Here is a 114432-nt window from a genome sequence, read left to right as displayed (position 1 = left end):
GAAGAACAGCAAGGGCAAGCTGGGCGTAGACTGCGTGTTCTCGACCGAAGCGCTGGTCTACCCGCAGGCCGATGGTTCCGTGTGTGCGATGAAAAGCACGGCGGAAGGGCCAAAGAGAATGGATTGCGCCTCAGGCTTTGGCGCGGCCACCATGGTGACCGCTTCCTTCGGCTTTGTGGCGGTGTCTCACGCCCTGAAGAAGATGATGGCGAAGGCGGAACGTCAGGCCTGAGCCTGACGTGCGGCGTCCAGTACCGCCTCGTTGAGCGCGATCAACCCCTGACCGCGCGAGGCGCTGAGCTGCGCGCGCAGCCCCAGCTCATCAAATAACGCCAGCGGCGAATGCGCCAGCAGTTCCGCCGCGCTTTTCCCTTCCACTGCCGTCAACAATACGGCCAACAGGCCCCGGACGATGCGGCCTTCGCTGTCGCCGAAGAAGTGCAGCTTCTCACCGGAAACGCTTACGCCCAGCCAGACGCGGTTTTCACAGCCAGCGATCTCTTTCGCCTGCGCCTTGAGATCGTCAGAGAGGGTCGGTAACTGCTTACCGAGAAGAATCAGCTGGCGATATTTATCTTCCCACTGTGAAAGCGGGGCAAAGGTCTGTTTTAACGTCTCTTCAGTGATGACGGTGCCAAACGGATGTCCGGCTAAAGCAGCGTGAGTCATTAATCCACCAGTATTTCAAGCGCGCGGTCGACGGCGGCAACCAGCGCGTCAACATCGCTTTGTGTGTTATAGGGCGCGAACGAGGCGCGCAGCGTGCCGCTCACGCCGAGCGCCGCCAGCAGCGGCTGCGCGCAGTGCTGCCCGGCGCGCAGGGCGATGCCATACCCGGCCAGCAGCGTCACCATGTCGCTGTGATGCACGCCCACAAAATCAAAGGCGAGCAGGCTTGAATCCTGAACGCGGAACGAGCGAAAACCCGGGCGCTTTTTCAGTTCTTCCTCTGCCAGCGTCGCCAGCCCCCGGCTCCAGCTTTCAGCCTGAACACTGTCTGTTTCTGCCAGCCACTCCAGCGCCGCGCTTAGGCCAATCACGCCGGCTACGTTCGGCGTACCGGCTTCAAGGCGATAGGGGACATCCTGCGTTTTGAAGCCCTCGAACGACACTTCAGCGATCATCTTGCCGCCCCCGAGCCACGGGGTCATTTTTGCCAGAAGTTCCGGCTTGCCGTACAACACCCCAATACCGGTTGGCCCGTAGAGCTTATGTCCTGAGAAGGCATAGAAGTCGATATCCAGCGCCTGCACGTCGGCGGGGAAATGCACCACGCCCTGGGCGCCGTCAACCATCACCACCATACCGTTGGCATGCGCGATGCGAATCGCCTGAGCCAGGTCCGGGCAACCACCGGTGACGTTAGACATCTGTCCAAGCGCCAGAATGCGGCTGCGGGGGGTAATCAACTCGGGGAGACGGGCCACATCGGGCAGAAGGTCTGCGCCCAGCGGAAGCTTCACCACGCGTGCACCCGTTTGTTCGGCCACCATCAGCCACGGCACCAGGTTGGCGTGATGTTCCGCCTCGCTGACGACGATCTCATCGCCCGGCTGAAGCAGCGGGCGCGCGTAGCACTGGGCCACCATATTGATGGCCTCGGTGGTGCCGCGCGTCCAGACGATATTTTTCCCGCTTTCGGCATTGATCAGGTGCGCCACGCGATCGCGTGCGGCTTCGTAGCGCGCGGTTAATCGCTGCGCCTCGGCAAACTGGCTGCGATGCACGTTCCCGGCGCTCAGGCTGTAAAACTGCTGCGTGGCGTCAATGACCGCCTGTGGCTTAAGGGCGGTGGCGGCACTGTCCAGATAAATACCGGCATCGGCCAGCGCCGGAAACTGTGCGCGGAACTGCGCAGGACTGAAAGCGTTCATGGGATTCCTCATTTCAATATCACGATCGTCGCGCAATTTCCGCGGCAGGGCAAGGAGGTTGATATCTATCAGAATTGTCTGCTTATCCTCATGACCCCAAAAAAGCAGGTTATGCTAAATAGTGTTAGGCGGATGTTTTAGCCTGTTATAAATCGAGGTTTGAATAGCATTAATTGCTAAAGGAGAATAATCATGAATAAGACAGCTGCAATCATCTCTGCCTGTGCGTTTACTTTTGCCCTGAGCGCCTGTTCCGGTAACAACTACGTGATGCACACCAACGATGGTCGTTCCATCGTTTCGGAAGGGAAACCGACAACCGATAACGATACCGGGATGATTTCGTACAAAGATGCTAACGGGAACAAGCAGCAGATCAACCGCACGGACGTGAAAGAGATGAAAGAGATCGAGCATTAACCGATCGCAGGCGAAAAAAAAGCACCGCAAGTTGGCGGTGCTACATTAATCACTATGGACAGACAGGGTAAATGTACAGGAAGTGAAAAATTGGTAGCGTTGCTACCGTGGTCTGAATCGCAGACCAATTGCAAACACAACAACACAACATCACAACCGTAAGCCAAAAGCCCTTCAGAACACGCATTCCGAAAAAAGCTCTTCGTTCCGGCTCAGGAAGTGCCGCCACTATAGGTATTTGCTGGTAGTTCCTCAACGGACAAATTATAATGGCTCAGATAAAAAAAACTAATAGGTTAAACGTTGTTTCCTATTTGTTAAATTCCTTTAACATCTAAGCCATATAACCATGTCAAAGCGATTGCCCCCCCTCAACGCATTACGTGTTTTTGATGCAGCAGCACGTCACCTGAGCTTCACCCGCGCAGCCGATGAGCTTTTTGTGACACAGGCCGCAGTAAGTCACCAAATCAAGTCTCTGGAGGATTTTCTGGGCCTTAAGCTGTTTCGTCGACGCAACCGCTCGTTGCTGTTGACCGAAGAGGGGCAGAGCTATTTTCAGGATATTAAAGAGATTTTTTCGCAGCTTACTGAAGCCACGCGTAAGCTACAGGCCCGCAGTGCAAAAGGTGCTCTGACTGTTAGTTTATTGCCCAGTTTTGCCATTCAGTGGCTGGTGCCAAGACTCTCAAGCTTTAACTCAGCTTATCCGGGGATAGACGTTCGAATCCAGGCCGTGGATCGTCAGGAAGACAAGCTGGCCGATGACGTGGACGTCGCGATTTTTTATGGGCGCGGTAACTGGCCGGGCTTGCGTGTTGAGAAATTATACGCAGAATATCTCCTGCCGGTCTGTTCCCCTCTGCTGTTAACGGGCGACAAAGCGCTGAAGTCTCCCGCTGACCTGGCGCAGCATACGCTTTTGCATGATGCCTCTCGACGCGACTGGCAAACTTATACCCGTCAATTAGGTCTTACACATATAAACGTGCAGCAGGGACCCATCTTTAGCCACAGTGCGATGGTGTTACAGGCTGCCATTCACGGGCAAGGCGTGGCGTTGGCGAACAACGTCATGGCGCAGTCCGAAATAGAGGCAGGTCGCCTGGTCTGCCCTTTTAATGATGTACTGGTCAGCAAGAATGCGTTTTATCTGGTTTGTCATGACAGTCAGGCAGAACTGGGTAAAATAGCCGCCTTCCGGCAGTGGATACTGGCGAAAGCGGCAAGCGAGCAAGAAAAATTCCGCTTCAGGTATGAACAATAACGTTTGTGTGCCGGGCACGCATCAATTCAGGACTTAAACATGACCAGCCGATTCATGCTGATTTTTGCCGCGGTGAGTGGCTTTATTTTTGTTGCACTGGGCGCCTTTGGCGCACATGTCTTAAGCAAGTCGTTGGGCGCTGTAGAGATGGGCTGGATCCAGACCGGCCTTGAATATCAGGCGTTCCATACGCTGGCAATCTTTGGGCTGGCGGTGGCGATGCAGCGCCGTATCAGCATCTGGTTTTACTGGAGCAGCGTCTTTCTGGCGCTGGGTACGGTGCTTTTCAGCGGCAGCCTTTACTGTCTGGCACTTTCGCATTTACGCCTGTGGGCGTTTGTTACACCTGTCGGTGGCGTCAGCTTCCTGGCGGGTTGGGTATTAATGTTTATCGGAGCTATCCGTCTGAAACGCAAGGGCGTTGTTCATGAATAAGGTTGTTTTATATTGTCGCCCGGGGTTTGAGAAAGAGTGCGCCGCGGAAATTACCGATAAAGCGGCGAAGCGCGAAATCTTCGGCTTCGCCCGCGTAAAAGAAAACGCGGGCTATGTGGTATTCGAATGCTATCAGCCTGAAGATGCGGATAAGCTGGCGCGCGAGCTGCCGTTCAGCTCGCTGATTTTTGCGCGCCAGATGTTTGTCGCGGGTGAGCTGCTCAAAGACCTTCCCCCGGAAGACCGCATCACGCCAATCGTGGGCATGCTGCAGGGCGTGGTGGAGAAGGGCGGCGATCTGCGCGTTGAAGTGGCGGATACCAACGAAAGTAAAGAGCTGATGAAGTTCTGCCGTAAGTTCACCGTTCCGCTGCGCGCGGCGCTGCGTGAGGCGGGCGTGCTGACGAACTACGAAACGCCGAAGCGTCCGGTGGTGCATATCTTCTTTATTGCACCGGGCTGCTGCTATACGGGCTACTCGTATACCACCAACAACTCTCCTTTCTTTATGGGCATCCCGCGTTTGCGCTTCCCGGCCGATGCGCCAAGCCGTTCTACGCTGAAGCTTGAAGAGGCGTTCCACGTCTTTATCCCGGCGGATGAGTGGGATGAGCGTCTGGCAAACGGCATGTACGCTGTCGATCTCGGCGCGTGCCCGGGCGGCTGGACCTATCAGCTGGTGAAACGCAACATGTGGGTATCGTCCGTTGATAACGGCCCAATGGCGCAAAGCCTTATGGACACCGGACAGGTCACCTGGCTGCGTGAAGACGGTTTCCGCTATCGCCCGAACCGCAACAACATCTCATGGATGGTGTGCGACATGGTTGAGAAACCGGCGAAAGTGGCCGCGCTGATGGCCTCCTGGCTGGTTAATGGCTGGTGTCGCGAGACCATTTTCAACCTCAAGCTGCCGATGAAAAAGCGCTATGAGGAAGTGTCGCAGAACCTGACCTACATTCAGGAGCAGATGGACGAACATGGGATTAACGTGGAGATCCAGGCGCGTCAGCTGTATCACGACCGCGAAGAGGTGACGGTGCATATTCGTCGCTGGTGGGCGGCCGTAGGCGGGCGTCGCGACGAGCGTTAGCACGTACTTTGTTTTGCCCGGTGGCGCTGCGCTTACCGGGCCTACAAAAACCCTGTAGTCGTTTTAACGTTCTAAGCGCAACTGCTGTAAATTCCCGTCCAGCTGTAAATCCGTCTGTAGCGTTGCGATTTCCCGGCAGATAAACGCCATCTCTTTATGCGCCTCCAGCTTCTTGCGCCATTTTTCTGGCACCTCGTCCAGACGGGCGTAAATGCCCTCCAGACGCTGAAAATCGGTCAGCAACTGCGCGGCGCTCTTCGGCCCAATACCGGCCACGCCCGGAACTTTAGAGCTGCTGATGCCTGCCAGACCCCAGTAATCCGGCAATTGCTCAGGCGATACGCCAAACTCGCTGGCAATGAACGGCGCGTCCAGCCAGCGTTTTTGAAAATAGTCGCGAATACGGATAGTGGGGGAGAGCAGCTGGCAGTAGCCTTTGTCCGTTGAAACGATCGTGGCCTGATGCCCGGCACTCGCCACCTTTACGGCCAGGGTGGCCGCGAGATCGTCGGCTTCATTTCCCTGTGCGCCCCAGCAGGGGACGCCCCGCTGTTCAAATGCGGCGCGCAGCATGGGTAATTCGGCGTGAAGATCGTCCGGCATCGGTGCGCGTCCGGCTTTGTAGTCGGGCAGACGCTGGTGCCGCCAGCCCGTGTTGCGGGCTTCGTCATCAAAAACCGCGACCGCATGGGTGGGTTCACTGTGGCGGATAAGCTGTTCCAGCGCGTGCAGGCAGGTGTCTTTACAAGGCGTCCCCTGTACCGCATGGATACGGCGAATCAGGTTAAGTGCATCGACGATAAGTAAATGAACGGCCACAGATAATCTCCCTTCTATCTAATGCGTGAAGGGTAACACTGTCAGCAGCGTGAAACTATGAATGGTGGGGAAAACAGGAAGAAGCCTCGCAAAACGAGGCTTCCTGAGAGGCTTAATCGCAGGTTACGATCTTCATCGCCAGGCCGCCGCGAGAGGTTTCGCGGTATTTGGCGTTCATATCTTTACCGGTTTCGTACATGGTCTCGATAACCTTATCGAGGCAGACGCGCGGTTCGCTGGTGCGGCGCAGCGCCATACGTGCCGCGTTCACCGCCTTCACGGAGGCAATCGCGTTACGCTCGATGCACGGAACCTGTACCTGGCCGGCAACCGGATCGCAGGTCAGTCCCAGGTTGTGTTCCATGCCGATTTCCGCAGCGATGCACACCTGCGCCGGGCTTGCGCCCAACAGCTCCGCCAGACCTGCCGCCGCCATGGAGCACGCCACGCCGACTTCACCCTGACAGCCCACTTCCGCACCGGAAATGGAGGCGTTCATCTTATACAGCGAACCAATCGCACTGGCCACCAGCAGGTAGCGTGCCAGCGAGTTCGCGTTCACTTCACGGATAAACTTGTCGTAGTACGCCAGTACGGCCGGAACGATGCCGCAGGCACCGTTGGTTGGCGCGGTGACCACACGGCCCCCTGCGGCGTTTTCTTCGTTTACCGCCAGGGCGAACATGTTGATCCAGTCCACCACGGCCATCGGGTCCGTAGTCGTTTTGTCAGTGCTCACCAGCATACGGCGCAGCGCTGCCGCACGACGCGGTACGCGAAGCTTGCCCGGCAGAACGCCTTCGGTGGTGATCCCGCGCTCAATACCGCCGCGCATCACGTCCCAGACGTTAGCGAAGTGCTGTTCCAGCTCCTCTTTGCTGTGCAGCGCCAGCTCGTTTTTCATCATCAGACCGGAGAGGGAAAGGCCCGTCTCCTGGCAGTGGCGCTGGAGATCTGCCGCCGTTTTGTACGGATACGGCACCTCGACAGAAGAGGTACTGGTTTGACCAAAGTGGTCTTCGTCGACGATAAAACCGCCGCCGATAGAGTAGTAAGTCTGGCTGTATACCGCTTTGTCGCCGGCCAGCGCGGTAATGCGCATGCCGTTTTCGTGTAGCGACAGGTTGTCCGCATGGAAATTCATGCAGTGGTCAACCGGGAATTCAACCTCATGCTCGCCGTTCGCCAGCAGCAGGCGCCCGTGGGTGTTCACGTCCTGGATAAAGCCAGGGATCGCATCAATATCAACGGTGTCCGGCAGGTTTCCCGCCAGGCCCATGATAATGGCGATATCGGTGTGGTGGCCTTTCCCGGTCAGGGAAAGTGAGCCGTATACATCGACAACCACGCGGGTGATGTCGTGCAGGATGCCGCGTGCAATCAAGTCATCCGTGAACTGCTTACCGGCTTTCATCGGTCCGACGGTGTGAGAGCTGGAAGGACCAATACCGATTTTGAAGATATCGAATACGCTAATCATGATGCGTCCATTGCTTTCAGTCAGAGAGGAGGGAGTGCGCCGTCCGGGGACGGCGCGGGTGAGAATCAGAACATGGTGTACAGGGAGTAGAAGATCGCAGAGATAGCGATAAGCCCCATGATAACCACAAAGACGTTGCTGACATGACCGCTGTACTTACGCATAGCAGGGACTTTCTGAATCGCGTACATCGGCATCAGGAACAGAATCATCGCGATGACCGGGCCGCCCAGGGTTTCAATCATGCCCAGGATGCTTGGGTTCAGCGTCGCTACCGCCCAGGTGGTGAGCAGCATGAACAGTGCAGTGATTTTGTTCAGCTTGTTGATTTCAATGCTCTTGCCTTTACCGCGCAGAGATTTGATCACCATACCGTTGAAGCCTTCACGTGCGCCGAGGTAGTGGCCCAGGAAGGATTTGGTGATGGCGATCATCGCGATGATCGGTGCCATCCACGCAATCAGCGGTGCGTTAAAGTGGTTCGCCAGGTAAGACAGAATTGAGATGTTCTGCTCTTTCGCTGCCGCCAGGTCCGCCGGGGAGAGGCTCAGTACGCAGCTGAAGACGAAGAACATAACGGTCAGCACCATCATGATGTGAGCGCGTGCCAGGATGCTGGAGCACTTCTTCTCTGCGCCATTACCGTACTCTTCACGTTTCGCCACGGCGAAAGAGGAGATGATTGGGGAGTGGTTGAAGGAGAAGACCATTACCGGGATCGCCAGCCACAGGGTCATCAGCAGGCCGTTACCGGTTGCAGACGCGCTGCTCAGGGACAGGGTTTCCAGCGCTGCGCCGTTCCACTGTGGGATCAGGTAGCAGGCCAGCAGCATCAGTGCGGCTACAAACGGGAACACCAGTACGCTCATCGCTTTCACAATCATCTGCTCACCGAAGCGCACGATGGTCATCATGCCGACAATCAGGATCAGAGACAGGATGGCACGCGGTGGCGGCGTCATGTGCAGCTGGTGCAGCATGAAGCTTTCAACGGTGTTGGTGATCGCCACGCTGTAGACCAGCAGGATAGGGTAAATCGCGAAGAAGTAGAGCAGGGTAATCAGTTTACCTGCGCCCACGCCGAAATGCTCTTCAACCACTTCAGTGATGTCTTCGCCCGGGTTTTTACCGGACAGCACGAAGCGGGTCAGACCGCGGTGTGCAAAGAAGGTCATCGGGAAAGCAATGATAGCCATAATGATCAGCGGAATCAGACCGCCGACGCCTGCGTTGATAGGAAGGAACAGTACACCAGCGCCGATTGCCGTGCCGTAAAGGCCAAGCATCCACATGGTATCCGTTTTGCGCCAACCACTTCGGGATTCAATCGAAGCAACGGTGCTGGTTTGAGTGGTTTCCATCTGTATCTCCTGGAGGAAGCAAATTGTCAGGTTTTTAGTCAAATCCGATGAAAAAGTGCCTGACGGTAATATGAAATTCGTTCAGTGACGGTTTTTTAATAATTTTCGCCCGTAACTATTGGCGGGCGGAAAGATACATTCTCGTTATGAATCTATCAGTGATCGCGATCCCAAATGCAATAATCCACTTATGATGTGGGCATCTTTAGACCATTTATCTGTTAAAAAAACATCAAAGAGAATTTACTCGCGCGAAGGCTACCACCAACGACATGTGCGCTGAAAGACTGGCCCTTGATATAGGTGTCTTTCGCTGTAAAGAAATGGGTTTTTAGTATTTTCTGGCAGGTAATTTGGATTAAGGCTGATAATTTACGGTTGAAAAATACAGGTAATCGTTTGCGTTTGTGGCGATTTTGTAAAAGATATAAGTGATGCCTATGAATTACATCAGGAATAAAAAAAGCCGGAACGCGCGACAGGGCGACCCGGCTTTGATGAGATGCCGCTAAGCGTTATGTGCAGATTTCGTAGCAAGGAATATAGGCGGAGCCCGGCAGCTTCATGCGGTGCTGGGCGACAAAGCCCTGCAGCATGTCATCCATGCGGCGCATCATCTCCGGGTCGCCGTGGATCTTGTACGGACCGTACTGCTCAATGGCGCGGATACCGACCTCTTTGACGTTGCCCGCCACAATCCCGGAGAAGGCGCGACGCAGATCGGCGGCCAGGACTTCCACCGGCTGGTCCGGGTAGAGTTTCAGGTTCGCCATGTTCTCGTGTGAAGGCTCGAACGGGATCTGCAGGTCCGGCGCAATGCGGATTGACCAGTTAAAGCTGTAGGCATCCCCGGTATCGCGACGGTTCTCCTTCACCAGCGGCATCGCTTTTTTCATCTGGCGCGCCACTTCCGCAGCATCGTCGATGATGATGCGATAGTGACGACGCGCGGCTTCACCCAGCGTGTGTACGATAAACTCGTCCAGCACGCGGAAGTAGTCGGCGCTCTCTTTCGGCCCGGTCAGGATCAGCGGCAGGACCTGATCTTTGTTGGCCGGGTTCATCAGAATACCCAGCAGATAGAGCAGCTCTTCCGCTGTCCCCACGCCGCCCGGGAAGATGATGATGCCGTGGGCGATACGAACAAACGCTTCAAGACGTTTTTCGATATCCGGCATGATAATCAGCTCGTTAACCAGCGGGTTAGGTGGCTCAGCGGCGATGATGGACGGCTCGGTCATGCCGATAAACCGTCCCTCTTTGTAGCGTTGCTGCGCGTGACCCACTGCGGCACCTTTCATTGGCGCTTCCATCGCACCCGGACCACATCCGGTACAGATATTCAGCTCGCGCAGGCCAAGCTGGGTGCCCACCCGACGCGCATAAAGGTATTCGGTTTCGTTAATGGAGTGACCGCCCCAGCAGACGACCATGTTCGGCGCTTCACCCACGTGCAGGGCACGGGCGTTGCGCAAAATAGAGAACACCAGGTTGGTGATATGGACCGAGCTTTCCAGGTCGAGATGCTGGAAACGGCCTGCGTTGTGGATCTGCCCGTTAACAAACAGGATGTCACGCAGCACGGCAAACAGGTTAGCCTGAAGTGAACGGATGATGCGTCCGTCGACAAACGCCTCTTCCGGCGGGTTGATGACTTCAAGCTTCACGCCGCGCTCGCGGCGTAGCACGTTGATATCAAAGCTTTCGAAGCGGGACAGCAGTTCTTTACTGTTGTCTGTCAGGCTTCCGGAGTTCAGAACGGCAAGTGAACAGTTACGAAACAGTTGATAAAGATCGCTGCTGGCCGTGCGTTTAAGCATGTCCACTTCCAGCTGCGACAACATATCCATTGAGCCAAGCGGGCTAATATGTGTAATCAAGTGAGCTCCTTACGGGACGATTATCGTCTTTCCCTGTTGATTACAATAGCCCTGCCGCGTGACGTTTCACAACCTAAAGCGCGGAAGATACCGCGCATATTGTGAAAATATTTATATTACTGACGCACCAGCCGGCCCGTCGCAGGCACAAAATCGGTGTTGGTGCGCCACGGGTTGATGTCCAGGCCGCCGCGGCGGGTGTAGCGCGCGTAAACGCTCAATTTTTCTGGCTGGCAGAAGCGTTGGATATCGCTAAAGATGCGCTCCACGCACTGCTCGTGGAATTCATTGTGATGGCGGAACGACACCAGGTAGCGCAGCAGCTTTTCCCGGTCGATTTTTGGCCCGCAATACTGGATCTGCACCGAGCCCCAGTCCGGCTGGTGGGTAATCAGGCAGTTGGATTTCAGCAGATGGCTCACCAGCGTCTCTTCAACCACCTTGCCGCTCGCCGCGTTTTCGAGGTAATCGGCGCTGAATTCATAATTCTCCACCTCGATATCCTGATCGTCGATGCAGGTCCCGTTGAAGTGGGCGACCGGCTGGCCTTCCAGCTCGTGCAGGCGATACAGTGAAACGCTCACCTTACCCTGCGCGCAGGCGCTTAAATCACGTTCCAGGGTGCGCTGAACGTCGTCCCAGCTGTTGAATTTGGTCTGGTTAAAACTGTTGAGATAGAGCTTAAAGCTTTTGGACTCGATGAGATTCACGCTGGCATAGTCCAGCTCAACGTGTCCCACCGCCACCTGCGGCAGGCCGCGCGCGTTAAGCCACGAGAGTTCGTACAGCGTCCAGATATCGCCACCCACGAACGGCAGCGCGTCCGCGTGCAGTCCCAGAGGGTCGCGGTTCAGGCTACGCGGCACGCCCTGCAGCAGGCTTGCATCGTAGGTATCGCGGTAATCGGTCGATTTACCCAGCGTTAAGCCGGTTAACGCCTGATGATTTTCGTAAGACATGTTTCATAGCCACTTTACAGGTACACTTATGGCCTGAGTTTATCCTGTCTGACAAGAAGAGAGAAATCGGTGGACATCGAAACTGCAAATGCCCTCACTACCTTCACGACCCGCTACTGCGACGCATGGCATGAAAAGCAGGGCACGTGGCCGCAAAGTGCTGATTTATATGGCGTCCCTTCGCCGTGCATTATCTCTTCGCTTGAGGATTACGTGATCTGGCAGCCGAAGCCGAATAACGGTGAGCAGAATGTAAATGCGGTTGAACGGGCAATGGACATTGTGGTACAACCAGCGGTTCATGCGTTTTATGCCACGCAGTTTGCTGGGGATATGCCCGCGCGCTTTGCGGACATGACGCTGACGCTGTTGCAGACCTGGAGCGAAGACGATCTGCAGCGTGTTCAGGAAAACCTGATTGGTCATCTGGTCACGCAAAAGCGCCTTAAGCTTTCTCCGACGCTCTTTATTGCCACGCTGGACAGCGAACTGGACGTTATCTCCGTCTGTAACCTGTCAGGCGAAGTGATTAAAGAGACTATCGGTACCCGCAATCGCGAGACTCTCGCCCCTTCTCTTGCGGATTTCCTCACCCGACTTGAGCCTCTTCTGTAATCCATGCTGCTACAGCGCGTGTGAGAGATCTCTTACAAGGTTTGTGAGAGATCGCTGGAACATTCAGTATTACCTCATTAAATTCAGATTAATATCACTCTATTTTTCAACGAATTAGTTGTTCCTCCTATTATTTTTAGGGAGTCCCCGCGTCTTACAACGCTGGCTGAGTGGGTTGTAAGACGAAGCGGAATAGCGGATTCTATCTCCGTCGACAGGAAGCCGACACGAGAAACGAACATCAGGATGATGGCGTTTCTCACACAGGACTCGTCAGGATGGCGCAGCAGGAAGGCTTCTGGATGAAGCGAAGTGGATAACGCAGGATGCGTAAGGGACACCTCCAGGAAGGAGAACGAGAGCCGGTCAGGATGGTCGGTGGGTCAGGAAGGCCAGGACGTTTCAGGATGAAACAAACACGTCAGGAAGATGTGTGCAGGATGCGAAAGGTAGACGGATGACCAGGCCTTCGGGCTTCAGGAAAAGTTGTCACGGATGAGCAGGGAGCACGAATTGTAGCTGGAATGCTGCGGAACGAACCGGGAGCACTGTTTTTACAGTGCTCCCTTTTTTTATTTCTGCCTTTCGCAATGCTATGCTGCGCGCCGTTCACATTTTCAGTTGAGGTTACTATGACGCAACACGATAGCGTTCGTGCTCAGTTGCACGCCATCGAAGCCCTTTTGCGCCAACATCAGCTGTGGCAGGAGACCGCGCCGCAGCCAGAAGCGTTCACCAGCACCCAGCCTTTCTGCCTGGATACGCTGGCGCCTTTCGAGTGGCTGCAGTGGGTGTTAATTCCGCGCATGCACGCCCTGCTTGAGGGGGGGCACCCCTTGCCGCAGGCGTTTGCTGTCTCTCCCTATTATGAAATGGCGCTCGAAGCGACGCACCCTGCGCGCGACGTCATGCTGGTCGAACTGGAAAAGCTGGATGCCCTGTTTGCCGGTGAAGATGCATGACGCTTGAGATCCTCTATCAGGACGAGTGGCTGGTGGCGGTGAATAAACCGTCAGGCTGGCTGGTGCACCGCAGCTGGCTGGATCGCGACGAGAAAGTGGTGGTGATGCAGACCGTTCGTGACCAGATTGGTCAGCATGTGTTTACCGCCCATCGCCTCGACAGGCCGACCTCCGGCGTGCTGCTGATGGGGCTTTCCAGCGAAGCTGGCCGTCTGCTGGCCCAGCAGTTCGAACAGCACCAGATCCAGAAGCGCTACCACGCGATCGTGCGTGGCTGGCTGACCGAGTCCGCCACCCTGGATTATCCGCTGGTGGAGGAGCTGGACAAAATCGGCGATAAATTTGCCCGGGATGACAAAGGCCCGCAGCCGGCCGTGACGGATTATCGCGGCATGGCAACCACGGAAATGCCGGTGGCCACCAGCAAGTTTCCGACCACACGCTACAGCCTGGTCGAGCTTCTGCCGAAAACCGGGCGCAAGCACCAGCTGCGACGCCATCTGGCGCATCTGCGCCACCCGATTATTGGCGACAGCAAACACGGTGATTTGCGCCAGAACCGCAGCGCGGCCGAACACTTTGGCTGCCATCGTCTGATGTTACACGCAAGCGAGCTGAGCCTGACGCACCCGTTTACCGGCGAGCCGCTGACTCTCCGCGCGGGGCTGGACGACGTCTGGATGCAGGCGCTGTCACAGTTTGGCTGGCTGGGACAACTCCCCGAAAATGAAAGGGTTGAGTTTGCCTCGGGCAACGTTCAGGATGAAGAGTAAGCGCATTCACTATGGGAAAATAGCATGGCTGAAGTAGGCATTTTTGTCGGCACAATGTACGGCAACTCGCTGCTGGTTGCGGAAGAGGCGGAGGCGATTCTGGCAAGCCAGGGTCATAAAGCCACGGTCTATGAAGACCCGGAGCTGGCGGACTGGGAAAAGTATAAAGATAAATACATTCTGGTGGTGACCTCCACCACCGGGCAGGGCGATCTGCCGGACAGCATCGTGCCGCTGTTCCAGGGCATTAAAGACCAGCTTGGCTATCAGCCAGACGTTCGCTACGGCATCATCGCCCTCGGCGACAGCGCTTACGCCAACTTCTGCGGCGGCGGCAAGCAGTTCGATGCGCTGTTGCAGGAGCAGAGCGCCCAGCGCGTCGGCGAGATGCTGCTGATTGATGCGGGTGAGCACCCGGAGCCAGAAAGCGAATCAAACCCGTGGGTGGAGAACTGGGCCTCACTTCTCAAATAACACTCTGCCCGGCGGCGCTTCGCTTGCGCGGGCCTGCGGGTTTTCCAGGCCGGGTCAGGCGTAGCCGCCACCCGGCATTACACCCCGCACCAAACGCCATTTCCGTGAACCACCTTCCACTCCTCTGGGCTTATGCCCTAAACAACCTCCCTCACGCCCTTTAATACTGTGTTTTTGCACGGTGAGGTGAAGAGGCACTCCTTCATATACTTTTCCGGTCACGATAAAACGGCTTCAGGCCGTACCAAAACGACAAAAACCAATCTCATTCTGCTTACCCTACCGGTGCTGTACAGAATGAACCAGGCGAAAGCTATGTTTCAGGAGTGCAACAATGAGTTCATTAAGCCACGCAGCGAGCAGCGCTGAAAAGCGCACCAATGCCCGCTACTGGATAGTGGTGATGCTGTTTATCGTCACGTCCTTTAACTATGGTGACCGCGCCACGCTGTCGATTGCCGGCTCGGAAATGGCAAAAGATATCGGCCTTGATCCCGTGGGCATGGGTTACGTTTTCTCCGCCTTCTCGTGGGCCTACGTCATCGGGCAAATTCCTGGCGGCTGGCTGCTCGACCGCTTTGGCTCGAAACGGGTCTACTTCTGGTCCATCTTCATCTGGTCTGCCTTTACCCTGCTGCAGGGCTTCGTCGATATCTTCAGCGGCTTCGGCATTATCGTCGCGCTCTTCACGCTGCGCTTCCTGGTGGGCTTAGCGGAAGCGCCTTCCTTCCCGGGCAACAGCCGCATTGTGGCGGCCTGGTTCCCGGCTCAGGAGAGGGGAACGGCGGTGGCGATTTTCAACTCCGCACAGTACTTCGCGACGGTGATCTTTGCGCCCATTATGGGCTGGCTAACCCATGAGGTGGGCTGGTCGCACGTGTTCTTCTTTATGGGCGGACTCGGGATCGTCATCAGCTTTATCTGGCTGAAAGTGATCCACGAACCCAACCTGCACCCTGGCGTAAACAAAAAAGAGCTGGAGTACATCGCTGAAGGTGGCGCGCTGATCAACATGGATCAGAAATCCTCGACGGCGAAAGTGCCGTTCAGCCAGAAATGGGCGCAGATCAGGCAGCTTGTCGGATCGCGCATGATGATCGGGATCTATCTGGGCCAGTACTGTATCAACGCCTTGACCTACTTTTTCATCACCTGGTTCCCGGTGTACCTGGTGCAGGCACGCGGCATGTCGATTCTGAAAGCGGGGTTTGTTGCCTCGGTCCCGGCCATCTGTGGCTTCGTGGGGGGCGTGCTCGGCGGGGTCATTTCCGACTGGCTGATGCGCCGCACCGGTTCCCTGAACATCGCGCGTAAAACGCCCATCGTGCTCGGCATGCTGCTCTCCATGACCATGGTGTTCTGTAACTACGTCAATGCCGAGTGGATGATTATCGGCTTTATGGCGATGGCCTTCTTCGGCAAAGGCATTGGCGCGCTGGGCTGGGCGGTGATGGCGGATACGGCCCCGAAAGAGATCAGCGGCCTGAGCGGCGGTCTGTTCAACATGTTCGGCAACATCTCCGGGATTGTGACGCCCATCGCTATCGGCTACATCGTCGGTACCACCGGCTCTTTCAACGGTGCGCTAATCTACGTGGGTGTGCATGCGCTGGTGGCGGTCCTGAGTTACCTGGTGCTGGTGGGGGATATCAAACGCGTCGAACTTAAACCTGTTGCGGAGCGTGGCTGATGACAACGCAATCGAGCCCTATCGTCACCGAGATGAAGGTCATCCCGGTGGCCGGACAGGACAGCATGCTGCTCAATATTGGCGGCGCCCATAACGCCTGGTTTACCCGTAATATCGTCGTGCTAAAAGACAGCGCAGGGAATACCGGCGTGGGCGAGGCCCCTGGCGGAGAGGTGATTTACCAGACGCTGGTCGATGCCATTCCGCTGGTGGTGGGGCAGGAGATTGCCCGTCTGAACAAGGTGGTTCAGCGGGTGCATAAAGGCAACCAGTCGGCAGACTTTGAGACGTTCGGTAAAGGTGCCTGGACGTTTGAACTGCGCGTCAATGCGGTCGCCGCCCTGGAAGCGGCTCTGCTTGATTTACTGGGTAAGGCGCTCAATGTCCCGGTCTGCGAACTGCTGGGGCCCGGCAAACAGCGCGATGCGGTCACCGTGCTGGGCTATCTGTTCTACATTGGCGATCGCAATAAAACCGATCTCCCCTATCTGGCTCGATCCACGGGCGATCACGACTGGTATCGCCTGCGCCACCAGGAAGCGCTCTCCAGCGACGCGGTGGTGCGGCTGGCCGAGGCGGCGCAGGATCGCTACGGCTTTAAGGATTTCAAGCTGAAGGGCGGCGTGCTGCCCGGCGAGCAGGAGATTGAAACGGCTCGGGCGCTGAAAAAGCGCTTCCCGGATGCGCGGATCACCGTCGATCCCAACGGCGCATGGCTGCTGGATGAAGCCATTAGCCTGTGCAAAGGGCTGGGGGATGTCCTGACCTATGCGGAAGACCCCTGCGGCGCGGAACAGGGCTTCTCGGGCCGCGAAGTGATGGCCGAGTTCCGTCGGGCCACCGGGCTGCCGGTGGCGACCAATATGATCGCCACGAACTGGCGCGAAATGGGCCATGCGGTGATGCTCAACGCCGTCGACATTCCGCTGGCGGACCCGCACTTCTGGACGCTCTCAGGCGCGGTCCGCGTGGCGCAGCTGTGCGATGACTGGGGACTCACCTGGGGCTGTCATTCGAACAATCACTTTGATATTTCGCTGGCGATGTTTACCCACGTTGGCGCCGCTGCGCCGGGTAACCCGACCGCCATCGACACGCACTGGATTTGGCAGGAAGGCGAAGCCCGCCTGACGAAAAATCCGCTGGAAATCATCAATGGCAAGATTGCCGTACCGGATGCGCCGGGCCTGGGCGTGGAGCTGGACTGGGATCGGATCCAGAAAGCCCATGAGGCGTATAAAAAATTGCCGGGCGGCGCGCGAAACGATGCGGGCCCGATGCAGTACCTTATTCCCGGCTGGACATTTGACCGTAAGCGCCCTGTTTTCGGACGTCACTGATAAAAGGATTACACGATGAGTACTTTTACGACCCCTGTCGTCACCGCCATGCAGATCGTTCCGGTTGCGGGCCATGACAGCATGCTGATGAATCTGAGCGGCGCGCACGCGCCGTTCTTCACGCGCAACATTGTCATTATCAAAGACAATGCCGGTCATACCGGCGTGGGTGAAATTCCGGGCGGGGAGAAGATCCGCAAAACGCTGGAGGACGCCATTCCGCTGGTGGTGGGCAAAACGCTGGGTGAGTACAAAAATGTCCTCAACACCGTGCGTAACACCTTTGCCGATCGCGATGCCGGGGGCCGGGGTCTGCAGACCTTCGATCTGCGCACCACTATCCACGTGGTGACAGGCATTGAAGCCGCGATGCTGGATCTGCTGGGCCAGCATCTGGGCGTTAACGTTGCGTCGCTGCTGGGCGAGGGGCAGCAGCGTAGTGAAGTGGAAATGCTGGGCTATCTGTTCTTTGTCGGCGACCGCAAGCTGACGCCACTGCCGTATCAGAGCCAGCCGGATGAACAATGCGACTGGTACCGGCTTCGCCACGACGAGGCAATGACCCCGGATGCGGTGGTGCGCCTGGCGGAAGCGGCATACGAAAAATATGGCTTCAACGATTTCAAACTGAAGGGCGGCGTGCTGGCCGGGGAAGAAGAGGCGGAAGCCGTCACCGCGCTGGCAAAACGTTTCCCGCAGGCGCGCGTGACGCTCGATCCGAACGGGGCCTGGTCTCTCAATGAAGCGATTGCGATCGGCAAGCAGCTGAAAGGCGTGCTGGCCTACGCGGAGGACCCGTGCGGGGCTGAGCAAGGCTTCTCTGGCCGTGAAGTGATGGCGGAATTCCGTCGCGCTACGGGGCTGCCGACCGCGACCAATATGATTGCGACCGACTGGCGTCAGATGGGGCACACCTTATCCCTCCAGTCAGTCGATATTCCGCTGGCTGACCCGCACTTCTGGACGATGCAGGGTTCGGTTCGCGTGGCGCAGATGTGCCATGAGTTTGGCCTGACCTGGGGTTCGCACTCCAACAACCACTTCGATATCTCGCTGGCGATGTTCACGCACGTCGCCGCCGCTGCGCCGGGCACGATCACTGCTATCGACACCCACTGGATCTGGCAGGAAGGTAATCAGCGTCTCACTAAGCAGCCGTTTGAGATCAAAGGTGGCATGGTGCAGGTGCCTTCCACGCCGGGGCTGGGGGTTGAGCTGGATATGGATCAGGTCATGAAGGCCCATGAGCTGTATCAGAAACACGGTCTGGGCGCGCGCGACGATGCGATGGCGATGCAGTATCTCATCCCTGACTGGACATTCGACAATAAACGCCCGTGCATGGTACGATAAACGCATTGGGACCGCTCCCATGAGCGGTCTTTTACGTGGTGTATGCTTAACGTAACAACTATGCGTAAGGATGGCTTATGAAAATTGTTATCGCACCGGACTCGTATAAGGAAAGTTTGAGTGCGCTTGAGGTTGCGACAGCGATAGAGCGTGGTTTTCGCGAGATCTTTCCCGAGGCGGTTTACGTGAAGCTGCCGGTCGCGGACGGTGGCGAAGGGACGGTTGAGGCGATGATCGCGGCAACGCAGGGAAGCATTGTGCATGTTCCGGTGACCGGCCCGCTGGGCGAGCGCGTGGAGGGGTTTTATGGCTTGTCCGGTGATAAGCAGAGCGCCTTTATTGAAATGGCGGCGGCAAGCGGCCTGGAGCGGGTTGCGCCTTCGCAGCGTAATCCGCTGAAAACCACCTCCTGGGGCACGGGCGAACTGATTCGTCACGCGCTGGATGCGGGCGTTAAGCATATTATTATTGGCATTGGCGGCAGCGCTACCAATGACGGCGGCGCAGGGATGGTGCAGGCGCTGGGGGCGAAGCTGCTGGACGACAATGAACAGCCTCTTGGGCAGGGCGGGGGCGAGCTGGGAAAACTCGCGCGTATCGACCTGAGCGGGCTGGACAAGCGTCTGGTGGAATGCCGGATTGAGGTGGCCTGCGATGTAACCAATCCGCTTACCGGGAAGGATGGCGCGTCAGCCGTATTCGGCCCGCAAAAGGGGGCCACTCCCGAGATGATCGTCACCCTGGACAACGCGCTTGCGCACTATGCGAGCGTCATTGCCCGGGACCTGGATATCGACGTGCTGAACCTTGCTGGCGGCGGCGCGGCGGGGGGCATGGGCGCGGCGCTCTACGCCTTTTGCGGCGCGCAGCTGCGCCAGGGCATTGAGATCGTGACCGATGCGCTACACCTGGCCGACCAGGTGGCCGATGCGGATCTGGTGATCACGGGTGAAGGCCGTATTGACAGCCAGACGATCCACGGCAAAGTCCCTGTGGGCGTGGCGAAAGTGGCGAAACGCTTTAACAAACCCGTTATCGGCATTGCAGGAAGCCTGACGGCGGACGTTGGCGTGGTACACGATCACGGCATTGATGCGGTGTTCAGCGTGATCTACACCATCTGCTCGCTGGAAGACGCGCTGGAAAATGCCGGCGAGAACGTCAGGATGGCCGCAAGAAATATCGCGGCGGTGCTGAAAGTGGGGCAGGCATTTTAGCTGTGATTGCCGGGTGGCGGCTTCGCCTTACCCGGCCTACGTTAGTGCACCTGTAGGCCCGGCAAGCGTAGCGCCACCGGGCTTTTACCTCAGCTCCCCAGCACCTTCATTGCTTCCCGCGTCACGTTATCCATTTCATCCAGCAGCTCCAGGAACTCCGGTTCAAGCTCCGATTCCGGCGTGCCCGCACGCAGCTGCTGCTCCAGAAGCTGGCAGAGGTTTTTCAGCCGCGGTACGCCGCTGTACCCGCAGCTGCCGTGCAGCTTGTGGATTGCGTCCAGCAGATCTTCCGGGTTTTCACCCACCAGCTGCTCTTCCACCTTGTTGCGAATTTCTGGCAGAAACGCGACCAGCATTTGCAGCATGTCGCGGGCCAAATCGGGTTTACCTGCCGCCTGGCGCAGCGCGAGCTGCCAGTCAAAGGTGGCGTTCTGATTAACGCTTATCTCAGCCTGCTCGCTGGAAACTGTGTACGTTCCGCCAATATGACCCGGCTTGTAGCGCAACAGCAGGCTATGAAGTTTCTCTTCATCGATGGGCTTTGCCAGATAGTCATTCATCCCGGCGCTCAGCAGCTTCTCCTTCTGGCCCGCCATCGCGTGCGCGGTGACAGCAATAACCGGCGTTTGCTGCTGATGCGGCAACTGGTGGATCAGCTCGCAGGCCCGGATGCCGTCCATGCCCGGCATCTGAATATCCATCAGGATTAAATCGAACTGCATCTGCTTAGCTTGTTCAACCGCCTGCGCGCCGCTGGTGCACAGCTCCACATGCTGAACCTGGTCCTCAAGCAATGCGCCAATGAGCTTCAGGTTGGCCGGATTATCATCCACCGCCATCACGCTCATCGGCAATTTTTGCTCATCGTTAATCAGCGGAAGGGCATGCTGGCTAAGACGGCAATATTCCGTGAGGGCTGGCAGCAAACGGGTTGCGGTCAGTGGTTTCAAAAGACACGCGGCCGCGCCGTCGTTTTTCAGTTCTTCCGCGTTGAGCTGCCCATGGCACGGCAGCGCCAGCAGCAGGTAGTCGGTCATCAACGCGGCTTTCGCCAGGCGCTCCTGCTGCATGGTCAACTCGCCGGTGAAGGTGACCGGAATGCCCATCAGCAGAATATCGTAATGCTCTACGGCAAGCGCCGAGAAGGTGGGGCTGTAGACCACCTCCAGCGGCGTGGTGCTTAAGATGTCGAGCGTACACTGCGCCGCCGCAGCGTTAGGTTCAACGTAGGCCAGACGCTTGCCTTTCAGGCAGTCCGTCACCGGGCCATCGGTCAGCACGTTCGGATTAAGGTCCAGATTAATGTGGAACCAGAAGGTTGAACCGCGGTTTGGCTGGCTGTGGAATGAGATATCGCCGCCCATCTCGTTCACCAGGCGCTGGGTGATCACCAGCCCCAGACCGGTACCGCCATGACGGCGGGAGATGCTAGCGTCCGCCTGACGGAACGCCTGGAACAGACGCGACTGGTCGCGCTCCGGAATACCGATGCCGGTATCGCGGATCTGGACTTCAATCTGGACCTTATTGCTGCTGATCGAGCGTTTCTCTACCAGGATGTCGATATTACCGCTTTCGGTGAACTTAATGGCATTCCCGACAAGGTTGGTTATGACCTGCTGCAGGCGCAGCGGATCGCCAATAACGTTATCCGGCACGTCGTTTTTAATGTTAAGCGTCAGCTCCAGGCCTTTGTCGTGCGACGAGTGCGCGAGCAGCGTCACCACTTCATCCAGCGTGCTGCGCAGCGGGAAGGGGATACTCTCGAGGATCAGCTTGCCCGCTTCCAGCTTGGAGAAGTCCAGCACGTCGTTAATGATCGCCAGCAGGTTGTTGGCCGAGCGTTCAATGGTATGCAGGTGATCCCGCTGAGTGGGGTTGAGCTCGCTTTTCAGGGTCAGACGGGTAAAGCCGATCACGCCATTGAGCGGCGTGCGCAGCTCGTGCGACATATTGGCAAGGAATTCCGATTTAATACGCGCCGCTTCCTGAGCGCGCTTTTTCGCCAGATCCAGCTCAACGTTCTGGATCTCCATCTGCTCCAGCGTTTCGCGCAGGTCGGACGTCGCCTGGTCAACGTTGTGCTGCATCTCTTCGTGATACGCCGCCAGCGACATCGCCATCGAGTTGATGCCGTTTTTCAGCATGTCCAGCTCGCCCAGCATAAACCCTTCCACACGGCTGTCGAGCTGTCCCCGGCGGATGCGGTCAACCGTGTTAACCATGTTGCGGATGGGACCCGTCACGTCGCGCATCAGGCGCCAGCCGAAGATCAGCGCAATGCCGATGCAGAACAGCATCATCACGCCGGAAATGAAAATCTCTTTGTACTGCTGTAGCCGGACCGACTTGAGATCCAGCTCCAGCGCCACATATCCCAGCATATTATTGCTGGATTTGGCGTCGGACTGTGCAGACTCATCGGGGGAATAGCTTTCCGACACGATCGGCGTGCGCAGGATCATGATATCGCCGCGCCGCAATACGGTGAGGTGGCGCGGGAACGGCGTACCGTCCGGGATTTTCAGGGCCGCAGGATCGAGATGAAAGTTTGAGGTCACAAACAGGCGGTTATGTTCGTCGTAAACGGAAATGGCGCGTACGATGTCCGAGTGGCGGCGGTGGAGTACGCTGATTAACTGCCCAATGGATTCGCGGTTTTGCAGGTTCATGCCGTACTCGCTGGAGACGGCAAGCGGTTCGATAATACTGGCGCCTGCATCTTCCAGCTGTCGCTGCAAATCGTTATAGCGGTGCACCACAAAGAAGATACTCAGCAGCAAACCGATGAGAACGGTGGGGGCGAGGATCAAAATCATCATGCGCGCGCGCAGGCTGTAGTTGGTCATGGCGTTCCGTTATGGGACAATTAAGATAATTATGGTTATGTGAGAAAAATCTCGGCGATGGCGCAATTCTACTCTGCAAAGCGACGCGTGACGACGCGTCAAATCATCACTGTTGAGGCCACGGACCTCGATCCGTTTGGCCAGGGAGTGGCACGCCACAATGGTAAGGCTCTGTTTATAACAGGTTTACTGCCAGCAGAACGAGCAGAAATTACGCTGACGGAAGATAAACGCCAGTTTGCGCGCGGGCAGGTTAAGCGTCGCCTCAGCGATAGCCCGGAGCGTGTGGCACCCCGCTGCCCCCATTTTGGCGTGTGCGGCGGCTGCCAGCAACAGCATGCGAGCACAGAATTACAGCAAAAAAGCAAAAGCCGCGCGCTGGCGCGTCTGCTCAAACATGACGTTAACGAAATTGTTGCCGATGAGCCCTGGGGCTATCGTCGTCGCGCGCGCCTGAGCCTCAGCTATCAGCCAAAAACGGAGCGGCTGGAGATGGGGTTTCGCAAGGCCGGCTCCAGCGACATCGTTGACGTGAAGCGGTGCCCCATTTTGGTGCCCCATCTTGAGGCATTGCTCCCGGAAGTGCGCATCTGCCTCTCCGGGCTGGACGGCGTACGCCATCTTGGGCACGTCGAACTGGTCATGGCAAACAATGGCCCGCTGATGGTGCTGCGCCATACCGCGCCGTTGTCGAAGAAAGATCGCGAAAAACTGGAACGCTTTTCGCATTCCCACGACCTGGCGCTTTTCCTTGCACCACAAAGCGAGATACTTGAACAGGTTACCGGTGAGTCGCCCTGGTATGCGTCAAACGGGCTACGCTTAACGTTCAGCCCGCGGGATTTCATTCAGGTGAATGATGGCGTTAACCAGCAGATGGTGGCGAAAGCGCTGGCGTGGCTGGACGTTCAGAAAAGCGACCGGGTGCTCGATCTGTTCTGCGGAATGGGCAACTTCACGCTGCCGCTGGCGCAAGAAGCGGCCAGCGTCGTCGGTGTGGAAGGCGTTGAGGCGCTGGTGGCGAAAGGGCAGGAGAACGCGCGGCAGAACGGCTTGCAAAATGTGACATTCTTTCATCAAAATCTTGAGGACGATGTCACCCAACAGCCGTGGGCAAAGCAGGGCTTTGATAAAATTTTGCTCGACCCGGCACGTGCCGGTGCCCCGGGCGTGATGGCACATATTATTAAACTCGCGCCAAAGCGTGTGGTCTATGTTTCCTGTAACCCGGCAACGCTTGCCCGGGACAGCGAGGCACTGCTCAGCGCGGGTTACCAGATTCAGCGTCTGGCAATGCTGGACATGTTCCCGCACACTGGGCATCTGGAATCGATGGTGTTGTTCAAGCACATCTAATTTGTTTGGCTTGTCGACTTCGACAGGCCCTGGTCCCTAAAGGAGAGGACAATGGTTGCGGTAAGAAGTGCACATCTCAATAAAGCTGGGGAGTTTGACCCACAAAAATGGATCGCAAGTCTGGGAATTTCCAGCCAGCAGTCGTGTGAACGCTTAACCGAAACCTGGGCCTATTGTCTGCGCACCACGCAGGGGCATCCCGACGCCGATCTTCTCCTGTGGCGCGGCGTGGAGATGGTTGAAATCCTGTCCATGCTGAACATGGACATCGAAACGCTGCAGGCCGCGCTGCTCTTCCCCCTCGCGGATGCGGACGTGGTCAGCGAAGACGTGCTGCGCGACAGCGTCGGAAAATCCGTCGTCGCGCTGATCCACGGCGTGCGCGATATGGCAGCCATTCGTCAGCTCAAAGCCGCGCATACGGATTCTGTCTCCTCAGAGCAGGTCGATAACGTTCGCCGGATGCTGCTGGCCATGGTGGATGATTTCCGCTGCGTGGTCATCAAGCTGGCCGAGCGTATTGCCCATCTGCGAGAGGTGAAGGATGCGCCGGAAGACGAGCGCGTGCTGGCTGCCAAAGAGTGTACAAACATCTATGCGCCGCTGGCGAACCGGCTGGGGATTGGTCAGCTGAAGTGGGAGCTGGAAGATTACTGCTTCCGCTATCTGCACCCGGCGGAATACAAACGGATTGCCAAACTCCTGCACGAGCGCCGTATCGATCGCGAGCACTATATCGAGGAATTTGTCGGCGGACTGCGCCAGGCGATGAAAGAAGAGAACGTGCGCGCCGAAGTCTACGGTCGACCAAAGCACATCTACAGCATCTGGCGCAAAATGCAGAAGAAACACCTCGCCTTCGACGAGCTGTTTGACGTGCGCGCCGTGCGTATCGTGGCGGAGCGTCTGCAGGACTGCTACGCCGCGCTGGGGATAGTGCACACGCACTTCCGTCATCTGCCCGATGAGTTCGACGACTATGTCGCCAACCCCAAACCGAACGGCTATCAGTCAATCCATACCGTGGTGCTTGGCCCTGGCGGTAAAACGGTCGAGATTCAGATCCGCACCAAACAGATGCACGAGGACGCCGAGCTGGGCGTTGCCGCGCACTGGAAATACAAAGAAGGCACGTCCGGCGGGGCGCGTTCAGGCCACGAAGACCGCATTGCCTGGCTGCGTAAGCTGATTGCGTGGCAGGAAGAGATGGCCGATTCCGGCGAGATGCTCGACGAAGTGCGCAGCCAGGTCTTTGACGATCGCGTCTACGTCTTTACCCCGAAAGGGGACGTTGTCGACCTGCCGGCCGGCTCTACGCCGCTCGATTTTGCCTACCACATCCATAGCGATGTCGGGCACCGCTGCATCGGGGCGAAAATTGGCGGGCGTATCGTACCGTTCACCTATCAGCTGCAGATGGGCGACCAGATTGAAATCATTACCCAGAAGCAGCCGAACCCGAGCCGGGACTGGCTTAACCCGAACCTGGGGTATGTCACCACCAGCCGCGGGCGCTCGAAGATTCACGCCTGGTTCCGCAAACAGGATCGAGACAAGAATATCCTTGCCGGCCGCCAGATCCTTGACGACGAGCTGGAGCATATCGGGATCAGCCTGAAAGAGGCGGAGAAATTCCTGCTGCCGCGCTACAACTTCAACGAGCTTGATGAGCTGTTAGCGGCGATTGGCGGCGGTGATATTCGTCTGAATCAGATGGTGAACTTCCTGCAGGCGCAGTTCAATAAGCCAAGCGCGGAAGAGCAGGACGCGGCGGCGCTGAAGCAGCTGCAGCAGAAAACTTACGCGCCGCAGCAGCGCAGCAAAGACAACGGCCGCGTGGTGGTCGAAGGTGTCGGTAACCTGATGCACCACATTGCCCGCTGCTGTCAGCCAATTCCAGGCGACGATATCGTCGGCTTTATCACTCAGGGGCGCGGAATTTCGATTCATCGTTCCGACTGCGACCAGCTTGCCGAGCTGCAGTCCCATGCGCCGGAGCGCATCGTGGAAGCGGTCTGGGGCGAGAGCTACTCCGCCGGCTACTCGCTGGTGGTGCGCGTCACCGCCAACGACCGCAGCGGCCTGCTGCGCGACATTACGACCATTCTCGCCAACGAGAAGGTCAACGTGCTGGGCGTCGCCAGCCGCAGCGATACCCGCGAGCAGCTTGCCACCATCGATATGACCATCGAAATCTATAACCTGCAGGTGCTGGGCCGCGTGCTTGGCAAGCTGAACCAGGTGCCGGATGTGATTGACGCGCGTCGTCTGCACGGCGGCTAAACATCCTCTTCCGTAGGCCGGGTAAGGCAACGCCGCCACCCGGCATTTTTCATCAGGACAGTATTATGACTCAAATCGACCGCCTGCTCGGCATCATGAAACGCCTGCGCGACCCGGAAAACGGCTGCCCGTGGGACAAAGAGCAGACTTTCGCCACCATCGCCCCGTACACCCTTGAAGAGACCTACGAGGTGCTGGACGCCATTTCCCGTGAAGATTTTGACGACCTGCGCGGCGAGCTGGGCGATCTGCTTTTCCAGGTTGTGTTCTACGCGCAGATGGCGCAGGAAGAGGGGCGCTTTAACTTTGACGATATCTGCGCTGCCATCAGCGACAAGCTTGAGCGCCGTCATCCCCATATTTTCGGTGACGCTACCGCAGGAACCAGCACCGAAGTCCTGGCCCGCTGGGAGCAGATCAAGAGCGCCGAGCGGGCAGAAAAATCCCAGCACTCCGCGCTGGACGACATTCCGCTGAGCCTGCCCGCGCTGATGCGCGCGCACAAAATCCAGAAACGCTGCTCCGCCGTGGGGTTTGACTGGACCTCACTCGGCCCGGTGCTGGATAAAGTGCACGAAGAGATTGACGAGGTGATGCACGAAGCGCAGCAGGCAGTGGTGGATGAAGCAAAGCTTGAGGAAGAGATGGGCGATCTGCTGTTTGCGACCGTCAACCTTTCTCGCCACCTGGGTGTAAAAGCGGAAACGGCGCTGCAAAAAGCCAACCTTAAGTTCGAACGCCGCTTTCGCGAAGTGGAGCGGATTGTCGCCTCGCGAGGCCTGGAAATGAGCGGTATTGACCTCGACGCAATGGAAGAAGTCTGGCAGGAAGTAAAGCGCCAGGAATCTGATCTCTAACGAAATTTTGCGATCAAGCGCAATTTGTGTGATTTTTTAAATGACAAGCGCTTGATTTGCGTCAAAAACATTTACCCAAAAGGGGCTATTTTCTCACTCCTTATGTTTGTCATGGCCTGGAATGGAGACGGAGAATGAAAGTTTGTGGCGCTCGCCGTGTTCGGGTATACTACTTTCCCGTCCTGGTTATTCCATCGTTTCACCCTAACTTCTCAGGTTCAGCATGACAACGAACTATATTTTTGTGACCGGCGGGGTCGTATCCTCTCTGGGTAAAGGCATTGCCGCAGCCTCCCTCGCAGCCATTCTTGAAGCCCGTGGCCTCAATGTGACCATGATGAAACTGGATCCGTACATCAACGTCGATCCTGGCACCATGAGCCCAACCCAACACGGGGAAGTGTTCGTTACTGAAGACGGCGCTGAAACCGATCTGGATCTTGGCCACTACGAGCGTTTCATTCGTACCAAAATGACCCGTCGTAATAACTTCACGACTGGCCGCATCTACTCTGACGTTCTGCGTAAAGAGCGCCGTGGTGACTATCTGGGCGCGACCGTGCAGGTTATCCCACACATCACTAACGCCATCAAAGAGCGTGTCCTTGCCGGTGGCGAAGGGCATGACGTTGTGCTGGTTGAAATCGGCGGTACCGTGGGTGATATCGAATCCCTGCCGTTCCTCGAAGCGATTCGTCAGCTGGCGGTAGACATTGGTCGTGAACACGCGCTGTTCATGCACCTGACGCTGGTGCCTTACATGGCGGCGGCAGGTGAAGTGAAAACCAAACCGACCCAGCACTCTGTTAAAGAGCTGCTCTCTATCGGTATTCAGCCTGACATCCTGGTTTGCCGTTCCGATCGCGCCATTCCGGCGAACGAACGTGCGAAAATTGCATTGTTCTGTAACGTGCCTGAAAAAGCCGTTATTTCAATGAAAGATGTCGATTCCATTTATAAAATCCCGGGCCTGTTGAAATCACAGGGTCTGGACGATTATATTTGTAAACGATTCAGCTTGAACTGTCCGGAAGCAAACCTGTCTGAATGGGAACAGGTTATTTACGAAGAAGCCAACCCGGCAGGCGAAGTGACTATCGGTATGGTCGGCAAGTACATTGAGCTGCCGGATGCCTATAAGTCCGTGATCGAAGCGCTGAAACACGGTGGTCTGAAGAACCGTGTCTCCGTGAACATCAAGCTGATTGATTCGCAGGATGTTGAAACGCGTGGCGTTGAAATCCTGAAAGATCTGGATGCTATCCTTATCCCTGGCGGCTTTGGCTACCGTGGTGTAGAAGGCAAGATCGCCACCGCGCGTTATGCGCGTGAAAACAATATTCCATACCTCGGCATCTGTCTGGGTATGCAGGTTGCGCTGATCGAATTTGCGCGCAACGTAGCGGGAATGGAAAACGCGAACTCTACGGAATTTGTGCCAGACTGTAAGTACCCTGTTGTGGCGCTTATCACTGAATGGCGTGATGAAGACGGTAACGTCGAAGTCCGTACCGAGAAGAGCGATCTGGGTGGCACTATGCGTCTTGGCGCACAGGCCTGCCAGCTGACTGACGATAGCGTGGTTCGCAAGCTGTACGGCGAGCCGGTCATCACCGAGCGCCATCGTCACCGCTATGAAGTCAACAACATGCTGTTGAAACAAATTGAAGCTGCGGGTCTGCGTGTTGCGGGCCGCTCCGGGGATGATCAGTTAGTCGAGATCATCGAAGTGCCAAACCATCCGTGGTTTGTCGCCTGCCAGTTCCACCCGGAATTTACTTCAACGCCACGTGACGGGCATCCGCTGTTTGCAGGCTTCGTAAAAGCCGCCAGCGACTACCAGAAGCGTCAGGCGAAGTAAAAAAAGTTAGAACGGCAACGCGTACCTTTGGTACGCGTTGTTTGTCTGGAGTTTTAGTTTAACTTGTACTGAGGAAAATCTAATGTCCAAAATCGTTAAAGTCATCGGTCGTGAAATCATCGACTCCCGTGGTAACCCGACCGTTGAAGCCGAAGTTCATCTGGAAGGTGGTTTCGTCGGTATGGCAGCTGCTCCATCAGGTGCTTCTACTGGTTCCCGCGAAGCGCTGGAACTGCGTGATGGCGACAAATCCCGTTTCATGGGCAAAGGCGTACTGAAAGCGGTTGGCGCTGTTAACGGTCCTATTGCTCAGGCTATCGTTGGCAAAGATGCCAAAGATCAGGCTGGCATCGACAAGATCATGATCGATCTGGACGGTACTGAAAACAAATCTAACTTCGGTGCGAACGCAATCCTGGCCGTTTCCCTGGCGAACGCCAAAGCGGCTGCGGCGGCTAAAGGTATGCCACTGTTCGAGCACATCGCTGAACTGAACGGCACCCCAGGCAAATACTCCATGCCTGTACCAATGATGAACATCATCAACGGTGGTGAGCACGCAGACAACAACGTTGATATTCAGGAATTCATGATTCAGCCAGTTGGCGCGAAATCCCTGAAAGAAGCAGTACGTATGGGTTCTGAAGTGTTCCACAACCTGGCTAAAGTTCTGAAAGCTAAAGGTATGAACACAGCTGTGGGTGACGAAGGTGGCTATGCGCCAAACCTGGGTTCTAACGCAGAAGCACTGGCTGTTATCGCAGAAGCGGTAAAAGCAGCGGGCTACGAGCTGGGCAAAGACATCACCCTGGCGATGGACTGTGCAGCATCTGAATTCTACAAAGACGGTAAATACGTTCTGGCTGGCGAAGGCAACAAAGCGTTCACCTCCGAAGAGTTCACTCACTTCCTGGAAGACCTGACCAAACAGTACCCAATCGTGTCTATCGAAGACGGTCTGGACGAGTCTGACTGGGCTGGCTTCGCATACCAGACTAAAGTACTGGGCGACAAAATCCAGCTGGTGGGTGACGACCTGTTCGTAACCAACACCAAGATCCTGAAAGAAGGTATCGAGAAAGGCATCGTTAACTCCATCCTGATCAAATTCAACCAGATCGGTTCCCTGACCGAAACGCTGGCTGCGATCAAAATGGCGAAAGACGCTGGCTACACCGCGGTTATCTCTCACCGTTCTGGCGAAACTGAAGACGCGACCATTGCTGACCTGGCTGTGGGTACCGCTGCTGGCCAGATCAAAACGGGTTCTATGAGCCGTTCTGACCGTGTTGCTAAATACAACCAGCTGATTCGTATCGAAGAAGCGCTGGGCGAAAAAGCACCATACAACGGTCGTAAAGAGATCAAAGGCCAGGCATAATCGCCTAAGCCTTAACATGAAAATGCCAGTCGAATGACTGGCATTTTTTTTGGCTATTTAAAATCGACCGCCATTTGCTCCGGAATGGTCAGCCCCCGGGTGGTTTGCACGCAGCGGGCAATGTAATCCGTAAACCGGGGTGGCTTCGGCATCCCCATGCTCAGCAGCTTATCGTTGCTGAATCGCACGTTAAGCGTGGCAAACGCGCCGTATAACCGCATGGCTCTCAGCATCAGACGTTCGTTGCACGGGCCAAAAATCGTTTTCAGTTCACGGCGCATTCTGACCAGCGTTTCGTAGCTGACCTGCGCATATTTATCCCCGACGGGGGCTTTCTCCAGCGCCTGCGCCATCGCATTATCAATATCCGCAAAGCGAACGCTGTTCTCTTCTCCGGCCGAAATGTGTACCACTTCCCCCGGACGCGCGTTGCTGTTGAGCAGCATTAACAGCGCGTCGGCACAATAATCCACCGGGACAACGTCGATCCGGTCCTCCATCGAGCACATAAACTTCTGCAGCATCAGGCCCATGCTGAAGACCCAAAAAATACTGCTCGAGGGCGTGCAGCCGTGGCGGGTATGGCCGACAACGATGGATGGACGCGCGATGAGCAGCGGCAGGTTCGGACATTCCTGACGCATCAGCTGTTCGATGGTTGACTTCGAAAACGTGTATTCCACCAGGTGTTCAGCATTCTCTCTGAATTCGGCGCTTTCGGCGACCAGGGAATCCTGCTCCGGTGTACATGACATTGCCGTGCCCACGTGGAGGAAGCGTTGTAGCGTTGAAACCTGCTCCATGCGGCGCGCCAGTGCCAGCGTTCCTTCCACGTTGACCTTCCAGATGAGCGGGTTGTTACCAAATGAGGCAACAGCTGCACAGTTCACGACATGCGTGACCTGGTCCAGACGCGGATCGTTCAGGAAGGCTTCAGGCTGGCTGAGATCGCCAATGAGGATATTGTCCACGCTCAGAGTGGCCAGTTTGTCCTCAGGAACGTTGAACTTGCGCATGTTCTCCAGCACGCGCTCCAGCCCGCTCTGCGGATCGCTGGCACGCGCGAGCAAAAGCAGTTTTACGGATTGATCGCTGGTCAGAATTTTTTCCAGTACTGCACCGCCCAGAAACCCCGTCACGCCTGTAATCATTAACATCTTCATTAATACCGTCTCATTATGATTGATGAGGCGGATTGTAGGCGTGCAAAAGTAAACGGCATTTAAATAATAAAACGCCGAAATCGACAGCATCTTAAGCTTATTTTAAGGAAAGGAATTCAGGTGGAGATATTGGACATTACAGGCAGGGTGAAAATTCAATTTATTAAAATGAATATTTCAACATTATGATTTTAAAGTCCTTTTTGTGGTGCTCATCGGATGGTGAACTTAATTCGAAATGTAATAAATATAATACTTTGTTACACCAAACATTTACCGGATAAATGATTTAAACACCGCTTAACTTAAATCAGGCGACATTAAGCGCAGGCTATTTTTATTTAGCCTGCGAAGGGTTTTTAGAGTAACAGAGGAAGCGTGGCGCTGGCCGTTTGCTGGCTAACGTCGCCGTAACGGCCATCCAGCGCAATCATGGACGTGGTCAGCAGTTCGACCAGCAGCATGACCCCAACTTTGGCATTGAGCGCGCCCGCGCTAAGCGGCCCCTCTGGCTTGGCGGCCACCAGCTGCATGTCGCTCAGGGACGCCAGCGGGCTGCGAGGCGTATTGCTGAGTGCCAGAACCTTAACGCCGCGCTTGCGGGCAAGCTTCACTACATGGAGTAGATCCCGCGTTGAGCCGGAACTGGAGATTGCCACCACCAGGGTTTCTGACGAAAGCGTTGTCGCATTCATGGCCGCGCGGTGCATATCGCTAAACAGCTGTGCGGGTTTGCCCAGCCGCAACAGCTTGTAGTGCAGATACTCCCCGAGGATCGCGCTGGCCGCAACGCCATAAATCTGCACCGACTGCGCCTGATGCAGCGCCAGCGCGGCCTTTTCAAGCAGCGTGCGGTCAAGGAGCCTGGCGGTGTCCTGCAAAGCCTGCACCGACTCATCCACGACGTTATCAATCTCATCCCCCGCCTGACGCGCGGGCTGCCCCTGCTGAATATCCAGCGCAAGCGCCATTTTAAATTCGTTATAGCCCTTACAGCCCAGCGTGCGGCAAAGACGCGTCACGCTGGCCTCGCTGGTGTGGCTCTCGCGCGCCAGTTCGGTGATCGTCAGGTAGAGCACCCGGGCAGGATCGCTGAGAACAAACTCACCGAGTTTTTGTTGTGTTGGGCTGTACCCGGAAGCCTCCTGGCGTAGCTTCAGCAGCAGGTTTTCATGGTCTGACATGCTCGATCCTTAATGCGTTTCTCTGCGACTAGTGTGGCGGAAAGCGGGGGAAAGATGCCAGTCATTTCGAAAAAGTATGATCGTCGTCCTGGTTTTTGATGATAATTTTCACTATTTAAAATTAATATGGTAAAAATTTTCATCTATTAATGGGGGGATGAAAAAATGATGCAAATATTCAGTGGGGCTTCTTCAGGGGGATGGTTTGAAAAAGCGCAGCGCTTTGGCAAATCCTTTATGTTGCCGATTGCCGTGCTGCCTGCGGCAGGTCTGCTGCTGGGGATAGGCGGCGCGCTATCCAATCCCAACACGCTGGCGGCCTATCCGTTTTTAGACGTGAGCTGGCTGCAGGCCATTTTCACCATCATGAGCAGCGCAGGATCAATCGTGTTTGCGAACCTCTCGGTGCTGTTTGCGGTTGGGGTAGCCGTCGGGCTGGCAAAAAGCGATAAGGGCACGGCGGGGCTGGCGGCGCTTCTCGCGTTTCTGGTGATGAATGCCACCATCAACGCGCTGCTGATCCTCACCGGCAAACTGGCGCATGAGAACCCGGGCGCGGTGGGGCAGGGCATGACGCTGGGTATTCAGACGCTGGAAACCGGCGTCTTTGGCGGCGTGGTGATTGGGCTGGTAACCTGCGCGCTACATCATCGGTTTAACAAGATTGCACTTCCGCAGTTCCTGGACTTTTTTGGCGGCTCGCGCTTTGTTCCTATCATCAGCTCGCTGGCGGCGATACTCGTCGGTGCGCTCATGACCGTGGTCTGGCCGCATTTCCAGAAGCTGATTTTTGGTCTCGGCGGGCTGGTGGATGCGACCGGCTATCTGGGCACTTTGCTGTACGGCTTCATTTTACGCATGCTGGGTCCGTTCGGTCTGCACCACATCTTCTATCTGCCTTTCTGGACCACCGCGCTTGGCGGGAGTGAAATCGTCAACGGACACCTCGTGGAAGGCACGCAGCGGATCTTCTTCGCTCAGCTGGCTGACCCGAACACGCAACATTTCTATGAGGGCACGTCACGCTTCATGTCCGGGCGCTTTATTACGATGATGTTTGGCCTGCTCGGGGCGTGCCTGGCGATGTACCACACGGCAAAACCCGAGAACAAAAAACGCGTTGCCGGGCTGCTGCTTTCTGCGGCGTTAACCTCGTTCCTGACCGGGATTACCGAGCCTATCGAATTCTCGTTCCTGTTTATTGCGCCGGTGCTCTACGTCATCCATGCGCTGTTTGACGGGCTGGCATTCATGCTCGCGCACATGCTGCATATCACCATCGGGCAAACCTTCTCCGGCGGTTTCATCGACTTCGTGCTGTTCGGCATTTTGCAGGGAGAAGCCAAAACCAACTGGATGTTCGTTCCGCTGGTCGGCGTACCGTGGTTCTTCCTTTACTACTTTACCTTCCGCTATCTGATTAACCGCTTTGATTTCGCGACGCCAGGTCGGGAAAAGGAGGCGATGGCTGATGAGGTCAGTCTGCCGCAAAACGAACGCGCAGCCGCGGTGATCGCCGGATTAGGCGGAAAAGAGAATCTGGACGAGGTGGACTGCTGCGCCACGCGTCTTCGCGTCACGGTTAAAGACGGCAGCAAAGTGAATGAGTCGGCACTGAAAGCCACCGGGGCGCGCGGCGTTATCGTGCGCGGCAACGGCGTTCAGGTCATTTATGGCCCGCACGTCACGATTATCAAAAACGAAGTGGAAGAGATCTTATCGTAATGAAAACTGTACTGGATACCCTGAAGGGAAAACTGGTCGTCTCCTGTCAGGCGCTGGAAAATGAACCGCTGCACAGCCCGTTTATTATGTCGCGCATGGCGCTGGCTGCGGCACAGGGCGGGGCTGCCGCCATTCGCGCGAACAGCGTGGTGGATATCGAGGCCATCAGGCAGCAGGTGTCTTTGCCGGTCATCGGCATCATCAAACGGGATTATCCCGAAAGCGAGGTGTTTATCACCGCGACAATGAAAGAAGTGGATGAGCTCATGAGCGTCTCGCCGGACATCATTGCGCTTGATGCGACGGCGCGGTCACGTCCCGGCGGAGAATCTCTGGAAACGCTGGTCTCGCGCATCCGCGCACGTTATCCCGCGGTGCTGCTGATGGCGGATATCTCCTCCGTGGAGGAAGCCGTGACGGCGCAGGCGCTGGGCTTCGACTGCGTCGGCACCACGCTTTACGGCTACACGCCGGAAACGGCGGGCCATTCACTTCCGGAAAACGACTGCGCCTTCCTGAAGGCGGTGCTGGCCGCCGTGACGGTGCCCGTGGTTGCCGAAGGCAACGTGGATACCCCCGAGCGTGCGGCCAGGTGTCTGGCGCTGGGCGCGCATACGGTGGTGGTCGGCGGCGCGATCACCCGTCCCCAGCAAATCACGGAGCGGTTTATGGCGGCGATTGACGCGCAAAGCACCGATGGAGCATGACCATCCGGCGGGGATCTGCGATACTTATCGTTTATCCCCTTTACTGAGATGACTATGCAGTACCCGATTAACGAGATGTTCCAGACCCTGCAAGGCGAGGGTTACTTTACCGGCGTTCCCGCTATTTTCATTCGTTTACAGGGATGCCCGGTTGGCTGTGCCTGGTGTGATACCAAACATACGTGGGATAAGCTCGCAGATCGGGAAGTGTCGCTGTTTAGCATTCTGGCGAAAACCAAAGAGAGCGATAAGTGGGGCGCGGGCAGTGCCGAAGATCTGCTCGCCATCATTGGTCGTCAGGGCTGGACGGCGCGTCACGTGGTGATCACCGGCGGTGAACCCTGCATCCACGATCTGACGCCGCTGACCGAGCTGCTCGAAAAGAACGGCTACAGCTGCCAGATCGAGACCAGCGGCACCCATGAAGTGCGCTGTTCACACTCTACCTGGGTGACGGTATCGCCAAAAGTGAATATGCGCGGCGGGTATGACGTGCTGTCTCAGGCGCTGGAGCGCGCGGATGAGATTAAGCACCCGGTAGGACGCGTGCGTGATATCGAAGCGCTGGATGAACTGCTGGCCACGCTGACGGACGAAAAGCAGCGGGTCATTGCCCTGCAGCCTATCAGCCAGAAAGACGATGCAACGCGCCTGTGCATTGAAACCTGTATTGCGCGCAACTGGCGCCTGTCGATGCAGACGCACAAGTATCTGAATATCGCCTGAAAAAAAGCCCGGTGGCGCGAGCGCTTACCGGGCCTGGGTTTCGAGGCGATTGTAGGCCGGGTAAGGCGAAGCCGCCACCCGGCAAGCATCACTCGCCGCGATACACGCAGCCTGCCGTACAGGTCTCTTTGATCATCACCGCGCTCAGCAGCGGTACCCGCGGTTTCATCTGATCCCAAATCCATTTTGCCAGCACCTCGCTGGTCGGGTTTTCAAGGCCCGGGATCTCATTCAGGTAGTAGTGATCCAGACGATCGTAGGTCGGCTTAAACGCCGCCTTCAGCTCGGCAAAATCCATGATCCAACCGGTATGCGGATCAACTTCACCGGTGATCTCAAGACGCACCATGAACGAATGCCCGTGCAGACGGCCACATTTATGCCCTTCAGGGACATGCGGAAGGTGGTGGGCGGCTTCGAAGGTGAAATCTTTAAACAGTGTGGTGGACATGATCGCTCTCAGTAATGCGGAAAAAACCGCCGCATAGTACCGGAAAGCACAATTTTTAGCATTAACTAAAACGGCTCTGAGCGGCAACCGCCTCGTATACGGGGTGTTTATCGCTATTTGTTCTTATATTTCAAATAATTATTTAATCGGTTTTATCGCTAAGCATGACAACCAAAACAGGTTAGTCCATTTGGTTATTTATTATTTCCATCCCTTCTTTAATTGTTATTATCCTCGCCGTTAACCTTATCTTCAGTTTGGATTTATTCGCTTAAAGTCCGCTTGGCTACTGGAACATAACGACGCATGACAACACAGGCCCCACCTTCAAACTTGCTTCCCCTGAACCCGGAGCAGCTGGCGCGCCTTCAGGCTGCCACCTCTGATTTTTCTCCCACTCAGCTTGCCTGGGTCTCCGGTTATTTCTGGGGAATGCTTAATCAGCAGCCTGGCGCTGTGGCGGGTGCACCGGCCACGGCCGTAGAAATTCCGGCCATTACCCTGATTTCCGCCTCGCAGACGGGTAACGCCCGCCGCGTGGCCGAAGCGCTGCGTGACGACCTGCTGGCCGCCAGGCTGAACGTGAACCTGGTCAACGCAGGGGATTATAAATTTAAGCAAATCGCGTCAGAAAAACTGCTGGTGGTGGTGGCTTCTACGCAGGGTGAAGGTGAACCCGCTGAAGAAGCGGTGGCGCTGCATAAGTTCCTGTTCTCGAAAAAAGCGCCGAAGCTGGATGGCACGGCGTTTGCCGTCTTTGGCCTGGGCGATACCTCCTATGAATTCTTCTGCCAGTCCGGCAAAGACTTCGACAGCAGGCTGGCGGAGCTGGGCGCAGAGCGCCTGCTGGACCGCGTTGACGCGGATGTCGAATACCAGGCCGCCGCCGCTGAATGGCGTGCCCGCATCGTTGACGTGCTAAAAGCGCGCGTGCCGAAAGAGACGTCAGCCCAGGCCGCGTTCACCGCGACGGGTGCTGTTAACGACATCCACACCAGCCCGTACACCAAAGAGGCGCCGCTGGCGGCGAGCCTGTCGGTGAACCAGAAAATTACCGGCCGCGATTCCGAAAAAGACGTTCGCCATATCGAAATCGATCTCGGCGACTCGGGCCTGCGCTATCAGCCTGGCGATGCGCTGGGCGTCTGGTATCAGAACGATCCGGCGCTGGTGAAAGAGCTGGTTGAGCTGCTGTGGCTGAAAGGCGACGAGCCCGTCACCGTTGACGGCAAAACGCAGCCGCTTTCTGAAGCGTTGCAGTGGCATTTTGAGCTGACGGTTAATACCCCGAATATCGTCGAAAATTATGCCACCTTAACGCGCAGCGAATCCCTGCTGCCGCTGGTGGGCGACAAGGCGAAGCTGCAGCATTACGCCGCGACGACGCCAATTGTCGATATGGTGCGCTTCTCTCCGGCTCAGCTGGATGCCGATGCGCTGATCGGCCTGCTGCGTCCGCTGACCCCACGCCTGTACTCCATTGCCTCGTCTCAGGCCGAGGTGGAGAGCGAAGTGCATATCACCGTCGGCGTGGTGCGCTACGACATCGAAGGCCGCGCCCGTACGGGTGGGGCATCGGGCTTCCTGGCAGACCGCGTGGAAGAAGAGGGCGAAGTGCGCGTCTTTATCGAGCACAACGACAACTTCCGCCTGCCTGCAAACCCGGAAACGCCGGTCATCATGATTGGCCCGGGCACCGGCATTGCGCCGTTCCGCGCCTTCATGCAGCAGCGTGCGGCGGATGGCGCACCGGGTAAAAACTGGCTGTTCTTCGGCAACCCGCACTTTACGGAAGATTTCCTCTACCAGGTGGAGTGGCAGCGCTACGTCAAAGAAGGCGTACTGACCCGCATCGATCTGGCCTGGTCCCGCGACCAGAAAGAAAAAGTATACGTACAAGACAAACTGCGCGAACAGGGCGCAGAGCTGTGGCGCTGGATCAATGACGGTGCCCACATTTATGTCTGCGGCGACGCTAATCGCATGGCGAAAGACGTTGAGCAGACTTTGCTGGAAGTGATTGCCGAATTCGGCGGTATGGATGCCGAAGCGGCGGATGAATTTTTAAGTGAGCTGCGCGTTGAGCGCCGTTATCAGCGAGATGTCTACTAATGAGCGAAAAACATCCAGGGCCACTGGTGGTCGAAGGTAAACTGACAGACGCCGAGCGCATGAAGCTGGAAAGCAACTATCTGCGTGGCACCATTGCTGAAGATCTGAATGACGGTCTCACCGGCGGTTTCAAAGGCGACAACTTCCTGCTGATCCGTTTCCACGGCATGTACCAGCAGGACGACCGCGACATCCGCGCCGAGCGTGCAGAGCAGAAGCTGGAGCCGCGTCACGCGATGCTGCTGCGCTGCCGTCTGCCGGGTGGGGTGATTACCACCAAACAGTGGCAGGCGATCGACAAGTTTGCCGGTGAAAACACGATCTACGGCAGCATCCGTCTGACCAACCGTCAGACCTTCCAGTTCCACGGCATTCTGAAGAAGAACGTCAAGCCGGTGCACCAGATGCTGCACTCCGTTGGGCTGGACGCGCTGGCGACCGCCAACGACATGAACCGTAACGTGCTCTGCACCTCGAACCCGTATGAGTCCGAGCTGCATGCCGAAGCGTACGAGTGGGCGAAGAAGATCTCCGAGCACCTGCTGCCGCGCACCCGCGCCTATGCGGAGATCTGGCTCGATCAGGAAAAAGTCGCGACTACGGACGAAGAACCGATCCTCGGCCAGACCTACCTGCCGCGTAAGTTTAAAACCACGGTAGTGATCCCGCCGCAGAACGATATCGACCTGCACGCCAACGACATGAACTTCGTGGCGATTGCCGAAAACGGCAAGCTGGTCGGCTTTAACCTGCTGGTGGGCGGCGGCCTGTCCATCGAACACGGTAACAAGAAAACCTACGCCCGTACCGCGAGCGAGTTCGGCTTCCTGCCGCTGGAGCACACGCTGGCCGTGGCGGAAGCGGTGGTGACGACCCAGCGCGACTGGGGTAACCGTACCGACCGTAAAAACGCGAAAACCAAATATACCCTGGAGCGCGTGGGCGTGGAGACGTTCAAAGCGGAAGTGGAGCGTCGCGCGGGCATCAAGTTTGAGCCGATCCGCCCTTACGAATTCACCGGTCGCGGCGATCGCATTGGCTGGGTGAAGGGTATCGACAATAAATGGCACCTGACGCTGTTTATCGAAAACGGCCGTATTCTGGATTATCCGGGGCGTCCGCTGAAAACCGGCCTGCTGGAAATTGCGAAGATCCATAAGGGCGAGTTCCGCATTACGGCTAACCAGAACCTGATCATTGCCGGCGTGCCGGAAAGCCAGAAGGCGAAGATCGAGAAGCTGGCGCGCGAACATGGATTGATGGATGCGGTGAAGCCGCAGCGTGAAAACTCAATGGCCTGCGTGTCGTTCCCGACCTGTCCGCTGGCGATGGCGGAAGCGGAACGTTTCCTGCCGTCATTCACTGACAAGGTAGAAGCGATTCTGGAAAAACACGGCATTCCGGACGAGCATATTGTTATGCGCGTGACGGGCTGCCCGAACGGCTGCGGTCGCGCGATGCTGGCCGAACTGGGGCTGGTGGGGAAAGCGCCGGGGCGCTACAACCTGCACCTGGGCGGTAACCGTATCGGCACGCGCATTCCGCGTATGTTCCGCGAGAACATCACCGAGCCGGAAATTCTTGATTCCATCGACGAGCTTGTCGGGCGCTGGGCGAAAGAGCGCGAAGCGGGTGAAGGCTTCGGCGACTTTACGGTGCGTGCGGGCATCATTCGCCCGGTGCTCGATCCCGCCAGGGATTTCTGGGAGTAAACACGAGAGGTAATTATGTCCGTACTCGATCTAAACGCCCTTAATGACCTGCCAAAAGTCGAACGTATTCTGGCGCTGGCAGAAACCAATGCCCACCTTGAAAAGCTGGACGCCGAAGGGCGCGTGGCGTGGGCCCTGGAAAACCTGCCGGGAGAGTATGTGCTCTCGTCGAGCTTTGGTATTCAGGCGGCGGTCAGCCTGCATCTGGTGAATCAGATCCGTCCGGACATTCCGGTGATCCTCACCGATACCGGCTACCTGTTCCCGGAGACCTACCAGTTTATTGACGAGCTGACGGACAAGCTCAGGCTGAACCTCAAGGTCTACCGCGCGACGGAAAGCGCGGCCTGGCAGGAGGCGCGCTACGGCAAGCTGTGGGAGCAGGGCGTTGAGGGCATTGAGAAATACAATGAGATCAACAAGGTCGAGCCGATGAACCGGGCGCTGAAAGAGCTTAATGCCCAGACGTGGTTCGCGGGCCTGCGCCGCGAGCAGTCCGGCAGCCGGGCAACCTTACCGGTGCTGGCGGTGCAGCGCGGGGTCTTTAAAGTGCTGCCGATTATCGACTGGGATAACCGGACGGTGTATCAGTACCTGCAAAAGCACGGGCTGAAATACCATCCGCTGTGGGACCAGGGCTATCTGTCGGTGGGCGATACCCACACCACGCGTAAGTGGGAACCGGGCATGGCGGAAGAAGAGACGCGATTCTTCGGGCTGAAGCGCGAGTGCGGGTTGCACGAAGGGTGATAACCTTTTTGCCCGGTGGCGCTGCGCTTACCGGGCCTACTAAGGCTCGTTCCATATGTAGGCCCGGTAAGGCGTAGCCGCCACCGGGCTTAACGGCCTCAGGCTTTCCCCGCTTTCGCCAGCTCCTTCACCAGCGGCAGCATCACCTTCACCACATCACGACTGCGGTGCTCAATCCGCTGCGGCAGCGCGCGATCGATGTGCTGCTGATTGTCCAGCATCACGTTGTGCCAGCTCGTCCCGTCCGGGAAGGCCTTCGATTTAGCCCGCTGCTGGTAGCCATCTTTTTTGCCCAGCGCCCAGTTCGTCGCTTCCACGTACAGCACCGGAATGCCCGCCTTATCGAACACTTCCCCGTCGTTGCAGCAGCCTGTGCCTCGCGGATAATCCGGGTTACCGCCGGGGTTGCTGGTGGCATAAACCCCATGGCTGCGGGCTATCGCCAGCGCCCGGTCGCGCGTCAGTTTCCGCACGGTACCCGGCGTACTCTGCCCGCTGTTGAAATAGAGCTTGTCGCCGACGATCAGGTTGTCGAGGTTGATCACCAGCAGCGTATTTTTCTTCTCCTCAGCGCTCATACGCTTAAGGAGATTCTCAGCGCCGAGTTTGCCCTCTTCCTCACCGCTGGTGGCAACAAAACGAATGCCATATTGGGTGGGAATATCTTTCATCCGCTCGGCCAGTTCGAGCATCACGCCCAGGCCTGCGGCATTGTCGTCCATGCCCTGCAGCGTCAGCCCGCCAAGATTGTTATCCGTATCGGCGTCACTCATCGGGGCGTAGGTATCAAGGTGCGCCATAATGATAATTTGCTCTTTTGCGCTGCCTTCGTGGGCCGCAATCACCGTACTGCCGGTCACGTTATGCCAGTTTTTCGTTTTATTGCGTGAGGTATAGACGTAGCGGCTGTGAAACGATCGGATATCGCTCTGGTAACCCATGTCGGCAAACTGCTGGCGAAGATAGTCCGCGGAGAGCATTTCCGCAGGCGATCCGGTCATGCGGCCAGGGAAAACGGTGGCAATATGCCGCGCCTGCATAGTGGCGATTTCACCATAAGGTTGGTTTTTTGCCTGGGCAGGAAGAATAAAGCAAACGCCGAGCGCCAGGGCAGCAATACGGTGGCGCGTTGCGGAAAACATAGTGAGTCCTTAAAAACAGAGCAAAATAATAACCCGCCTAGTATGAAACTGTGATCGTCCATACACAATTTGAATCGTTCTTAAATGCCCGAAATGTCGCGCGTTAAGCACTTTTTGGTATTAGCTTTTTCACAGCGTTATTCCATTGAGTAACTACTCATTCCAATTCGTAATTTCATTCGGTCTAAGCCGCCCCCTATAGTCCCTCTATTCCTCGTTGTTAGTGAGTTGTTGCCTGTGGACTATCTGCCCTTATTTGCTGCGATTAAAGAGAAACCGGTGCTGGTGGTTGGCACGGGTGAAATCGCCGATCGCAAAATCGCGTTTCTGCAGCGCGCAGGGGCGCAGGTGCAGGTCGTTGCAGAGGCAGATTTTCACGAGTCACAAATCGACAGCGTCGTGCTGGTAATTGCGGCGACCGAAGATCGTGAACTGAACCAGCGGATCTCCGACGCCGCTCAGGCCCGTTACCGCCTGGTGAACGTGGTGGACGACCAGCCTTTATGCTCGTTTATTTTCCCGTCGATCGTTGACCGTTCGCCGCTGCTGGTGGCGATCTCCTCCGGCGGTACCGCACCGGTGCTGGCGCGCGTGCTGCGGGAAAAAATCGAAGCGCTGCTGCCGACCAGCCTCGGGCGCATGGCGGAGAAAGCCAGCTACTGGCGCAACCATTTGAAAACCCGCCTGACCAGCGTGACGGAACGCCGTCGCTTCTGGGAACGCGTGTTTCGCGGCCGCTTTGCCAGCCTGATGCATGCCGGTAATGAGACAGCGGCGCAGAAAATCCTCGAGGACGAACTGGATAACCCCGGCAGTACGGGCGGGGAGATCATTCTGGTGGGCGCGGGGCCGGGCGATGCCGGGCTCCTGACGCTGCGCGGCCTGCAGGTGCTGCAGGATGCGGACGTGGTGTTCTACGACCACCTGGTCACCGACGGCGTGCGCGAGCTGATCCGTCGCGACGCGGAGCAAATCTGCGTCGGCAAACGGGCGGGTGAGCACTCGGTGCCGCAGCACGACACCAACCAGATGCTAATTGACGCCGCGAAAGCGGGCAAAACCGTGGTGCGCCTGAAGGGGGGCGATCCGTTCATTTTCGGTCGCGGCGGCGAAGAGCTGCAGGCGGCAGCTGAAGCGGGCGTTCCGTTCCAGGTGGTGCCCGGCATCACGGCGGCTTCTGCGGTAACGGCCTACGCCGGTATCCCGTTGACCCACCGCGATTACGCCCAGAGCGTCACCTTTGTGACCGGCCACTACAAGGCGGACAGCACGCCGTTCGACTGGTCGCATCTCGCCCAGAGCCGCCAGACGCTGGCGATATACATGGGCACGATGAAGGCGGCGGACATCAGCGAACAGCTTATTCAGCACGGTCGCGAGGCGACGACCCCCGTCGCCGTCATTTCTCGCGGCACGCGCGTCGATCAGCATGTTGCTGTCGGCACACTTCAAGACCTTGCAACCCTGGCGAAAGACGCCCCGATGCCTGCCCTGATCGTGGTGGGGGAAGTGGTGCAGCTGCACAGCACGCTCGCCTGGTTTCAGCACACAACCGATACAGAAGGCTTTGGTTCTTCTGTTGTAAATTTGGCTTAAGGAACGGTTATGGACCAAAAACGTCTTACACACCTGCGGCAGCTCGAAGCGGAAAGTATCCATATTATCCGCGAAGTGGCCGCCGAGTTTTCTAACCCGGTGATGATGTACTCCATCGGTAAAGATTCCAGCGTCATGCTGCATCTGGCGCGTAAAGCGTTTTATCCGGGCACGCTGCCGTTCCCGCTGCTGCACGTGGACACCGGCTGGAAATTCCGCGAGATGTACGAGTTCCGCGATCGTACCGCGAAAGCCTACGGCTGCGAGCTGCTGGTGCATAAAAACCCGGAAGGGGTGGCGATGGGGATTAACCCGTTCGTGCACGGCAGCGCCAAACACACCGATATCATGAAAACCGAAGGGCTGAAGCAGGCGCTGAACAAATACGGTTTTGACGCGGCCTTCGGCGGCGCGCGCCGTGACGAAGAGAAATCCCGCGCCAAAGAGCGTATCTACTCCTTCCGCGATCGCTTCCACCGCTGGGACCCCAAAAACCAGCGTCCGGAGCTGTGGCACAACTACAACGGCCAGATTAACAAGGGCGAAAGCATCCGCGTCTTCCCGCTCTCCAACTGGACCGAGCTGGATATCTGGCAGTACATCTATCTGGAAAACATCGAGATCGTTCCGCTGTACCTGGCCGCCGAGCGCCCGGTGCTGGAGCGTGACGGCATGCTGATGATGATCGACGACGATCGCATCGACCTGCAGCCGGGTGAAGTGATCAAAAAACAGATGGTGCGTTTCCGCACCCTCGGCTGCTGGCCGCTGACCGGCGCGGTGGAATCCAACGCCCAGACGCTGCCGGAGATCATCGAAGAGATGCTGGTGTCGACCACCAGCGAGCGACAGGGGCGCGTGATTGACCGCGACCAGGCAGGCTCCATGGAGCTGAAGAAACGTCAGGGTTATTTCTAAGGAGCCGCCATGAATACCACTATTGCTCAACAAATTGCCAACGAAGGCGGCGTGGAAGCGTATCTGCACGCGCAACAACACAAAAGCCTGCTGCGTTTTCTGACCTGCGGCAGCGTGGATGACGGGAAAAGTACCCTGATTGGCCGTCTGCTGCACGATACGCGCCAGATTTATGAAGATCAGCTCTCCTCCCTGCATAACGACAGTAAGCGTCACGGTACCCAGGGCGAAAAGCTGGATCTGGCACTGCTGGTGGATGGCCTGCAGGCGGAGCGCGAGCAGGGCATCACGATTGACGTGGCCTACCGCTATTTCTCTACCGAGAAGCGCAAATTTATTATCGCCGACACCCCGGGGCACGAACAGTACACCCGCAATATGGCGACCGGCGCGTCGACCTGTGACCTGGCGATCCTGCTGATCGACGCCCGTAAAGGCGTGCTGGATCAGACCCGTCGCCACAGCTTTATCTCCACGCTGCTGGGGATCAAACATCTGGTGGTGGCGGTCAACAAGATGGATCTGGTGAACTTCAGCGAAGAGAAGTTCGAGGAGATCCGCCAGAGCTACCTGACCTTTGCCGAACAGCTGCCGGGCAACCTGGATATCCGCTTTGTGCCGCTCTCGGCGCTGGAAGGGGATAACGTCGCCTCCCAGAGCGCGAACATGCCGTGGTACAGCGGCCCGACGCTGCTGGAGGTGCTGGAGACGGTTGAAATCCAGCGCGTGGTCGACACTCAGCCGATGCGCTTCCCGGTGCAGTACGTCAACCGTCCAAACCTTGATTTCCGCGGCTTCTCCGGCACGATTGCCTCCGGGACCGTGAAGGTAGGGCAGCGCGTCAAGGTGCTGCCATCCGGCGTGGAATCGACCATCGCACGCATCGTCACCTTCGACGGTGACCTGCAGGACGCGGGCGCCGGTGAAGCGGTTACGCTGGTGCTGAAAGACGAGATTGATATCAGCCGGGGCGACCTGCTGGTGGACGCGCAGGAAACGCTGGCGGCGGTGCAGGGCGCGTCCGTGGACGTGGTGTGGATGGCGGAACAGCCGCTGACGCCGGGCCAGAGCTACGACATCAAAATCGCCGGCAAGAAGACCCGCGCCCGCGTGGACGGTATTCAGTTCCAGGTGGACATCAACAACCTGACCCAGCGCGAGGTCACCGAGTTGCCGCTGAACGGTATTGGTCTGGTCGATCTGACCTTTGACGAACCGCTGGTGCTGGATCCGTATCAGCAAAATCCGGTGACGGGCGGGCTTATCTTTATTGACCGCCTGACGAACGTCACCGTCGGCGCGGGGATGGTCCGTGAGCCAAACGAACAGGCGTCCGCGGCTTCAGAATTCAGCGCCTTTGAGCTGGAACTGAACGCGCTGGTGCGTAAGCACTTCCCGCACTGGGGCGCGCGCGATCTGCTGGGAGGCAAGTAATGGCTGCCCATGATGAGAACGTCGTCTGGCATCCTCATCCGGTCACCGTCGCCCAGCGCGAACAGCTCCACGGTCACCGTGGAGTTGTGCTGTGGTTTACCGGGCTGTCCGGCTCGGGTAAATCGACGGTGGCGGGCGCGCTGGAAGAGGCATTGCATCAGCAGGGCGTAAGCACGTACCTGCTGGATGGCGACAACGTGCGCCATGGCCTGTGCAGCGATTTAGGGTTCAGCGACGACGACCGCAAAGAGAACATCCGTCGGGTCGGGGAGGTCGCCAGCCTGATGGCCGACGCCGGGCTGGTGGTGCTGACCGCATTTATCTCTCCACACCGCGACGAGCGCCAGATGGTGCGCGAACGCGTGGGCCAGGATCGCTTTATCGAAGTGTTTGTGGATACGCCGCTGGAGGTTTGCGAAGCGCGCGACCCGAAAGGGCTGTACAAAAAAGCGCGTGCCGGAGAATTGCGCAACTTCACCGGCATTGACGCGGTATACGAAGCGCCTGAATCGCCTGAAATTCACCTGGAGGGTCAACAATTGGTAACAAATTTAGTAAGCCAATTATTAGACCTGCTCAGACGGGACGATATTATCAGATCCTGAGACGGTATCGTTCGGGAGCTGTCTTCCCGAACGATGAGTCACGGTCACAGGACTAGCTATGCGCAACAGTGAACATTACATCACCACCACCGGGTCGGAGCCGCTTGCGACCGACGACGAAACGACCTGGTCATTTCCTGGGGCCATCATTGGCTTCGTCTCATGGTTGCTGGCGCTGGGTATCCCGTTTCTTATCTACGGCGGCAACACGCTGTTCTTCTTTCTCTACACCTGGCCTTTCTTTCTCGCGCTGATGCCCGTGGCGGTTGTCGTCGGCATTGCGCTTCACTCGCTGCTCAACGGCAAGCTCCTGTACAGTACCGTGGTCACGATTGTGACGGTGGTGCTGATGTTTGGTCTGTTATTTTTGTGGCTCATGGGCTAACTTCAGCCATAATTCAAACCGTAACCAACTGTGTAACGATATTGAGCAGGACGATTCTGCGGAAAAAATGTGGTACATTTGCCCGCGATGTTGCGGCATCTCTGTTACCCCGGCGTAGTGCTCTGGGGAAGTCTTGGGATGATGATGCCGTTTTTCAGGGGGCAGGATGGGTAAACTAACGCTGCTGTTGCTGGCTTTGCTAATCTGGCTGCAATATTCGCTGTGGTTCGGTAAGAACGGACTGCACGACTATAGCCGGGTGAGCGATGACGTCGCGGCTCAGCAGGCAACAAACGCCAAACTTAAGGCGCGAAACGATCAACTCTTCGCTGAAATTGATGACCTCAATGGCGGGCAAGAGGCGATTGAGGAACGCGCACGCAATGAACTCAGTATGACTAAGCCGGGCGAAACCTTTTATCGTCTGGTTCCGGATGCGTCTAAACGCAATCAGGGCTCAGCACAAAACAATCGATAATCAGGCCCAGGATTACGACATGGCAGTAACTTTTTCGGACGTATGCGCCGTGGTGCCGGCCGCAGGTTTTGGCCGGCGCATGCAGACAGAATGTCCCAAGCAATACCTCTCTATTGGCGATAAAACGATCCTCGAGCACGCCGTGGCGGCGCTGCTGGTGCACCCGCGGGTGACGCGGGCGATCATCGCTATCAGCCCCGGCGATGAGCGCTTCGCGCAGCTCCCGCTGGCAAATCATCCACAGATTACCGTTGTCGATGGCGGTGCCGAGCGCGCCGATTCCGTGCTGGCAGGCATTCAGGCGGCCGGTAACGCGCCGTGGGTGCTGGTCCATGACGCGGCACGTCCGTGCCTGCATCAGGACGATCTCGCTCGCCTGCTGGCATTGAGCGAAACCAGCAAAGTGGGCGGCATTCTGGCCGCTCCCGTGCGCGACACCATGAAGCGTGCCGAGCCGGGCAAACGGGCTATCGCCCACACCGTCGATCGCGTCGATCTATGGCACGCGCTGACGCCGCAATTTTTCCCCCGCGAATTACTCCACGACTGCTTAACGCGCGCGCTTAACGAAGGTGCGACCATCACGGACGAAGCCTCTGCGCTGGAGTACTGCGGTTTCCACCCTGAGCTTGTTGAAGGACGTGCTGATAATATTAAAGTGACGCGTCCGGAAGATTTACAGCTCGCGGAATTTTATCTTACCCGTTCGACCCATCAGGAGAAGGCATAATGCGAATTGGACACGGTTTTGATGTACACGCCTTTGGCGGCGAAGGCCCAATTATCATTGGCGGCGTGCGCATTCCTTATGAAAAAGGGCTGCTGGCGCATTCTGATGGCGACGTGGCGCTGCATGCGCTGACCGACGCGCTGCTGGGCGCGGCCGCACTGGGTGATATCGGCAAGCTGTTCCCGGACACCGACCCGGCGTTTAAAGGGGCGGACAGCCGTGAACTGCTGCGCGAAGCGTGGCGCCGCATCCAGGCGAAAGGCTATACCCTTGGCAACGTCGACGTGACGATTATCGCCCAGGCCCCAAAAATGCTGCCGCACATTCCGCAGATGCGCGTATTTATTGCAGAAGATCTGGGCTGCCACATGGACGACGTGAACGTGAAAGCGACGACGACCGAGAAGCTGGGCTTTACCGGTCGCGGCGAAGGCATTGCCTGTGAAGCCGTGGCGCTGCTGGTGAAGGCGAGCAAATGACAGACTTTGACAACCTGACATACCTGCACGGTAAGCCGCAGGGGGACGGGGTGCTGAAAGCCAGCCCTGAAGATTTCCTCGTGGTCGAGGATCTGGGCTTTGAGCCGGATGGCGAAGGCGAACATATCCTGGTGCGTATTCTGAAAAATGGCTGCAATACCCGCTTTGTGGCCGACGCGCTGGCAAAATTCCTCAAAATTCATGCCCGCGAGGTGAGCTTTGCCGGGCAGAAAGATAAACACGCCGTCACGGAACAGTGGCTCTGCGCGCGCGTTCCCGGCAATGCGATGCCTGATTTAAGCAAATTTGAGCTTGAGGGCTGTAAGGTACTGGAATATGCCCGCCACAAGCGCAAACTGCGTCTGGGCGCGTTAAAAGGCAACGCGTTTACGCTGGTGCTGCGCGAAGTGACTGACCGTGAAGACGTTGAAAAACGCCTGAATGCCATCAGCGACCGCGGCGTACCGAACTACTTTGGCGCGCAGCGCTTTGGCATCGGCGGCAGCAACCTGCAGGGCGCACTGCGCTGGGCGCAAAGCGACGCGCCGGTGCGTGACAGGAATAAACGCAGTTTTTGGTTGTCGGCGGCCCGCAGTGCGTTGTTTAATCAGATTGTGAGCGAAAGGCTGAAAAAACCGGACGCGAATCAAGTTGTTGTTGGCGATGCGCTACAATTAGCGGGACGCGGAAGCTGGTTTGTGGCAACGGCCGAAGAGATGGCCGATGTCCAGTCGCGCGTGGACGCAAAAGGGCTGCTGATCACCGCCGCGTTGCCCGGTACGGGCGACTGGGGAACACAGGGCGACGCGCTGGCCGCCGAGCAGTCAGCCGTGGCGGATGCGCCAGAATTGCAGTCCTTGCTGGTGCGGGAAAAAGTCGACGCGGCACGCCGCGCGATGCTGCTCTATCCGCAGCAGTTAAGCTGGAACTGGTGGGATGACGTGACCGTCGAGTTACGCTTCTGGCTGCCGGCAGGCAGCTTTGCCACCAGTGTTGTCAGGGAACTTATCAACACCTCGGGTGATTATGCGAATATTGCTGAGTAACGATGACGGGATCCACGCGCCAGGCATTCAGACCCTGGCGAAACACCTCCGTGAGTTTGCGGATGTGCAGGTTGTGGCGCCCGATCGTAACCGCAGTGGAGCGTCTAACTCGCTGACGCTGGAGTCGTCGCTTCGCACCTTTACCTTTGAAAATGGCGATATTGCCGTACAGATGGGCACGCCAACCGACTGTGTTTTTCTGGGCGTGAACGCGCTGATGCGGCCGCGTCCGGATATCGTCGTCTCCGGCATTAACGCCGGGCCTAACCTCGGCGATGACGTGATTTACTCCGGCACCGTGGCGGCCGCAATGGAAGGCCGCCATCTGGGATTCCCGGCGCTGGCGGTCTCGTTGAACGGCTACACGCACTACGACACCGCCGCCGCGGTGACCTGTTCGATCCTGCGGGCGCTCGGCCGCGAGCCGTTGCGTACCGGACGCATCCTCAACATCAACGTGCCGGATCTTCCTCTCGATGAAATTAAAGGCATCCGCGTCACTCGTTGCGGGAGTCGACATCCTGCCGATCAGGTGATCCCGCAGCAGGATCCGCGCGGCAACACGCTTTACTGGATCGGCCCTCCCGGCGATAAGTGCGATGCGGGTCCGGATACCGACTTTGCCGCCGTGGAGGAAGGCTATGTTTCGGTTACCCCGCTGCACGTAGATTTAACCGCGTATAGAGCGCATGATGTGGTGTCGGGCTGGCTGGATCGCGCAGGAGTGAACGCGCAATGGTAAACAAACGTGTACAAACTCTTCTGGAACAACTACGCGCGCAGGGGATCCGCGACGAGCACGTGCTTGAAGCGCTCGCCCTGGTTCCGCGTGAGAAATTTGTAGACGAGGCGTTTGAACACAAAGCGTGGGAAAACGTGGCGCTGCCCATCGGGCAGGGCCAGACGATTTCGCAGCCTTACATGGTGGCTCGCATGACGGAGCTGCTGGAGCTGACGCCCGACTCCCGCGTGCTGGAGATTGGCACCGGGTCGGGGTATCAGACCGCGATCCTGGCGCATCTCGTTCATCACGTATGCTCCGTTGAGCGGATTAAAGGTTTACAGTGGCAGGCGCGTCGTCGCCTGAAACAACTTGATTTACATAATGTTTCGACACGACACGGTGATGGATGGCAGGGTTGGAAGGCTCGCGCCCCGTTTGACGCGATCATCGTGACGGCGGCCCCGCCTGAAATTCCAGCTGCCCTGTTGTCGCAGCTGGATGAGGGGGGCATTCTGGTTTTGCCTGTCGGGGACGAGCAGCAGCTGTTGAAGCGCGTTCGTCGGCGCGGCGGCGAGTTTATTATCGACACCGTGGAAGCCGTGCGCTTTGTGCCTCTGGTGAAGGGGGAGTTGGCCTGAGACTCGGAATTATCCAGGGTTATTAAGGCAAATTCAGCGTATGGTGTGGCGCGAAAGATTCGTGCCATCACGGTAAATTTTAAGTCACTGGTAGTTAACACATTCCTGGGGGATAAATGAGCGCGGGAAGCCCTAAATTCACCATCAGCCGTGTTGCGGCATTATCACTGGTTTCGCTCTGGCTGGCAGGCTGTACAAGTTCTAACAACGCGCCTGCGCCCGTCAGTTCCGTCGGCGGAAACAGCGGCTCCGGTAACACGTCCAGCGGAATGTTAATCACGCCGCCACCTAAAATGGGGACGGCTGCGCCGCAGCAAACACCACAAATTCAGCCTGTGCAACATCCTGTTACACAGCCAATGCAGGTTCAGCCAGTTGAACAGCCTGTTCAGACCCAAAACGGCCGCATAGTCTATAACCGCCAGTATGGGAACATTCCGAAAGGCAGCTACACCGGTGGCAGCACCTATACCGTGAAACGCGGCGATACGCTGTTCTACATTGCGTGGATCACCGGGAACGATTTCCGTGACCTCGCGCAGCGCAACAACGTCCAGGCCCCATACGGTCTGGAAGTCGGGCAAACGCTCCAGGTGGGCAACGCGACGGGTACGCCGCTTACGCCTGGCAACACGGTTTCAGCGGCCGATGTGACGGCTCAAAATAACAGCGTTAAGCCTGCACAAAAATCCACCACGGTGGTTGCTTCACAACCTGTAATTACGTATTCTGAGGATTCAGGTGATCAGACTGCTAACAAAATGTTGCCGAATAATAAAGGGACTGCGACTGCTGTCACAGCACCGGTTACGGCACCTGTGGTTAGCTCTACTGAACCGACTGCCAGCAGTATGACCTCCAGTTCGCCGATTTCTGCATGGCGCTGGCCGACTGACGGCAAGGTTATCGAGAACTTCTCTTCCTCCGAAGGGGGAAATAAAGGGATCGATATCGCAGGGAGTAAAGGACAGGCTATCATCGCGACCGCAGATGGACGCGTTGTGTATGCCGGTAACGCTCTGCGCGGTTACGGTAATCTTATCATCATCAAACACAACGATGATTACCTGAGTGCCTACGCCCATAACGACACAATGCTGGTCCGGGAACAACAAGAAGTTAAGGCGGGGCAAAAAATCGCTACCATGGGTAGCACCGGAACCAGTTCTACACGCTTGCATTTTGAAATTCGTTACAAGGGGAAATCCGTAAACCCGCTGCAGTACTTGCCGCAGCGATAATTTGACGGGGCATGCCAGCCAGGGTGTCTCGTTCAGGGATCACGGGTAGGAGCCACCTTATGAGTCAGAATACGCTGAAAGTTCATGATTTAAATGAAGACGCGGAATTTGATGAGAACGGAGTAGAGGCTTTTGACGAAAAAGCCTTAGTAGAAGAGGAACCCAGTGATAACGATTTGGCTGAAGAAGAGCTGTTATCGCAGGGCGCCACACAGCGTGTACTGGACGCGACTCAGCTTTACCTTGGGGAGATTGGTTACTCCCCACTGCTAACGGCCGAAGAAGAAGTCTATTTCGCACGTCGTGCTTTGCGTGGTGATGTTGCCTCGCGTCGTCGCATGATTGAAAGTAACCTGCGACTGGTCGTGAAAATTGCCCGCCGTTACGGCAATCGTGGTCTGGCTCTGCTGGATCTGATTGAAGAGGGCAACTTAGGTCTCATCCGCGCAGTTGAGAAGTTTGACCCGGAACGCGGGTTCCGTTTCTCAACCTACGCGACCTGGTGGATTCGTCAGACCATCGAACGGGCTATTATGAACCAGACCCGTACGATTCGCCTGCCGATTCACATCGTCAAAGAGTTGAACGTGTATCTGCGTACCGCGCGCGAGTTGTCCCATAAGCTGGACCACGAGCCAAGCGCAGAAGAAATTGCCGAACAACTCGATAAACCGGTTGATGACGTAAGCCGTATGCTGCGTCTCAACGAGCGCATTACCTCCGTTGACACCCCGCTGGGTGGCGACTCCGAAAAAGCGCTGCTGGACATCCTGGCCGATGAAAAAGATAACGGTCCGGAAGACACCACGCAGGACGATGACATGAAACAGAGCATCGTCAAATGGCTGTTCGAATTGAACGCCAAACAGCGTGAAGTGCTGGCGCGTCGCTTCGGTTTACTGGGGTATGAAGCTGCGACACTGGAAGACGTCGGCCGCGAAATTGGCCTGACCCGTGAACGTGTTCGTCAGATTCAGGTTGAAGGTCTGCGTCGCCTGCGTGAAATCCTGCAGGGGCAAGGTCTGAATATCGAAGCGCTGTTCCGCGAATAAGCAACCTTTCGTCAAAAAAGGCCCGTCGTGAGACGGGCCTTTTTCTTTTGTGTTACGGCTGCGTCGCCGTCTCGTGCAGCAGACGCCAGGTTATTTTGTCACCTTCCTGATTAAGCACCGCGGTTGACCAGCGCACGTTAACGGGCAGGTCTGGCCGGGTTTGCGTCTCCCGGTAGTGAAGCACTGCACCCCGTTCGCCGCTCTGGATCGTGGTTAATTCGTCAATGACGATTTTCAGCCCGGGACGGCTTCCGCGCTGTTTTTCCAGAAAACTGGCCAGGCCGTTATAGTCGACCTGCACACCGCTCGGCGGGATCATCAGAAAATCGCGACGGAAACGGGCGAGCAGCGCGTCGGCCTCGCCTTCACCTTTGCCTAACCATGCTTCAAGCGCAATGTGGAGGTCGATAATGTCGTGTTCGAAAGGCGTCATGAATTCTCCTGTCGCAGCGGGTTTAGCACCTGCGTATTGTTAAGACGAAAAACGTACGGTACAGGCAGCAAGGTCATGCCTGCGGCAAAAATAAACATCCCGTGCCAGGCGGCGTGTGGCGTCAGCCACGCCTGCGCCAGGTTCAGCACCTGCGCCAGCAGCAGGGCACCGGCAAAAAAGCTCAATTGACGATTGAGATTCCACAGCGCGCTGGCATCCGGCATCTCGTCCCGGCGCGTTGTCAGAAACGCGCTGCTCTGAGCCGTGCTGCTGCACAGGCTTCCCCCGGCGCCCATCAGGGCAAACGCGACGGCAGGCAACAGCGTAGCCGAACTGACGTCAATCAAAAGCAGAATGCCCGTCGCCTGCAGCAGGCAGCCGATGACGATCAGGGGTCGGGGGCCGATACGGTTAAAATAACGTCCCGTTGCCGTGATGGCGATAAACGATGCCACAGACCACGGCAGCATGAGCATGCCCGTAGCGGCTGGGCTCATGTTCGCCACGTTCTGAAGATAAAACATGCCCGTGACGTTCACCCCAATAAATACGCCGGGTACGCAGATATACACAAGCATGGAAAAACGCAAAAGCGGGTCCGCGAGCAAGGTCAGGTTTAGCAGTCTGGCCGCGTTCATCGCAGGCATTTCGTGTTTAAGCCACAGACAGGCCAGAACGAAGGTCACGATAGCCACCGGTAGCGTGGCGAAAAAGATCCATCGCCAGCCTAGCGTCTGTACCAGCACGCCGCCGATAGCCGGGGAGCAGGCCGGGGCAAGCAGCGCGACCAGCATCACCGCCGAGGAGAGTCTGGCACGCTCGTGAGGCTTATACTGTTGCCAGGTCAGCGCCTGTCCGACGGGGATCAGTAAGCCTCCTCCCACGCCCTGAAGCACTCGCCAGGCAATCAGACTTTCAAGCGTTGCAGACAGGCCCGCCGCAGCGGAGGCGGCACTGAACAGAAAAAGCGAAAGCAGGATGACGCGTTTTGGTCCGATGCGGCGCGAGAGCTGGCTGCTGAACGGGATCGCCAGCGTCAGGCCGGCAATGTAGCCGTTACTGACCCAGGCAAGGGCAGAAGGCGTGGTGTTAAAGGCGTGAGCCATCGCCGGAAAGGAGACGCTGGCAATAAACATGTTGATCAAATCAAGAAAAAAGCCCAGCAGATAAACAACGGCAACTTGGCTGCGATACGTCATGGTGGATCCTCCGGTGAGGTGGCGTATCGTATCGGCTCGGGCATCACGGATAAACCTGACAAAGCGCGATATACTGTCAAAAATATTTTGACAGTAAAGGGCGAGATGATGATTAACCTGCAGCGGACGCAGATGTTTATCGCGGTGGCCGACACCGGCAGTTTTACGGCCGCCGCCGAGGCGATGGGGCTGACAAAAGCGGTGGTTAGCTTCAATATCCGCCAGCTTGAAGATGAGCTGGGCGTTACGCTGCTGCTGCGCTCCACCCGCCGCCTGACGCTAACCGAGGCGGGCGTGCTTTTTCATCAGCGCAGCGTCGCGCTTCTGAAGGAGGCCGAACGGCTGCAGGATGATGTCCGCGCGAACCATGCGGGGCTCACCGGCGAGCTGCGGATCACGACCACGCCTGAATATGGCGCCCGGGTCGTGGTGCCGCTGCTGGCCAGGTTTAGCCAGCAGCACACGGATCTTCGCGTCCGACATGTTTCGTCGTCACTGCACGCAGACCTTATCTCGGAGCGCTTTGACGTGGCCATCCGGCTGGGAACGCTTGTTGATTCGCGCAACCACGCCGCACTGATTTCTCACTTTTCTATTCTCCCCGTCGCGACGCCCGAGTGGCTTGCGAGAAACCCGATCGAATCGCTTGCGCAGCTGGCGCAGGCCGACTGGATTATCCACGAGCGCTTAGCCTCGCCGCTGCGCTGGCAGGTGAAAGATGCCCGCGGTGCGCCTGACGTGCTGGAGATAAAAAAGGCGCCGCGTTTGTTTGCCGACAGCGCTCAGGCCCTTATGGCTTTTGCGCTCGCAGGCGGTGGGGTGGCGTTACTGCCGGAATGGCTGGTGCGCGATGCGCTTGATGCGGGAACGCTGGTGACGATTTTACCGGAGTATACCTTTGCGCGGCAGGGGATCTATGCGGTCTATCCTGATGCCCGGCATGTGCCCGCAAAAGTGCGCACCTTTATCGATTTTATGCGCACCAGCGTGAGTTAATCGTGCATCATCTTTTTGATGAGCGCAGAGAACTGCTCCCGCTCGGCCTTGTTAAGGCGTCCTAAAAAGGCCTCATCAACCTCATTGCCTACCGGCTTACAGTCTGCAAGCAGGGCCTCACCTTCTGGCGTGAGGAAGACAAAGCGACGGCGCTTATCCGCAGGGTCGTGCTCGCGTTTGACCAGCCCGCGCGCCTCCATGCGGCTCAGCATTTCCGCCAGGGTCGCTTTCGTGCTGACCGCGACTTCAGTCAATGCCACCTGTTCAATGCCCGGATGCTCGGCAATCGAGCGCATCACCGCATACTGCGGCTTGGTCAGTTCCGGCAGGGCATGTTGCCACTTCGCGGTATGCTGTTGAAAAAGCTGACGTAACAGGTGGAACGCCTCTTGTCTTAGTTCCATGAACACTCCGACAGAAAAAATCACCCCCTATGATAGCCGCTAAAGTCCAGGATGATAATGCGGCATTTTTTAGCATTTTGTGTGATCGTGTACGAACAATCTTGTCAGAAAAACAATCCGGGAGTAGTTTACCTACAATGTTCGTACACGAACAAATTGATTGAGGTGATGAATGAGATTGATCGTGGGAATGACGGGGGCGACGGGTGCTCCGCTGGGCGTGGCGCTGCTGCAGGCGCTGCGGGAAATGCCGGAAGTAGAGACGCATCTGGTGATGTCGAAGTGGGCAAAAACCACCATTGAGCTGGAAACGCCTTACACCGCCCAGGACGTTGCTGCACTGGCTGACGTCGTCCACAGCCCGGCTGACCAGGCCGCCACCATCTCCTCCGGCTCGTTTCGTACCGACGGCATGATCGTCATTCCCTGCAGCATGAAAACGCTGGCCGGGATCCGCGCGGGCTATGCCGAAGGGCTGGTGGGCCGTGCGGCGGATGTCGTGCTGAAAGAGGGGCGTAAGCTGGTGCTGGTGCCCCGTGAAACGCCGCTCAGCACCATTCATCTGGAGAACATGCTGGCGCTCTCCCGAATGGGCGTGGCGATGGTGCCGCCCATGCCTGCGTACTACAACCACCCGCAAACCGCCGATGACATTACCCAGCATATTGTGACCCGCGTGCTCGACCAGTTTGGCCTGGAGCATAAAAAGGCGCGTCGCTGGAACGGGTTGCGGGAGGCGAAACATTTTTCACAGGAGAATAAAGATGGCATTTGATGATCTGAGAAGCTTCCTGCAGGCGCTCGATGAGCAAGGGCAACTGCTGAAAATTGAGGAAGAGGTAAACGCCGAGCCGGATCTGGCGGCGGCAGCCAACGCGACCGGCCGCATCGGTGACGGCGCACCCGCGCTGTGGTTCGACAATATTCGCGGCTTTACCGATGCCCGCGTGGTGATGAACACCATCGGCTCCTGGCAAAATCACGCTATTTCGATGGGGCTGCCTGCGAACACGCCGGTGAAAAAGCAGATCGACGAGTTTATTCGCCGCTGGGATAAATTCCCGATTGCGCCAGAGCGCCGCGCCAACCCGGCCTGGGCGCAGAATACGGTGGACGGTGAAGACATTAACCTGTTCGACATCCTGCCGCTGTTCCGCCTGAACGACGGGGACGGTGGTTTTTATCTCGACAAAGCGTGCGTTGTCTCGCGCGATCCGCTCGACCCGGATAACTTCGGCAAGCAGAACGTTGGCATCTACCGCATGGAAGTGAAGGGCAAGCGCAAGCTCGGCCTGCAGCCGGTGCCGATGCACGATATCGCCCTGCATCTGCACAAAGCGGAAGAGCGCGGCGAAGACCTGCCGATTGCGATTACGCTGGGCAACGACCCGATCATCACCCTGATGGGCGCGACGCCGCTGAAATACGATCAGTCGGAATATGAAATGGCCGGCGCGCTCCGTGAAAGCCCGTACCCGATTGCCACCGCGCCGCTGACCGGCTTTGACGTGCCTTGGGGTTCTGAAGTGATCCTGGAAGGGGTGATTGAAGGCCGTAAGCGCGAAATTGAAGGGCCGTTCGGCGAGTTTACCGGCCACTACTCCGGTGGCCGTAACATGACGGTTGTGCGTATCGACAAAGTTTCTTACCGCACCAAACCGATTTTCGAATCCCTTTACCTCGGCATGCCGTGGACCGAGATTGATTATCTGATGGGGCCAGCCACCTGCGTGCCGCTCTACCAGCAGCTGAAAGCGGAGTTCCCGGAAGTGCAGGCGGTAAACGCGATGTACACCCACGGCCTGCTGGCGATCATCTCCACCAAAAAGCGTTACGGCGGCTTCGCCCGCGCGGTTGGCTTGCGCGCCATGACCACGCCGCACGGCCTGGGATACGTGAAGATGGTGATCATGGTGGATGAGGATGTCGACCCGTTCAACCTTCCGCAGGTGATGTGGGCGCTGTCATCGAAGGTCAACCCGGCAGGGGATCTGGTGCAGCTGCCGAACATGTCGGTGCTTGAACTCGATCCGGGATCCAGCCCGGCGGGCATTACCGACAAACTGATTATTGATGCGACCACGCCTGTCGCACCGGACACCCGGGGCCACTATAGCCAGCCGGTTCAGGATCTTCCCGAAACCAAAGCCTGGGCTGAAAAACTGACCGCGATGCTGGCTGCACGCCAATAAGGAGGAAAAGATGATTTGTCCACGTTGTGCCGATGAGCATATTGAAGTGATGGCGACGTCACCGGTGAAAGGGGTCTGGACCGTTTACCAGTGCCAGCATTGTCTGTATACCTGGCGCGATACCGAACCGCTGCGTCGTACCAGCCGCGAGCACTACCCGGAAGCGTTCCGCATGACGCAGAAGGATATTGACGAGGCGCCGCAGGTGCCGACAATCCCGCCGCTGCTCTAAAAAAAAGCCCGGTGGCGCTGCGCTTACCGGGCGATAATATTGTGCGGCCTTTTGCCCGGTGGCGCTGCGCTTACCGGGCCTACGGTTTTGTAGGTCGGGTAAGGCGAAGCCGCCACCCGACAAAACAGACCGCAGAAAACTAAACCAGACTCTTCAACCGATAAATCCACTCCAGCGCCTGACGCGGCGTCAGGGAATCCGGATCGAGGTTCTCCAGCGCTTCCACAGCAGGCGATGTCTCTTCCGCTGGCACCAGCAGCGACATCTGCGTACCATCGATCTGCGTCGCCGCCGCATTCGGTGACAGGCTTTCCAGCTCACGCAGTTTCTGACGCGCGCGCTTGATCACCTCTTTCGGTACCCCGGCCAGCGCCGCAACGGCCAGACCATAGCTCTTGCTTGCCGCGCCATCCTGCACCGTGTGCATAAAGGCGATGGTGTCGCCGTGCTCCAGCGCATCAAGGTGGACGTTAGCCACGCCTTCCATTTTCTCCGGCAACTGCGTCAGCTCGAAGTAGTGGGTGGCGAACAGCGTCATGGCCTTGATTTTATTCGCGAGGCTTTCCGCACAGGCCCAGGCCAGCGACAGACCATCGTAGGTTGACGTTCCGCGTCCGACTTCGTCCATCAGCACCAGGCTGTGCTCCGTCGCGTTATGCAGAATGTTGGCCGTTTCGGTCATCTCGACCATGAAGGTTGAGCGGCCGCTCGCCAGATCGTCCGCAGCCCCGACGCGGGTAAAGATACGGTCGATGGGGCCAATCTCCACGTTTTGCGCCGGAACGTAGCTGCCGATATAGGCAAGCAGGGCAATCAGCGCCGTCTGACGCATATAGGTACTCTTACCGCCCATGTTCGGACCGGTAATGATCAGCATTCTTCGCTGCGGCGACAGGCTCAGCGGGTTGGCGATGAACGGTTCGTTCAGCACCCGCTCGACCACCGGGTGACGGCCTTCGGTAATGCGAATGCCGGGCTTGTCGGTAAAGGTCGGGCAGGTGTAGTTCAGCGTTTCCGCGCGTTCGGCCAGGTTCACCAGCACGTCCAGTTCCGCCAGCGCGCTGGCGCTCAGCTGCAGGTCGGCCAGGTGCGGCATCAGCATGTCAAACAGCTCTTCATAGAGCTGTTTTTCCAGCGCCAGCGCTTTGCCTTTCGAGGTGAGAACTTTGTCCTCGTACTCTTTCAGCTCGGGAATGATGTAGCGTTCAGCGTTTTTCAACGTCTGGCGGCGCACGTAGTGAATCGGCGCCAGGTGGCTCTGCCCGCGGCTGATTTGAATGTAGTAACCGTGAACCGCGTTATACCCCACCTTCAGGGTGTCGAGACCAAGACGTTCGCGCTCGCGGATCTCCAGCTTATCAAGGTAGTCCGTCGCGCCGTCGGCCAGCGCGCGCCATTCGTCCAGCTCCTCGTTGTAGCCCGGGGCAATCACGCCGCCATCACGTACGAGAACCGGAGGCGCATCAATAATGGCGCGTTCAAGCAGCTCGCGGAGTTCGGTAAATTCGCCCATGGTTTCGCGGAGTTTCTGTACCGGCGCGCTGTCAACGTCGCTCAGCTGCGCACGCAGTTCCGGCAGCTGCTGGAAAGCATGACGCATCCGCGCCAGATCGCGCGGTCGCGCCGTGCGCAGCGCCAGACGGGCCAGGATACGTTCCAGATCGCCCACCTGACGCAGGACCGGCTGCAGCTCGGTATAGCGATCCTGCAGGGCGGCAATCGTCTGCTGACGGCAAACCAGCGTAGCGGTATCGCGAATCGGCATATGCAGCCAGCGTTTCAGCATACGGCTGCCCATTGGCGTGACCGTACTGTCGAGGACCGACGCGAGCGTATTTTCTACGCCGCCCGCCAGGTTCTGGGTGATCTCCAGGTTACGGCGCGTGGCGGCATCCATGATGATGCTGTCCTGCTGGCGCTCCATGGTGATAGAGCGGATATGCGGCAGGGCGGTGCGCTGGGTATCTTTTACGTACTGCAGGAGGCAACCAGCCGCGCACAGCCCGCGCGGGGCATTTTCAACGCCAAAGCCAATCAGATCGCGGGTGCCAAACTGCAGATTCAGCTGCTGGCGCGCGGTATCAATTTCGAATTCCCAGAGCGGACGGCGGCGCAGCCCGCGACGACCTTCAATCAGCGCCATTTCGGCGAAATCTTCGGCGTAGAGCAGTTCTGCCGGGTTGGTGCGCTGCAGTTCGGCAGCCATCGTTTCACGATCGGCCGGTTCACTCAGACGAAAACGCCCGGAACTGATGTCCAGCGTCGCGTAGCCAAAGCCTTTGCCGTCCTGCCATAGCGCGGCCAGCAGGTTATCCTGGCGCTCCTGAAGCAGGGCTTCATCACTGATGGTGCCCGGCGTGACGATGCGCACGACCTTGCGTTCCACCGGACCTTTTGAGGTCGCGGGATCGCCGATCTGTTCGCAGATGGCAACAGACTCGCCCTGATTCACCAGTTTCGCCAGGTAGTTTTCTACCGCGTGGTGCGGAATACCGGCCATTGGAATGGGTTCACCAGCCGATGCGCCACGTTTGGTCAGCGAGATGTCGAGCAGCTGCGATGCGCGTTTGGCATCGTCATAAAACAGCTCGTAAAAATCGCCCATACGATAGAACAGCAGGATTTCCGGATGCTGTGCCTTCAGCTTCAGATACTGCTGCATCATCGGCGTATGTGCGTCGAAATTGTCGAGTGTGCTCATGGAGTTATGATGTCCATTTCTTTGAATATAAACCGTTTTGAGCGGCTCAGTGGCCGTTTGTTCCTTCTATTGTCGCATGAAAAAAAGGTACGGCGCAGAAAAATGTCGCCGCTTTACGAGGCATCTTCCGACATGAGCTCAATGACGATTTTTCCATGCTCTACGCCCACTCGCACCCGGGAGTGGGTGGTAAACCCTGCCTTTTCAAGCCAGTCACCTTTTAAGCTCAGCGCCGCATGCACGCTGTAGCGCTTCGGTATCTTGGTATTGCGGTCTTCATGGCGTTTTCTGAAATATCCCACTGTTAAATGGCGATAGGGTTTGTTGATAGCGAGTTCTTGCATAGGGTCTCCCGACAACACGGATAAAAGTCATTACTGATGCCTGTATAAAATACCAGTGATGCTCGAGCCTTGCAGGGCTAAAACTGGAATCAGGCTTCAGAAAACGACATGCAATAACTGAAATCCCGCATTGAAAGGTGTATTATTTTTGCACTTTATTGTTCGGTAAGTCGCTATGTCCGGTAAACGAATTTCACGCGAAAAAGAGACCATCGCGAAAATGATCGCGCTGTATCAGAAGCAGTGTCCTCAGGCCTCTGTGGAAGAGGGGCACTATCAGGCGCTAAATGCCTATGCCGATAAGCGTCTGGATAAATGCGTTTTCGGGGAGGAAAAGCCCGCCTGTAAACAGTGTCCGGTCCACTGCTACCAGCCTGCAAAACGCGAAGAGATGAAGCAGATTATGCGCTGGGCAGGCCCGCGAATGCTCTGGCGTCACCCCATTCTGACCGTCCGCCATCTGATGGATGACCGTCGTCCCGTACCGGAACTGCCGGAAAAGTATCGTCCGAAAAAGTGACCGGTTCAGCTTCTGAGCGGGCGGCAAATCACGTTAAGGGCCAGCGCGCTGCAGAGCGGGAAGAGGGCCAGCAGCAGCCAGGGGAGCATCGCCTGCGTTGAGGGCACCAGCGCGCGATCCAGCAGGCTGCCAAACAGCAAATTCCCGGCCAGTACCGCAATGCCTCCGGCGGTGGCGAGTGCGCCGTAGTGCGCCCCCAGCGTGGACTCCTCGGCAAACCGGGGGACCAGGTCCTTAGCCGAGGGTACCAGCAGCATCTGTCCCAGCGTCAACAGCGTCACGAAACAGACCGACGGCAGCAGGCGCAGCCAGCCCTCAGGCGGTGCCGTCGGCGCAAACATTGCCACGCTTGCAAAGGCGGCGGAGAGGAATAAAAAGCCCACCGGCAGGATCCTCACCGCGCCCACGCGGCGGGCGAATCGCGCCAGCGGCAGCTGTAAAGCAACAATCAGTACAGAGGCCAGCATAAAAAGCGGGCCGAGATCTTTCTCGTTACCGCCGGCGCGCTGGATCTCTACCGGCAGCGCCAGATAGAGCTGGTTATAGCTTAAAAGCCACGAGCTATAGGCAATGATAAAGGCGACAAAGCGGGGCTGGCGGAACGTCGTCCACCAGGGAACGAGCTTCAGCGTCCGCGCGGCGTGGCGTGACGCGGGCAGGCAAAAGTAGAGAACCACCAGCGCAACGAGAAAGACGCCAGCGCCCGCCAGCGCCACCTGGCGAAAGCCCAGGCCGGTGAGCAGGGCGCCGGCAACCGGGCCCAGTACCGCACCGAGTTCCCCGCAGACCGCAAACAGCGCGAACCACTCCGCCCGGCTTCGTTTACCTTTCGCCTCGCTGTGCGTGCCTGCTTTCGCCAGCAATGCCTCAATAGAGGGAGAAAACAGCGCGCCGCCCACCCCCGTCAGGCACGCGCCCAGAATAATCGGCCACAGCGATTCTCCAAGCGCCAGCAGTAGATACCCCGCGACGCGAATAATGCACCCGCTCAGGATAACGATTTTCGCGCCAAACCGGTCCGAGAGCGCGCCGCCGACGATAAACATCCCCTGCTGAGAGAACGTGCGCAGGCCGAGGATCAGCCCGATCAGCCCGCCGGAGAGCAGCATATCGTCGCGCAGGAATATCGCCAGGAAGGGGACAACGGCGTAAAAGCCGATGTTAAAAACAAACTGGCTACCCAGTAAAACGGGCGGCCAGAGCGTGGTGGCAGGGCGTAGGGGCATCGTTGGTCACTCGCCCCTAAACGATAAAGTGAATGTGTTTTTTGCCATGGAACGGCGAGATCTCGATTTTGGTTTTGACCCGGAAGACGTCCCAGAGCAACGACTCGGACAGGATGTCCTGCGGTGTCCCCGTCGCCACAATTTGGCCTTTCTGCATCACAATCAGCGAGTCGCAGAACATCGAGGCGTGGTTGAGATCGTGGATAGCGACAATGCTGGTGACCGGTAATTCGCTGATCAACTGCATCAGCTGCATCTGATGATGAATGTCCAGGTGGTTTGTTGGTTCATCCAGCAGGATTTCCGTCGGGGTCTGGGCCAGCGCGCGGGCAATGTGGACGCGCTGGCGCTCGCCGCCGGAGAGGCTCAGCCACCCCTGGTCGCTTTTATCCAGCATATCCACGCGCTGCAGAGCGGCGGTGACGGTTTCGTCATCGTGCGTGCTCCAGTTGGAAAAGGCGGAGTGGTGCGGAATCCGCCCGAGTTTGACCACGTCGCGCACGCGCATGTTGGCGTCAGTCATGCCGTGCTGCTCCACGAAGGCGACCCGGCGGGCCAGCTGCTTTTTGGCAATACGAGAGATGTCCTGGCCGTCCAGCGTCACACAGCCCGCATCCGGGCGCCGCAGCCCCGCGAGGATACGTAAAAGAGACGATTTACCGCAGCCGTTAGGTCCAAGCAGTCCTACCGTTTCGCCCCGGGAAACCTTCAGCGAGACGTCATTAACGATGACTTTTTTGCCGACCTTCCAGGTAATATTTTCAGCGCAGATGCTCATCACTTATTCCTTGAGCGGTAGATAATCACGGCAAAGAACGGAACGCCAACCAGCGCGGTGACCACGCCGACGGGCAGGCTTTGCGGCGCAATCAGCATGCGCGAGGCAATGTCTGCCAGCACCATCAGGATCGCGCCTGCCAGCGCGCTGGCAATCAGCAGCGTGCGGTGCAGCGGCCCGAACAGGAAACGCATGACGTGCGGCACCACCAGCCCAACAAAGCCGATTGACCCCGCCATGCTGACGATAGTTGCGGTAATCAGCGCGGTGGTGGTAAAGAGCGCCAGGCGCACCCAGGGAACGGCAATGCCCAGCGACGCGGCGGCGTCATCGCCGAACGTAAAGGCATCCAGCGCCCGGGAATAGTAGAGGCACACGGCTAACCCAATCAGCACCACGACCAGTGCCAGCTGGAATTCAGGCCAGCGTACGCCGCTGAAGCTGCCCAGCAGCCAGAACATCACGTCGCGCGCCTGCTGGGCACTGGCGGAGGTGCTAATGGTGTAGGCGGTAATGGCGTTAAAAAGCTGTGAGGCGGCGACGCCTGCCAGAATCGTACGTTCATTCCCGCCGCGCGCCCCGTTCGTCAGAAACGCGACAAACGCAAACGCGGCGAACGCCCCGGCAAAGGCCCCGGCAGAGAGCGACACCGCACCGGTGCCGATCCCCAATACGACGACAGAAACCGCCCCGGTCGACGCGCCCGCGGACACGCCGAGCACGTAGGGTTCCGCCAGCGCGTTCTTCAGCAGGCTCTGCAATACGGCCCCGCAGATGGCCAGACCTGCGCCGCAGCAGGCCGCCACCAGCGCGCGGCTCAGGCGGAAGTCCCAGATCACGCTCTCATAGATGCGAGTGAGCGGAACATCGGTGAGCCCCATTTTATTGCTGATGGCGTAAAACACGTTATCCAGCGGGATGGACAGCTCGCCGACGCTGACGCTCAGCGCGATAACCAGAAATAGCAGGACAAAGGCGAGCAAACACGAGGTCGTCAGAACCAGGCTCTGCCTGGCCTGAAGGACAGCGGTGGTCATCAGTTCAGCCCCAGTTTTCTGAGCTGTTCGCCAACCTGCTCAGCCCCGTAAATCGTGCGAATTGTCGGGTTCATGGCCTGACCGTCCATCACCACGATATGGCCTTTTTTCACCGCGTCCAGCTGGCTGACGGCCGGATCGCTTTTCAGGAATTTGATTTTCTCTTCCGCGTTATCCAGCGCCCAGCGGTTGCGATCCAGGCTCGAGACCACAATCACATCCGGATTGGCGGCAATAATGCTTTCCCAGCCCACGGTTGGCCATTCGGTCTCGGAGGTGATGGCGTTATGCCCGCCCATCAGGCTGGCGATAAACCCGGAGGGGCTATTTTTACCGCCTACGTAGGCGTCCGCAGAAGGGGAGGAGCTTGAGAACCAGAAAACAAAGGAGAGATCTTTTTTGTTTTTACTGAATTCCTGGCGCAGGTCAGCCTCACGTTTTTTGAAATCGGCAATCACGGCCTGACCGCGGTCTTCAACGTTAAAGATTTTGGCGAAATCCTCAATCTCCTGATAGAGATACGTCATATCCCACAGTTTCTGGCGGCTGCCGTACATATCGCCGGTGGCTTTTTTGGTCGCACACATGCCCGGGGACACGTAGCTGTTCACGCCCAGGGTCATCAGATCGTCGCGTTTTGCGACCTTGCTTTCTGGCCCCAGCAGCAGCGGTGACTGCGCGGGGACAAAGTCGGGATTTTGCGCAAGCACGGATTCAAGGGTAGGGATTTCAACCGTCAGGGTTTTGATTTTTGCGTTCTGTTCCGCCAGCTGAGGCAGCACTTTCGTCGGCCAGAAGGCGCTGGCCTTCACCTTATCTTCCAGCCCCAGCAGGAGCAGAATTTCGACGGTATTCTGACCCAGAGCCACGACGCGTTCCGGGGCTTTGGTGAATGTCTCTTTATAGCCACAGTTTTCAATCGTCAGAGGATATGTGGTTGCCAGAGCAGAACTGACCGACGCAACCGCCAGGCCTAACGCGCAGATGACCTTCTTCATGAAACGCTACCCTTGATTAATATTATTATTGATGCAAATGAAACTCATTATTAAGGCGGAATTTTATACAGAGGAAACGATTTTGTGTCAATGAGGGACAATTGCGCAGGGTAACGAAAGGCGGTGCCAGAAAAACACCGCCGGATTGGGGGCTTAAACCAGGCTCTCTTTGTCGATCCCGAGACGCTTCATGCGCGACAGCAGGGTAGTGCGTTTTAACCCTAAACGCTGGGCGGCACCTTTTGGCCCGGCGACCACGCCGTTGGTCTCTTTGAGTACGCGCATAATAAGCTGATATTCATCTTCTCCCTCTTTCGCCGTCTCGGCGGCGGGTACGGTCACGTCAGGCAGCGTCACTTCAGGAAGGGAGAGCTGCAGCACATTGCCGCGCGTCAGCAGCACCGCACGCTCGATGACGTTTTCCAGCTCGCGCACGTTGCCGGGCCACTCCATTGATGAAAGGGTACGTAACGTCTCGGCAGGAATGCTGTCGATGTTTCGCCCCATCCGACGCGCGATCTTGGCGGTAAACGCTTTGACCAGCAGGGGAATATCTTCCGGGCGCTCGCGCAGCGGCGGCAGGAAGATCGGGAAGACGTTCAGGCGATAGTAGAGATCGCTGCGAAACTCGCGGTCGGCGACCATTTTTTTCAGGTCGCGGTTGGTGGCGGCAATCAGCCGCACGTCAGTCTGGATAAGCTTGTTGCTGCCAAGACGTTCAAACTCCTGCTCCTGCAGAACGCGCAGCAGTTTCGGCTGTAGCTCCAGCGGCATATCGCCCACTTCGTCGAGAAACAGCGAGCTCTTGTCCGCCAGCTCAAAACGGCCCAGCCGCTGGCTGCTGGCCCCGGTGAATGCACCGCGCTCGTGGCCGAACAGGTCGCTTTCCAGCAGGCCTGCGGGCATCGCCGCGCAGTTCATCTTCACCATCCGACGGCTGTTGCGGTTGCTCAGGTTGTGGATGGCCCGGGCAATCAGCTCTTTACCCGTACCGGTTTCGCCCAGGATCAGCACCGTGCTGTCGCTTTGCGCCACCATCTCAACCTGCTTGAGCACGCTGTACATGGCGTCGCTGCGCCCGATGATTTCACCAAACTCGCTGTCCACGTTGTTGAGCTGTTCGGTCAGGGCCAGGTTCTCATCCACCAGCCGCTCTTTCAGGCGGTGGATCTCCTGATAGGCGAGGGCGTTATCCAGCGCGATGGAGATACGCTCGGCGATCTGGCGCAGCAGCTTCAGGTTGGCGGTGGTAAACACGGCTTCATCACACTGCGCCAGCTTCAGCACCCCCAGCATGGTGTTGCCGGACATCAGGGGAAGCAGGCACAGGGTCTGAATCTTGTTGCCCCAGGTGTTAAACAGCATCCGCTCATACGGTGCCACCGGGTCCTGCTCGCTCAGGTTGAGCAGCAGGATCTCTTTGCTCTTAAACACCCGCTCAGACAGGGTGCCCGCTTCGTCCACTTCGCTCTGCTCGTGCGCCGGGTTGGCTTCATCCAGATAATGCGTGGAGTAGATGTTCAGCTTGCCCTTGCGATGGCCGCGCAGCGCGATGCTGATAGCATCGATTTTGAAATAGTGGTGGATCTCCTTCGAGACTTCGCTGACCAGCTCGTCCATATCAAGGCGCGACAGCACGGCGTTGGTGATGGCGACCAGAATGCGGAAGTTGTCGCGCTCGCGGCTCAGCAGGTCGTAATCCACGTTATTGGTCACGCGGCTTTGGATCTGCTCCGCGACGACGGCCACGATCTGGGTAAAGGTGTGCAGACGCTCGTATTCCGACTCGCTCCAGGGCTGGTCGGTCGTGCGAATAAACTCGCAGCCACCAAAAATATGTCCCTCCGCCGCGAGCGGCAGCATGCTGTAGTGGCCGAACGGCTGGTAGAGGTTGCTCTCCGCGAGCCGCGGCCACGCCGTGCGGAACTCCTCAAAGTTGCAGTGCAGCGCTTCCGGACGGGAGAGAATACGGCGCACCGGGCCATGCGCGAGATACGTTTCGTCTTCGTACTCAAACGTTTTGCCATTATCGCGCGTTGAGTAGTAGCTCGCGCGGTGCGTTCCGCTATGCCACAGTACTATCGCCGCGCTGTCGGCCAGCGCTGATTGCCTGACCAGCCGCGTCAGGGCATCGCTCAGCGCGCCGAGATCGGGCTGCTGTAAAAGTGTGCGCGTGATATCAAACAGGCCCTGCTGTCCAAGATCGCTCATCGGTGTATACGGCATTATTGCTTTCCAATAGAAACTGGCAAAAAAGAGACATTCAGTGCTGACCGCTTATGGCGCGGCTCTAGCAAATTCGGGGTAACGGTTCCGCGTGCGGCAGGTCCAGCGTGCGCTTCACGCCGTAAAGTCCGGTCAGGCGCACCCCCTTGCGCTCAACCACTTCGCCGATGATGGCGGCCTCTTTCCCTAATGGATGCGCGCGCAGCTCTGCAAGAACGGCTTCCGCCGCCGCGCGTTCCACGCCGATCACCAGCTTGCCTTCGTTAGCAAAGTTCAGTGGGTCAAGTCCCAATAGTTCGCACAGCCCGCGCACGGCAGCTTTTACAGGCAGGCCACGCTCGGTCAGTTCAATCCCGCACCCGCTGCTTGCGGCGAATTCGTGAACCACCGCATTCACCCCGCCGCGGGTGGCATCGCGCAAGGCCTTCACGCCGGGAATAGCACACAGCGTCTGAATCAGCGGGGTGAGCACCGCGCAGTCGCTGCGCAGTTCACCGTCCAGCCCTAAGCCTTCACGCAGGTTAAGGATAGTCGCTCCGTGGCAGCCCAGCGTGCCGGTTACCAGCAGCACGTCGCCCGCGCTAAGCCGCTGTGCGCCCCAGTGAATGTTGGCGGGGATAGCCCCCATTCCGGCGGTGTTGATAAACAGCTTATCGGCCGCACCGCGCTGGACCACTTTGGTGTCCCCGGTGACGATAGCGATACCCGCCTCGCGCGCGGTGTGTGCCATGCTGTTCACCACCGCCGTGAGCGTCTCCATCGGCAGCCCCTCTTCGAGGATGAATCCGCAGGAGAGGTAGCGGGGAATGGCGCCGCTGACGGCCACGTCGTTGGCCGTGCCGCAGACGGCGAGCTTGCCGATATCGCCGCCGGGAAAGAACAGCGGATCGATGACATAGCTGTCGGTGGAGAAGGCCAGCCGGTTGCCCAGGGCGGTGAGGGTGGCGAGATCAATGCGCGCCTGGTCTTCCTGCTCGGCGAGCCAGGGGTTGTTAAAGGCCTCCATGAACAGCCGGTTAATCAGCTGCTGCATCGCCTGTCCACCGCTTCCGTGCGCCATTTCCACCGTGTTCATGCTTCACACTCCTGGTTGCGATATTGATACCACGCGGCGCATGCCCCTTCGGAGGAGACCATCAGCGCGCCAAACGCCGTTTGCGGGTTACAGGTATTGCCAAATAACGGGCACTGATGCGGTTTGCATTTGCCGGTGAGCACCTCGCCACAGCGGGCCCGGGGATCGTCGCAAACCTGCTGCGGCTGCGGGCGGAAATGCGCTTCAGCGTCGAACGCGCGATAGGCTGGCGTCAGGCGCACGCCGGATTCGGCAATCAGCCCCAGTCCTCGCCACTCGCTGTCGCCTTCGACGCTGAACACCTCCGCAATGGCACGCTGAGCCCGTTCATTGCCGGCATCCGGCACCACGCGGCGGTACTGGTTTTCGACCGCGCTCAGGGCCGCTATTTTCTGCTCAACCAGCATGGTGACACCTTGCAGTAGATCAAGTGGTTCGAAACCAGCGACCACTAACGGACGATTGTACTGTTCAGCGATAAAACCGTAGGCGTCTGTGCCAATCACCATGCTGACGTGGCCCGGTGCCAGAAAGGCGTCAATGCCGTTGCCTGGCGCTTCCAGCAGGCTGCGCAGGGTAGGGATAAGCGTAATGTGCTGGCAGAAGAAGAAAAAGTTATCGACGCCGCGCGCTTTCGCCTGCTGCAGCGTGATGGCCGTCGCGGGCATGGTGGTTTCAAACCCCAGGCCAAAAAACACCACCTTGCGCGCGGGGTTATCCGCTGCCAGCGTCAGGGCATCCATCGGCGAATAGACGATCCGGATGTCCGCCCCGCGCGCTTTCGCCTGCAGCAGCGAGCCGTTTTTCCCCGGCACGCGCATCGCGTCGCCAAAGGTGCAGAATATGACGTCGGGCCGGCCGGCAATCTCGATACAGCTGTCGATGCGTCCCATTGGCAGCACGCAGACCGGGCAGCCGGGGCCGTGGATAAACTCAATGTTCTCCGGCAGCAGCTGGTCGAGGCCAAATTTAAAGATCGCGTGCGTGTGCCCGCCGCACACCTCCATGATCCGCAGCGGCCTTTCTTTGGTGTAGTCCAGCCGCGCCGCGCGCGTTTTGAGGTGTCCGATAAGCTGCAGCACCTGCTCCGGCGCGCGGTATTCATCAACGTAACGCATGATTACCGCTCCTCGCCGTACAGCAGCGCGCCGACGTCCGGCTCCACGTCGAACATGTTTTGCAACGCATCCAGCGTGTCGCGGGCTTCCGCTTCGTTAATCACGCTCATGGCAAACCCCACGTGGACCAGCACCCACTGGCCGAGACGCGACGCGCCCGTTTCATCGGTGCTGCCCACCAGCGTCAGGTCTACATCGCGCAGGATGCCGCAGACCTCGACTTTGGCCTGATTACCGTTGAGGGAATGGATTTGTCCCGGTACGCCTATGCACATCGTTCGTTCTCCAGCCAGCGTAACCAGCCGTCCATGCCGTCGCCGCGCGTGGCGGAGACCATCATGATCTCAATCTCCGGGTTCACTTCGCGGGCATACGCCAGGCACTTATCCACGTCGAAATTCAGGTACGGCAGCAGGTCGACTTTGTTCAGCAGCATCAGGGATGCCGCGGCGAACATGTGGGGGTATTTCAGCGGCTTGTCTTCGCCTTCGGTCACCGAAAGCACCGCCACCTTGTGTCGTTCACCCAGATCGAAGCTCGCCGGGCAGACCAGGTTGCCGACGTTTTCAATAAACAGGATGCCGTTATCCGCCAGCGGCAGGCGCGGGGCGGCATCGGCAATCATCTGCGCATCCAGGTGGCAGCCTTTGCCGGTGTTAACCTGAATTGCCGGGGTGCCGGTTTCGCGGATGCGCGCCGCGTCGTTTACCGTTTGCTGGTCGCCCTCGATCACCGCGCAGGAGACGCGCCCGTTGAGGCGTTTGAGCGTTTCGGTCAGCAGCGTGGTTTTGCCGGAACCGGGGCTGGAGACCAGGTTCAGCGCCAGCTGTTTGCGGGCGGCGAAGCGGGCGCGGTTGCGGGTGGCGATCTGGTTATTTTTGTCCAGCACGTTGATTTCCACGTCCAGCATTTGACGCTGGCTCATGCCCGGCGCGTGGGTACCCGCTTCGCCGTGGCCGTAATGCAGGTCGCCCGCGTCGGAACGCTGCGGCGCAAAGGTAATGCCGGTCAGGGCTGCCGCAGGGCGCGGGGCAGGGGAAAAGGGCGCGGAGCGAAACGCGGAGTGGGGACGGTGCTCATCCCCTTCTATATACAGGTTGCCTTCGGCGCAACCGCAGGTACTACACATACTTTACTCCTTCTCGATTTCGAGGCGTTGGATCTGCATGCCGTCATCCGCCACGATGCGCAGCCCGGTGCTCTGACACTGCGGACAGCGCTGTACCTTTGATGAGAGCAGGGTGACGTACTGCTGACACTGTTCGCACCAGCACTCCGCCTGCTGCTCCTCAATATGCAGTTCGCAGCCTTCCGCCAGCGTGCCGCGGCACACCAGCTCAAAACAGAAGGTCAGGGCGCTGGTCTCGACGCAGGAAAACGCCCCGACCTTCAGCCAGACGCCGGTGACGCGTTTCGCGTGGTTTTGCACAGCCTGCTGTTCGATAAGTTCCAGAGCCCGCTGGCAGAGGGTGATTTCGTGCATGACGCCTCCTCAATGAATTGCCCCGGTAATGCAATAACAGTGCCAGCTTGATTTTTGTTAAGGCGTGTCGATGTCACCGCTGTCGAAATGACACGTCGACACCGCGATGTTGACAGCGAATTTTTAATTAAATCCATTGAAAATCATAAGCATAAAAACTGGCATGGAATCTGCTTAACAGCCGCTATCTCCATTAAACGGATACCTTTTATGACTATTTGGGAAATCAGCGAAAAAGCGGAATACATCGCGCAGCGTCATCAGCAGTTACAGGACCAGTGGCACCTTTACTGCAACTCTCTGGTTCAGGGCATTACCTTGTCGAAAGCGCGTCTTCACCACGCGATGAGCTGTGCGGCGCAGGGCGATATGCGCTTTGTCCTCTTCGGCCATTTCATCATCAACGTCACCCTGGCGGATAACTTCAACAGCCACACCATCGAGTACTACCTCGAGACAAAAGACGGTGAAAAACAGTGTATTGCAAAGGCGCAGCTGATGGCTGACGGCATGGTGGACGGCCACGTCAGCAACCGCGATCGCCAGCAGGTACTGGAGCACTATCTGGAAAAAATCGCCCCGGTTTATAACGGCCTGTACACCGCCGTTGAACACGATCTCCCGGTCAACCTGAAGCAGCTGATGGACGGAAATACCTCAGCGAACGTGGCCTGACCCCCAGTGTGTCGAGAAGTGTCGACAAGACAGTTTTTCGTCAAAAATGACTATCACCAGAGGATAACCCGGTGAACCGTTTTGTAATTGCTGACTCGACGGTCTGTATTGGCTGTCGAACCTGTGAGGCGGCGTGTTCGGAAACGCATCGCCTGCATGGGCTACAGTCCATGCCGCGCCTGCACGTCATGCGTAATGAAAAAGAGTCTGCCCCGCAGCTCTGCCATCACTGTGAAGATGCCCCCTGCGCGGGTGTCTGTCCTGTGAACGCCATCACCCGCGTGGATGGCGCAGTCCAGCTGAACGAAAGCCTGTGCGTAAGTTGCAAGCTGTGCGGCATTGCCTGCCCGTTCGGTGCGATTGAATTCTCCGGCAGCCGCCCGCTGCATATTCCGGCCAATGCCAACTCGCCTAAAGCCCCGCCCGCGCCTCCGGCTCCAGCACGCGTCAGCACGCTGCTGGACTGGGTGCCCGGCATCCGCGCCGTGGCGGTGAAGTGCGACCTGTGCAGCTTCGATGACCAGGGCCCGGCCTGCGTGCGCACCTGTCCAACCAAAGCGCTGATTCTGGTGAACATTCGCGACATCGCCCGCACCAGCAAGCGCAAGCGCGAGCTGACCATTAATACCGACGTCGGCGATCTTTCGCTTCTGCAGACGCTCAACGAGGGGGTGAAATGAACGCGATTACGATGATTACCAGCGCCGTGGCGTACTTTGCCGCCGCCGCCGTGCTGGCGTGGCTTCTGTCATTCCATAAAACCCTGAGCGGCTGGATCGCCGGGATCGGCGGGACGGTCGGCAGCCTGATGACGCTGGCGGCGGGTGGAGTTGTCCTGCTCGGCGGGCAGTCCGCAGAGGCCGTGATGCCGCTGATTCGCCACACCGTTGCGATTACGCCGCTGAACGCCATCTGGCTGGTGACCTTTGGCCTGTGCGGGCTGTTTATCAGCCTGTTCAATATCGACTGGCACCGCCATCCGCACGCCAAAGCCAACGGCCTGCTGGTGAACCTGCTGATGGCGACGGCGGTCTGCACCGTGATCGCCAGCAACCTCGGCGCGCTGGTGGTGATGGCGGAGATTATGGCGCTGTGCGGCGTGTTCCTGACCGGCTGCAGCGCCTCCGGGAAAGTGTGGTTTGCGCTGGGACGCCTCGGGACGCTGCTGCTGGCGCTGGCCTGCTGGCGGGTGTGGCAGCGTTTCGGCACGCTGGAGTTCGCTGCGCTTAACGGGCATCCGCTGGGCAATGACGTCTGGCTGCTGGGCGTGATCGGCTTTGGCCTGCTGGCCGGGATTATCCCGCTGCACGGCTGGGTGCCGCAGGCGCATGCGAATGCCTCCGCGCCCGCTGCCGCGCTGTTTTCTGTGGTGGTGATGAAGGTCGGTCTGTTCGGGATTCTGGCGATGACGCTGACCAGCGGCCAGCCGCCGCTGTGGTGGGGCGTGGTGCTGCTGATTGCGGGCATGATCACCGCCTTCATCGGCGGCCTGTACGCGCTGATGGAGCACAATATCCAGCGTCTTCTGGCGTACCACACGCTGGAGAATATCGGCATCATCCTGCTCGGCATGGGCGCGGGCGTGACCGGGCTGGCGCTTAATCAACCGGCGCTGATTGCCGCTGGCTTTATCGGCGGTCTGTATCACCTGATCAACCACAGCCTGTTTAAAAGCACCCTGTTCCTCGGGGCGGGCAGCGTCTGGTTCCGCACTGGCCATCGGGATATCGAAAAGCTCGGTGGGATTGGCAAAAAAATGCCGGTGATTTCGCTGGCGATGCTGGTCGGGCTGATGGCGATGGCCGCGCTGCCGCCGCTGAACGGCTTTGCCGGGGAGTGGGTGATCTATCAGTCCTTCTTCGCCCTCGGTCAGAGCGAGGCGTTTATCGCCCGCGTGCTGGGGCCGCTGCTGGCGGTCGGGCTGGCGATTACCGGGGCGCTGGCCGTGATGTGCATGGCGAAAGTCTATGGCGTGACCTTCCTTGGCGCACCGCGTACGCGTGAGGCTGAGAACGCCTGCTGCGCACCGGTACTGATGGGCGTAAGCGTGGTCGCGCTGGCGCTGTGCTGCATCGCGGGCGGGGTTGCCGCGCCGTGGCTGCTGCCGCTGCTGGGCCACGCCATTCCGCTGCCGCTTGAGACGGCGCACACCGTCGTTTCCCAGCCGATGATCGCGCTGCTGCTGATTGCCGCGCCGCTGCTGCCGTTCGTGCTCATGCTGTTCTTCAAACGCGACCGGCTCACCTCCCGCTCGCGCGGTGCCGCGTGGGCCTGCGGTTATGAACACGAACAGTCGATGGTCATCACCGCCCACGGTTTTGCTATGCCGGTGAAAGAGAACTTCGCCGCCGTGCTGAAGCTGCGCCACTGGCTGAACCCGGTGGGCTGGGTACCCGGCTGGCAGAACGCTGCCGCGCCCGCGCTGTTCCGCCGTCTGGCGATGATCGAGCTGGCGGTGCTGGTAGTGATTGTGATTTCACGAGGAGCCTGACATGAGTCTGTTACTGGCAATTCTTCAGGCGCTGGTGCTGTTCGCCGCCGCGCCGCTGCTGTCGGGCATCACGCGCGTGGCGCGCGCCCGGATGCACAACCGTCGTGGGCCTGGCGTACTGCAGGAGTACCGCGATCTCTTCAAGCTGCTTTCTCGCCAGAGCGTGGCCCCGGATGCCGCAGGCTGGGTCTTCCGCCTGACGCCGTTTGTGATGGTGGGCGTGATGCTCACCGTCGCCACCGCGCTGCCGGTGGTGACGGTGGCTTCGCCGCTGCCCGTGCTTGGCGATCTGATTACGCTTATCTACCTCTTCGCCATCGCCCGCTTCTTCTTTGCGATTGCGGGTCTGGACACCGGTAGCCCGTTTACCGGCATCGGTGCCAGCCGCGAGGCGATGCTCGGCGTGCTGGTTGAGCCGATCCTGCTGCTGGGGCTGTGGGTCGCCGCGCAGGTTGCGGGTTCCACGCACATCAGCTTTATCACCGACACCGTTTACCACTGGCCAGTTGCCCGCTCCCTTCCGCTGGTGCTGGCGCTGTGCGCCTGCGCGTTCGCCACGTTTATCGAGATGGGCAAGCTGCCGTTCGATCTGGCCGAAGCCGAGCAGGAGCTGCAGGAAGGGCCGCTCACCGAATACAGCGGCTACGGCTTTGCGGTGCTGAAGTGGGGCATCAGCCTCAAACAGCTGGTGGTGCTGCAGATGTTTGTCGGCGTCTTCTTCCCGTGGGGGCAGATGACGCACCTCTCCGCGGGCGGTCTGCTGCTGGCCGTCGTGGTTGCCGCCCTCAAGCTGCTGGTCGGCGTGCTGGTCATCGCCCTGTTCGAAAACAGCATGGCGCGCCTGCGTTTTGTGGAAACGTCCCGCATCACCTGGGCCGGGTTTGGTTTTGCATTTTTAGCGTTCGTCTCCTTGCTGGTGGCGTGATTAAAGAGAGTATTTATGTCTGAAGAAAAGAAAGGCCAGCAGTATCTCGCCGCGTTGCATCAGGCTTTCCCGGGCGTGGTGCTGGAGGAGTCCAGGCAAACCAAAGACCAGATCACCGTCACCATTAAGGTGAACTATCTGCCGGAAGTGGTGGAGTTTCTCTACTACCGGCAGGGCGGCTGGCTGTCGGTGCTGTTCGGTAACGACGAGCGCCAGCTGTGCGGCAGTTACGCGGTGTACTACGTGATGTCGATGGAGCAGGGCGAGAAGTGCTGGATTACCGTGCGCGTCGAGGTCGACCCGAATAAACCGGAATACCCGTCCGTCACGCCGCGCGTGCCCGCCGCCGTCTGGGGCGAGCGTGAAGTGCGCGATATGTATGGCCTGGTACCGGTTGGCCTGCCGGACGAGCGCCGTCTGGTGCTGCCGGACGACTGGCCGGACGAACTCTATCCGCTGCGCAAAGACAGCATGGACTACCGCCAGCGTCCGGCGCCGACTACCGACAGCGAAACCTACGAGTTCATCAACGAGCTGGGCAGCAAGAAGAATAACGTGGTGCCGATCGGCCCGCTGCACGTCACCTCTGACGAGCCGGGCCACTTCCGCCTGTTCGTTGACGGTGAAAACATTATCGACGCCGACTACCGCCTGTTCTACGTCCACCGCGGCATGGAGAAGCTGGCGGAGACCCGCATGGGCTACAACGAAGTGACGTTTCTTTCTGACCGCGTGTGCGGCATCTGCGGCTTCGCCCACAGCACCGCCTACACCACCTCGGTAGAGAACGGCATGGGGATCGTGGTGCCGGAACGCGCGCAGATGATCCGCGCCATCCTGCTGGAGGTGGAGCGCCTGCACTCGCACCTGCTGAACCTCGGCCTGGCCTGCCACTTCGTCGGCTTTGACTCCGGGTTTATGCAGTTCTTCCGCGTGCGTGAGGCGTCGATGAAGATGGCGGAGATCCTCACCGGGGCGCGCAAAACTTACGGTCTGAACCTGATCGGCGGGATCCGCCGCGACCTGCTGAAAAACGACATGATCCAGACCCGCCAGCTGGCGCAGCAGATGCGCCGCGACGTGCAGGAGCTGGTGGACATGCTGCTCAGCACGCCCAACATCGAGCAGCGCACCGTGGGCATCGGCCGTCTTGACCCGGAAATCGCCCGCGACTTCAGCAACGTCGGCCCGATGGTGCGCGCCAGCGGCCACGCCCGCGACACGCGTGCCGATCACCCGTTCGTCGGCTACGGCCTGCTGCCGATGACCGTGCACAGCGAGCAGGGCTGCGACGTCATTTCCCGCCTGAAGGTGCGCATCAACGAGGTGTTCACCGCGCTGAACATGATCGACTTTGGTCTGGACAACCTGCCGGGCGGCCCGCTGATGGTGGAAGGCTTCACCTACATTCCAAACCGCTTTGCCCTCGGCTTTGCCGAAGCGCCGCGCGGGGACGACATCCACTGGAGCATGACCGGCGACAACCAGAAGCTCTACCGCTGGCGCTGCCGTGCGGCGACCTACGCCAACTGGCCAACCCTGCGCTACATGCTGCGCGGCAACACGGTCTCCGACGCGCCGCTGATCATCGGCAGCCTCGACCCGTGCTACTCCTGCACCGACCGCATGACCGTCGTGGACGTGCGCAAGAAGAAAAGCCAGGTGGTGCCGTACAAAGAGCTTGAGCGCTACAGCATCGAGCGTAAGAACTCGCCGCTGAAATAAGGATTCGTCATGTTTACCTTTATCAAAAAAGTGATCAAAACCGGCACGCAGACCAGCCGCTATCCGCTGGAGCCGATGCCGGTCGACAAAAACTTTCGCGGCAAGCCGGAGCACAACCCGCAGCAGTGCATCGGCTGCGCGGCCTGCGTCAACGCCTGTCCGTCGAATGCCCTGACGGTGGAAACGGATCTCAAAACCGGCGAGCTGGCCTGGCAGTTTAACCTTGGACGCTGCATCTTCTGCGGCCGCTGCGAGGAGGTCTGCCCGACGGTCGCCATTCGCCTGTCGCAGGAGTACGAGCTGGCGGTGTGGAAGAAAGAGGATTTCCTGCAGCAGTCGCGCTTTGACCTGTGCCACTGCCGCGTCTGCCAGCGCCCGTTCGCCGTGCAAAAAGAGATCGACTACGCCATCGCGCTGCTGCAGCACAACGGCGACGCGCGCGCGGAACACCACCGCGAAAGCTTCGAAACCTGCCCGGCGTGCAAGCGACAGAAGTGCCTGCTGCCGTCCGACCGCATTGATATCACCCGCCACATGAGAGAGGCCAGCTGATGGAAAACCTACTGGGCCCGCGCGACGCGAACGGCATTCCGGTGCCGATGACGGTGGACGAATCCATCGCCAGCATGAAGGCGTCGCTGCTGAAAAAAATCAAACGCTCGGCCTACGTCTACCGCGTGGACTGCGGCGGCTGCAACGGCTGCGAGATTGAGATTTTCGCTACGCTGTCGCCGCTGTTTGACGCCGAGCGCTTCGGCATCAAGGTGGTGCCGTCCCCGCGTCATGCGGACATCCTGCTGTTCACCGGGGCCGTCACCCGCGCCATGCGCTCGCCCGCGCTGCGCGCCTGGCAGTCCGCGCCCGATCCGAAAATCTGCATCTCGTACGGCGCCTGCGGCAACAGCGGCGGCATCTTCCATGACCTCTACTGCGTCTGGGGCGGCACCGACAAAATCGTGCCGGTGGACGTCTACATTCCGGGCTGCCCGCCGACGCCCGCCGCCACGCTGTACGGCTTTGCGATGGCGCTCGGCCTGCTGAAGCAGAAAATCCACGCCCGCGAGCCGGGCGAACTCGACAACCAGCCGGCCGCCATTCTGCACCCGGACATGGTGCAGCCGCTGCGGGTGAAGGTTGACCGCACGGCGCGCAGGCTGGCGGGGTACCGCTACGGGCGCCAGATTGCCGACGACTATCTGCGCCTGCTGAGCCAGGGCGACCACCAGGTCGCACGCTGGCTGGAGGCGGAAAACGATCCGCGCCTCAATGAGATTGTGGCGAACCTGAACAGCATCGTCGACGAGGCGCGTATCCGATGAGTGAAACGGTGGTGTTCAGCCAGCTGAGCCGTAAGTTTATTGATGAGAACGATGCCACGCCGGATGCGGCGCAGCAGGTGGTCTATTACAGCCTGGCGATTGGGCATCACCTCGGGGTGATTGACTGCCTGGAGGCCGCGCTGAGCTGTCCGTGGCCGGAATACCTGGCGTGGATTGCCACGCTGGAGGAGGGCAGTACGGCGCGGCGCAAAATGGAAGGCGTGCCGAAGTACGGTGAGATCGTGATCGATGTGAACCACATTGCCATGCTCGCCAACGCCTTTGACGCGGCGCTCGGCAGACAAACCCCGGAGCAGCAGGCGTGGAGCAAAACGCTGCTCGGCATGCTGCATGATATTCATCAGGAGAGCGCCATTTACCTAATGGTGAGGAGATTACGTGACTGACGTTTTACTGTGTGTCGGCAACAGCATGATGGGCGACGACGGCGCGGGTCCGCTGCTCGCAGAGATGTGTGCCGCGAACCCGCAGGGCGACTGGGTGGTGATTGACGGCGGCAGCGCGCCGGAAAACGACGTGGTGGCCATCCGCGAGCTGCGCCCGGACAGGCTGTTAATCGTCGATGCCACCGATATGGGGCTCAACCCCGGCGAGATCCGCCTGATTGACCCGGACGACATCGCCGAGATGTTTATGATGACCACCCACAATATGCCGCTGAACTACCTCGTGGATCAGATCAAAGGTGACGTGGGCGAGGTGCTGTTTTTGGGCATTCAGCCGGATATTGTCGGGTTTTATTACCCGATGACGCCGCCGGTGAAAGAGGCGGTGGACGTGGTGTATTCACGGCTAGCGGGATGGGTTGGGAACGGAGGGTTTTCTCAGCTCTGAGCAGCGCCCGGTGGCGCTACGCTTACCGGGCCTACGGTTTTGTAGGCCCGGTAAGGCGAAGCCGCCACCCGGCAAAACAGGCTACTCGAGATCCGCCCCGTTACTCGCAATCACCTTCTTATACCATCCGAACGATTTCTTGCGTTTCCGCTCCAGCGTGCCGTTCCCGGCGTCGTCGCGGTCAACGTACACAAACCCGTAGCGCTTGCTCATCTCACCGGTTGAGGCCGAGACCAGGTCAATGCAGCCCCAGGTGGTGTAGCCCATCAGCGGCACGCCGTCCTCAATCGCATCGCCCATTGCGCGGATGTGCTCGCGCAGGTAGCTAATGCGGTAGTCGTCGTTGATCTCGCCGTTTTCATCAACGACATCTTTCGCTCCCAGGCCGTTTTCCACCAGGAACAGCGGCTTCTGGTAGCGGTCGTACATCATGTTCATGGTGATGCGCAGCCCGAGCGGGTCGATGCCCCAGCCCCATTCGCTTACCTGGATGTGCGGGTTGCGCAGGGACTTCACGATGTTCGCCGCGCTGGTGTTGCCCGCGTTCATGTCCGCCGAGGCGCAGCGCGAGGCGTAGTAGCTAAACGACACAAAGTCGACGGTATTTTTCAGCAGTTCGTCATCGCCCGGATCTTTAACAATCACCACGCCTTTCTCGCGGAACACGCGGGCAGAGTAGGCCGGGTAGCTTCCGCGCGCCTGCACGTCGATAAAGAACAGGTTCTCGCGGTCTTTCTCCAGCGCCATCCACACGTCTTCCGGCTTGCAGGAGTAGGGGTAGAAGTTACCGCCCGCCAGCATGCAGCCGACCTGGTTTTCCGGGTTTACCTCGTGGGCAATTTTGGTCGCCAGCGCGCTCGCCACCAGCTCGTGGTGCGCGGCCTGGTATTTCACCTGGTCTTCGTTTTCGCCATCCTCAAACACCAGTCCCGCGCCGGAAAACGGGCTGTGCAGCATGATGTTGATTTCGTTGAAGGTCAGCCAGTATTTCACCAACCCGTTAAATTCTTCGAAGCAGGTGCGGGCGTAGCGGGCGAAGAAATCGACCATCTTGCGGTTGCGCCAGGAGCCGTACTCCGTCACCAGGTGCATCGGCACGTCAAAGTGGCAGAGGGTCACCAGCGGCTCGATGTTGTACTTTTTGCACTCCTCGAACACCGCGCGGTAAAAGGCAATGCCTTCTTTGTTCGGCAGCGGCTCGTCACCGTTCGGATAGAGGCGGCTCCAGGCGATTGAGGTGCGGAACACCGTAAAGCCCATCTCCGCCATCAGGGCGATGTCCTCTTTATAGCGATGGTAAAAATCAATCGCCTCGTGGCTCGGGTAGAACTCGTCGTCACGCAGCGAGAAACGCTTTTCCTTACCGAGCTTCACCGCCAGGCGATTCGCGCCGTGGGGGATCATATCGACCGTCGTCAGCCCTTTGCCGCCTTTACGGTAAGCCCCTTCGCTCTGGTTGGCGGCAAGCGCGCCGCCCCATAAAAATCCTTGTGGAAAAACAGACATTCTTACCTCGCTTTCAATTTATGCTTTTGCTGCGTTGTTCTGTACCGGTGCGGTCTGCAGGGCGCGCGCTTTTTCAGCCTCGTCTTCGACCGGAATATCCTCAAAGCCCAGTATCAAAGTCAGAATAAACGACAGCACCACTGCCAGACCCATCACGCCAAACACCCAGACGATGGTCATCGGGTTGGCCGGGTCGAAGAACTGCACGCTGGTGAACAGCCCCGGTGCCGCCATCGAATGGCTGGCAAGACCGGCTATGCCCGCCACCGCGCCGCAGATAAAGCCGCTGATCAGGCTGGCAATCAGCGGGCGTTTCAGACGGATCGCGACGCCGTACAGGGCCGGTTCAGAGATCCCCGCCATGATGGCGGAGGCCGCCGCCGCCAGCGCCGTCTGGCGCAGCTCCGGGTTTTTCGTTTTCCACGCCACCGCCAGCGACGAACCGCCGAGCGACAGGTTGGCGCCAATTTCCGACGGCATCACCATCCCTTCCTTGCCCGTTTCGGCAATGGTCTGAATGATGGTCGGCGTAAAGACGCGGTGCATCCCGGTCATCACCAGCAGCGGCCACAATGCGCCCATGATCGCCACGGAGAGCCAGCCCAGGTAGCCGTGAATGGTGTAGACCAGCGCGGAGATGGCGCTACCGATCCAGATCCCCAGCGGGCCAATCAGCACGATGGCGAGCGGGGCGGCAATCAGCACGATCAGCATCGGCTTGAGGAAGTTTTTCGTCACCGCCGGGGTGATGCGATCCACCCAGCGTTCGATGTACGACAGGCACCAGGTCATCACCAGCGCGGGGATGACGGTGTAGGTGTATTTCACCGCCGTCACCGGGATAAAGGCGAACTCAACGTGCTCGCCCTGCGCGGCTTTCGCCATCAGCTCGATAAAGCTCGGGTGCACCAGCACGCCCGCAATGGCTATCGCCAGCGACATGTTGGTTTTGAATTTCACCGCCGCCGAGGCCGCCACCATCAGCGGCAGGAAGAAGAACGCGCCGTCGCCGATGACGGTCAAAATGGTGAGCGTCGGCGCGCCTTTGGGCAGCACGCCGGTCATCTCGAGGATCATCGCCAGCAGCTTGACCATCGAGCCGCCGATGATCGCCGGGATCAGCGGGGACATGGTGCCGATCAGCGCGTCGAGGATCCCGGCGCCAATGCGGCGCAGCGTAAGCTTTTGCGGGCCTTCCGGCACCGCGGGCTGCAGGTCAGCGGGCAGCAGGCTTACCACCTCGCGGTACGCCTGGGAGACGGTATTGCCAATAATCACCTGGCACTGGTTGTCGTTGCGCACCACGCCGAGCACGCCGCTGATGCTTTTCAGGCGGGCGGCGTCGGTGAGGGTTTCGTCTTTCAGAACGAAACGCAGTCGCGTCATGCAGTGGGTGACGGCGACGATGTTCTCTTTGCCGCCCAGCGCGCTGATAACGTCGTTCGCCAGCGCAGCGTAATTTTTGGCCATCGGATGTGATCCTGTTATCGTTGTGTGAAATGTAGGAAACCGGTTCCACATAATCATCATGAGTTTTTATGAATGAAACAAGATCGCTTTTTGACCATTTTTTCGTTTCGTGATGAATGTCGCAATGAGGTGCCGAAAGCGTGATGTCGCCGCTGCGACAATTTTTCTGCAGTGCAGTACACTGCCCGCATGAGTTTCGGATGGAAAAAAAACATGACCACGATGCTGGAAGTGGCGAAGCGGGCAGGCGTTTCGAAAGCGACGGTGTCCCGGGTGCTGTCGGGTAATGGCTACGTCAGCCAGGAGACCAAAGACCGGGTGTTTCAGGCCATTGAAGAGAGCGGCTATCGCCCAAATTTGCTGGCGCGCAACCTGGCGACCAAACGCACCCAGACGCTGGGCCTGGTGGTGACGAACACCCTTTATCACGGCGTCTACTTTAGCGAACTGCTGTTTCACGCCGCGCGCATGACCGAAGAGAAAGGGCGACAGCTGATCCTCGCGGACGGCAAGCACAGCGCCGATGAGGAGCGCGAGGCGATCCAGTATCTGCTGGATATGCGCTGCGACGCGGTGATCATCTATCCGCGTTTTCTGAGCGTGGATGAGATGGATGCGATCGTCGAGAAGTGCGAGCAGCCCATTATGGTGCTCAACCGCCGCCTGCGGAAAAACAGCAGCCACAGCGTCTGGTCCGATCATAAAGCCTCCAGCCAGGACGCGGTGTCACAGCTGATTGCGAAAGGGCATCGTGAGATCGCCTTTATCACCGGCTCGATGGATTCCCCCACCGGGGTCGAGCGTCTCTCCGGCTACAAGGACGCGCTGGCGCAGCACGGTATTCCGCTGCGCGAGGGGCTGATCGCGCAGGGGAAGTGGAACCCCGCCAGCGGCGCGGCGGCGGTTTCTGAACTGCTTGCTCGCGGGGAACGCTTTACCGCGCTGGTGGCGAGCAATGACGATATGGCCATCGGTGCCCTGAAGCAGCTGCACGACAGCGGCGTGGCCACGCCGGACGCGGTGTCGGTGATCGGTTTCGACGATGTGGCCATCGCGCCCTACATCGTGCCGTCGCTCTCCAGCGTACGCATTCCGGTAACGGAGATGATTCAGGAGACCATCAGCCGCCTGATCTTCATGCTCGACGGCGGCGAGTTTAAATATCAGCAAACCTTCTCCGGCGAGCTTGTCCTGCGCGACTCGGTTATTGACGGCCCACACCGCTGATGTCGACAGCTGTCATCGTCATAAGTGACGATGACAGCGCCGCTGCGATTTTTAAAGTTCTATAAAATCAATGTGTTAATTATTGGCACGGTTTATGAATATCTCCGCGCATAACTGTAATGCTGGAGAAGCAGATGAACCGTTTTATTATGGCCGATGCCAGTAAGTGTATTGGTTGCCGTACCTGTGAAGTGGCGTGCGTGGTTTCCCATCAGGCGGAGCAGGACTGCGCGTCGCTTACCCCTGACACCTTCCTGCCGCGCATCCACGTCATCAAAGGCGTGAATATCTCCACCGCCGCCATCTGTCGCCAGTGCGAAGACGCTCCGTGCGCGAACGTCTGCCCGAACGGGGCGATTAAACGCGAGAAAGGCTTTGTGCACGTGATGCAGGAGCGCTGCATTGGCTGCAAAACCTGCGTGGTTGCCTGCCCGTATGGCGCGATGGAGGTGGTGGTCCGTCCGGTCGTGCGCAACAGCGGCATGGGGCTGAGCGTGCGGGCGGAGAAAGCCGAAGCCAACAAGTGCGACCTGTGTTACCACCGTGAGGCCGGCCCGGCCTGTATGGAAGCCTGCCCGACGCACGCGCTGGTCTGCGTGGATCGCGACAAGCTTGAGCAGATGAGCGCCGAAAAGCGCCGTCGCGCGGCGTTCGACACCTCGTCATCACTGCTGTTCTGAACCGTATGAGCAGCAACGGCGTTCAGCTGCGGGTGCGCGGCAAGGTGCAGGGCGTGGGGTTTCGTCCCTTCGTCTGGCAGCTGGCGCAGGCGCTTCAGCTGACCGGTGACGTCTGCAATGACGGAGAGGGCGTGCTGGTGCGCCTCGCGGGTAATGGGGGGGCCTTTACCGCGAGGCTGCATCAGGACTGCCCGCCGCTGGCACGCATTGATCGCGTGGAAACGCAGCCGTTTACCTGGGCGCACGTGCCGGAGGACTTTACCATCCGCCACAGCGGGGCCGGGACGATGGACACCCAGATTGTCCCCGATGCCGCGACCTGCCCGGCGTGTCTGGCTGAGATGTGCGACCCACGCGAACGCCGCTATCGCTATCCGTTTATCAACTGCACCCACTGCGGGCCGCGGTTTACCATTATCCGCGCGATGCCCTATGACCGTCCGGCCACGGCAATGGCGCCGTTCCCGCTCTGCGAGCCGTGTGAAGCCGAGTACCGCAATCCTGCCGACCGCCGTTTTCACGCCCAGCCGGTCGCCTGCCCGGACTGCGGACCCGCGCTGGCGTGGCGTGCGGGCGACATGACCGCTGACAGCGAGGCTGCGCTGCGCGCGGCGGTAGCGATGCTGAAAAGCGGCGGTATTGTTGCGGTTAAAGGGCTGGGCAGCTTTCACCTCGTCTGCGATGCGCGTAACCCGCAGGCGGTCGCGACGCTTCGGTCACGCAAGCAGCGCCCGTCGAAGCCGCTGGCGGTAATGATCCCGCATGCGGATGACCTGCCGGAGACGGTTCAGGCACTGCTGCGCTCACCCGCCGCACCCATTGTGCTCACGCCAAAAGCCTGGCTGCCCGCGCTCCCGGAAGGTATCGCGCCCGGTCTGGATTCCGTGGGCATCATGCTTCCTGCGAACCCGCTGCAGCATCTTCTGATGATGGACTGTCAGCGCCCGCTGGTGATGACCTCCGGCAACCTCAGCGGCAGACCGCCTGCCGTCACCAACCGCCAGGCGCTGGATGAGCTCAGCGACATCGCGGACGGCTTCCTGCTGCATAACCGCGATATCCTGCAGCGGATGGACGATTCGGTGATGGATCGGGACGGTGCGATGCTGCGTCGCGCGCGCGGCTTTGTGCCCGATGCCATCACGCTGCCTGCCGGGTTCGACAATATCCCCGCCATGCTGTGCACCGGGGCGGAGATGAAAAACACCTTCTGCCTGGTGCGTGGGAACCAGGCGGTGCTGAGCCAGCATTTTGGCGATCTCGGTGACGAGGGTGTGGAAGCGCAGTGGCGTTCCGCGCTGTCGGTGATGCAGGACATTTACGCCTTTCAGCCGACGCGCGTGGTGTGCGATGCCCATCCGGGATACCGCGCTCGCCAGTGGGCGCAGGCGCAGGCGTTGCCCCTTGAAGAGGTACACCACCATCACGCTCACGCCGCGGCGTGCCTGGCCGAAAACGGCTGGCCGCGCGAGGGCGGAGACGTTATCGCCCTGACGCTGGACGGGATCGGCATGGGGGAAAACGGCGCGCTGTGGGGTGGAGAGTGCCTGCGGGTCAGCTATCTCGAATACGCGCATCTGGGTGGCCTGCCTGCCGTTGCGCTGCCGGGTGGCGATCTGGCGGCGCGGCAGCCGTGGCGCAATCTGCTCGCCCACTGCCTGGCGTTTGTGCCCGACTGGCAGCAACATCCGGAAACCCATGCGGTTCAGCGCCAGAACTGGCCGCTGCTGGCGACGGCGATCCAGCGTGGCCTCAACGCGCCGCGGGCCTCGTCCTGCGGTCGCCTGTTTGATGCAGTCGCCTGCGCGCTGGGTATCGAAACCCAATCCTGGGAAGGTGAGGCCGCCTGCCGGCTGGAAGCCCTGGCATCGCAGTGCGCGGGTGTCGACCATCCGGTGACGCTGGACGCGGATAACCTCGCGCTTTTCTGGCAGCAGTGGCTGAGCTGGCAGGCGGAGCCCTGCGCGCGCGCCTGGGCGTTTCACGACGCGCTGGCAAAAGGGCTGGCGGAGCTCGCCGCGTTTCACGCCCGGCGCCTGTCGCTGTCGACAATCTGCCTCAGCGGTGGGGTATTGCACAACCGTCTGCTGCGCGCGCGTCTGCGTCATTATCTTTCTGATTTTACGCTTCTTTTTCCTTCGCGCCTGCCCGCAGGTGACGGAGCGATCTCCTTCGGGCAGGCGGTGGTCGCCGCAGCCCGGTCATGTTTACAAAGGACTTAAAATGTTACGACTGTTACGCAATGAACCTCGCGCCGCGCTTCTGCTGCTGGCTCTGGTAATGGCAAACCTGCTGGCCTGGGGATGGGCATGGCACACCTTTAGCGGCAGCACGGCGCTGATGGCGGCAAGCCTGCTGGCGTGGTGCTACGGACTGCGTCACGCGGTGGACGCTGACCACATTGCCGCCATTGATACCGTGACGCGTAAGATGATGCAGCAGGGCAAACGCCCCTCTGGCGTGGGGGCGTGGTTCTCGCTGGGCCACTCTACTATCGTGGTGCTGGCCTCCATTGCCATCGCCGCTACCGCCACGGCGTTTCAGAAGAACATGGCGTGGTTCCACGAAACCGGCAGCCTGATTGGTACCGCCGTTTCCGCGACCTTCCTGCTGGCGATGGCGCTGGTGAATATGGTGATCCTGCGCGGCGTCTGGCGCAATTTTCAGGCGCTAAAACGCGGCAGGCCGGTGCAGGACGACATCACGCTACCGGCTCAGGGCGGGGTGATGAACTGGCTGTTCGGCAAGACCTTCCGCCTCGTCAATAAAAGCTGGCAGATGTACCTGGTCGGTTTCCTGTTTGGTCTCGGCTTTGACACGGCCACCGAGATCGGCGTGCTGGGGATCTCTGCCGCCAGCGCGTCCAGCGGAATGTCGGTGTGGTCAATCATGATCTTCCCGGCACTCTTCGCCAGCGGCATGGCGCTGGTGGATACCCTCGACAACCTGCTGATGGTGGGTGCCTATGGCTGGGCGTTTAACAAACCGCAGCGCAAGCTTTACTACAACATGACCATCACCGGCACCTCCGTGGTGGTGGCGCTGTTTATCGGCGGGCTGGAAGCGCTGGGTCTGCTGATGGATAAATTTGCCCTCAGCGGCGGCCTCTGGGATCTGATTGGCGCGGTGAACGACAATCTGGGCAACGCCGGATTTGTCGTCGTGGGTCTGTTTGTCGCCTGCTGGCTGATCGCCATGGCGAATTACCGCTGGCGCGGCTACGACGCGCTGGTGGTACGTTCCTGAACGACCCAGTCCGGTGGCGCTACGCTTTCACGGGTCTGCATGTAGGCCGGGTAAGCGCAGCGCCACCCGGCAATACGAGGGTTAAGCAGGGAGCGATTTCAGCAGGGCGAAGGCCTCCTTCATTCTGTCCTCACTGACGACAAAGGCGCGCATCTGACCGTCGGTATCGGTGCCGCGCGCCACCATGCCCTGCGGCGAAAGGGCAATCTGCCAGTCCAGATCCTGACGCTGCGTTTCGCCTGCGAGATGCAGCGGTAATTCCGGCGTTTTCACTTTGACCAGCATGGCGGGTAATTTCACCGGGGCGTTGCCGCCGAGCAGGTTTTTCGCCAGGCACATGGCGCTTAACTGAATCGGTTGCAGGAACGGCAGCACCTGGCCGTTAATTTCCGCGCAGTCGCCCAGGGCATACATGTCCGGCTGGGTGGTTTGCAGATAGCAGTCTACCTTCACGCCGCGGTTGATTTCGGCGCCTGCGCGGTGCGCCAGCGCCGTTTCCGGGCGCAACCCCGTCGCCGCAATCACCACATCCACCTCCACGCTGCGGCTGCGGTCGAGCGTCGCACGTATGCCGCTGCCGGTTTTGCTCAGGCTCTGCAGCTGCGATTTCAGCAGCAGATGCACGCCCATGTCGGTCAGACGATGCTGTAAGCGACTGCTCACTTCCGCGGGCATCAGCGCTGACAGAATGCTCGCCGCGTGGTCGACCAGGGTGACGGATTTACCCGCACGGCAGAAATCCATCGCCAGCTCGGTGCCGATCAGCCCGCCGCCGACAATCATCACTCGCGTGGCGTCGCGAAGCTCCGTTTCGCTCGCCTGATACGCCTGCTGGCTGTTGAGCGTGACCATCAGCTCGCGGCCCTCAACCGGCGGCACAAACGCGGAGGCACCCGTGGCCAGCACCAGCTTGTCGTACTGCCAGGTTTTATCTTTCGCTTTCACCAGACGGGCGTTGGCGTCGATATCGGTGACCCAGGTGTACGGAAACAGACGCAGGTTAAACTGTTCTGCGAACACCCCCGCCGTCTGGCGGGTGAGATCGTCGGCGCGCTGGTTCTGGCTAATGACGTGGCTTAAATCAGGCTTGTTGTACTCGTCCATGCTGTCGGCGGCGATCAGCGTCAGCGGCACGTTAGCGTCCTGCTTGCGGATATTTTTCACCAGCTGGCGGGCAGCAAAGCCCGAGCCGATAATGACGATACCGTGGCTCATTTTGCCTCCGTTGCCAGTTCATCAAAGACGTCTTTCCCGAGGGAACATTCCGGGCAGAGGAAATTGTCCGGCACCTCGCTCCACGGCGTGCCCGGGGCGACATCCTGCAGCGGCTCGCCCCGTTCCGGGTCGTAAATCCACTGGCACACGCTGCACTGCATGCAAGGACCGAGGTCGGCAGCGGCGGCTTCAGCTACGGCTTCCGGCGCAACCGCCGCGGCGGGGGCGGTTTCCGGCAGCGGTGCGAGCGCCCACTGACGGGCGATGTCGCGGCCGTGCTGGCGGCAGATTTCCAGGGCGTCGATATCCGGCCGCCATTTCGCCTTCAGGCTCATCGACATCTCAAACCCTGCATCCTGTAAACGGGTGGAAAGGCGGTCGACCGCGCCGCCGCTCCAGCCGTGGGAGCCAAAGGCGCTGGCGCGCTTGTTGCGAAAACGCAGGCCGGTCATCTCTTCGACCAGACCTGCAATCTTCGGCATCATCACGTTGTTCATGGTGGAGGTGCCCACCAGCACGCCCTTGGAGCGGAAGACGTTGGTGAGGATTTCGTTTTTATCGCTGCGCGCCACGTTGAAGATTTTCACCGCCACGTTCGGGTCCACTTCGTTGATGCCCTGGGCAATGGCGTCCGCCATCATGCGGGTGTTGTTGGACATGGTGTCGTAGAAGATCGTGATGCGATCTTCCTGATAATCCGCCGCCCACTTCAGGTACAGCTCCACGATCTGGGTGGGGTTTTCACGCCACACCACGCCGTGGGAGGTGGCAATCATCTCCACCGGCAGGTTAAAGCCGAGGATCTCGGTGATTTTAGGCGTCACCAGACGGCTGAACGGAGTCAGGATATTGGCGTAGTAGCGCTGGCACTGCTCGAACAGCTCGGTCTGATCCACTTCGTCATTGAACAGGCGTTCGTCGCAGTAGTGCTGGCCGAAGGCGTCGTTGCTGAACAGCACCGCGTCGCCGGTCATGTAGGTCATCATGCTGTCCGGCCAGTGCAGCATCGGCGTTTCCACGAAGATCAGCTGCTTGCCGTTGCCGATATCCAGCGCATCGCCGGTTTTCACGGTGTGGAAGTTCCACTCCGGATGGTGGTGGTGGCCGTTGATCGAGTCGATGGCGTTGGTGGTGCAGTAGATCGGGGTGTCCGGAATATACGACATCAGCTCGGTCAGGGCCCCGGCGTGATCCTCCTCCGCGTGGTTGATGATGATGTAGTCGATGGCGTTCAGATCGATTTCGCCGCGCAGGTTCTGCACGAACTCGCGGCTGAACTTGTGATCGACGGTATCGATCAGCACATTTTTACCTTCACGAATGAGATAGCTGTTGTAGCTGCTGCCGCGCAGCGTTTTGTATTCCGTCCCGTGGAAATCGCGCACTTCCCAGTCACGTTGACCCACCCAATGAATGTTATTTTTAACCAGAATAGACATAGCAAACCTCAGCGTAATATCGCGTTTTTCAAATAGGATGGTTTGCTTATATCAAGTCGCGTGCCAACTTTTAATACATTGATTTTTATAGGTTAATATTTTTATGATCCGAAATGGGTAGTCATTATGACTATTAAAAACAGTGTCACTATGACAACATGCATTGTCAAAATGACAGCGAGGCAGAGATGAGCTTTTCCGTAGACGTGCTGGCGAAAATCGCCATTGAACTGCAAACCGGTATTGGTCATCAGGACCGCTTCCAGCGGCTGATCTCCACGCTGCGCCACGTGCTGGCGTGCGACGCCTCGGCGCTGCTGCGCTACGAAGGACGGCAGTTTATTCCCCTGGCCATCGACGGCCTGGCGAAGGACGTGCTCGGGCGGCGCTTTACCCTTGAAGGCCATCCGCGTCTGGAGACCATTGCCCGCGCGGGTGACGTGGTGCGCTTCCCGGCGGACAGCGATCTGCCCGACCCATATGACGGGCTGATTCCAGGCCAGGAGAGCCTGAAGGTGCACGCCTGTATTGGCCTGCCGCTGTTTGCCGGGCAGAATCTGATTGGGGCGCTGACCCTCGACGGCCTTTCGCCGGACCAGTTCGATACCTTCAGCGATGAGGAGCTTCGCCTGATTGCCGCCCTGGCCGCCGGGGCGCTGAACAATGCGCTGCTGATTGAACAGCTGGAGAGTCAGAATATTTCTCCCGGCAGCCCGGCGGCGTTTGAGCAGGTGACGCACACGGAGATGATTGGCCTCTCGCCGGGCATGGCGCAGCTCAAAAAAGAGATTGAGATTGTTGCCGCGTCCGATTTGAACGTGCTGATCTTCGGGGAGACCGGCACCGGCAAGGAGCTGGTAGCGAAGTCTATTCACGAAGCGTCGCCGCGCGCGGTCAATCCGCTGGTGTACCTCAACTGCGCCGCGCTGCCGGAAAGCGTGGCGGAAAGCGAATTGTTTGGTCACGTCAAAGGGGCGTTTACCGGCGCCATCAGCAACCGCAGCGGCAAGTTCGAAATGGCCGATAACGGCACGCTGTTTCTGGATGAAATAGGCGAGCTCTCTCTGTCGCTCCAGGCCAAACTTCTGCGCGTATTGCAGTACGGCGATATCCAGCGCGTGGGGGATGACCGCAGCTTGAGAGTGGATGTGCGCGTGCTGGCGGCGACCAACCGCGACATGCGTGAAGCGGTGCTTGCCGGAAACTTCCGCGCTGACCTGTTCCACCGCCTGAGCGTGTTTCCGCTTACCGTGCCGCCGCTGCGCGAGCGCGGGGACGACGTGGTGCTGCTGGCGGGCTATTTCTGCGAACAGTGCCGTCTCAGGATGGGGCTTTCCCGCGTGGTGTTAAGCCCTGGGGCGAGGGCGCATCTGCTGAGCTACGGCTGGCCGGGCAACGTGCGCGAGCTGGAACACGCGATTCACCGCGCGGTGGTGCTGGCGCGAGCGACGCGTTCGGGTGATGAAGTGGTTATACATGCCCGGCATTTTGCGCAGCATGATGAAATTGCGTCTATTGCGCAGGCTGTACCAGAGAGAGCGCATGAAAATCTGCGTGACGCGACAGAGGCGTTTCAGCGTCAGATGATTACCCGCGCGCTGGAGCAGAATAACCGCAACTGGGCGGCGTGCGCCCGGGCGCTGGAGATGGACGTCGCCAACCTGCACCGGCTGGCGAAGCGTCTCGGGCTGAAGGGTTAGATAATCCCGGCCTGATAGAAATCCTGCAGGTTGATGGCACCGCACAGCCTGCCGGTGTCATCCACCACCGGTGCGGCGGTGATTTTGCGCTTCATCAGCACCTCTTTGGCTTCAATGGCGCGGCTCTCGGCGTTCAGCGTCAGCCCGCCCTGGGTCATGGCGTCCGACACTTTGGTTTCCAGCTTGCCACCGCCCACCAGCCAGCGGCGCAGGTCGCCGTCAGTGAATACGCCTTTGACGTACCCGTCGTCATCGCACACCGCAACCAGCCCCAGACCGGTGCGGCTGAGCTCCAGCATCGCGTCCATGACGCTGGTATCGAGTTTGACCTGCGGAATAGCATCGTCGGTGCGCATCAGGTGGTGGACCTTGTTGAGCAGGCGTGCCCCGAGCGCCCCCGCCGGATGCGAGCGGGCGAAATCTTCTTCGTTAAACCCACGCGCCTGCATCACCGCCATCGCCAGCGCGTCGCCCATCATCAGGGTATTCACGGTGCTGGAGGTGGGGGCGAGGTGCATCGGACAGGCTTCACGCTCAACGGAAATATCCAGCGTTGCCTTGGCGGCCAGCGCCAGGGGCGAGCGGGATTTCCCGGTCATCGCCAGCAGGGCGACCGATTTTTCCTGCAGACGTGGAATAATGAGATCCAGCTCTTTCGCCGAACCGGAGTAGGAGATAAACAGCATCACGTCGCGGCTCTCAATCATTCCCAGATCGCCGTGCAGCGCTTCGGCAGGGTGCACGAAGAAGGCCGGGGTGCCGGTGCTGGCCAGCGTCGCGGCAATCTTTTTGCCGATATGGCCGGATTTACCGATGCCCGCCACGATCACTTTGCCTTCGCAGTGGATAATGGTGTTGGCCGCGCGGACAAAATCCTCGCCCAGACGTTCCGGCAGGCGGCTGGCTTCCTGCAGCTCCAGCATCAGCGTCTGGCGGCCCGTTTCTAACAGAAAATCACTCATCTCTCTCTCCGGTTACGATCACGTCGATGCCTTTCTCTTCCAGCGCTTTTTTGAACGCCGGATCGATACCCGCGTCGGTAATCAGCTTATCAACGCTTTCAAGGCTACAGACAATGTTGGGGCTTTTGCGGCCAAACTTCGACGAGTCTGCCATCAAAATCACTTCCCGCGCGGCGTTGCACATGGCTTTACTGACGCTGAACACCTCGTTAAACGTCGTGACGCCCGCGTTCAGGTCGATGCCGTCGGTACCCATAAACAGTTTATCGAAGCTGAAGTGGTCGAAGGCGTTCTCCGCCAGCTGCCCGTGGAACGACGCGGATTTTTTACGGAAGGTGCCGCCGGGCATCAGGATGGTCTGCTCGCAGTCGTTCTCCGACAGGGCGTTGACGATGTGCAGGCTGTTGGTCATCACCGTGATGTTGTTAAAGCGGCTGAGCAGGGGGATCATCTGCAGGACGGTACTGCCTGCATCCAGAATGATCGAGTCGCCATCGTGGATAAATTTTACGGCGGCTTCGGCAATCAGCGCTTTCTGGTGGGTATTGATCAGCGTTTTGTGGTCGATAGGCGGGTCCGCTTCGTCTTTATTGAGCACCACGCCGCCGTAGGTTCGAATGACGGCGCCAGAGTTTTCGAGCAATACGAGGTCCTTGCGTATCGTCGTGCCGGTGGTGTCAAAGTAGTGGGCCAGATCCTCCACCGAGCATTTTCCCTGTTTTTGCAGATGCTCAAGAATGGCCGCCTGCCGCTGACGAGGTTTCATAGGCGCTTCGTTCCTTAGGTTGCGAAATGATAATTTCGCAAGTCTATATCTTTCACAACGAAATTATCCATGTTTCAGATTAAGCGCTAATGATAGTGCATTCTGACAAAGTGGATCATGGGGAAAGATCACATCGGGCTGCAATTCCTGCAGCGAAATGCCGTTGATTGCCTGGATTTTCACCGGACGGGCAAAGACGGTCATGCCGCGCATGATGAGGGAATCGCAGACCTTGTTGTTTTCATCCAGCGCAACAGCCACGACGACCCGCGGCTTGAAACGTCCACCGGAACGCCCGACGCCCACGCGGCCTTTCTGGCACAGGGCGTCAAACGCGCGGTTAAACCGATGGATTTGCCAGCCGCCAAACGCCATCTGGCAGAGCCAGGCGAGGGCGGCGACGGTAATGAGTGCGGTGACCATATCGGCTCCTTAATTGCCGGGTGGCGGCTGCGCCTTACCCGGCCTACGGGGATGGTAGCCCCGGTAAGCGCAGCGCCACCGGGGAATGAACTCAGAACATCACCTGCCCACCGGTGACGTTAATCGACTGTCCGGTGCAGTACGAGGCTTTCGGGCTGGCGTAAAACAGCAGCATGTTCAGCACGTCCTGATAGTCGCACCCGCGCTTGAGCGGCACTTTATCGATGTAGTACTGCTCCACTTCTTCCGCTTTAATACCGAGCTTGGTGGCGTACTGCGGCAGCAGGGACTGGAACATCGGCGATTTCAGCAGATTGCCCAGCATCAGCGAGTGGACGGTAATGCCGTATTCGGCCAGATCCAGCGCCAGAGACTGCGTCAGCCCCACGCCGCCAAACTTCGCCGCGCTGTAGCCGGAGTTGTGCTTGCTGCCCACTTTCCCCGATTTTGAGTTGATCTGAATGATGCGCCCCTGAATGCCGTCGCGGATCATCAGACGGGAAAACTCGCGGGCGCAGAGGAAATAGCCCACCAGATTGACCTGCAGCGAGCGGTCAAAATCCCCCAGCTCGAAGTCGCTGATAAAGGCCGCTTTCGCAATGCCGGCGCTGTAAACCAGCAGGTCGGTACGCCCAAAAATGTCGTCCACGCCGCGCGCGAGCGCCATCACGCTCTGCTCGCTGGTGGCGTCGGCGCCAAACCCGTACGCCATTCCTTCACCAAACTCGGTGTTGATGGTGTCCGCCACGCGGGCGGCCTTTTCACTCTGAATATCCACTACCGCCACGCGGTAACCCTCAGCGGCAAGCCCACGGCAGAGGAACTCGCCTAAGGTTTGTCCCCCACCAATGACAACGGCAACCTGACTCATGTCTATCTCCTTAATTACGCAACAAATTTTAACGTGCAGCCTGGGGTGACAGCCTGCGGAACCGGGCCCGCTACGTGAACCGTGCCGGGATATTCCGCCTGCGGCTGGCCGTCGAAACGCAGGGTGATGTGGCCCAGCTCGCGCAGGTTTTGTTCAGCGACGTCGCCGACGGCGGTCACGGCATAGCGCGCCTCGCCCAGCTCCAGCTGGCTCCCGGCCTTCAGCTCACCGTTCAGCTCGCCGTGGCAGTGGATAAAGCAAAACTCTTCGATATCCGCAGGCGCCCCTTCGCGAAAGGTGATCAGCATCTGGTCGCTCAGCGCATCCGCCGCGCTCTGGCCGATGCGGGTAATGGTGGTCTGGTAAATCACGGTCATGGCAGGAACCTCTTATTGATAAATAAAGCCGGAGACAAACCAGGCAATCAGCACCGTCGGCGCACCCGTCAGGAAGCGGCTGACCAGCACGGACGGCACGCCCACGCGCACGGTGTCCTGGCGTGCTTCCGCCAGCGACAGCCCCACGGGGATGAAGTCGCACGCTGCCTGGGCGTTAATGGCAAACAGGGCGGGCAGGGCGAGGTGCGGAGGAATATTCCCCAGACCAATCTGCACGCCAATCAGCACGCCGATGACCTGAGCAATCACCGCGCCCGGGCCGAGGAACGGCGACAGCAGCGGGAAGGAGCAGATCAGCGCCAGCGTCACCAGCCCAAGCGGGTGGCTGGCGAGCGGGGCGAGGCCGTGGGCAATCCAGTCGCCCAGGCCGGAGGCCATGATGATGCCGATCAGCGCCGAGACGAACGCCATAAACGGCAGAATGGTCTTCAGCACCGTGTCGATGGTGTCGCGCCCGGACTGGAACAGCACCGCCACGGCGGACCCCATCCCCATCCCGACCTTCGCCAGCAGGCCGTCGCTCTGCTCGGTGATTTTCTTACTGGTGTCGTACTCGCGCGGGGCCGCTTTTTGCGGTGCAGACGTCCCCTTTACCAGGGTGATGTTGTCTTCCTTCACGCCTGAGACATAAATGTCTTCGAGGATGTACTGCGCCAGCGGGCCGGATTTCCCGGTGGAGTGAATATTTACCGTCGGAATGCGGCGCTTCGGATAGATGCCGCAGCGCAGCGTGCCGCCGCAGTCGATCACCGCCACGCCAATTTCCGCTTCCGGCGGTTCGCCTTCCTTGAAGCCGTCGACCGCTTCCCAGCCGGTCAGATCGCGCAACGTGTCGACGATCGCCGGGCGCGTGCCCGCGGTGATGTACACAATCTTTTTGCCTTCGGTGGCGTCGAACTCCAGCGGGCCGCCCCAGCCGCCCGTGCCTTTCTCAATGCGGATCCGGTTCATGCTGTTGCTCCTGAAAGATGGACTTTCTGTTCAAGCTGGATGCCCATTTTTTTCTCGAAAATAGCGGTGGTGAGGTCGGTCACCCAGCCGCGGAAGAAGTTGGTCACCAGACCGACCAGCAGGTAGCTCACCGCCAGCGGGCCGAGCGGCAGGCCAAGCGTGGTCAGGCCGCTGGCGATCCCGAGATAGACAAACAGTTCGCCGGGGTTGATGTGCGGGAACAGGCCGTTCATGGAATGGCAGCTGTAGGAGGCGGCGGCGTAATAGCTCGGCTTGTACTTCTCTGGCATAAAGCGGCCGAGGCTTAAGGTCATCGGGTTGCAGAACACGAAGGTGCCGATAAAGGGCAGTATCAGGTAGCGGGACAGCGGGTTTCCGGCGCAGCGCTGGGCGAAGCGCTCAATGCGCTGCTGGCCGATAAAGTTAATCAGCGCGTTCATGATCACCAGCAGGCTGATCAGCAGGGGCAGGATCCCGGTCACCATGCCGGTGAACACTTCTCCGCCTTTCTGAAACAGCCCGATGAACCACTCGGCGCCGTGGGTGATGGTTTCTATCATTCTTCTCTCCTGTAGGGCGTTTGTTTTTGTCTATCTGTGGCTAATAATAATCACTTTGAAAGGTTTTAAAGTGTTAGTTAGATCTCACAATGAAAGAAAAATGGATTATTTTGAAAGATAATTGACGTGGTGAATGATTTTCGGGGGAAAAAAGCACGGATTTGCGTTGGGGAGGTGCGTACCGCTTCCTTGAGGTGTTGCGGATGCTTTACCATACTGGGTTCTTATCGAACCCGTTAAATGGATGTCTCATGTTCAAGCGTCGTTATGCAGCGCTGTTGCCTGCGCTTATTCTGCTGTCTGCCTGTAGTAGCAAACCTAAGACCGAAGCCGTTCAGCAAACGGCGGGTGCGCCTTCCGGAGGATTCCTGCTGGAGCCGCAGCACAATATGATGCAGATGGGCGGCGACTTCGCGAATAACCCGGCGGCCGAGCAGTTCATCGATAAAATGGTGAGCAAGCACGGCTTTGACAGACAGCAGCTGCACGAAATTTTGTCTCAGGCCAAGCGTCTGGACTACGTGCTGCGCCTGATGGACAGACAGGCGCCGACGGCCCAGGTGCCGAGCGGGCCAAACGGGGCGTGGCTGCGCTATCGCAAACAGTTCATTACCCCGGACAACGTGCAAAACGGCGTGGCGTTCTGGAATCAGTATGAAGATGCGCTTAACCGCGCGTGGCAGGTGTACGGCGTGCCGCCTGAAATTATCGTCGGAATTATCGGCGTGGAAACCCGCTGGGGCCGCGTGATGGGCAAAACCCGCATTCTGGATGCGCTGGCGACGCTCTCCTTTAATTATCCGCGCCGCGCGGAGTATTTCTCTTCCGAGCTGGAAACCTTCCTGCTGATGGCGCGTAACGAGCAGGACGATCCGCTCGATCTGAAAGGGTCGTTTGCCGGCGCGATGGGCTACGGCCAGTTTATGCCGTCCTCCTATAAGCAGTATGCCGTCGACTTTAACGGCGATGGCCATATCAACCTGTGGGATCCGGTGGATGCCATCGGCAGCGTGGCGAACTACTTCAAAGCGCACGGCTGGGTGCCGGGTGGCCAGGTGGCGGTGCAGGCGAACGGTCAGGCGCCGGGGCTGGAAAACGGCTTCAAAACCAACTACAGCATTTCGCAGCTGTCCGCGGCAGGCCTAACGCCAACGCAGCCGCTGGGCAATGCACAGCAGGCGAGTCTGCTGCGTCTCGATGTCGGAACGGGCTATCAGTACTGGTACGGGCTGCCGAACTTCTACACCATCACCCGCTATAACCACAGCACCCACTATGCGATGGCCGTGTGGCAGCTGGGGCTGGCGGTATCGCAGGCCCGCGTGCCGGCGGCGTCACCGTTTAGTCAGTAAGTTACCCCGACGGGTAGGCCGGGTAAGGCAACGCCGCCACCCGGCATGGCTGCGCGCACGGTGCGGCCTGATGCCCTCTCCCACGGGAGAGGGCGTTTTGCAGAAACATTTCGCCACACTCCCTTTTCAAACCTGCCATTTACATCCTAATCACCTTTCATTATTGTTATGTTATAACATTTAAATTGGTGCCGAGATGTCAACGTCCCTTTTCTCTCTTTCTGCGCCGGTTCGGCTTTTGCTGGCGCTGGTGCTTATCGTCTTTCTCGGCCTGGCCGTGCGCTGGGCGGTGGCATTGCCATGATCGTGATGAATGAACTGGTTGCGGGTTACGACCACCGGCCCGTCACGCGCGCGCTTTCGGGCGTCATTGAACGCGGCAGCATGACCGCCATTGTTGGGGCCAACGGCTGCGGTAAATCCACGCTGCTGAAAACGCTCGCCGGTTTTATCCCACCCGTAAGCGGCGGTTTTCGCTGGCAGGGGAAGCGCCCGGTGATTGGCTGGCTGGCACAGCGTCACGCGCTGGAGGCGCAGTTTCCGCTGACCGTGCGCGATGTCGTCAGCATGGGCTGCTGGCCGGGCATTTCGCTGCTTTCCGGGTTTCGTCGCGAAACGCGGTTGCGTATTGCCAGCGCGCTTGAGCGGGTCGGGCTGGAATCCATGGCATCATCCACCATTGATGAGCTCTCCGGCGGCCAGTTCCAGCGCATGCTGTTTGCCCGCGTCCTGGTACAGCAGGCGCCGCTGGTGATGCTGGACGAGCCCTTTACCGGCATCGATGAAGCCACCTGTAACGTGCTGATGGATGTGATGCTGGAGATGTATATGCAGGGGCAAACGCTGCTCGCGGTACTGCACGACAGCGAGCGCGTGTCGCGCCACTTCCCGCAGACGTTGCGGCTGGATGCTGATGTGCCTCAGTGGAAAACCGAGCGGGTGAGGGTGGCATGATCTGGCACACATTCTTCCAGCCGTTCATCGAGTACGGCTTTATGCGCCGCGCGCTGGTGGTTTGCCTGGCGCTTTCTATCAGCACCACCGCGCTCGGCGTATTCCTCCAGCTGCGCCGGATGAGCCTGATGGGCGATGCCCTTTCTCACGCTATTTTGCCGGGCGTCGCCGTGGGATACCTGCTCAGCGGCCTGTCGCTGCTGGCAATGAGTATCGGCGGTTTTGTCGCGGGCATTACCGTGGCGCTGCTGGCCGGTCTGGTCAGCCGACGCACGCCGCTTAAGGAAGATGCCAGCTTTGCCGGATTTTATCTTGGCTCACTGGCGCTGGGGGTCACGCTGGTATCGCTTCGTGGGTCGAATGTCGATCTGCTGCATCTGCTGTTTGGCTCCATCCTCGCCGTGGACAACGACGCCGCGCTGTTTGTCACAGGCGTGTGCATGTTCACTCTCATCGTACTGGCGATGTTTTATCGCGGCCTGGTTACCGAAGCGTTTGACACCGCCTGGCTACAGGTGAACGCCCGCTGGCTGCCCGGCCTGCTGCACGGACTGTTTCTGGCGCTGCTGGTTCTTAACCTGGTGGCCGGTTTTCAGGTGCTCGGCACGCTGATGGCCGTCGGTCTGATGATGCTGCCAGCCGTGGCGGCACGCTGCTGGGTACGCACGCTACCGGCGTTACTCCTGATGGCGGGCATCAGCGGTATTGTCTGCGCATGGCTGGGGTTGAGCCTCTCCTGGGCGATGAGTCTCCCGGCCGGGCCATCCATTGTGCTCACCGCCAGCGCGCAGTTCTTTATTTCCATTTTATTGGGTACGCGAAGCAGGCTCGCTGGCAGTCTGCGGGCGTATTTTTAACGCAAGGGGAAACGATGAAACGTACAGGACTAGTAGTGGCAGTGGCGCTCGCGCTGGGGATGATGTCGCAGGCCGTGATGGCGAAAACGCTGAATGTGGTCACCAGCTTCTCGATACTGGGGGACATCACCCAGGAGGTGGGCGGCGATCATGTGAAGGTGACGACGCTGGTGGGACCGGACGGCGATCCGCATACCTTCGAACCGTCGCCGAAGGACAGCGCGGCGCTGAGCAAGGCCGATGTGGTGGTGGTGAACGGTCTGGGGCTGGAGGGCTGGCTTGACCGCCTGGTGAAAGCCTCCGGGTTCAAAGGGCAACTGGTCATCGCCTCAACAGGCGTGAAAACGCACACGCTTGAGGAAGATGGAAAGACCGTGACCGATCCGCACGCGTGGAACAGCGCGGCGAACGGGGCGTTATATGCACAAAATATTCTTAACGGGCTGGTGAAAGCCGATCCGCAGGACAAAGCCGCGCTGGAAGCCTCCGGTAAACCCTATATCACGCAGCTCAACCTGCTGGACAGCTGGGCCAAAACGCGCTTTAGCCAGATCCCGCAGGCGAAGCGCAAGGTGCTGACCAGCCATGACGCCTTCGGCTATTTCAGCCGCGCTTATGGCGTAACCTTCATGGCACCTCAAGGACTCTCTTCAGAGAGCGAGGCCAGCGCGGCGCAGGTTGCTGAGATCATCAATCAGATCAAAGCCGACGGCGTAAAAACCTGGTTTATGGAAAACCAGCTCGATCCGCGTCTGGTGAAGCAGATTGCCTCGGCGACGGGCGCGCAGCCAGGGGGAGAACTTTACCCGGAGGCCTTGTCAGCAAAAGGCGGCGTGGCAGACACCTACGTCAAGGCGTTCCGCCACAATGTGAATACCCTCGCCGACAGCATGAAATAACCTCTTCCACGGCCGGTGCGTTTGCACCGGCTTTTTTCTGAAGCCCCCTCGTAAAACCTGAAGCGCATCCCCACATCTGACGAGAAAGTGCTATCTTGTGCAGCACGTTTTTCTGATGCCTGGAGCGAGAATGACTGACCATGAATTGATGCAGCTTAGCGAGATCGTTGGCCTGGCGCTTAAGCAGCGTGGGGCGACAATGACCACCGCGGAATCCTGCACCGGCGGCTGGGTGGCGAAAGTGATTACCGATATTGCCGGCAGTTCCGCCTGGTTTGAACGCGGTTTTGTGACCTACAGTAACGAAGCTAAGGCACAAATGATTGGCGTGCGTGAAGCTACGCTGGAACAGCATGGCGCGGTCAGCGAACCGGTGGTCATTGAAATGGCCATTGGCGCGCTCAAGGCGGCGCGGGCAGATTACGCGATTTCCATTAGCGGCATCGCGGGGCCGGACGGCGGCAGCGACGTGAAGCCTGTTGGCACCGTCTGGTTTGGGTTTGCCACGTCTAAAGGGGAAGGGATCACCCGCCGGGAGTGCTTCAGCGGCGATCGCGAAAGCGTGCGCCGTCAGGCAACGGAATATGCGTTAAAAACGCTCTGGCAACAATTTCTACAAAACACTTGATACTGTATGACTATACAGTATAATTGCACCAACAGAACAGAAATCCACGGTGAAGCACAGTCGCTTCTCCCGGCATGACAGGAGTAATAATGGCTATCGACGAAAACAAACAGAAAGCGTTGGCGGCAGCACTGGGCCAGATCGAAAAGCAATTCGGTAAAGGCTCCATCATGCGCCTGGGTGAAGACCGTACCATGGATGTGGAAACGATCTCCACCGGTTCGCTTTCTCTGGATATCGCGCTGGGCGCGGGCGGCCTGCCAATGGGCCGTATCGTAGAGATCTACGGGCCAGAATCCTCCGGTAAAACTACCCTGACGCTGCAGGTGATTGCTGCGGCACAGCGCGAAGGTAAAACCTGTGCGTTCATCGATGCCGAGCACGCTCTGGATCCTGTTTATGCGCGTAAGCTGGGCGTGGACATCGACAACCTGCTGTGTTCTCAGCCGGACACCGGTGAGCAGGCGCTGGAAATTTGTGACGCGCTGGCGCGCTCCGGTGCGGTTGACGTTATCGTTGTTGACTCCGTTGCCGCACTGACGCCAAAAGCGGAAATCGAAGGTGAAATCGGCGACTCTCACATGGGCCTCGCGGCACGTATGATGAGCCAGGCGATGCGTAAGCTGGCCGGTAACCTGAAGCAGTCCAACACGCTGCTGATCTTCATCAACCAGATCCGTATGAAAATTGGTGTGATGTTCGGTAACCCGGAAACCACAACCGGTGGTAACGCCCTGAAATTCTACGCGTCTGTCCGTCTGGATATCCGCCGTATCGGTGCGGTGAAAGAGGGTGAAAACGTCGTCGGTAGCGAAACCCGCGTGAAGGTTGTGAAGAACAAAATCGCTGCACCGTTCAAACAGGCTGAGTTCCAGATCCTCTACGGTGAAGGGATCAACTTCTACGGTGAACTGGTTGACCTGGGCGTGAAAGAGAAGCTGATTGAAAAAGCGGGCGCCTGGTACAGCTACAACGGTGACAAGATTGGTCAGGGTAAAGCGAATGCTATCTCCTGGCTGAAAGAGAACCCGGCTGCGGCGAAAGAGATTGAGAAGAAGGTGCGCGAGCTTCTGCTGAACAACCAGGACTCCAAACCTGATTTCGTAGTCGATGCTGCGGATGCTGAAGAAACCAACGAAGACTTTTAAGTCTCTCGTGTAAAGATGAAGGGCTGCTGATGCGGCCCTTTTTGCATTTCTGATTCTACAGGTTTTTTATGAGTGAACCGACATCACGCCGACCCGCCTACGCGCGCTTGCTGGATCGTGCGGTGCGCATCCTGGCCGTGCGTGACCACAGTGAGCAGGAGCTGCGGCGGAAGCTGTCGGCTCCGGTGATGAGTAAAAACGGGCCGGAAGAGATTGATGCCACGGCGGAAGACTACGACCGCGTGGTGGCCTGGTGCTATGAGCATCATTACCTGGATGACGATCGCTTTGCTTCCCGCTTTCTCGCCAGCCGCGGCCGCAAGGGCTACGGCCCTGCGCGCATCCGGCAGGAGCTGAACCAGAAAGGGGTGGCCCGGGAGTCCATCGAAAAAGCGATGCGCGAGTGCGACATTGACTGGTGCGAGCTGGCAAAAGAGCAGGCCATTCGTAAGTACGGCGAACCGCTGCCGCGTGAATTTTCAGAAAAAGTCAAAATCCAGCGCTTTTTGCTCTACCGCGGCTTCCTGATGGAAGATATTCAGGATATCTGGCGTAATTTTGCCGATTGAACGCATGCGGGATTTTACTTCCCACTAAAGAAAACTTATCTTATTCCCACTTTTTCCAGTAGCTGGTCTGTCCAACGGTTTACCGATACAGGCTGGCTACGACATTTCGTTAGCTTGATTTCAGGATAATTATGAGCAAGAGCACCGCTGAGATCCGTCAGGCGTTTCTCGATTTTTTCCATAGTAAGGGACACCAGGTTGTTGCCAGCAGCTCCCTGGTACCGAACAACGATCCGACTCTGCTGTTTACCAACGCCGGGATGAACCAGTTCAAGGATGTGTTCCTTGGTCTCGACAAGCGTAATTATTCCCGCGCCACAACCTCACAGCGTTGCGTGCGTGCGGGCGGTAAACACAACGACCTGGAAAACGTCGGTTACACCGCGCGTCACCACACCTTCTTCGAAATGCTGGGTAACTTCAGCTTCGGCGACTACTTCAAACACGATGCCATTCAATACGCGTGGGAACTGCTGACCGGTGAAAACTGGTTCAACCTGCCGAAAGAGCGTCTGTGGGTTACCGTCTATGAAACCGATGACGAAGCCTACGAAATCTGGGAAAAAGAGGTCGGTATCCCGCGCGAGCGTATTATTCGCATCGGTGATAACAAAGGCGCGCCATACGCGTCTGACAACTTCTGGCAGATGGGTGACACCGGTCCTTGCGGTCCGTGCACCGAGATCTTCTACGATCACGGCGACCACATCTGGGGTGGCCCTCCAGGCAGCCCGGAAGAAGACGGCGATCGCTACATTGAGATCTGGAACATCGTCTTCATGCAGTTCAACCGTCAGGCCGACGGTACCATGGAGCCGCTGCCGAAGCCTTCCGTTGATACCGGTATGGGTCTGGAGCGTATTGCCGCGGTACTGCAGCACGTTAACTCCAACTATGAGATTGACCTGTTCAGCACCCTGATCAAAGCCGTTGCGGAAGTCACCGGCGCGACCGACCTGAATAATAAATCGCTGCGCGTTATCGCAGACCACATTCGTTCCTGCGCGTTCCTGATTGCCGACGGCGTTATCCCGTCGAATGAAAACCGTGGCTACGTGCTGCGTCGTATCATTCGTCGTGCTATTCGTCACGGCAACATGCTGGGCGCGAAGGACACCTTCTTCTATAAACTCGTTGGGCCACTGATTGGCGTGATGGGGTCAGCAGGTGACGAGCTGAAACGCCAGCAGGCGCAGGTTGAGCAGGTTCTGAAAACCGAAGAAGAGCAGTTTGCCCGCACGCTGGAGCGCGGTCTGGCGCTGCTGGACGAAGAGCTGGCGAAGCTTAAGGGCGACACCCTGGACGGCGAAACCGCTTTCCGCCTGTACGACACCTACGGCTTCCCGGTTGACCTGACGGCGGACGTTTGCCGCGAGCGTAACATCAAAGTTGACGAAGCGGGCTTCGAAGCCGCGATGGAAGAGCAGCGCCGTCGTGCGCGCGAGTCCAGCGGTTTCGGTGCAGACTACAACGCGATGATCCGCGTTGACAGCGCGTCTGAATTCAAAGGCTATGAGGCGCTGGAACTGACCGGCAAAGTGACCGCTCTGTTTGTTGACGGTAAAGCCGTAGACAGCATCAGCGCGGGCCAGGAAGCCGTAGTCATTCTGGACAAAACGCCGTTCTACGCCGAATCCGGCGGCCAGGTTGGCGATAAAGGCGAGCTGAAAGGCAATGGCTTTAGCTTCAGCGTGACCGACACCCAGAAATACGGTCAGGCGATTGGCCACCAGGGCAAACTGGTTTCCGGTTCTCTGAAAGTGGGCGAGGGCGTCCAGGCTAACGTTGATGAAGCTCGCCGCGCGCGCATTCGTCTGAACCACTCGGCAACCCACCTGATGCACGCTGCCCTGCGCGACGTGCTCGGTACCCACGTTGCACAGAAAGGTTCTCTGGTTAACGATAAAGTGCTGCGCTTCGACTTCTCGCATTTTGAAGCGATGAAGCCGTCTGAAATCCGCGCGGTGGAAGATCTGGTGAACGCGCAGATCCGTCGTAACCTGCCAATCGAGACCCACATCATGGATCTCGAAGACGCGAAGAAAAAAGGTGCGATGGCGCTGTTTGGCGAGAAATACGACGAGCGCGTTCGCGTGCTGAGCATGGGCGACTTCTCTACCGAGCTGTGCGGCGGTACGCACGCCTCGCGCACCGGTGACATCGGCCTGTTCCGCATCGTTTCCGAGTCGGGAACGGCGGCAGGCGTGCGTCGTATTGAAGCGGTGACCGGTGAAGGCGCGATTGCCAGCCTGCATGCGCAGAGCGATCAGCTGCACGATATCGCGCAGCTGCTGAAAGGCGATAGCCAGAACCTGGGCGAGAAAGTGCGCGTTGCGCTGGATCGTACTCGCCAGCTGGAAAAAGAGCTGCAGCAGCTGAAAGAGCAGGCTGCGGCGCAGGAGAGTGCAAACCTCTCCAGCAAGGCTGTAGACATTAAGGGCGTCAAACTGCTGGTCAGCGATCTGGCGGGCGTTGAGCCTAAGATGCTGCGTACTATGGTCGACGATCTCAAGAACCAGCTTGGTTCTACCGTTATCGTGCTGGCGACAGTAGCAGAAGGTAAGGTTTCTCTGATTGCGGGCGTCTCTAAGGATGTGACTGACCGCGTAAAAGCAGGGGAACTGATTGGCATGGTCGCTCAGCAGGTGGGCGGCAAGGGTGGCGGTCGTCCGGACATGGCGCAAGCCGGTGGTACGGATGCGGCGGCACTTCCTGCGGCATTAGCCAGCGTTGAAAGCTGGGTAAGCGCGAAACTGTAATAACTACAAAGCACAAGCAGACGCCATAGCGGTAACGTTATGGCGTCTTGTTCACTGTGCTATCGATAACGATAAAGTCAGGTTGAGTTTGTGTATATCGGCTAAACTTACGTTTAACAGAATGTGATGCCGTGACTGCTTACACTTTACGTGTTTGTCATCGCTTACTTTTTGGCGTTATATGATGGATAATGCCGGGATACAAGAGACCCGACTCTTTTAATCTTTCAAGGAGCAAAGAATGCTGATTCTGACTCGTCGAGTTGGTGAGACCCTCATGATTGGGGATGAGGTCACCGTGACAGTTTTAGGGGTAAAGGGTAACCAGGTACGTATTGGTGTTAACGCTCCTAAAGAAGTATCTGTCCACCGTGAAGAGATCTACCAGCGTATCCAGGCTGAAAAATCCCAGCAGTCCAGTTACTGATATTGTCGCGTCTCGCTGTCGGGCGAGACGCAACCCTCCCGCTATTTTTCCTGCGCAAAGTTACCGTTTAATTTCAATCGCTCTCTTTTTGACCACTCCGTTACCCTTATCTCGTCCCAACACTGTCCTTTCCGCATCAGTTTTCTGTGAAGATGCCTGCAAAATCCGCTTATAAAACACCCTCTTTGCGGCTTTTACATGCGAATTGCGTGTGATTTGTGCAAACGATAAAAGCTTTTGGAAAATTGTTTGACTTATAAGTCCCAGAAAGTAATATATGCGCCACGCAGCGACGAGAAGCTCTTAACGAGTTACTCGAAGCACTCGAAAGAGGCGTTGTGTGGTGAGGTGGCCGAGAGGCTGAAGGCGCTCCCCTGCTAAGGGAGTATGCGGTCAAAAGCTGCATCCGGGGTTCGAATCCCCGCCTCACCGCCATTTTGCATCCGTAGCTCAGCTGGATAGAGTACTCGGCTACGAACCGAGCGGTCGGAGGTTCGAATCCTCCCGGATGCACCATCTATTACTTCATATTGCTTTAGAAGTGATATGAATATCGAGCAGTACAGTAGTAAATCCCGATGCATCCGTAGCTCAGCTGGATAGAGTACTCGGCTACGAACCGAGCGGTCGGAGGTTCGAATCCTCCCGGATGCACCATTTACTATTTCTGAAAGCAGTACCCTGATGCATCCGTAGCTCAGCTGGATAGAGTACTCGGCTACGAACCGAGCGGTCGGAGGTTCGAATCCTCCCGGATGCACCATTACTGTTTCTAAAAGCATTTCCCGATGCATCCGTAGCTCAGCTGGATAGAGTACTCGGCTACGAACCGAGCGGTCGGAGGTTCGAATCCTCCCGGATGCACCATCTTCTCCTTCTTTGTTTATTCCTTCGACGTTCCGTCAGCAATCACTCTCTCTGTCAGCGACAAAAACCACCATTTACGATAAAGTAATGCTTTGTTAATCGGTTAGCGAGAGCACGATGTACGCACAGTATGACGGTTTGATCTTCGATATGGATGGTACCCTTCTGGATACCGAACCCACGCATCGTCAAGCCTGGACCGACGTCCTGGGCCGCTACGGTATGCGTTTCGACCTTCAGGCGATGATCGCCCTCAACGGCTCCCCCACCTGGCGTATTGCACAGGCCGTGATTGAACTGAATCAGGCCGATCTCGACCCGCACCTGCTCGCACGCGAAAAAACCGATGCGGTAAAAGCCATGCTTTTAGATACCGTACGTCCTTTGCCACTGATTGATGTGGTAAAAGAGTGGCACGGGCGTCGCCCGATGTCGGTGGGGACGGGCAGCGAAAGCGCGATTGCAGAAGCCTTGCTCAATCATCTTGGCCTGCGCCACTATTTTTCTGCCGTGGTCGCCGCCGATCATGTTAAACGTCACAAGCCCGCACCGGACACCTTCCTGCTTTGCGCAGAATTAATGGGCGTCCCGGCGGCAAAGTGCGTCGTGTTTGAAGATGCCGATTTTGGGATCCAGGCCGCGCGTGATGCCGGAATGGATGCGGTGGATGTACGCTTACTGTGAGTGACGCGCTGTCACTTGCCTCATTATTCGCCAGCAGTTTTCTCAGCGCCACGCTGTTACCGGGCAATTCGGAAGTGGTGCTGGTGGCGATGCTGTTGTCCGGCGTGAGTCAGCCCTGGCTGCTTGTATTAATAGCAACAATGGGTAATAGCCTTGGAGGGCTGACTAACGTTATTCTTGGGCGTTTCTTTCCGCTGCGCGAAAAATCGCGCTGGCAGGAAAAGGCAGTCGGCTGGCTAAAACGCTATGGCGCTGCCACGCTGTTATTAAGCTGGATGCCTGTAATAGGCGATTTACTGTGTCTGCTGGCGGGATGGATGCGCATCTCCTGGGGACCGGTGCTCTTTTTTTTGTGCCTTGGCAAGGCGTTGCGCTATGTTCTCGTGGCGTGGGCAACACTACAGGGTATGACGTGGTGGCACTAATTGGTGGAATGAATACGCGACCTTCAATCGTCAACCATTACAATTATGCTGAGTAACATTACTTTGACAGGCGGGAGGTCAATTTGATCCCGGACGTATCTCAGGCGCTGGCCTGGCTGGAAAACCACCCTCAGGCATTGAAGGGTATTCAGCGTGGTCTTGAGCGTGAAACGCTGCGCGTTAACGCGGACGGCAGTTTAGCGACGACGGGTCACCCGAAGGCGTTAGGCTCGGCGCTGACACATAAATGGATCACAACCGATTTCGCTGAAGCGCTGCTGGAGTTCATCACCCCAGTAGAGGGTGATATTGATCATATGCTGACGATTATGCGCGATATCCATCGCTACACCGCGCGCAATCTCGGCGATGAGCGTATGTGGCCCCTCAGCATGCCGTGCTATATCGAGCAGGGCCAGGAGATTGAGCTGGCGCAGTACGGCACGTCAAACATTGGTCGGCTGAAAACGCTCTATCGCGAAGGTCTTAAAAATCGCTACGGCGCGTTGATGCAGACCATCTCTGGCGTGCACTACAACTTCTCGCTGCCAATGGCGTTCTGGCAGGCGAAATGCGGTGAAACGGATAAAGACGCCATCTCAGCAGGCTACTTCCGCCTGATACGCAACTACTACCGTTTCGGCTGGGTGATCCCGTATCTGTTTGGTGCCTCCCCGGCGATCTGTTCTTCGTTCCTGCAGGGGAAACCGACGACGCTGCCGTTCGAGAAGACCGACTGCGGAATGTACTATCTTCCGTACGCCACCTCTCTGCGTCTGAGCGATCTCGGCTATACCAATAAATCGCAAAGCAATCTCGGTATTACGTTTAACGAATTGCACGAATATGTGGCAGGATTGAAGCGGGCGATCAAAACCCCGTCGGAAGAGTACGAAAAAATCGGCCTCGAAAAAGACGGTAAGCGCCTGCAGATCAACAGCAATGTCCTGCAGATTGAAAACGAGCTGTATGCGCCAATTCGTCCTAAGCGAGTGACGCGCAGCGGCGAAACCCCGTCGGATGCGCTGCAGCGCGGCGGGATCGAATACATTGAAGTGCGCTCGCTGGATATCAACCCGTTCTCACCGATTGGCGTTGATGAACAGCAGATTCGCTTCCTGGATCTGTTTATGGTCTGGTGCGTGCTGGCGGATGCGCCGGAAATGAGTTCAGACGAATTGCTCTGCACCCGTACAAACTGGAACCGCGTGATTCTGGAAGGGCGTAAACCTGGCCTGACGCTGGGTATCGGCTGCGAAACGGCACAGTTCCCGCTGACGAAAGTCGGCAAAGATCTGTTCCGTGACCTGAAGCGTGTTGCCCGGACGATGGACAGCATCGACGGCGGCGACGCGTATCAACAGATTTGCGACCAGCTGGTGGCGTGCTTTGATAACCCGGAACTGACGTTCTCAGCGCGCATTCTGCGTTCTATGATTGATCAGGGCATTGGTGGTACGGGGCGCTCACTCTCGGCGGAGTACCGTGAAATGCTGATCCAGGAGCCGTTAGAAATCCTGAGCGAATCAGATTTTGTCGCGGAACGCGAAGCGTCCGTTGTGCGTCAGAAAGAGGTTGAAGCGGCGGATACCGAGTCGTTTGAGGCGTTTCTGGCGAAGCAGGCTTAAGCAGAAAAGAAAAAGGCCACATCGCTGTGGCCAAAATATACATCTCTGAATTCAGGGATGATGATAACAAATGCGCGTCTTTCATATACTCAGACGCGCATTCTGTAGAAGAGTTCAGTTTATTTTAAAAAAAATCACTATCGGAGGTGACGTATGCCGTTATTAGATAGCTTTACTGTCGACCATACCCGTATGGAAGCACCTGCAGTCCGCGTGGCGAAGACCATGCACACCCCGCACGGCGACACGATCACCGTCTTCGATCTGCGCTTCTGCGTGCCAAACAAAGAAGTGATGCCGGAGAAAGGCATTCATACGCTGGAACACCTGTTCGCTGGCTTCATGCGTGACCACCTGAACGGCAACGGCGTTGAGATCATCGATATCTCTCCGATGGGCTGCCGTACCGGTTTCTACATGAGCCTGATTGGTCAGCCTGAAGAGAAACGTGTGGCAGATGCCTGGAAAGCGGCCATGGAAGACGTGCTGAAGGTGAAAGAGCAGAACCAGATCCCTGAGCTGAACGTTTACCAGTGCGGCACCTACCAGATGCACTCTCTGGAAGAAGCGCAGGAGATCGCGCGCCACATCATCGAACGCGACGTTCGCGTGAACAGCAACGAAGAGCTGGCCCTGCCGAAAGAAAAACTGCAGGAACTGCACATCTAGTATTGTGCCTGTGGATGCCCGGTGGCGCTTCGCTTACCGGGCCTACATTGTGCTGGTGCCTCCTTTGACCACAACCTTAACCTTCTCCTTTATCCACCGTCCTCTCGTTCCGTTTGCCCATGATTACGTTCATGGTGACAGCGAACCCTGGCACAAGCACGACTGCGCGCAGCTGCTGCACACCCTGAGCGGCGTGGTACGGGTGGATACCGCATCAGGCTGTTGGGTTGTGCCTCCCGGTCGCGGCGTCTGGCTGCCTGCGGGCACGCGGCATTCCCTGCGCATTACCGGCAACGTGGCGGCGCGAACGCTGTTTATCGATCCGCTGGCGCGGGCCGATCTTCCCGCCACCTGCCAGATCGTCCAGATCGCGCCGCTGCTGCGCGAGCTGATCCTCGTCTGCCTTGCTTTACCTGAATCGTACTCACCCGGAAGCCGGGATGAGCGCGTCTATGAGCTCATTCTCGATGAAATCCGCACTATGCCGGTGCTGCCGTTTCACCTGCCGGAGCCGGAAAGTGAGGCGCTACGTCGCCTGTGTCTGCAAATCCGGCAAAACACGGGGGAAAGCTGGAGCAGCGCGCAGGCTGCGAGCCTGATGAACATGAGCGAGCGCACCCTGAACCGCCATTTTCATCAGCAGACGGGTTTAAGCTACGGCGAGTGGTTGAGAAGGGCGCGTCTGCTGGAAGCCTTAGTGCGGCTGGCGCAGGGCCAGCCGGTATTGCGCGTGGCGCTGGATCTGGGGTACGGCAGCCACAGCGCCTTTACGGCCATGTTCCGTCGGGTGATGGGCGTCTCCCCCAGCGATTACTTTAAGAACGACTGACGGCGTTAAAGAGCGCCTGAAGCGACGCGCGCGCCACGTCGCTATCAATGCCCACGCCCCAGCGGCTGCTGCCGTCCTGAAACAGGCAGCGGATGTAGGCCACCGAGCGGCTGTCGCTGCGTTCGCCTAACGTATGCTCGTGATAATCTTTAATCACGAACGGGGCGTTGACCCAGCGGCTCAGGCCGTGAGCGGCGGCGGAGAGCAGACCGTTGCCGTGACCTTCCAGCTGGCGCGTTCCTCCCTGTGTGGCGACGCTGGCCGTCAAACGCAGCTGGCCGTCCTGCTGGCTGTCGCTGCGGTAGGATTGCAGGGCAAAGTGCGGGTCTGCGACCAGCCCGTAGCGGGTGCGAAACAGCTGCCACAGCGCATTTTGCGTCATCTCTTTTCCGTGACGGTCGGTTTCCTGCTGCACGTGCTGGCTGAAATCCTGCTGCAGGGCGCGGGGCAGTTTCAGACCATGATTCTGTTCGATCAGCCACGCGCTGCCGCTTTTCCCTGACTGGCTGTTTACGCGGATCACCGCTTCGTAGGTGCAGCCGATATCCTGGGGATCGACGGGCAGGTAAGGCATCTCCCAGCGATCGCCAGGCCTGCGGGCATCAAAGCCTTTTTTGATTGCGTCCTGGTGCGAGCCGGAGAAGGCGGTATAGGCCAGCCGTCCTGCCCACGGATGGCGCGGATGGACTGGCAACTGGTTGCAGGTCTCTACCGTTTCGACCACCCGATTCATATCGCTAAAGTTCAGATTGGGACTAATGCCCTGGCTGTAGAGGTTCATCGCCAGCGTCACCAGGCAGACGTTGCCCGTGCGCTCGCCGTTACCAAACAGACAGCCCTCCACGCGGTCAGCCCCCGCCATTACGGCCAGCTCCGCGCAGGCGACGCCGGTACCGCGGTCGTTATGCGGATGCACGCTGATGCAGACATCGCGGCGGCGGCTGAAATGGCGACAGAAGTACTCGATCTGGTCGGCATAGACGTTCGGCGTGCTCACTTCGACGGTGGCGGGTAAGTTGATCACCATCGGGCGTTCGTCGCAAGGCTGCCAGATCTCCGCCACGGCTTCACAAATCTCCAGCGCAAATTCCGGCTCGGTAAAGCAGAAGGTTTCCGGAGAGTATTCGTACTGCCAGCGGGTTTCAGGGTTCTCTTCACAAAGCTGGCGGATAAGCCGCGTGGCGCGGGTGGCCAGCTCAACGATTTGTGCTTTATCCATGCCGAATACTAGGCGGCGGAACAGCGGAGCGGTGGCGTTATACAGATGCACGGTCGCCTGCTTCGCGCCGCGCAGGGATTCAAAAGTGCGATGGATGAGATCTTCCCGTGCCTGAGTGAGCACCTGAATCGTCACGTCATCCGGGATGCGGTTCTCTTCAAGCAGCTGGCGAACAAAGTTGAAATCCGTCTGCGAGGCGGAAGGAAAGGCAACTTCAATCTCTTTAAACCCGCAGCTTAACAGCAGGTCCCAGAACTGCAGCTTGCGCGTGCTGTCCATCGGTTCGGCCAGAGCCTGGTTGCCGTCGCGCAGGTCGGTCGAGAGCCAGCGCGGCGCGCGGGTGATGCGTTGTTCCGGCCAGCGACGGTCGGGCAGGGAAAGGGGGGGAAAGGGTTGGTACTTGTCGGCGGGTGTGTTCAGCATGATGCGCTCCTGTTGTCTTTTCACTATCGTGAATCGATTTCAGGCGCGCTGCTTTATCGGCACTGACAATGGCTGTCGCGTTCTGGACACGGTGGCAATGGTTGCCCGGTGGCGCTGCGCTTACCGGGCCTA

At 58.3% G+C, this 114432-nt stretch carries 110 protein-coding genes and 5 tRNA genes (1 of these 115 only partly in view); 75 read left to right on the top strand and 40 right to left on the bottom strand.

Annotated elements, in window-relative coordinates; all coding sequences use genetic code 11:
* A protein-coding gene (gene tcdA, locus B498_RS19325) for a tRNA cyclic N6-threonylcarbamoyladenosine(37) synthase TcdA (protein WP_008499651.1) crosses the window boundary here: on the top strand, window positions 1-232 show its final stretch. 575 nt of this gene lie to the left of the window's left edge; the window shows 232 of its 807 coding nt (coding positions 576-807); the start codon falls outside the window, past its left edge; its stop codon occupies window positions 230-232.
* On the opposite strand, the gene csdE is transcribed toward tcdA, so the two are convergent.
* Window positions 223-669, bottom strand: a complete 447-nt coding sequence (csdE, locus tag B498_RS19330; protein WP_008499650.1) for a cysteine desulfurase sulfur acceptor subunit CsdE — start codon at window positions 667-669, stop codon at window positions 223-225. The genes tcdA and csdE overlap by 10 nt on opposite strands.
* Entirely contained in the window at window positions 669-1874 is a 1206-nt protein-coding gene (csdA, locus tag B498_RS19335) for a cysteine desulfurase CsdA (protein ID WP_008499649.1), read from the bottom strand. The genes csdE and csdA overlap by 1 nt, the downstream gene beginning before the upstream one ends.
* Before the next feature lie 192 nt (window positions 1875-2066).
* Between csdA and B498_RS19340 the strand changes: the two genes are divergently transcribed.
* The 4 genes from B498_RS19340 (at window position 2067) to rlmM (ending at window position 5089) form a co-directional block, all read left to right on the top strand.
* Window positions 2067-2294 carry a YgdI/YgdR family lipoprotein gene (locus B498_RS19340; protein WP_008499648.1) on the top strand — a complete coding sequence of 76 codons (228 nt, stop codon included), beginning with the start codon at window positions 2067-2069 and terminating at the stop codon, window positions 2292-2294.
* A 349-nt stretch (window positions 2295-2643) separates the two neighbouring features.
* Complete coding sequence (gcvA, locus tag B498_RS19345; protein WP_008499647.1) at window positions 2644-3561, top strand: glycine cleavage system transcriptional regulator GcvA; 918 nt, start codon at window positions 2644-2646, stop codon at window positions 3559-3561.
* Between the two features lie 39 nt (window positions 3562-3600).
* Window positions 3601-3996 carry a DUF423 domain-containing protein gene (locus B498_RS19350; RefSeq protein WP_008499646.1) on the top strand — a complete coding sequence of 132 codons (396 nt, stop codon included), beginning with the start codon at window positions 3601-3603 and terminating at the stop codon, window positions 3994-3996.
* On the top strand, window positions 3989-5089 hold the full coding sequence (rlmM, locus tag B498_RS19355) for a 23S rRNA (cytidine(2498)-2'-O)-methyltransferase RlmM (RefSeq protein ID WP_008499645.1): 1101 nt from the start codon (window positions 3989-3991) through the stop codon (window positions 5087-5089). Before B498_RS19350 ends, rlmM begins: the two co-directional genes overlap by 8 nt.
* Window positions 5090-5152: 63 nt before the next feature.
* Here rlmM and xni read toward each other — a convergent pair whose 3' ends face one another.
* The 5 genes from xni to queF form a co-directional block, all read right to left on the bottom strand.
* Window positions 5153-5908 (bottom strand): flap endonuclease Xni, encoded by a 756-nt coding sequence (gene xni, locus B498_RS19360; RefSeq protein ID WP_008499644.1) that lies wholly within the window; start codon window positions 5906-5908, stop codon window positions 5153-5155.
* A gap of 112 nt (window positions 5909-6020) precedes the next feature.
* Window positions 6021-7388: an L-serine ammonia-lyase II gene (gene sdaB / locus B498_RS19365; protein WP_008499643.1), complete on the bottom strand. Its 1368-nt coding sequence runs from the start codon at window positions 7386-7388 to the stop codon at window positions 6021-6023.
* A gap of 65 nt (window positions 7389-7453) precedes the next feature.
* The gene (locus B498_RS19370; protein ID WP_008499642.1) at window positions 7454-8749 is read right to left on the bottom strand and encodes an HAAAP family serine/threonine permease; all 1296 of its coding nucleotides are present in this window, start codon (window positions 8747-8749) and stop codon (window positions 7454-7456) included.
* Between the two features lie 515 nt (window positions 8750-9264).
* A complete protein-coding gene (gene ppnN / locus B498_RS19375; RefSeq protein WP_008499641.1) occupies window positions 9265-10629 on the bottom strand; it encodes a nucleotide 5'-monophosphate nucleosidase PpnN in 1365 nt (454 codons plus the stop codon).
* Window positions 10630-10745: 116 nt separating this feature from the next.
* Complete coding sequence (queF, locus tag B498_RS19380) at window positions 10746-11588, bottom strand: NADPH-dependent 7-cyano-7-deazaguanine reductase QueF (RefSeq protein ID WP_008499640.1); 843 nt, start codon at window positions 11586-11588, stop codon at window positions 10746-10748.
* Window positions 11589-11657: 69 nt separating this feature from the next.
* Here queF and syd point away from each other — a divergent pair, with 69 nt between their 5' ends.
* The 8 genes from syd (at window position 11658) to B498_RS19420 (ending at window position 20012) form a co-directional block, all read left to right on the top strand.
* Complete coding sequence (gene syd, locus B498_RS19385) at window positions 11658-12203, top strand: SecY-interacting protein (RefSeq protein WP_008499639.1); 546 nt, start codon at window positions 11658-11660, stop codon at window positions 12201-12203.
* A 632-nt stretch (window positions 12204-12835) separates the two neighbouring features.
* The gene (locus B498_RS19390; protein ID WP_008499638.1) at window positions 12836-13165 is read left to right on the top strand and encodes a YqcC family protein; all 330 of its coding nucleotides are present in this window, start codon (window positions 12836-12838) and stop codon (window positions 13163-13165) included.
* Window positions 13162-13938, top strand: coding sequence for a tRNA pseudouridine(65) synthase TruC (truC, locus tag B498_RS19395; RefSeq protein ID WP_008499637.1), 777 nt, complete (start codon window positions 13162-13164; stop codon window positions 13936-13938). Before B498_RS19390 ends, truC begins: the two co-directional genes overlap by 4 nt.
* Window positions 13939-13962: 24 nt before the next feature.
* Window positions 13963-14412 (top strand): flavodoxin, encoded by a 450-nt coding sequence (locus B498_RS19400; RefSeq protein ID WP_008499636.1) that lies wholly within the window; start codon window positions 13963-13965, stop codon window positions 14410-14412.
* Between the two features lie 334 nt (window positions 14413-14746).
* Window positions 14747-16102, top strand: coding sequence for a galactarate/glucarate/glycerate transporter GudP (gene gudP / locus B498_RS19405; RefSeq protein ID WP_008499635.1), 1356 nt, complete (start codon window positions 14747-14749; stop codon window positions 16100-16102).
* Window positions 16102-17442, top strand: coding sequence for an enolase C-terminal domain-like protein (locus tag B498_RS19410; RefSeq protein WP_008499634.1), 1341 nt, complete (start codon window positions 16102-16104; stop codon window positions 17440-17442). The genes gudP and B498_RS19410 overlap by 1 nt, the downstream gene beginning before the upstream one ends.
* A gap of 15 nt (window positions 17443-17457) precedes the next feature.
* On the top strand, window positions 17458-18795 hold the full coding sequence (gene gudD, locus B498_RS19415) for a glucarate dehydratase (protein ID WP_008499632.1): 1338 nt from the start codon (window positions 17458-17460) through the stop codon (window positions 18793-18795).
* Between the two features lie 77 nt (window positions 18796-18872).
* Entirely contained in the window at window positions 18873-20012 is a 1140-nt protein-coding gene (locus B498_RS19420; protein WP_008499631.1) for a glycerate kinase, read from the top strand.
* An 89-nt stretch (window positions 20013-20101) separates the two neighbouring features.
* On the opposite strand, the gene barA is transcribed toward B498_RS19420, so the two are convergent.
* On the bottom strand, window positions 20102-22861 hold the full coding sequence (gene barA / locus B498_RS19425; RefSeq protein WP_008499630.1) for a two-component sensor histidine kinase BarA: 2760 nt from the start codon (window positions 22859-22861) through the stop codon (window positions 20102-20104).
* A 57-nt stretch (window positions 22862-22918) separates the two neighbouring features.
* Between barA and rlmD the strand changes: the two genes are divergently transcribed.
* The 5 genes from rlmD to eno all read left to right on the top strand — a co-directional run bounded on the left by rlmD (window position 22919) and on the right by eno (window position 30599).
* Window positions 22919-24217: a 23S rRNA (uracil(1939)-C(5))-methyltransferase RlmD gene (rlmD, locus tag B498_RS19430; protein ID WP_008499629.1), complete on the top strand. Its 1299-nt coding sequence runs from the start codon at window positions 22919-22921 to the stop codon at window positions 24215-24217.
* 51 nt (window positions 24218-24268) lie between these two features.
* Entirely contained in the window at window positions 24269-26500 is a 2232-nt protein-coding gene (gene relA, locus B498_RS19435) for a GTP diphosphokinase (protein ID WP_008499628.1), read from the top strand.
* Window positions 26501-26565: 65 nt separating this feature from the next.
* The gene (gene mazG / locus B498_RS19440) at window positions 26566-27357 is read left to right on the top strand and encodes a nucleoside triphosphate pyrophosphohydrolase (protein WP_008499627.1); all 792 of its coding nucleotides are present in this window, start codon (window positions 26566-26568) and stop codon (window positions 27355-27357) included.
* A gap of 223 nt (window positions 27358-27580) precedes the next feature.
* A complete protein-coding gene (gene pyrG, locus B498_RS19445; protein WP_008499626.1) occupies window positions 27581-29218 on the top strand; it encodes a glutamine hydrolyzing CTP synthase in 1638 nt (545 codons plus the stop codon).
* 82 nt (window positions 29219-29300) lie between these two features.
* On the top strand, window positions 29301-30599 hold the full coding sequence (gene eno, locus B498_RS19450; RefSeq protein ID WP_003862715.1) for a phosphopyruvate hydratase: 1299 nt from the start codon (window positions 29301-29303) through the stop codon (window positions 30597-30599).
* 53 nt (window positions 30600-30652) lie between these two features.
* Here the strand turns inward: eno and B498_RS19455 are convergent, their stop codons facing one another.
* Window positions 30653-31762 (bottom strand): SDR family oxidoreductase, encoded by a 1110-nt coding sequence (locus B498_RS19455; protein WP_008499625.1) that lies wholly within the window; start codon window positions 31760-31762, stop codon window positions 30653-30655.
* 359 nt (window positions 31763-32121) lie between these two features.
* Window positions 32122-32946, bottom strand: a complete 825-nt coding sequence (locus tag B498_RS19460) for a MurR/RpiR family transcriptional regulator (protein ID WP_008499624.1) — start codon at window positions 32944-32946, stop codon at window positions 32122-32124.
* 165 nt (window positions 32947-33111) lie between these two features.
* On the opposite strand from B498_RS19460, the gene B498_RS19465 reads away from it, so the two are divergent.
* From B498_RS19465 to queE, 3 genes are read left to right on the top strand one after another with little or no spacing between them, the layout of a single operon-like run.
* Window positions 33112-34671, top strand: coding sequence for a PTS transporter subunit EIIC (locus B498_RS19465; protein ID WP_008499623.1), 1560 nt, complete (start codon window positions 33112-33114; stop codon window positions 34669-34671).
* On the top strand, window positions 34671-35378 hold the full coding sequence (locus tag B498_RS19470; RefSeq protein WP_008499621.1) for an N-acetylmannosamine-6-phosphate 2-epimerase: 708 nt from the start codon (window positions 34671-34673) through the stop codon (window positions 35376-35378). Before B498_RS19465 ends, B498_RS19470 begins: the two co-directional genes overlap by 1 nt.
* Window positions 35379-35432: 54 nt before the next feature.
* Complete coding sequence (queE, locus tag B498_RS19475) at window positions 35433-36104, top strand: 7-carboxy-7-deazaguanine synthase QueE (RefSeq protein ID WP_008499620.1); 672 nt, start codon at window positions 35433-35435, stop codon at window positions 36102-36104.
* 88 nt (window positions 36105-36192) lie between these two features.
* Here the strand turns inward: queE and queD are convergent, their stop codons facing one another.
* Window positions 36193-36555: a 6-carboxytetrahydropterin synthase QueD gene (queD, locus tag B498_RS19480; RefSeq protein ID WP_008499619.1), complete on the bottom strand. Its 363-nt coding sequence runs from the start codon at window positions 36553-36555 to the stop codon at window positions 36193-36195.
* Window positions 36556-36861: 306 nt separating this feature from the next.
* Here queD and cysJ point away from each other — a divergent pair, with 306 nt between their 5' ends.
* Genes cysJ through cysH form a run of 3 tightly spaced genes read left to right on the top strand, consistent with a single transcriptional unit; the run spans window position 36862 to window position 41129 of the window.
* Complete coding sequence (cysJ, locus tag B498_RS19485) at window positions 36862-38667, top strand: NADPH-dependent assimilatory sulfite reductase flavoprotein subunit (protein WP_008499618.1); 1806 nt, start codon at window positions 36862-36864, stop codon at window positions 38665-38667.
* Window positions 38667-40379, top strand: a complete 1713-nt coding sequence (gene cysI, locus B498_RS19490; RefSeq protein ID WP_008499617.1) for an assimilatory sulfite reductase (NADPH) hemoprotein subunit — start codon at window positions 38667-38669, stop codon at window positions 40377-40379. The genes cysJ and cysI overlap by 1 nt, the downstream gene beginning before the upstream one ends.
* Before the next feature lie 15 nt (window positions 40380-40394).
* Window positions 40395-41129: a phosphoadenosine phosphosulfate reductase gene (gene cysH / locus B498_RS19495; RefSeq protein ID WP_008499616.1), complete on the top strand. Its 735-nt coding sequence runs from the start codon at window positions 40395-40397 to the stop codon at window positions 41127-41129.
* Window positions 41130-41227: 98 nt separating this feature from the next.
* On the opposite strand, the gene B498_RS19500 is transcribed toward cysH, so the two are convergent.
* Window positions 41228-42271, bottom strand: a complete 1044-nt coding sequence (locus B498_RS19500; RefSeq protein WP_008499615.1) for an aminopeptidase — start codon at window positions 42269-42271, stop codon at window positions 41228-41230.
* Window positions 42272-42517: 246 nt separating this feature from the next.
* Here B498_RS19500 and cysG point away from each other — a divergent pair, with 246 nt between their 5' ends.
* The 11 genes from cysG (at window position 42518) to B498_RS19555 (ending at window position 51304) form a co-directional block, all read left to right on the top strand.
* On the top strand, window positions 42518-43867 hold the full coding sequence (cysG, locus tag B498_RS19505) for a siroheme synthase CysG (RefSeq protein WP_192812200.1): 1350 nt from the start codon (window positions 42518-42520) through the stop codon (window positions 43865-43867).
* A 9-nt stretch (window positions 43868-43876) separates the two neighbouring features.
* Window positions 43877-44785: a sulfate adenylyltransferase subunit CysD gene (cysD, locus tag B498_RS19510; protein ID WP_008499613.1), complete on the top strand. Its 909-nt coding sequence runs from the start codon at window positions 43877-43879 to the stop codon at window positions 44783-44785.
* A 9-nt stretch (window positions 44786-44794) separates the two neighbouring features.
* A complete protein-coding gene (gene cysN, locus B498_RS19515) occupies window positions 44795-46219 on the top strand; it encodes a sulfate adenylyltransferase subunit CysN (protein ID WP_008499612.1) in 1425 nt (474 codons plus the stop codon).
* Window positions 46219-46824 carry an adenylyl-sulfate kinase gene (gene cysC / locus B498_RS19520; RefSeq protein WP_008499611.1) on the top strand — a complete coding sequence of 202 codons (606 nt, stop codon included), beginning with the start codon at window positions 46219-46221 and terminating at the stop codon, window positions 46822-46824. The genes cysN and cysC overlap by 1 nt, the downstream gene beginning before the upstream one ends.
* 58 nt (window positions 46825-46882) lie before the next feature.
* On the top strand, window positions 46883-47209 hold the full coding sequence (locus tag B498_RS19525) for a DUF3561 family protein (protein WP_008499610.1): 327 nt from the start codon (window positions 46883-46885) through the stop codon (window positions 47207-47209).
* A 166-nt stretch (window positions 47210-47375) separates the two neighbouring features.
* The gene (gene ftsB / locus B498_RS19530; protein ID WP_008499609.1) at window positions 47376-47687 is read left to right on the top strand and encodes a cell division protein FtsB; all 312 of its coding nucleotides are present in this window, start codon (window positions 47376-47378) and stop codon (window positions 47685-47687) included.
* 19 nt (window positions 47688-47706) lie between these two features.
* Window positions 47707-48417, top strand: a complete 711-nt coding sequence (gene ispD, locus B498_RS19535; protein WP_008499608.1) for a 2-C-methyl-D-erythritol 4-phosphate cytidylyltransferase — start codon at window positions 47707-47709, stop codon at window positions 48415-48417.
* On the top strand, window positions 48417-48896 hold the full coding sequence (ispF, locus tag B498_RS19540; protein WP_008499607.1) for a 2-C-methyl-D-erythritol 2,4-cyclodiphosphate synthase: 480 nt from the start codon (window positions 48417-48419) through the stop codon (window positions 48894-48896). The genes ispD and ispF overlap by 1 nt, the downstream gene beginning before the upstream one ends.
* Window positions 48893-49942, top strand: coding sequence for a tRNA pseudouridine(13) synthase TruD (gene truD / locus B498_RS19545; protein ID WP_008499606.1), 1050 nt, complete (start codon window positions 48893-48895; stop codon window positions 49940-49942). Before ispF ends, truD begins: the two co-directional genes overlap by 4 nt.
* On the top strand, window positions 49923-50684 hold the full coding sequence (gene surE / locus B498_RS19550) for a 5'/3'-nucleotidase SurE (RefSeq protein ID WP_008499605.1): 762 nt from the start codon (window positions 49923-49925) through the stop codon (window positions 50682-50684). Before truD ends, surE begins: the two co-directional genes overlap by 20 nt.
* On the top strand, window positions 50678-51304 hold the full coding sequence (locus B498_RS19555; RefSeq protein ID WP_008499604.1) for a protein-L-isoaspartate(D-aspartate) O-methyltransferase: 627 nt from the start codon (window positions 50678-50680) through the stop codon (window positions 51302-51304). The genes surE and B498_RS19555 overlap by 7 nt, the downstream gene beginning before the upstream one ends.
* Window positions 51305-51398: 94 nt before the next feature.
* Here B498_RS19555 and B498_RS23490 read toward each other — a convergent pair whose 3' ends face one another.
* A complete protein-coding gene (locus tag B498_RS23490; RefSeq protein ID WP_369751013.1) occupies window positions 51399-51530 on the bottom strand; it encodes a peptidase in 132 nt (43 codons plus the stop codon).
* Here B498_RS23490 and nlpD point away from each other — a divergent pair.
* Entirely contained in the window at window positions 51472-52545 is a 1074-nt protein-coding gene (gene nlpD, locus B498_RS19560) for a murein hydrolase activator NlpD (RefSeq protein WP_240613108.1), read from the top strand. The two genes, B498_RS23490 and nlpD, sit on opposite strands and share 59 nt — an antisense overlap.
* A gap of 59 nt (window positions 52546-52604) precedes the next feature.
* Window positions 52605-53597, top strand: coding sequence for an RNA polymerase sigma factor RpoS (gene rpoS, locus B498_RS19565; protein WP_008499600.1), 993 nt, complete (start codon window positions 52605-52607; stop codon window positions 53595-53597).
* A 52-nt stretch (window positions 53598-53649) separates the two neighbouring features.
* On the opposite strand, the gene B498_RS19570 is transcribed toward rpoS, so the two are convergent.
* Both B498_RS19570 and B498_RS19575 read right to left on the bottom strand, forming a co-directional pair.
* Complete coding sequence (locus B498_RS19570) at window positions 53650-54030, bottom strand: DUF4440 domain-containing protein (protein WP_008499599.1); 381 nt, start codon at window positions 54028-54030, stop codon at window positions 53650-53652.
* Window positions 54027-55229, bottom strand: coding sequence for an MFS transporter (locus B498_RS19575; RefSeq protein WP_008499598.1), 1203 nt, complete (start codon window positions 55227-55229; stop codon window positions 54027-54029). The genes B498_RS19570 and B498_RS19575 overlap by 4 nt, the downstream gene beginning before the upstream one ends.
* Before the next feature lie 108 nt (window positions 55230-55337).
* On the opposite strand from B498_RS19575, the gene B498_RS19580 reads away from it, so the two are divergent.
* Window positions 55338-56225 carry a LysR family transcriptional regulator gene (locus B498_RS19580; protein WP_032622703.1) on the top strand — a complete coding sequence of 296 codons (888 nt, stop codon included), beginning with the start codon at window positions 55338-55340 and terminating at the stop codon, window positions 56223-56225.
* On the opposite strand, the gene B498_RS19585 is transcribed toward B498_RS19580, so the two are convergent.
* Window positions 56222-56629 carry a MarR family winged helix-turn-helix transcriptional regulator gene (locus B498_RS19585; RefSeq protein WP_008499596.1) on the bottom strand — a complete coding sequence of 136 codons (408 nt, stop codon included), beginning with the start codon at window positions 56627-56629 and terminating at the stop codon, window positions 56222-56224. The two genes, B498_RS19580 and B498_RS19585, sit on opposite strands and share 4 nt — an antisense overlap.
* Window positions 56630-56801: 172 nt before the next feature.
* Between B498_RS19585 and B498_RS19590 the strand changes: the two genes are divergently transcribed.
* Genes B498_RS19590 through B498_RS19600 form a run of 3 tightly spaced genes read left to right on the top strand, consistent with a single transcriptional unit; the run spans window position 56802 to window position 59053 of the window.
* Window positions 56802-57404, top strand: coding sequence for a non-oxidative hydroxyarylic acid decarboxylases subunit B (locus B498_RS19590; protein WP_008499595.1), 603 nt, complete (start codon window positions 56802-56804; stop codon window positions 57402-57404).
* Window positions 57394-58821: a non-oxidative hydroxyarylic acid decarboxylases subunit C gene (locus tag B498_RS19595; RefSeq protein WP_008499594.1), complete on the top strand. Its 1428-nt coding sequence runs from the start codon at window positions 57394-57396 to the stop codon at window positions 58819-58821. Before B498_RS19590 ends, B498_RS19595 begins: the two co-directional genes overlap by 11 nt.
* 10 nt (window positions 58822-58831) lie before the next feature.
* The gene (locus tag B498_RS19600) at window positions 58832-59053 is read left to right on the top strand and encodes a non-oxidative hydroxyarylic acid decarboxylases subunit D (protein ID WP_003862116.1); all 222 of its coding nucleotides are present in this window, start codon (window positions 58832-58834) and stop codon (window positions 59051-59053) included.
* A 139-nt stretch (window positions 59054-59192) separates the two neighbouring features.
* Here the strand turns inward: B498_RS19600 and mutS are convergent, their stop codons facing one another.
* The gene (gene mutS / locus B498_RS19605) at window positions 59193-61754 is read right to left on the bottom strand and encodes a DNA mismatch repair protein MutS (RefSeq protein ID WP_008499593.1); all 2562 of its coding nucleotides are present in this window, start codon (window positions 61752-61754) and stop codon (window positions 59193-59195) included.
* Between the two features lie 113 nt (window positions 61755-61867).
* Window positions 61868-62098 carry a SymE family type I addiction module toxin gene (locus B498_RS19610; protein ID WP_008499591.1) on the bottom strand — a complete coding sequence of 77 codons (231 nt, stop codon included), beginning with the start codon at window positions 62096-62098 and terminating at the stop codon, window positions 61868-61870.
* Window positions 62099-62273: 175 nt separating this feature from the next.
* Here B498_RS19610 and B498_RS19615 point away from each other — a divergent pair, with 175 nt between their 5' ends.
* Window positions 62274-62618: a nitrous oxide-stimulated promoter family protein gene (locus B498_RS19615; protein WP_008499590.1), complete on the top strand. Its 345-nt coding sequence runs from the start codon at window positions 62274-62276 to the stop codon at window positions 62616-62618.
* A 5-nt stretch (window positions 62619-62623) separates the two neighbouring features.
* On the opposite strand, the gene B498_RS19620 is transcribed toward B498_RS19615, so the two are convergent.
* The 10 genes from B498_RS19620 to hypA form a co-directional block, all read right to left on the bottom strand.
* A complete protein-coding gene (locus B498_RS19620; protein ID WP_008499589.1) occupies window positions 62624-63844 on the bottom strand; it encodes an MDR family MFS transporter in 1221 nt (406 codons plus the stop codon).
* A 16-nt stretch (window positions 63845-63860) separates the two neighbouring features.
* A complete protein-coding gene (locus tag B498_RS19625) occupies window positions 63861-64622 on the bottom strand; it encodes an ABC transporter ATP-binding protein (protein WP_008499588.1) in 762 nt (253 codons plus the stop codon).
* Window positions 64622-65659 carry a FecCD family ABC transporter permease gene (locus B498_RS19630; RefSeq protein ID WP_008499587.1) on the bottom strand — a complete coding sequence of 346 codons (1038 nt, stop codon included), beginning with the start codon at window positions 65657-65659 and terminating at the stop codon, window positions 64622-64624. Before B498_RS19630 ends, B498_RS19625 begins: the two co-directional genes overlap by 1 nt.
* Window positions 65659-66657 carry an ABC transporter substrate-binding protein gene (locus B498_RS19635; RefSeq protein ID WP_008499586.1) on the bottom strand — a complete coding sequence of 333 codons (999 nt, stop codon included), beginning with the start codon at window positions 66655-66657 and terminating at the stop codon, window positions 65659-65661. Before B498_RS19635 ends, B498_RS19630 begins: the two co-directional genes overlap by 1 nt.
* 153 nt (window positions 66658-66810) lie before the next feature.
* Window positions 66811-68883 (bottom strand): formate hydrogenlyase transcriptional activator FlhA, encoded by a 2073-nt coding sequence (flhA, locus tag B498_RS19640; RefSeq protein WP_008499585.1) that lies wholly within the window; start codon window positions 68881-68883, stop codon window positions 66811-66813.
* A gap of 64 nt (window positions 68884-68947) precedes the next feature.
* On the bottom strand, window positions 68948-69958 hold the full coding sequence (gene hypE, locus B498_RS19645) for a hydrogenase expression/formation protein HypE (protein WP_008499584.1): 1011 nt from the start codon (window positions 69956-69958) through the stop codon (window positions 68948-68950).
* Entirely contained in the window at window positions 69955-71076 is a 1122-nt protein-coding gene (gene hypD / locus B498_RS19650; RefSeq protein ID WP_008499583.1) for a hydrogenase formation protein HypD, read from the bottom strand. Before hypD ends, hypE begins: the two co-directional genes overlap by 4 nt.
* 2 nt (window positions 71077-71078) lie before the next feature.
* Entirely contained in the window at window positions 71079-71351 is a 273-nt protein-coding gene (locus B498_RS19655; protein WP_008499582.1) for a HypC/HybG/HupF family hydrogenase formation chaperone, read from the bottom strand.
* Window positions 71342-72205, bottom strand: a complete 864-nt coding sequence (gene hypB, locus B498_RS19660) for a hydrogenase nickel incorporation protein HypB (protein ID WP_008499581.1) — start codon at window positions 72203-72205, stop codon at window positions 71342-71344. Before hypB ends, B498_RS19655 begins: the two co-directional genes overlap by 10 nt.
* A gap of 3 nt (window positions 72206-72208) precedes the next feature.
* Entirely contained in the window at window positions 72209-72559 is a 351-nt protein-coding gene (hypA, locus tag B498_RS19665) for a hydrogenase maturation nickel metallochaperone HypA (protein WP_008499580.1), read from the bottom strand.
* Window positions 72560-72769: 210 nt separating this feature from the next.
* Here hypA and hycA point away from each other — a divergent pair, with 210 nt between their 5' ends.
* From hycA to hycI, 9 genes are all read left to right on the top strand, one after another.
* Entirely contained in the window at window positions 72770-73234 is a 465-nt protein-coding gene (hycA, locus tag B498_RS19670; protein WP_008499579.1) for a formate hydrogenlyase regulator HycA, read from the top strand.
* Window positions 73235-73305: 71 nt separating this feature from the next.
* Window positions 73306-73914, top strand: coding sequence for a 4Fe-4S dicluster domain-containing protein (locus B498_RS19675; protein ID WP_008499578.1), 609 nt, complete (start codon window positions 73306-73308; stop codon window positions 73912-73914).
* Window positions 73911-75725, top strand: coding sequence for a formate hydrogenlyase subunit 3 (gene hycC / locus B498_RS19680; RefSeq protein ID WP_008499577.1), 1815 nt, complete (start codon window positions 73911-73913; stop codon window positions 75723-75725). Before B498_RS19675 ends, hycC begins: the two co-directional genes overlap by 4 nt.
* A gap of 1 nt (window position 75726) precedes the next feature.
* Window positions 75727-76650: a respiratory chain complex I subunit 1 family protein gene (locus B498_RS19685; RefSeq protein WP_008499576.1), complete on the top strand. Its 924-nt coding sequence runs from the start codon at window positions 75727-75729 to the stop codon at window positions 76648-76650.
* 15 nt (window positions 76651-76665) lie between these two features.
* The gene (gene hycE, locus B498_RS19690) at window positions 76666-78375 is read left to right on the top strand and encodes a formate hydrogenlyase subunit HycE (RefSeq protein ID WP_008499575.1); all 1710 of its coding nucleotides are present in this window, start codon (window positions 76666-76668) and stop codon (window positions 78373-78375) included.
* 9 nt (window positions 78376-78384) lie between these two features.
* The gene (locus B498_RS19695; RefSeq protein ID WP_008499573.1) at window positions 78385-78927 is read left to right on the top strand and encodes a formate hydrogenlyase complex iron-sulfur subunit; all 543 of its coding nucleotides are present in this window, start codon (window positions 78385-78387) and stop codon (window positions 78925-78927) included.
* The gene (locus B498_RS19700; protein ID WP_008499572.1) at window positions 78927-79694 is read left to right on the top strand and encodes an NADH-quinone oxidoreductase subunit B family protein; all 768 of its coding nucleotides are present in this window, start codon (window positions 78927-78929) and stop codon (window positions 79692-79694) included. Before B498_RS19695 ends, B498_RS19700 begins: the two co-directional genes overlap by 1 nt.
* On the top strand, window positions 79691-80101 hold the full coding sequence (locus B498_RS19705) for a formate hydrogenlyase maturation HycH family protein (protein ID WP_008499571.1): 411 nt from the start codon (window positions 79691-79693) through the stop codon (window positions 80099-80101). The genes B498_RS19700 and B498_RS19705 overlap by 4 nt, the downstream gene beginning before the upstream one ends.
* Window positions 80094-80549 carry a hydrogenase maturation peptidase HycI gene (gene hycI, locus B498_RS19710; protein ID WP_008499570.1) on the top strand — a complete coding sequence of 152 codons (456 nt, stop codon included), beginning with the start codon at window positions 80094-80096 and terminating at the stop codon, window positions 80547-80549. Before B498_RS19705 ends, hycI begins: the two co-directional genes overlap by 8 nt.
* A gap of 81 nt (window positions 80550-80630) precedes the next feature.
* Here hycI and B498_RS19715 read toward each other — a convergent pair whose 3' ends face one another.
* Both B498_RS19715 and ascF read right to left on the bottom strand, forming a co-directional pair.
* Window positions 80631-82055, bottom strand: coding sequence for a 6-phospho-beta-glucosidase (locus B498_RS19715; protein ID WP_008499569.1), 1425 nt, complete (start codon window positions 82053-82055; stop codon window positions 80631-80633).
* Window positions 82056-82073: 18 nt separating this feature from the next.
* Complete coding sequence (gene ascF, locus B498_RS19720; protein WP_008499568.1) at window positions 82074-83525, bottom strand: PTS cellobiose/arbutin/salicin transporter subunit IIBC; 1452 nt, start codon at window positions 83523-83525, stop codon at window positions 82074-82076.
* A 213-nt stretch (window positions 83526-83738) separates the two neighbouring features.
* On the opposite strand from ascF, the gene B498_RS19725 reads away from it, so the two are divergent.
* The 4 genes from B498_RS19725 (at window position 83739) to B498_RS19740 (ending at window position 88678) form a co-directional block, all read left to right on the top strand.
* Window positions 83739-84752: a LacI family DNA-binding transcriptional regulator gene (locus tag B498_RS19725; RefSeq protein WP_008499567.1), complete on the top strand. Its 1014-nt coding sequence runs from the start codon at window positions 83739-83741 to the stop codon at window positions 84750-84752.
* Between the two features lie 134 nt (window positions 84753-84886).
* Complete coding sequence (gene hydN / locus B498_RS19730) at window positions 84887-85432, top strand: electron transport protein HydN (protein WP_008499565.1); 546 nt, start codon at window positions 84887-84889, stop codon at window positions 85430-85432.
* A gap of 5 nt (window positions 85433-85437) precedes the next feature.
* Window positions 85438-87654, top strand: coding sequence for a carbamoyltransferase HypF (hypF, locus tag B498_RS19735; RefSeq protein ID WP_008499564.1), 2217 nt, complete (start codon window positions 85438-85440; stop codon window positions 87652-87654).
* Between the two features lies 1 nt (window position 87655).
* A complete protein-coding gene (locus tag B498_RS19740; RefSeq protein ID WP_008499563.1) occupies window positions 87656-88678 on the top strand; it encodes a HoxN/HupN/NixA family nickel/cobalt transporter in 1023 nt (340 codons plus the stop codon).
* A gap of 81 nt (window positions 88679-88759) precedes the next feature.
* Here the strand turns inward: B498_RS19740 and norW are convergent, their stop codons facing one another.
* Window positions 88760-89893: an NADH:flavorubredoxin reductase NorW gene (gene norW, locus B498_RS19745; protein ID WP_008499562.1), complete on the bottom strand. Its 1134-nt coding sequence runs from the start codon at window positions 89891-89893 to the stop codon at window positions 88760-88762.
* Complete coding sequence (gene norV / locus B498_RS19750; RefSeq protein WP_008499561.1) at window positions 89890-91332, bottom strand: anaerobic nitric oxide reductase flavorubredoxin; 1443 nt, start codon at window positions 91330-91332, stop codon at window positions 89890-89892. The genes norW and norV overlap by 4 nt, the downstream gene beginning before the upstream one ends.
* A gap of 188 nt (window positions 91333-91520) precedes the next feature.
* Here norV and norR point away from each other — a divergent pair, with 188 nt between their 5' ends.
* Window positions 91521-93032, top strand: a complete 1512-nt coding sequence (gene norR, locus B498_RS19755) for a nitric oxide reductase transcriptional regulator NorR (protein ID WP_008499560.1) — start codon at window positions 91521-91523, stop codon at window positions 93030-93032.
* On the opposite strand, the gene gutQ is transcribed toward norR, so the two are convergent.
* The 7 genes from gutQ to srlA all read right to left on the bottom strand — a co-directional run bounded on the left by gutQ (window position 93029) and on the right by srlA (window position 97963).
* A complete protein-coding gene (gutQ, locus tag B498_RS19760; RefSeq protein ID WP_008499559.1) occupies window positions 93029-93994 on the bottom strand; it encodes an arabinose-5-phosphate isomerase GutQ in 966 nt (321 codons plus the stop codon). The two genes, norR and gutQ, sit on opposite strands and share 4 nt — an antisense overlap.
* Entirely contained in the window at window positions 93987-94760 is a 774-nt protein-coding gene (srlR, locus tag B498_RS19765) for a glucitol operon DNA-binding transcriptional repressor SrlR (RefSeq protein ID WP_008499558.1), read from the bottom strand. Before srlR ends, gutQ begins: the two co-directional genes overlap by 8 nt.
* A 63-nt stretch (window positions 94761-94823) precedes the next feature.
* The gene (gutM, locus tag B498_RS19770; RefSeq protein WP_008499556.1) at window positions 94824-95183 is read right to left on the bottom strand and encodes a transcriptional regulator GutM; all 360 of its coding nucleotides are present in this window, start codon (window positions 95181-95183) and stop codon (window positions 94824-94826) included.
* 91 nt (window positions 95184-95274) lie between these two features.
* Entirely contained in the window at window positions 95275-96054 is a 780-nt protein-coding gene (gene srlD / locus B498_RS19775; RefSeq protein ID WP_008499555.1) for a sorbitol-6-phosphate dehydrogenase, read from the bottom strand.
* A gap of 14 nt (window positions 96055-96068) precedes the next feature.
* Entirely contained in the window at window positions 96069-96431 is a 363-nt protein-coding gene (gene srlB / locus B498_RS19780; protein ID WP_008499554.1) for a PTS glucitol/sorbitol transporter subunit IIA, read from the bottom strand.
* A 12-nt stretch (window positions 96432-96443) separates the two neighbouring features.
* Window positions 96444-97403, bottom strand: a complete 960-nt coding sequence (locus B498_RS19785) for a PTS glucitol/sorbitol transporter subunit IIB (RefSeq protein WP_008499553.1) — start codon at window positions 97401-97403, stop codon at window positions 96444-96446.
* Window positions 97400-97963, bottom strand: a complete 564-nt coding sequence (srlA, locus tag B498_RS19790; protein WP_003862164.1) for a PTS glucitol/sorbitol transporter subunit IIC — start codon at window positions 97961-97963, stop codon at window positions 97400-97402. Before srlA ends, B498_RS19785 begins: the two co-directional genes overlap by 4 nt.
* 251 nt (window positions 97964-98214) lie before the next feature.
* On the opposite strand from srlA, the gene mltB reads away from it, so the two are divergent.
* The 19 genes from mltB to B498_RS19885 all read left to right on the top strand — a co-directional run bounded on the left by mltB (window position 98215) and on the right by B498_RS19885 (window position 112658).
* Window positions 98215-99315 (top strand): lytic murein transglycosylase B, encoded by a 1101-nt coding sequence (gene mltB, locus B498_RS19795; protein WP_008499552.1) that lies wholly within the window; start codon window positions 98215-98217, stop codon window positions 99313-99315.
* Window positions 99316-99615: 300 nt separating this feature from the next.
* On the top strand, window positions 99616-100269 hold the full coding sequence (locus B498_RS19800; protein ID WP_008499550.1) for a metal ABC transporter ATP-binding protein: 654 nt from the start codon (window positions 99616-99618) through the stop codon (window positions 100267-100269).
* Complete coding sequence (locus tag B498_RS19805; RefSeq protein ID WP_008499549.1) at window positions 100266-101126, top strand: metal ABC transporter permease; 861 nt, start codon at window positions 100266-100268, stop codon at window positions 101124-101126. Before B498_RS19800 ends, B498_RS19805 begins: the two co-directional genes overlap by 4 nt.
* A gap of 14 nt (window positions 101127-101140) precedes the next feature.
* On the top strand, window positions 101141-102025 hold the full coding sequence (locus B498_RS19810) for a metal ABC transporter substrate-binding protein (RefSeq protein ID WP_025912374.1): 885 nt from the start codon (window positions 101141-101143) through the stop codon (window positions 102023-102025).
* Between the two features lie 130 nt (window positions 102026-102155).
* Window positions 102156-102653, top strand: coding sequence for a nicotinamide-nucleotide amidase (pncC, locus tag B498_RS19815; RefSeq protein WP_008499547.1), 498 nt, complete (start codon window positions 102156-102158; stop codon window positions 102651-102653).
* An 89-nt stretch (window positions 102654-102742) separates the two neighbouring features.
* On the top strand, window positions 102743-103801 hold the full coding sequence (gene recA / locus B498_RS19820) for a recombinase RecA (RefSeq protein WP_008499546.1): 1059 nt from the start codon (window positions 102743-102745) through the stop codon (window positions 103799-103801).
* 68 nt (window positions 103802-103869) lie between these two features.
* Window positions 103870-104370 (top strand): recombination regulator RecX, encoded by a 501-nt coding sequence (recX, locus tag B498_RS19825; protein ID WP_008499544.1) that lies wholly within the window; start codon window positions 103870-103872, stop codon window positions 104368-104370.
* A 131-nt stretch (window positions 104371-104501) separates the two neighbouring features.
* Complete coding sequence (gene alaS / locus B498_RS19830; RefSeq protein WP_008499543.1) at window positions 104502-107129, top strand: alanine--tRNA ligase; 2628 nt, start codon at window positions 104502-104504, stop codon at window positions 107127-107129.
* 241 nt (window positions 107130-107370) lie between these two features.
* The gene (csrA, locus tag B498_RS19835) at window positions 107371-107556 is read left to right on the top strand and encodes a carbon storage regulator CsrA (RefSeq protein WP_000906486.1); all 186 of its coding nucleotides are present in this window, start codon (window positions 107371-107373) and stop codon (window positions 107554-107556) included.
* Window positions 107557-107898: 342 nt separating this feature from the next.
* Window positions 107899-107991 (top strand) — tRNA-Ser (locus B498_RS19840).
* A 4-nt stretch (window positions 107992-107995) separates the two neighbouring features.
* Window positions 107996-108072 (top strand) — tRNA-Arg (locus tag B498_RS19845).
* 64 nt (window positions 108073-108136) lie between these two features.
* Window positions 108137-108213 (top strand) — tRNA-Arg (locus B498_RS19850).
* Between the two features lie 29 nt (window positions 108214-108242).
* Window positions 108243-108319: transfer RNA gene (locus B498_RS19855), tRNA-Arg, on the top strand.
* A 27-nt stretch (window positions 108320-108346) separates the two neighbouring features.
* Window positions 108347-108423: transfer RNA gene (locus tag B498_RS19860), tRNA-Arg, on the top strand.
* Window positions 108424-108540: 117 nt separating this feature from the next.
* Window positions 108541-109107, top strand: coding sequence for a fructose-1-phosphate/6-phosphogluconate phosphatase (gene yqaB / locus B498_RS19865; RefSeq protein WP_008499542.1), 567 nt, complete (start codon window positions 108541-108543; stop codon window positions 109105-109107).
* Window positions 109104-109532 (top strand): YqaA family protein, encoded by a 429-nt coding sequence (locus tag B498_RS19870; RefSeq protein ID WP_008499541.1) that lies wholly within the window; start codon window positions 109104-109106, stop codon window positions 109530-109532. Before yqaB ends, B498_RS19870 begins: the two co-directional genes overlap by 4 nt.
* 83 nt (window positions 109533-109615) lie before the next feature.
* Entirely contained in the window at window positions 109616-111160 is a 1545-nt protein-coding gene (gshA, locus tag B498_RS19875) for a glutamate--cysteine ligase (RefSeq protein WP_008499540.1), read from the top strand.
* 153 nt (window positions 111161-111313) lie between these two features.
* Window positions 111314-111829 (top strand): S-ribosylhomocysteine lyase, encoded by a 516-nt coding sequence (luxS, locus tag B498_RS19880; RefSeq protein WP_008499539.1) that lies wholly within the window; start codon window positions 111314-111316, stop codon window positions 111827-111829.
* A gap of 64 nt (window positions 111830-111893) precedes the next feature.
* The gene (locus B498_RS19885; RefSeq protein WP_025912371.1) at window positions 111894-112658 is read left to right on the top strand and encodes an AraC family transcriptional regulator; all 765 of its coding nucleotides are present in this window, start codon (window positions 111894-111896) and stop codon (window positions 112656-112658) included.
* Here B498_RS19885 and leuA read toward each other — a convergent pair.
* Window positions 112645-114300, bottom strand: coding sequence for a 2-isopropylmalate synthase (leuA, locus tag B498_RS19890; protein WP_008499537.1), 1656 nt, complete (start codon window positions 114298-114300; stop codon window positions 112645-112647). The genes B498_RS19885 and leuA overlap by 14 nt on opposite strands.
* Window positions 114301-114432 lie beyond the last annotated feature (132 nt).

The sequence above is a fragment of the Enterobacter sp. SST3 genome, from assembly GCF_000286655.1.
GTDB lineage: Bacteria > Pseudomonadota > Gammaproteobacteria > Enterobacterales > Enterobacteriaceae > Enterobacter > Enterobacter roggenkampii.
This window is presented reverse-complemented; position numbering and strand designations above follow the sequence as displayed.

Coding starts and splice junctions, on each gene's coding strand:
- csdE (WP_008499650.1), bottom strand. CDS start 669: ATGACTCACGCTGCTTTAGCCGGACATCCGTTTGGCACCGTCATCACT.
- csdA (WP_008499649.1), bottom strand. CDS start 1,874: ATGAACGCTTTCAGTCCTGCGCAGTTCCGCGCACAGTTTCCGGCGCTG.
- B498_RS19340 (WP_008499648.1), top strand. CDS start 2,067: ATGAATAAGACAGCTGCAATCATCTCTGCCTGTGCGTTTACTTTTGCC.
- gcvA (WP_008499647.1), top strand. CDS start 2,644: ATGTCAAAGCGATTGCCCCCCCTCAACGCATTACGTGTTTTTGATGCA.
- B498_RS19350 (WP_008499646.1), top strand. CDS start 3,601: ATGACCAGCCGATTCATGCTGATTTTTGCCGCGGTGAGTGGCTTTATT.
- rlmM (WP_008499645.1), top strand. CDS start 3,989: ATGAATAAGGTTGTTTTATATTGTCGCCCGGGGTTTGAGAAAGAGTGC.
- sdaB (WP_008499643.1), bottom strand. CDS start 7,388: ATGATTAGCGTATTCGATATCTTCAAAATCGGTATTGGTCCTTCCAGC.
- B498_RS19370 (WP_008499642.1), bottom strand. CDS start 8,749: ATGGAAACCACTCAAACCAGCACCGTTGCTTCGATTGAATCCCGAAGT.
- queF (WP_008499640.1), bottom strand. CDS start 11,588: ATGTCTTACGAAAATCATCAGGCGTTAACCGGCTTAACGCTGGGTAAA.
- B498_RS19390 (WP_008499638.1), top strand. CDS start 12,836: ATGACGCAACACGATAGCGTTCGTGCTCAGTTGCACGCCATCGAAGCC.
- truC (WP_008499637.1), top strand. CDS start 13,162: ATGACGCTTGAGATCCTCTATCAGGACGAGTGGCTGGTGGCGGTGAAT.
- B498_RS19400 (WP_008499636.1), top strand. CDS start 13,963: ATGGCTGAAGTAGGCATTTTTGTCGGCACAATGTACGGCAACTCGCTG.
- gudP (WP_008499635.1), top strand. CDS start 14,747: ATGAGTTCATTAAGCCACGCAGCGAGCAGCGCTGAAAAGCGCACCAAT.
- B498_RS19410 (WP_008499634.1), top strand. CDS start 16,102: ATGACAACGCAATCGAGCCCTATCGTCACCGAGATGAAGGTCATCCCG.
- gudD (WP_008499632.1), top strand. CDS start 17,458: ATGAGTACTTTTACGACCCCTGTCGTCACCGCCATGCAGATCGTTCCG.
- B498_RS19420 (WP_008499631.1), top strand. CDS start 18,873: ATGAAAATTGTTATCGCACCGGACTCGTATAAGGAAAGTTTGAGTGCG.
- barA (WP_008499630.1), bottom strand. CDS start 22,861: ATGACCAACTACAGCCTGCGCGCGCGCATGATGATTTTGATCCTCGCC.
- rlmD (WP_008499629.1), top strand. CDS start 22,919: ATGGCGCAATTCTACTCTGCAAAGCGACGCGTGACGACGCGTCAAATC.
- relA (WP_008499628.1), top strand. CDS start 24,269: ATGGTTGCGGTAAGAAGTGCACATCTCAATAAAGCTGGGGAGTTTGAC.
- mazG (WP_008499627.1), top strand. CDS start 26,566: ATGACTCAAATCGACCGCCTGCTCGGCATCATGAAACGCCTGCGCGAC.
- pyrG (WP_008499626.1), top strand. CDS start 27,581: ATGACAACGAACTATATTTTTGTGACCGGCGGGGTCGTATCCTCTCTG.
- eno (WP_003862715.1), top strand. CDS start 29,301: ATGTCCAAAATCGTTAAAGTCATCGGTCGTGAAATCATCGACTCCCGT.
- B498_RS19455 (WP_008499625.1), bottom strand. CDS start 31,762: ATGAAGATGTTAATGATTACAGGCGTGACGGGGTTTCTGGGCGGTGCA.
- B498_RS19460 (WP_008499624.1), bottom strand. CDS start 32,946: ATGTCAGACCATGAAAACCTGCTGCTGAAGCTACGCCAGGAGGCTTCC.
- B498_RS19465 (WP_008499623.1), top strand. CDS start 33,112: ATGATGCAAATATTCAGTGGGGCTTCTTCAGGGGGATGGTTTGAAAAA.
- B498_RS19470 (WP_008499621.1), top strand. CDS start 34,671: ATGAAAACTGTACTGGATACCCTGAAGGGAAAACTGGTCGTCTCCTGT.
- queE (WP_008499620.1), top strand. CDS start 35,433: ATGCAGTACCCGATTAACGAGATGTTCCAGACCCTGCAAGGCGAGGGT.
- queD (WP_008499619.1), bottom strand. CDS start 36,555: ATGTCCACCACACTGTTTAAAGATTTCACCTTCGAAGCCGCCCACCAC.
- cysJ (WP_008499618.1), top strand. CDS start 36,862: ATGACAACACAGGCCCCACCTTCAAACTTGCTTCCCCTGAACCCGGAG.
- cysI (WP_008499617.1), top strand. CDS start 38,667: ATGAGCGAAAAACATCCAGGGCCACTGGTGGTCGAAGGTAAACTGACA.
- cysH (WP_008499616.1), top strand. CDS start 40,395: ATGTCCGTACTCGATCTAAACGCCCTTAATGACCTGCCAAAAGTCGAA.
- B498_RS19500 (WP_008499615.1), bottom strand. CDS start 42,271: ATGTTTTCCGCAACGCGCCACCGTATTGCTGCCCTGGCGCTCGGCGTT.
- cysD (WP_008499613.1), top strand. CDS start 43,877: ATGGACCAAAAACGTCTTACACACCTGCGGCAGCTCGAAGCGGAAAGT.
- cysN (WP_008499612.1), top strand. CDS start 44,795: ATGAATACCACTATTGCTCAACAAATTGCCAACGAAGGCGGCGTGGAA.
- cysC (WP_008499611.1), top strand. CDS start 46,219: ATGGCTGCCCATGATGAGAACGTCGTCTGGCATCCTCATCCGGTCACC.
- B498_RS19525 (WP_008499610.1), top strand. CDS start 46,883: ATGCGCAACAGTGAACATTACATCACCACCACCGGGTCGGAGCCGCTT.
- ftsB (WP_008499609.1), top strand. CDS start 47,376: ATGGGTAAACTAACGCTGCTGTTGCTGGCTTTGCTAATCTGGCTGCAA.
- ispD (WP_008499608.1), top strand. CDS start 47,707: ATGGCAGTAACTTTTTCGGACGTATGCGCCGTGGTGCCGGCCGCAGGT.
- ispF (WP_008499607.1), top strand. CDS start 48,417: ATGCGAATTGGACACGGTTTTGATGTACACGCCTTTGGCGGCGAAGGC.
- truD (WP_008499606.1), top strand. CDS start 48,893: ATGACAGACTTTGACAACCTGACATACCTGCACGGTAAGCCGCAGGGG.
- surE (WP_008499605.1), top strand. CDS start 49,923: ATGCGAATATTGCTGAGTAACGATGACGGGATCCACGCGCCAGGCATT.
- B498_RS19555 (WP_008499604.1), top strand. CDS start 50,678: ATGGTAAACAAACGTGTACAAACTCTTCTGGAACAACTACGCGCGCAG.
- rpoS (WP_008499600.1), top strand. CDS start 52,605: ATGAGTCAGAATACGCTGAAAGTTCATGATTTAAATGAAGACGCGGAA.
- B498_RS19570 (WP_008499599.1), bottom strand. CDS start 54,030: ATGACGCCTTTCGAACACGACATTATCGACCTCCACATTGCGCTTGAA.
- B498_RS19575 (WP_008499598.1), bottom strand. CDS start 55,229: ATGACGTATCGCAGCCAAGTTGCCGTTGTTTATCTGCTGGGCTTTTTT.
- B498_RS19580 (WP_032622703.1), top strand. CDS start 55,338: ATGATTAACCTGCAGCGGACGCAGATGTTTATCGCGGTGGCCGACACC.
- B498_RS19585 (WP_008499596.1), bottom strand. CDS start 56,629: ATGGAACTAAGACAAGAGGCGTTCCACCTGTTACGTCAGCTTTTTCAA.
- B498_RS19590 (WP_008499595.1), top strand. CDS start 56,802: ATGAGATTGATCGTGGGAATGACGGGGGCGACGGGTGCTCCGCTGGGC.
- B498_RS19595 (WP_008499594.1), top strand. CDS start 57,394: ATGGCATTTGATGATCTGAGAAGCTTCCTGCAGGCGCTCGATGAGCAA.
- B498_RS19600 (WP_003862116.1), top strand. CDS start 58,832: ATGATTTGTCCACGTTGTGCCGATGAGCATATTGAAGTGATGGCGACG.
- mutS (WP_008499593.1), bottom strand. CDS start 61,754: ATGAGCACACTCGACAATTTCGACGCACATACGCCGATGATGCAGCAG.
- B498_RS19610 (WP_008499591.1), bottom strand. CDS start 62,098: ATGCAAGAACTCGCTATCAACAAACCCTATCGCCATTTAACAGTGGGA.
- B498_RS19615 (WP_008499590.1), top strand. CDS start 62,274: ATGTCCGGTAAACGAATTTCACGCGAAAAAGAGACCATCGCGAAAATG.
- B498_RS19620 (WP_008499589.1), bottom strand. CDS start 63,844: ATGCCCCTACGCCCTGCCACCACGCTCTGGCCGCCCGTTTTACTGGGT.
- B498_RS19625 (WP_008499588.1), bottom strand. CDS start 64,622: ATGAGCATCTGCGCTGAAAATATTACCTGGAAGGTCGGCAAAAAAGTC.
- B498_RS19630 (WP_008499587.1), bottom strand. CDS start 65,659: ATGACCACCGCTGTCCTTCAGGCCAGGCAGAGCCTGGTTCTGACGACC.
- B498_RS19635 (WP_008499586.1), bottom strand. CDS start 66,657: ATGAAGAAGGTCATCTGCGCGTTAGGCCTGGCGGTTGCGTCGGTCAGT.
- flhA (WP_008499585.1), bottom strand. CDS start 68,883: ATGCCGTATACACCGATGAGCGATCTTGGACAGCAGGGCCTGTTTGAT.
- hypE (WP_008499584.1), bottom strand. CDS start 69,958: ATGAACACGGTGGAAATGGCGCACGGAAGCGGTGGACAGGCGATGCAG.
- hypD (WP_008499583.1), bottom strand. CDS start 71,076: ATGCGTTACGTTGATGAATACCGCGCGCCGGAGCAGGTGCTGCAGCTT.
- B498_RS19655 (WP_008499582.1), bottom strand. CDS start 71,351: ATGTGCATAGGCGTACCGGGACAAATCCATTCCCTCAACGGTAATCAG.
- hypB (WP_008499581.1), bottom strand. CDS start 72,205: ATGTGTAGTACCTGCGGTTGCGCCGAAGGCAACCTGTATATAGAAGGG.
- hypA (WP_008499580.1), bottom strand. CDS start 72,559: ATGCACGAAATCACCCTCTGCCAGCGGGCTCTGGAACTTATCGAACAG.
- hycA (WP_008499579.1), top strand. CDS start 72,770: ATGACTATTTGGGAAATCAGCGAAAAAGCGGAATACATCGCGCAGCGT.
- hycC (WP_008499577.1), top strand. CDS start 73,911: ATGAACGCGATTACGATGATTACCAGCGCCGTGGCGTACTTTGCCGCC.
- B498_RS19685 (WP_008499576.1), top strand. CDS start 75,727: ATGAGTCTGTTACTGGCAATTCTTCAGGCGCTGGTGCTGTTCGCCGCC.
- hycE (WP_008499575.1), top strand. CDS start 76,666: ATGTCTGAAGAAAAGAAAGGCCAGCAGTATCTCGCCGCGTTGCATCAG.
- B498_RS19695 (WP_008499573.1), top strand. CDS start 78,385: ATGTTTACCTTTATCAAAAAAGTGATCAAAACCGGCACGCAGACCAGC.
- B498_RS19700 (WP_008499572.1), top strand. CDS start 78,927: ATGGAAAACCTACTGGGCCCGCGCGACGCGAACGGCATTCCGGTGCCG.
- B498_RS19705 (WP_008499571.1), top strand. CDS start 79,691: ATGAGTGAAACGGTGGTGTTCAGCCAGCTGAGCCGTAAGTTTATTGAT.
- B498_RS19715 (WP_008499569.1), bottom strand. CDS start 82,055: ATGTCTGTTTTTCCACAAGGATTTTTATGGGGCGGCGCGCTTGCCGCC.
- ascF (WP_008499568.1), bottom strand. CDS start 83,525: ATGGCCAAAAATTACGCTGCGCTGGCGAACGACGTTATCAGCGCGCTG.
- B498_RS19725 (WP_008499567.1), top strand. CDS start 83,739: ATGACCACGATGCTGGAAGTGGCGAAGCGGGCAGGCGTTTCGAAAGCG.
- hydN (WP_008499565.1), top strand. CDS start 84,887: ATGAACCGTTTTATTATGGCCGATGCCAGTAAGTGTATTGGTTGCCGT.
- hypF (WP_008499564.1), top strand. CDS start 85,438: ATGAGCAGCAACGGCGTTCAGCTGCGGGTGCGCGGCAAGGTGCAGGGC.
- B498_RS19740 (WP_008499563.1), top strand. CDS start 87,656: ATGTTACGACTGTTACGCAATGAACCTCGCGCCGCGCTTCTGCTGCTG.
- norW (WP_008499562.1), bottom strand. CDS start 89,893: ATGAGCCACGGTATCGTCATTATCGGCTCGGGCTTTGCTGCCCGCCAG.
- norV (WP_008499561.1), bottom strand. CDS start 91,332: ATGTCTATTCTGGTTAAAAATAACATTCATTGGGTGGGTCAACGTGAC.
- norR (WP_008499560.1), top strand. CDS start 91,521: ATGAGCTTTTCCGTAGACGTGCTGGCGAAAATCGCCATTGAACTGCAA.
- gutQ (WP_008499559.1), bottom strand. CDS start 93,994: ATGAGTGATTTTCTGTTAGAAACGGGCCGCCAGACGCTGATGCTGGAG.
- srlR (WP_008499558.1), bottom strand. CDS start 94,760: ATGAAACCTCGTCAGCGGCAGGCGGCCATTCTTGAGCATCTGCAAAAA.
- gutM (WP_008499556.1), bottom strand. CDS start 95,183: ATGGTCACCGCACTCATTACCGTCGCCGCCCTCGCCTGGCTCTGCCAG.
- srlD (WP_008499555.1), bottom strand. CDS start 96,054: ATGAGTCAGGTTGCCGTTGTCATTGGTGGGGGACAAACCTTAGGCGAG.
- srlB (WP_008499554.1), bottom strand. CDS start 96,431: ATGACCGTGATTTACCAGACCACCATTACCCGCATCGGCCAGAGCGCG.
- B498_RS19785 (WP_008499553.1), bottom strand. CDS start 97,403: ATGAACCGGATCCGCATTGAGAAAGGCACGGGCGGCTGGGGCGGCCCG.
- srlA (WP_003862164.1), bottom strand. CDS start 97,963: ATGATAGAAACCATCACCCACGGCGCCGAGTGGTTCATCGGGCTGTTT.
- mltB (WP_008499552.1), top strand. CDS start 98,215: ATGTTCAAGCGTCGTTATGCAGCGCTGTTGCCTGCGCTTATTCTGCTG.
- B498_RS19800 (WP_008499550.1), top strand. CDS start 99,616: ATGATCGTGATGAATGAACTGGTTGCGGGTTACGACCACCGGCCCGTC.
- B498_RS19805 (WP_008499549.1), top strand. CDS start 100,266: ATGATCTGGCACACATTCTTCCAGCCGTTCATCGAGTACGGCTTTATG.
- B498_RS19810 (WP_025912374.1), top strand. CDS start 101,141: ATGAAACGTACAGGACTAGTAGTGGCAGTGGCGCTCGCGCTGGGGATG.
- pncC (WP_008499547.1), top strand. CDS start 102,156: ATGACTGACCATGAATTGATGCAGCTTAGCGAGATCGTTGGCCTGGCG.
- recA (WP_008499546.1), top strand. CDS start 102,743: ATGGCTATCGACGAAAACAAACAGAAAGCGTTGGCGGCAGCACTGGGC.
- recX (WP_008499544.1), top strand. CDS start 103,870: ATGAGTGAACCGACATCACGCCGACCCGCCTACGCGCGCTTGCTGGAT.
- alaS (WP_008499543.1), top strand. CDS start 104,502: ATGAGCAAGAGCACCGCTGAGATCCGTCAGGCGTTTCTCGATTTTTTC.
- csrA (WP_000906486.1), top strand. CDS start 107,371: ATGCTGATTCTGACTCGTCGAGTTGGTGAGACCCTCATGATTGGGGAT.
- yqaB (WP_008499542.1), top strand. CDS start 108,541: ATGTACGCACAGTATGACGGTTTGATCTTCGATATGGATGGTACCCTT.
- luxS (WP_008499539.1), top strand. CDS start 111,314: ATGCCGTTATTAGATAGCTTTACTGTCGACCATACCCGTATGGAAGCA.
- leuA (WP_008499537.1), bottom strand. CDS start 114,300: ATGCTGAACACACCCGCCGACAAGTACCAACCCTTTCCCCCCCTTTCC.